Consider the following 91,565-nt stretch of genomic DNA (forward strand, 5'->3'; position numbering starts at 1 on the left):
CCTTCATCGTCGTGGGAGGGTTCGCCCATGCCTTCACGGCCACCGAGCATCTGCATTTCATTGGCGATGATGTCGGTCGCGTATTTCTCTACGCCGTCTTTGTCGGTGTACTTGCGGGTCTTGATGCGGCCTTCCACATAGACGGGACGGCCCTTCTTCAAATACTGGCCCGCGATTTCGGCCAACTTGCCGAAAAACGTGACACGGTGCCACTCGGTCTCTTCGACCATGTTGCCATCCTTGCCCTTGTACTTGCTGCTGGTGGCAATGGTGATATTGGCCACAGCGTCGCCACTGGGCAGGTAACGGACTTCGGGGTCGCGCCCCAAGTTGCCCACGAGAATGACTTTATTAACGGATGCCATGGTTTTCCTTTTTAAAGTGTTGAGGACAGAGCTTGCAGCGATGCTGCGACGGTCGGTCCCGCAAGATCCAGAATTTGATTATCCCGCCTTTGCCACCAGCCCCGGCGCATTGGCAACCGGGGCCCGCATCGGCCAGGCCACCACCAGCCACAACAGCATGCCTGCGGCACAGCCGGCAAACAGGCCCTGCGCGCCCAGGTGCTTGACCAGCCAGCCGCCCAGCACGCCACCGGCAAAAAATCCCAGTGATTGCAGCGTGTTGTAGACCCCCATGGCGGCGCCGCGGGCATGCGCCGGGGCCACACGCGACGCCAGGCTGGGTTGACTGGCTTCCAACACATTGAAGCCACAGAAAAATACAAATAACAAAACAGCCAGAGCGCTCACACTCGGTGCGCCTGAAGCGGCCACAAGCCAAAAGCCGAGCTGTACCACGGCGATCAAGCCCACCGCGGTCAAAAACACAGCCCGCAGGTAACCCCGCTTCTCCAGCGGGAACAGCGTGCTGCCCATGACAAAGAACGAGGCCAAGACCGCAGGCAGGTACACCCACCAATGGTGCTCATGCGGCAAACCCGCTTGCACCAGCAGGGCGGGCACCGCCATCCACATGGCCAGCTGGACCGCGTGCAGCACAAACACGCCAAAATTGAGACGCAGTAAGGCCGGCAGGCGCAGCACCTCCAGCAGACGGCCACGCGGCATGTTTTTATGTTGCAAAGGCTCGGCCGGCACCCACCAGATGACCACGGCCACGCCCGCCAGCGCCAAAGCGCCCGTCATCACAAACAGCCCCGCCAGCCCGATATGCGCCACCAGCAAAGGAGCAGCCACCAGTGACAGCGCAAACATCAGCCCGATGCTGGCCCCCACCAGCGCCATGGACTTGGTGCGCACCACATCCCGGGTCTGGTCTGCCAGCAAGGCGGTCACAGCCGCCGAGACGGCGCCGGCCCCCTGCACCGCACGGCCAATCGCCAGCCAGGTCAGGCTGGGCGCCCAGGCTGCCACAAAACTGCCGGCGGCGAACAGCAGCAAACCAAACACAATGACCCGTTTGCGCCCCAGCCGGTCCGACGCCATGCCATACAGGAATTGCAGCATGGCCTGCGTCAAGCCATAAATACCCATGGTCAGGCCAATCAGGGTCGGATCATCCCCGCCGGGGTACTTGGCCGCTTCGATCGCAAACACCGGCAATATCAGGAACAGCCCCAGCATGCGCAGGGCAAAAATAGTGGCCAGCGAAAAGCTGGCGCGCCGTTCCTCAGGCGTCATCACGCTGGCCATGACAGGGATTTTTCCAGCCGACGGGGTAGCAACTTTAGGCAAAACAGCGTTCTCCAACAAACAAGTCCGTGAACGATCACGGCGGCACAAGCGCTGAATTGTCCCCGATCTGCCGCCGCCCTGGCCCGGCCGCGTGTCAACACGGCCATCTTTCACTATCATTGTGGGTTTTCCCGAGCACATTTCACCTTGAACTCCCCCACCGACGGCACCTCCCTCGCAGCTTCCTTGCAGCTGCAGACCATCAGCATTCGGGGTGCGCGCACCCACAACCTCAAGAACATTGATCTTGATATTCCGCGCAACCAGCTGGTGGTCATCACGGGGTTGAGCGGTTCCGGCAAATCCAGCCTGGCGTTTGACACGCTGTATGCGGAGGGCCAGCGCCGTTACGTGGAGAGTCTGTCAACCTATGCGCGGCAGTTTTTGCAGTTGATGGACAAGCCCGATGTGGATGTGATCGAGGGCCTGAGCCCCGCCATCTCGATCGAGCAAAAGGCCACCTCGCACAACCCGCGCTCCACGGTGGGCACGGTGACCGAGATCCACGACTACCTGCGGCTGCTGTTTGCCCGCGCCGGCACCCCCTTTTGCCCCGACCATGGCCTGCCGCTGCAGGCCCAGACCGTGAGCCAGATGGTGGACGCGGTGCTGGCCATGCCCGCCGAGACCCGGCTGATGATTCTGGCGCCGCTGGCGCGTGAGAAAAAGGGTGAGTTCCTCGACGTCTTTGCCGACATGCAGGCGCAAGGCTATGTGCGCTTTCGCGTCAACGGGCAAGCGTATGAATTTGACCAGTTGCCGCCGCTGAAGAAAACCGAAAAGCACGACATTGACGTCGTGATTGACCGCGTCAAAGTGCGCCCGGACACCGAGCCGCTGGCGCGAGACCAGCTGCGCCAGCGGCTGGCCGAGAGCTTTGAAGCCGCCTTGCGGGTCGCCGGCGGCCGCGCCATTGCCCTAGAAATTGATAGCACGCCACGCAATGGCGACGGGGGCCAGAGCCCCAAAGAGCACTTATTTAACGCCAAATTCTCCTGCCCGGCGTGCAGCTACTCGATCAGCGAGCTGGAGCCGCGCCTGTTTTCCTTCAACTCGCCGGTCGGCGCCTGCCCGGCCTGTGACGGCTTGGGCATGCAAGAGTTTTTCGATCCAGTTCGGGTGGTCGCGTTCCCGTCGCTCAGTCTGGCCAGCGGCGCCATCAAGGGCTGGGACCGGCGCAACGGTTACTACTTTGCCTTGCTGGAGAGCCTGGCCAAGCACTATAAGTTTGACATTGAGCAGGCCTTTGAGTCGCTGCCGGCCGAGATTCAGCACGCCGTACTGCAGGGTTCTGGCGAGGAAGAAATCAAGTTCAGCTACGTGATGGACTCGGGTCCCGCCCGAGGCGACACCAGCATCGCACAAGGCAAAAAGCTCAGCAAGAAGCATCCGTTTGAGGGCATCATTCCCAACATGCAGCGGCGCTACAAGGAGACCGACTCGGCGCTGGTGCGCGAAGACTTGGCACGCTACCGCAGCACCCAGCACTGCACTGAATGCGCAGGCTCCCGGCTGCGGCGGGAAGCGCGGCACGTCAAGATTGGCGAGGGCGCGCAAGCCCGTGCCATCTTCGAGATCAGCCACGCCACCCTGCGCGACGCCTTTACTTACTTCAACACCCTGCAAATGCACGGTGCCAAGGGCGAAATCGCCGCCAAAGTGGTGCGTGAAATCGGCTTGCGGCTGAAGTTTCTCAACGACGTGGGACTGAACTACCTCAGCCTGGACCGCAGCGCCGAAACCCTCAGCGGCGGCGAGTCGCAGCGCATCCGGCTGGCGAGCCAGATCGGCTCCGGCCTGACCGGCGTGATGTACGTACTGGACGAGCCCAGCATCGGCCTGCACCAACGCGACAACGACCGCCTGATCGACACCCTGAAACACCTGCGCAACATCGGCAACAGCGTGCTGGTGGTCGAGCACGACGAAGACATGATGCGCGCCGCCGACCATGTGATTGACATGGGGCCGGGTGCCGGCCTGCATGGTGGGCGCGTGATGGCGCAGGGCACGTTTGACGAGGTCAAAGCCAACCCGGATTCACTGACCGGCCAGTATCTGGCGGGCAAGCTCAAAATTGCGATCCCGAAACACCGCACGCCCTGGCTGCCCACGGTGCACGCGGCGCATTCGGCTGACAAATACCAATCCAAGCACCACGCGCCCAGCCCGGCCGCCGAGCGCCGGGCGGCGCGTGAGGCCAACCACCTGGCGACCCAAGGCGACATGCAGTCACTCCGGGTGATCGGCGCCACCGGTCACAACCTCAAAGACGTGACGGTGGAGTTCCCGGTCGGCCTGTTCACCTGCGTCACCGGCGTCTCAGGTTCCGGTAAATCCACCCTGGTCAACGACACGCTGTACACGGCAGTCGCGCGCACGCTGTACCGCGCCCACGACGAGCCGGCGGCGCACGAATCGATCGAAGGCATCGAGCATTTCGACAAAGTCATCAACGTCGACCAATCCCCGATTGGCCGTACGCCGCGTTCCAACCCAGCCACCTACACCGGCCTGTTCACACCGATTCGCGAGCTGATGGCCGAGATGCCAATGGCGCGCGAACGCGGCTACGGCCCCGGGCGCTTCAGCTTCAACGTGGCCGGCGGCCGCTGCGAAGCCTGCCAGGGCGACGGCATGGTCAAAGTGGAAATGCACTTTTTGCCCGACGTCTACGTGCCCTGTGACGTTTGTGCCGGCAAGCGCTACAACCGCGAAACACTGGAAGTGCTGTACAAGGGCAAGAACATCGCGCAAATTCTGGACCTCACGGTGGAGGCCGCCTACGAGTTCCTGAAAGCACTGCCCAGCATTGCCCGCAAGCTGCACACGCTCCTGGACGTGGGTCTGAGCTACATCCGCTTGGGACAAGCCGCCACCACGCTGTCTGGCGGGGAAGCGCAGCGCGTCAAACTGGCGCTGGAGCTCAGCAAACGCGACACCGGGCGCACGCTCTACATCCTGGACGAACCGACCACCGGCCTGCACTTTGCCGATATCGACTTGCTGCTCAAAGTGTTGCACCAGCTGCGAGATGCGGGCAACACGATTGTGGTCATCGAGCACAACCTGGACGTCATCAAGACTGCCGACTGGCTGATCGACATGGGCCCGGAAGGCGGCGCTGGCGGCGGCCAGGTGGTGGGCGTGGGCACGCCGGAAGACATTGCCGCCAACCCGGCCAGCCACACCGGGCGCTATTTGAAGCGGCTGCTGTCACCGGCGGCCAGCGACTGACGCACAAACGCCTCGAACGGCTCGGCCAGCAGCGGCTCGCTGTACAAGTAACCCTGGACTTCGTCACAGCCCTGTGCGCGCAAAAATGCCAGCTGCCCTTCAGTCTCCACCCCTTCGGCAATGGTCAAAAAGCCCAGGCTGTGCGCCAGTGCGATGATGGCGACGACGATCGCTTTGTCGTCCGGATCATCGGTGATGTCACGAACAAACGACTGGTCGATCTTGAGCTTGTAAACCTGAAAGCGCTTGAGGTAGTTGAGCGACGAGTAGCCGGTGCCGAAGTCGTCAATCGACATCCGCACACCGCGCTCATGCAGCTTGTTCATGACCGCGATGGCGCCCAGGGGGTCGTTCATCGCCACCCCCTCCGTCAGCTCAAGCTCCAGGAACTGCGGCGGCAGGCCAGCCTCGGCCAGCACCTGGGTCACCAGCTCCGGCAGATTGGCATGGCGAAATTGCACGGCCGACAGGTTGACCGCCATCTGCTGGATCGGCAGCCCGGCATCCAGCCAGACCCGCAGTTGCCGGGTGGCGGTACGCAGCACCCATTCGCCGATCGACAGAATCAGCCCGCTGTCTTCTGCCACCGGAATGAATTCAGCCGGTGACACCTGGCCCAGCGTCGGATGGTCCCAGCGCAGCAGGGCTTCCATGCCGACCACCCGGCCATCCTGCAGCGACACCTGCGGCTGGTACACCAGATGAAACTGCTGCAACTCCAGCGCACGGCGCAAACCGTTTTCCAGTTGCAAGGTGCGGGCGGATTCGGTCTGCATCTGCGCCGTGAAAAAGCGAAAGACGTTCCGGCCGCCCTGCTTGGCCCGGTACATGGCGGTGTCGGCACTCATGGACAGCGCCTCGAACGAGTCGCCGTCGGTGGGGAACAGGGCAATGCCGATCGAGAAGGTGATGGCCAGTTCTTGTTGATCGATGGTGTAGCGCTGCGCAGCAACCTCCTGCACCTTGTTCGCCACATGCGCCGCGCCCGCTGCGTCCAGGCCCGGACACAGCAAGACAAACTCATCCCCCCCCAGACGACACACCGTGTCCTCTTCACGCAGCGTCGATTTGAGGCGCTGCGCCACCTGAATCAGCAACTCATCGCCAATGTGATGACCCAGTGAATCGTTCACGTTTTTGAACCGGTCCAGATCCAGGAACATCAAGGCCAACGGTTCCCCGTGACGCTGCGCATGGCTCAAGGCGCTGTCGACCCGGTCCCGCAGCAGGCGCCGATTGGGCAGCCCGGTCAGCGGGTCAAAATCGACCAGGCGCTGGATATGCGCTTCATCTTTTTTATGCTTGCTGATGTCGGTGGCGATGGCGATATAGTTCGCCACCGCGCCGCTGCTGTCGCGCAGCAGGCTGATGGAGAGCAACTCGGGGTAGACGGAACCATCCTTGCGCCGGTTCCAGATTTCGCCCTGCCACTGCCCATGGACGTGGACGGCCGCCCACATGGCCTGGAAAAAATCCGGCTCATGCCGCCCGGAGGAAAGCAGGCTCGGGTTGTGACCGAGGGCTTCCGCCTCGCTGTAGCCGGTGATCTGGCTGAAGGCATGGTTGACCCGCACGATGCAACCCTGACTGTCCGTGATCATGATGGCCTCACTGCCATGCTCAAACACCTTGGCCACCAGTTGCAGTTGCAACTCGGCACGTTTGCGCTCGATGGCGATGGCCGTCAGGTGGGCGGCCATTTCAATGAGTGCAAGCTCATAGGCTTGCGGCATGGCCGGCGCGCGGTGGTAGATGGCGAAGGTGCCCAGCACCTGGTTGCTGCCGGACCGGATGGGTTCGGACCAGCAGGCGGCCAGTCCGGCCCGCGATGCAATCTCCTTGAAGTCAACCCAGTACGGATGCGTGGCGATCTCCCCCACGATGACGCGCTGACCGGTAAAGGCAGCGGTGCCGCAACTGCCGGTCTGTGGCCCAATCTGCACGCCGTCAATGGCCGCGTTGTAGAAATCCGGCAGATGGGGCGCGGCACCCAAACCAAGGTGCTGACGTTCGGCATCCAGCAACAAAATTGAGCACAGCGCGCCCGGCATGGTGTCTTCAATTTTGAGTACAAAATCCTTGAGGATTTGCTCCAGCGCCAACTCGCTGACCAGCCGTTCCATCATGAAGCTGCGCAAGGCATCCATTTGCCGGGTTCGCTCGCGCTGTGCCTCGCGATCAAAGTTGCGCAGGGCGTAGTCAACGTCGGACGCCATTTCAAGCAGCAGATGCTGAACCGTCTTATCAAAGGCATTGACCGTGCCGGCGTAGACATTAAAGACGCCGATGACCTCGCCGTTGCGATGCAGGGGCAAGGCGGCCGACGCCGCCCAACCAAACTGGGCGCCCAGCGCATGCCAGGGCGCCGTGGCGGCGTCTCCCAGGTAGTCCTGGCACCAGTACGGCTGATTGCTGCGAACCGAGATGCCGGTCGGCCCCTGCCCCGCCGCCTCATCGGTCACCACCGTGATGTGGATACCCTTCAAATACTCAATGCCGGCGCCATACGAAACAAAAGGTTTGACCGTCTGGCTGGCAGGCTCCAGCAGACCAATCCACGCCATCTTCGCCCCCCCGTGGTCCACAGCGGCGCGGCAGATTTGCTCAAACAATTCCTGCTCATTCACACAGCGAACGATGGCCTTGTTGCAGTCACTGAGCGCGGCATACAGATTAGCCAAGCGCTTGAGCTGGTGATCAGTCTGCCGGCGCGCCTGCTCAATGTCATTGAGTTGATGCTGCGTCTGGGCCAGCCAGCCCAGCACACTGTCGCTCAGGCCTGGCGCGACGGCAATCGGCTCGGCAATATGGCCCTGCCCGATGCGGGCGATCTGCGCATGAACCTCGTCCACCGAGCCGCCCAGCGTGGCGCGCAGGACGTTGACGGTTCGCCGGAGAGACAGCAGCAGGCCCAGCCCCACGGCGACAAATAACCCAAGCAGCAGCGTGGCTTTTTCCTCGGCCTCCTGCACCGTGCGCAGGGTCCGCCGATCTGCCAGCGCCAGAAACTCATGGATGGGTCGCATGATGTCCGCCTTGAACTGGTGGTAATCATCATCATGCAACATCTGGATGGCCCGCAGGTGGCGGACATCCTGATTGGGAGCCGCCGATTCAACCAGCGCCATGGCCGCAAACTCAATCGCCGTCAGGGTGTCCGAATCTGCCTTGGCTTGCTCCAATTTGCTGAACTCGTCCGGCGCAAAACCGGCCTGCCGCATCACCTCCAGCAAAGCCACCTTGGCACCACTGTCCGATCGGGCTGGCGGGTTGACAAGCGCTAAATCCCAAGAAGTTCTGCCGTCACCTTCCGGCCGCGGTTTTTTGCCGTCCCGGATGGCCAGAATGTCGAGGTAGTGCTGCTTGTAGACGGGATTGCCGGTGAGCACATAGGTGCGGGCCATGCGGGTCAGATCATCAGACGACTGCCGCAACTCATCCGCCAGCAGACGGGACTGGTAGCGCCGCTCATGGGCCTGGTCAATCTGTTTTTCCGAGTACACATAAACAGAAAACACAGCAATCAGGACACAGGTCAAAACCACGGCCACATGCAGGCTGCGTGAGAATGACGAGGTGAGGCGGTGAATCATGAAGGATGAAGGGCGACGTTGCAAAACGATTGTTTTTGCATTATCCACCCACCCCAAGCGCCGACCTCAGGGTTACAGAGCCCTCCGACCCCACTCACTATGCTAGTGTTTGCATAGCAACTTGCGCTTACCAGACAAGGGCTGGCGGTCTATTTAGCTAAATTCCGCAACTCGCGGCGCAGGATCTTGCCCAGGTTGGACTTCGGCAACGGCTCATCGCGAAACTCGATGAGCCTGGGCACCTTGTAATCGGTCAGGTGTTGCCGGCAATGCGCCAGCAATTCTTGTTCTGTCAGCGTAGGCGATTTTTTGACCACGATGATCTTGACGACCTCACCAGAGCGCTCATCCGGCACGCCGATGGCCGCCACTTCGGCCACGGCGGGATGGAGCGCCACAACGTCTTCAATCTGGTTCGGGAACACCTTGAAGCCCGAAACAATGATCATGTCTTTCTTGCGGTCTGTGATCTTGAAGTAGCCACGCTCGTCCATGAACCCCATGTCGCCCGTGCGCAGCCAGCCATCGCGCGTGAACACCTTCGCGGTCTCGTCCGGCCGGTTCCAGTAACCGGACATGACCTGCGGGCCGCGCACACAGATCTCGCCGATCTCGCCGATCGGGAGTTCGTTGCCGTCATCATCCAGAATGCTGGCCAGCGTTGACGGGAAAGGCATGCCAATGGCACCGGTCCAGTCCGGGCTGTTCAGGGGGTTGGCGATCACGCCGGGCGAGGTTTCAGTCAACCCATAGGACTCGATGATGGGCATGCCCGTCGCCTGCTTCCAGCGCTCGGCCACCACACGCTGCACGGCCATGCCGCCGGCAATGGTCACCTTCAGGTGGTGGGTGTCCACCTCCGCAAATTCAGGCTCATCGAGCAGCGCCCGGTACAAGGTGTTGACGCCGATGATGGCCGTGAAGGGGTACTTTTTGAGATCATGAATGAAAGCGTGCAGGTCCCTCGGGTTGGTGATCAGAATGGTGTGGGAGCCGATTTTCATGAACACCATGCTCGCCGTCAGCGCGAAGACGTGGTACAGCGGCAACGGGCAAACAAACACCTCCTTGCCCTCCTGCAGGTCGTGCGTGAGCCACTCGCCCAACTGCTGCAGGTTTGCCACCATGTTGCCGTGCGTCAACACGGCCCCTTTGGCGACGCCCGTGGTGCCGCCGGTGTACTGCAAAAAAGCAATGTCAGCATGGCCCAGCGGCATGAAATGCAAGGCTTGCGAACGGCCCGCGCGCAAGGCGGCGTTGAACTCGATGGCGTCCTCAATCTTCCATTCCGGCACCATCTTTTTAACGTACTTGACCACCACATTGGTCAGCAACTCTTTGACCACCGAAAACATGTCGCCCACCTCGGTGGTGATGACAGAAAGTTTCAGCGTCGGGTTCTTGTCCAGCACCTCCTGCAGGGTGTGGGCAAAGTTCTCCAGCACCACAATGGCCACGGCGCCCGAATCCTTGATCTGGTGCTCCAGCTCGGGCGCGGTGTACTGCGGATTCACGTTCACCACCACCAGGCCGGCACGCAGCACCCCGAACAGGGCCACCGGGTACTGCAGCAAATTGGGCATCATGATCGCCACCCGGTCACCCTTGATCAGTTTCAGGGTGTTTTGCAAATAGGCGGCGAAATCCCGGCTGCTCTGGTCAAGCTCCGCAAAGGAGATCGACGCCCCCATGTTGGTGTAAGCGGGCAAGTCGCCAAAACGCTCGCAACTGTGCCGCAGCACATCCTTGAGGGAGGCAAACTGGTGCACGTCCACCTCGGACGCAATGCCTTGCGGATAATTTTTCAACCAGATCTTTTCCATGTTGCCCTCTTCTTCCACCGGTCGGTTAACCACAGCCTCAAAGCTGATCTAACCCAGTCTAGGAAAGAGCCACGGCATCCACTTGATATTTCTCAATACAAACTGGTTCTCGATGCTTGGCTTTCAACACGATTTTTAGCAGCCTGGTCCAACAAAACCACCATCAGATCCCCCTAGGCCAGCCGGGATCATGAGGGGCCGAAGGTTAGGCGGCCAGCCTGGCCGCCTGCAGCAGATCCCGGGTTTTGAGCGCCTCACGGCGCGCCGCTTGCGCAAAGTCGTCACTGGCGGAGGCGTACAGAATGGCACGCGACGAGTTGACGATGATCGGCGCCACCGTTTCACCGTTCACGCCGCGCCAGCCGGCCTTGACCGTCGCCACCGCATCGCCACCTTGGGCGCCAACACCAGGAATCAGCAACGGCAACGTCGGGGCCACAGCCCGCACTCGCTCAATCTCGGCCGGATAGGTGGCGCCCACCACCAGACCCAGCTGGCCATTCAGGTTCCACGGGCCTTGCGCGAGCCGCGCGATGTGTTCATACAGCAGCGGTTCACCGTCGACGCTGGCGAGCCGCTGGTTCTGCAAATCATCACCGCCCGGATTGGAAGTGCGGCACAGCAAAAAAGCACCCTTGCCGTGGTACTTCAGATACGGCTGCACCGAATCAAAGCCCATGAACGGCGACAGCGTGACGGCATCGGCGCCATAGCGCTCAAAGGCCTCAATGGCGTATTGCTGGGCGGTGCTGCCGATGTCGCCGCGCTTGGCGTCCAGGATGATCGGCACCTGCGGCGCGCTGCGGCGCATGTGGGCCACCAGCCGCTCCAGTTGCTCTTCCGCGCGGTGCGCGGCAAAGTAGGCAATCTGCGGTTTGAAGGCAATCACCAGATCGGCCGTGGCGTCGACGATGGCGGCGCAAAAGTCGTAAATCTTGCTAGCATCACCTTTGATAGCAGCAGGAAATTTGGTGGGTTCGGGGTCCAGCCCCACGCACAGCATGGAGCTGTTTTGGCACTCGGCGGTGCGCAGCATGTCTAGAAATGTCATGGCCCTATTGTAAGAAGCGCCCATGGCAGTCCTAAGACCCCCTTAAGGTGGGGCCGCGAAGATACAGACATCGATTCACTTCCATCAAGAGGTTTTCCATGAATTCATCCCTTCGTAACTTTATCCACCAGTACCTGGGTGTTGTCCTGGCCACGCTGGTGCCGGTGATCCTGATCGCGTTCATGTCCATCCCGGTCACCCTGGGCGGCCATGCCAGCGATCTGTACGCGACCGAAGCACCGGTCGCACAGCACATGACCTGACCCGTTTCCGTCATCGTCTGCGCCTACACTCACCGTTTTTAGACAAGCACCTGCCACCCATGAATTTCACCGAACTTGCGGACGATCCCGACGACACCGAGCACACCCCGGCGGAGCGGATCGCCGCCGCCTCCCGCAGCACCTGGGTCAGCGTTTGGGTCAACCTGGTACTGACCGTCAGCCAGATCGCGGTCGGCATCTTTGCCAAGTCGCAGGGTTTGATTGCCGATGGTATTCATTCGCTGTCCGACCTGGTGGCCGACTTTGTGGTGCTGTTCGCCAGTCACCACAGCAAGAAGGACGCCGACGAGGACCACCCCTACGGTCACCAGCGCTTCGAGACCGCCGCTTCGCTGGTGCTGGGCACGCTGTTGCTGGCGGTCGGCATCGGTATGTTGTGGTCAGCGGCGCGCAAGCTGAATGCGCCGGAGACCATTCAAACGGTGCACATGGTCGCCCTGTGGGTGGCCGGTGGCGCGTTGATTGCCAAGGAGCTGTTGTTCCGCTACATGCTGGCGGTGGCCAAGCGCGTCAAGTCGAGCATGCTGGTGGCCAACGCCTGGCATGCGCGTTCGGACGCGGCGTCCTCGCTGGTGGTCGGCATCGGCATTGTCGGTAACCTGGCGGGTTACCCGATTCTGGACCCGATCGCCGCGCTCATCGTCGGCTTCATGGTGACCAAAATGGGCTGGGGCTTCAGCTGGGATGCGCTGCACGATCTGATGGACCGCGCGGTGGACGAGCAAGAAGTGCAGGCGATTCGCCAGACGCTGTTAGAGACCCCGGGCGTCAGCGACGTGCATGACGTGCGCACCCGCAAGATGGGCGACATGATCGTGGTCGACGCGCACATCGAGGTCGATGCCGCCATCACCGTGGAAGCCGGTCACGACATTGCAGTAGAAGCGCGGGCCCGGGTGCTGCAGCGCCATCGCGTGCTGAACCTGATGACCCATGTGGACCCGTGGCGCCGGCCTGATCTGGACCATGCCAGTCCCGTTAACACGTCACCCCCACCCGTGCATTAAACGCCAGCGCCGCCGGCTTAGACCGCCGGCCCGTACGACTGCAGCACGCGGTAACGTTGCCCCGCCTGCCCGGTCGACTCCATCAAGGCGTAGCCCGCCACGGGCCAGTTAAATACCGGCCACTGCGCCGGCAGCCGGGCTGCCTGGGCATGGCGGGCCAAGGTGAAGTGAGGGCGAAACGGCCGCGGGTCGGTCCGCAGCCCTAGCGGTTGCAAAGCCTGCCCCAGTTGGGTATGCAGCCGCTGCAAAGCCTCCGGCACGACCTCCGGGCACAGCACGGCCAGACCGTGTGGCCAGAGTTCCGGCCGGCCCCAACCCAACGCAAACGGCGTGATCGGCAGCGCCAGTGCGGCGCGCAGTTCCTCCAGACGCGATCGCGCGACCGAACCGATGAAATGCAGGGTGACATGCCAGTCGGCCGGCGCATAGCGGGTCACCTTGGCAGGCCACTGCCACTGATCGCGGTGAACGGCCAGCGCCTCCAGCACCGCCGCGTCGGGCAGTAAGGCCAGGAACAGCCGGGCGCTGTCAGGGCTTGGTTGCGGAGGCTGGTTCATCGGCAACTCCGAACTGGCACCTGGCGTCCGCATGGCGTCGCCTGCTTTCAGCTCAAGCTTGCCCGGGCTGCATCGCCTGCAGCGCCAGGCACAGATCGGCCCAGGCGCGGGCCTTGCCGAGCGGGGTGCGCAACAGGTGGGTCGGGTGGTACGTCACCACCACCGGAATGCCCTGGTAGCGGTAGATTTTTCCGCGCAGCTTGCCCAGCGGGATGCTGGCCACCTCGGGCAAATCGTCGCGCAACAGGGTCTGGGCGGCAAAGCGGCCCATCGCCAGGATGACTTTGGGCTGCACCAGCGCCACTTCGCGGCGCAAATAATTGGCACAGGTGGCGAGTTCCTGCGGGTCGGGGTTGCGCGCCGTCGCGGGCCGGCACTTGACGACGTTGCTGACATACGCCGCGCTAGCGCCACTGCGGCCAGCGTCATGCCGGTTCACGCCAACTGCCTTCAGCATGTTGTCCAGCAATTGGCCGGCCTGGTCGGCAAAGGGTGCGCCAGCGCGCTCCTCGGCGTCATCCGGCGGCTCGCCCACCACCAGCCAGTCGGCTTGGCGGGGCGCCTCGGCACCCACAAACACCGGAGCGCGGCGACCGCTGCTGAGCGGGCACGCCTGGCAGTTGGCGATGGTGTGCGCCAGCGCCGGCCACTCCATGGCGGCAATGCCATCGGCCAGCCCGGCGGGCGCGCTCACACCGGGCGTCGGGGCGGCCACCGGAATTCTTGAGGTTTTTGGGGCTGTAGCCCCCGTCGTTAATGCGTCAAAAGCTATTTTTTCAATAGCATGCGCCAACGGTGGCGGAACACTGGCCGGGGCGACGGACACTGCGCTGGGCGGCGACGGAGCGACGGGGCGGGGCGCGGCCACCGCCACAGGCGCAGCCACCACCACGGGCACCACTGGCTCCGGTTGCGGCAGCCAGACGTGCACGCCCATCTCCTGCAACATGGCGCGCTGGCGTTCGTCAAGATCTAGGCTCATGGGCACATTTTCACAGACTCACAACGGCCGGCTCATCACCACCGCGTCTTCGCGCTGGCCTTGGACGGCGGGGTAGTAGTTTTTGCGCAGACCGACCCGGCCAAAACCCTGGCTTTCGTAGACCTTCATGGCGCGCAGGTTACCGACCCGCACTTCCAGCCAGAGCCAGTCGGCGCGCTGGCCTTTGGCCCAGATCGACAGGGCATCCAGCATGACGCGGGCCCAGCCCTGGCGCTGGTAGTCGGGGTCCACCGTGATGTTGAGCAAATGCACCTCGTCCACCCCTTTCATGGCGACAAAATAACCGAGCAGGGTGTCGCCGCCCAGCAGCAACTGGGCCTCGTAGCCGGAGGCAAGGGTGTCGACGAAATTGTTGCGCGACCAGGGATGGGCGTAGGCCCGCTGCTCCACGCTCAACACCGCCTCCAGGTTGTGCAGCGCCAGCGGTTCAAAGCGGGCTTCGATCGATTTAAGAACGGCACTCACAGCGCCGCCTTCTCTGCAGCCTTCTCCGCCGCCCGCTCCAGCGTGGTTTTGGCGACTTTGTCGCGGATGTAGATCGGCAGGGCCTGGTCCGCCGGCACCGCGCCACCGGCGGCCAGCAGCGCCGGCGCCAGACGCAGCAGGGCGCTGGCGGTCGGCAAGGCGTCCACGCGATGCACCATGGGAACCACCAGGGACGAGGCGAACGGAGCGGGCAAGCGCGCGCCATAGGTGGCAAAAACATTGCCGGCCTGCGAGTAGTCCGGCTCGCACACCAGGGCTTCGGGGTGAATCAGGCTGTAGCCCCCGACCTGCGTCCACTGCCCGCTCTCAAAAACGTAGCTGCCGACGTAAATTTCGTCCATGCGGGCGTCCAGCAGGGCTGTGACCTGGTAGCGCGCCCATTCGGCGACCTGTTGCCAGCGCGCTTCTTCGGCCACGGCGAGCAGGGTGGCGATCGGCAAGACCTTGACTTGGGCGCCAAAAGCCAGCCCCTGCGCCACCGCGCAGGCGGTACGCAAGCCGGTGAACGAACCCGGGCCGCAGCCAAAGGCGATGGCGTCCAGCTGGCCGAATTGCAGCCCGGCCTGCGTCATCAGGCGCTGAATGACCGGAATCAGGTGGGCCGAGGTCAACGCGCCGCCGAGGGCGGTGTGCTGCCAAGTCCGCGGCGCCTGGCCCGTGCCGGCCCCGCTACGCTGCACGGCAACCGACATCATGTCGGTGCTGGTGTCAAAGGCGAGCAGATTCATCGCCCCACCTCGTGACCCAGTGCCGCACCCTGCTTCATCGTCCAACCCGTAATAATATTCATAAAATCAGCCTCTAGCCCCCGCTGCACCTGCGCGAGTAGCTTCTTTTTTAATAGCAAGCGGCGGCGCCACCCGCACGCCAAACAGAATGCCGATGGTCACCAGCGCCAGGCCGGCCGCCAGATTCCAGTACAGCGGCTCGCCCAAAAACAGCACCGCGCCCAAGGCCGACAGCCCCGGCACCAGCGCCGTGATCATGGTGGAGCGCACCGGGCCAAAGTGCTGGATCATCTTGGTGAAGGTGATGCCGGAGATCACCACCGAACCCCAGCCCTGGAACATGGCATGGAACAACACTTCTTTCAGCGGGGCGGTGAACACATGCCCCACCACGACCTGCCCGAGCGTCAGCGCCGCGTAGACCGGCACATAAGTGACAAAAGCAAAGGCCGTGATGGCGATGGTGGCGCGCACCGCATCCAGCGCATGGTGGCGCGCCAGCACGCTGTAGGCGGACCAGCACAGTGCCGCCGTCATGAACAGCACGTCGCCCTTCCAGACCTCGCCGCCATCAAAAGCGTGCAACAGGCTGGCGCCGCCCACCATCAGGTCGCCCAGCACAATAAAGGCCAGCCCCAGCGCACGCAACGGCGTGATGTGGTCGCGCAGCACGACCACCGCCAGCAGGGCGGTCCACAGCGGCAGACTGCCCGGCATCAAGACCGAGGCGTGCGCCGCCGGGGCAAAGACAAAGCCGCTGTACGCCAGCAGCGCATACAGCAGTCCGCCAAACAGGCCGACCGTGGCGGTCACCTTGAGCGAGAGCGGCGACAGCCCCAGCAGCGATGACTGCCCGACGCCACGGTCCCGATCCCGGACCACCAGCCACGCGCCCCACGGCAGCAGCACCAGGCTGGCGCCGACGATGCGGCAAAAGGCAATGTCAAACGGCGTCAGACTGCCGCCGCGCGCCGGGTCAGCCGAGGCGCGGGCGATGATGATGAAGGCGGTCCAGATCAGCACCGTGACGGCGGCGGCGGCCAGGCCAATCGTGCGCGGTGAAAAACCGCTGGAAGCATGGCGGGAGGAGGAGTGCATCCCCCCATTATCCGTGGGCGCCCCAGTCGCCGGCTGATGCGGTCGGATAATCAGCCCATGTCTTTACCCCAATGCCTGCTGGGCGCCGTGGCTTCCCTGTTGTGTGGCCTGGCGCTGGCCCAAAACCTTCCTCCTGAAGTGGATACCGCCCTGGCCCGCGCCCGGATTCCGCGCGACGCCATCACCCTGCTGGTGGTCGATGCCGAGGGCAGACTGCCGCCGCGACTGAGCCACCGCGCCAACGTGCCGGTCAACCCGGCCTCGGTCATGAAGCTGGTGACCACCTACGCCGCGCTGGACCTGCTGGGGCCGGCCTACACCTGGCGCACGCCGGTGTTTGTGGAAGGGGCGGTGCGCGAAGGCACCTTGTTTGGCAACCTGTACATCAAGGGCCAGGGCGACCCCAAACTGGTGGTCGAGCGCCTGTGGCTGCTGCTGCGCCGGGTCCAGGGTCTGGGCATCCGGCACATCGCGGGCGACATCGTGCTGGACCGCAGCGCCTTTGAGGCGATCGACACCGACCCGGCCAGCTTTGACGACGAGCCCTTGCGCCCTTACAACGCCACGCCGGAGGCCCTGCTGCTCAACTTCAAATCGGTCGCCATGACCTTTGTGCCGGACCTCACCGCCAACCTGGCGCAGGTTTATTTTGAGCCGCCCTTGGCCGGGGTGCAGATGCAAACCAGCGTGCCGCTGTCGGAAGGCGAATGCGGCAACTACCGGGCGGCGTTGCAGCCCGACTTCTCGGATACGTCCCGCATCCTGTTTGCCGGCGCGTACCCGGCCAGCTGCAGCGAGAAGATCTGGTCGGTCGCCTACCCTGACCCGAAACGCTACAGCGTGCGCGCCGTGGCAGGCTTGTGGCGCGAGATGGGTGGCCAGTTGGCCGGCAGCGTGCGGGAAGGCCGCGTGCCCGCGCTGCCGGTGATGCAGGCGGCGACCCAGAATTCGCCACTGGTGCTGCCGCTGCAGCCCCAACTGCAGCCGGTGTTTGAAAGCGTCTCGCCGCCGCTGGCCGAGGTGATCCGTGACATCAACAAGTACAGCAACAACGTGATGGCGCAACAAGTGTTCCTGACGCTCAGTCTGCCCACCCGCCCGCAGAACGGCAACCTCTCCAGCGCCCTGAGCACGCTTACGGCCGCCAGCGAGCTACCCCAACCGGCCTCGCGCGAAGCCTCCCGCGAGGTGGTGCGCCGCTGGTGGAAAGAACGCATCGGCGCAGTCGACGCCCCGACGCTGGACAACGGTGCCGGCCTGTCACGCAACGCCCGCATCAGCGCCCAGGCACTGGCGCGCCTGCTGCAAACCGCCTACCTGTCGCCGTTGATGCCGGAGCTGATGTCCTCGCTGCCGATCACCGGCGTGGATGGCACGCTCAAGCGCCGCCGCACCATGCTCCAAGGCAGCGCCCACCTGAAAACCGGCAGCCTGCGCGATGTTGTGGCGGTGGCCGGCTATGTGCATGCGGCCAGCGGCAAACGCTATGTGCTGGTCGCCATTGCCAACCACCCGAACGCCGCCGCCGCCCGCCCCGCCTTTGAAGCGCTGCTGGACTGGACGGCGAAGGACAATTGAGCCCCCGATCAGCCCGCCGCTTGAGCCTCAACCCCAACTGCCCGCGCCATGACCCTCTCTGAACTCATCGGCTATGTTGCCGCCTTTCTCACCACTGCCAGCTTTGTGCCGCAGGCGTGGCACACCTTTCAAACACGCGACGTGCGCGGCATCTCGCTCGGCATGTACAGCGTGTTCACCGCCGGCGTGGCCTGCTGGCTGGTCTATGGTTGGCTGCTGGGCGCCTGGCCGATCGTGATCGCCAACTGCATCACGCTGGCCCTGGCGGCGACGATTTTGGTGATGAAACTGCGCTACCGGTAAGCGATTCAGATCAAGCCACAGGCCATGGAGTGGCTCGTTTTTACAACAACGGGGGTTTACCCCAGTGAGCTCCAGATTGGTAGCGACGTACCATCAGTATAGAAAATAGCACGACCATACTATTCCATGTATTTGCTACTTTCTACCTACTAATTTTGGAGAAAAAGAATGACACGTGTGACCAACATGAAACTGATTCCAGCGCTGTGCATGGGCCTGTTTGCGAGCTACGCATCGGCCTCCGGTTTTCAACTGATTGAACAAAACGCCAGTGGCCTCGGCAATGCCTACGCCGGCTCGGCGGCGGTGGCCGAGAACGCCAGCACCATTTTTTACAATCCGGCCGGCATGACGCAGTTGCAAGACCGTGAAATTTCCGGTGGCTTGGTGGCGGTGGGGACCAGTTTCAAGTTTTCTGACAATGGCTCCCGCACTGGCTCGCTGGCGGGCAATGGCGGTGACGGCGGTGGTTGGGGCTTCGTTCCCAATGCTTATATGTCCTGGGCCATGAACAAGGACTTGTACCTTGGTGTCGGCTTCGGGGCTCCGTTTGGTCTGAAAACCGAATACAGCAACCCTTGGGCCGGCGCCGCCCAGTCCACTCTTTTTGACATCAAAACCTACAACGTCAATCCGTCGATCGCTTACCGCGTGAATCAGGCCTTTTCGATTGGCGGCGGTCTGAATTGGCAACGCATGACGGCAGATTACGGCCGTCAAGTTGGTGTTGCATCAGTCTTTGCTCTTTCACCGCTGAAGCTGAATCTTGAGGGTGACTCCTGGGGCTGGAACGTCGGCGGCTTGTTTACCCTCTCACCGGCTACCAAGGTCGGCGTTTCTTACCGCTCGGCGGTCAGTTATGACCTCACCGGCAACATCAATGTCACCGGCCCAAATGCAGGCCTTAATACGCTGGGCACCAGCGCTGCGAAAGCCAGCGTGAAGCTGCCAGACACTTTGATTCTCAGCGGCACGCATCAACTGAACAACAAGTGGCAGATGTTGGGCGATCTGTCATGGACCGGTTGGAGCAGCATTCCGAAAATTGACGTGATTCGTACTTCTGGAGCTGGTACCGGTACAACGGCACAAACGCTGGACACCGACTTTCAAGATACTTGGCGCGTGGCGATCGGTGCCAATTACCAGTACACCGATGCCGTCAAGCTGAAATTCGGCATTGCTTATGACCAGACCCCGGTCAAGGGCGCGGCGACTCGTCTCGTCTCGCTGCCGGACAATGACCGCACCTGGTTCTCAGCGGGTGCCCAGTGGACGCCGAGCAAAGGCTCCACTCTTGATTTCGGTGTTTCATATCTGTATCTCAAGGATGCCACCATCGATAACAACCAGACTAACGTTGATCCGACAAAAAATCGCGGCCGTGTCACCGGCACCTACAACGACAGCGCCTGGCTCCTGGGCGTTCAATATTCGATGGCCTTCTGATCGGCTCTTTCGCTTGACAAAAAGCCCCGCTCTGCGGGGCTTTTTTACGTCTGCGGCTGGCTTGCTCAGTGGGCCGACGCCCGTTGCAGCCGATCCCGCACCCCATCCCACGCCGGGGTGTCGGGCAGCGTCTCAATCCAGATCAGCTGGACGCCCTGGGCATCCAACTCACGCAGTACCGCAAACAGCTGTTGCGCGGTGGCCGCCGCATCGTCGGGCATGCGCCGGCGCAGCACTTTGGAGGAGCGGGTTTTCAAAATGGCGCGGGAATAAGTGGCAATCGTCGGGCTGGTCGCATTGACATCGCCAGTGGTCGTTTTCGCGTCCTTGGCGGCGGCAGCGTCCAGGCCGTCACCCAACAGGTCAAGCGCCGTCTGCAACGCTTGCGCATCCATCAGCCGCACCTTCGCCTTGGGTGCGTAATGCGACTCCAGGGTCCCAGAGGCCCGGGGCGCAGGCTCAGCCTGCGTCGACAGCTCATCTTTTAACAGCACGTTCAAACCACATACCGCCTGCACCTGCTCGCGCGAAATAGCGCCGGGGCGCAGCAGCACCGGCACCCCGCGCGTGCAGTCGATGATGGTGGACTCGATGCCGACCGTGCACGGGCCGCCGTCCAGAATCAGCAGGTCCGCACCAAATTCGCCTTGCACATGCTGGGCGGTGGTGGGGCTGACGCGGCCAAACTGGTTGGCGCTGGGCGCGGCAACGCCCCAGACTTGTTGGGCCAGGCACGCTTTGAGCAGCGCCTGCGCCACCGGATGCGACGGGCAGCGCAGGCCGATGGAGTTTTGGCCACCAGCCGCCGCTGTCGCCACACCCTCGCGGCGCGGCAAGATCAAAGTCAGCGGACCGGGCCAGAAGGCCTGGATGAGCTGATGGGCAAAGTCCGGCACCTGGGCGGCAAAGTGCGCTACGCCCGCCTCGTTCAGCACATGGACGATCAGCGGGTGATCGGCCGGGCGGCCTTTGGCGCTGAAAATCTTGGCAATCGCCGCGTCGTTTTCGGCGTCGGCGGCCAAGCCGTACACGGTCTCGGTCGGCAAGCCCAGCAGTTCACCGGCCCGGATGCACGCTGCGGCAGCCGCGATGGCTTCCGCCGCGAATCCATCCAGAATCATGACGGAGTCCGCACTCAAAACGCCTCAATTCCCAGAATCGCCGCTGCCGCCAACGCGGTGGCGCGCACCTCGGCCACGCTCGCGCCGGTGAGGGTCAGGTGCCCCATCTTGCGGCCCTTGCTGGCGGTGAGCTTGCCGTACAGGTGCAGGTGCGCGCCGGGCAAGGCCAGCACCTGGTCCCACGCGGGCGAGGCGCCTTCCACCCACAAATCACCCAGCAAATTGAGCATGATGGCCGGACTGTGCTGGCGCGGCTGCACCAGCGGCAAGCCGGCCAGCGTGCGCACCTGCAGGTCAAACTGCGACAGGTCGCAGGCGTCCAGGCTGTAGTGGCCGCTGTTGTGCGGACGCGGCGCCATTTCGTTGACGATCAAGCCGCCCAGCGCCGTGGCTTCGGCGGTGCCCTCTTGCAGCACGAAAAACTCGACGCACAGCACCCCCACGTACTGCAGCTCATCCGCTATCGCTTTAGTAGCAGCTACCGCACGTTCTGCAAGGGCTGCAGGCACATTTCCTTCATAAGCCGAGGTCACCGCCAGAATGCCCTCGCGGTGCAGGTTAAGCTGCACCGGCAGGTTGACCATGCTGCCGTCCCAGCCGCGCGCCACGATTACCGAACACTCGGCTTGCAGCGGCAGCATTTTTTCCAGCACGCAGGTCACGCCCTTGAGTTCGGCCCAGGCCGCCGCCAACTCAGTGCGGTTTGTGACGCGGACCTGGCCCTTGCCGTCGTAGCCCATGCGCGCGGTTTTGACGATACTGGGCAACAAATCATCGCTCACCGCCGCCAGTTGCGCCGCCGACCCGATCACCGCATACGGCGCACACGGCACGCCGCAGCGCACAAAATGCGCTTTCTCTTTAACCCGGTCTTGCGCAATGCCGACCGCTTCGGCACTCGGTGCCACCGGCCGGGCAGCGCCCAGTGTCATCAGGGCGGGCGCCGGTACGTTTTCAAACTCGGTGGTGATGGCCGCGCAACGCTGCATCAGCTGCGTCAGCCCCTGTTCGTCCAGGTAATCGGTCTGGATGTGATAGTGGCTGACCAAGCCGGCCGGACTGATCACATCGGGGTCCAGCACCACGGTGAAGTAGCCCATCGCCTGCGCCGCCTGCACAAACATGCGGCCCAGCTGACCGCCACCCATCACGCCGAGCGTGGTTTGCTGGCCGTTGCTGGAACTGCCGGGAAGGAATGTAGCTCCCACGCTGGTCGCTTTGCGTACTGCGCTGCCCCCCGAGGGGGTCGTGCCTTGCTTGGGGCGGCCCGGCGCGGCGGCGTCTTGCCCGCTCATAGCACGGGCGGCAGCGTCATGCCACGGGCGATTTCGGTCTGCGCGGCGCGAAAGGCCTCCAGCTTGGTGCGCAGGGCCGGGTCGTCATTGGCCAGCATGGCCACCGCAAACAGCGCCGCGTTAGCCGCACCGGCGGCGCCGATGGCAAAGGTGGCGACCGGGATGCCCTTGGGCATTTGCACAATGCTGTGCAGCGAGTCCACGCCTGACAGATGCTTGCTGGCCACCGGCACACCCAGCACCGGCACCGTGGTTTTGGCCGCCAGCATGCCCGGCAAATGCGCCGCACCGCCGGCGCCAGCGATGATGGCTTTCAGGCCCAGGCCGACGGCCGCTTCGGCGTAGGCAAACATATCGTCCGGCATGCGGTGCGCCGAGACCACGCGCGCGTCATGCGCAATGCCAAACTGTTGGAGAATGTGGACTGCGTGTTGCATGGTGTCCCAGTCGGAGCTGGAACCCATGACGACGCCGATTTGAATATGTTTCATAGTGTCGAATTTTACTTACACACCCCGAGCCAGAAAAATGATAAACGTTACTGCTGAAAATTTTGATGACGAGGTGGTTGCCGCCTCCCTGCACACCCCGGTGCTGATTGACTTTTGGGCGCCCTGGTGCGGCCCATGCAAAGTGATCGGCCCGCTGCTGGAAAAGATTGAAACCGACTACGCCGGCCGTTTCAAGTTGATCAAGATTGACTCCGACCAGGAACAGGAACTCGGCCAGGCCTTCGGCATTCGCAGCATTCCGACCTGCGTGTTGATGATGGACGGCAAGCCGGTGGACGGCTTCATGGGCGCGTTGCCGGAGAGCCAGATCAAGGAATTTCTGGACAAGCACCTGCCCGCAGGCGACGTGCTGGAGGCCGAGGTCACCAGCGTCGAAATCAGTGACGCGCCGGCGGCCGATGACCCGGTGGCCATCGAGGAAGCTTTGCACCAGACGGTGCTGAAGAACCCGGACGATGAAGAGGCCCGTTTTGAGTACATCAAGCTGCTGCTGAAGCAAGGTCGCGATGACGATGCCAAGGTCGCCTTTGCCCCGGTCATTGCCAAGACCGCTCTGGTGCGGCGCTTTGATTCGCTGCAACGCTGGATGAACGCTATTGATTTCGCAGCTGACCGCGCAGACCTGACGGGGGCTACAACCAGTTTTGATGAAAAAATTGCCTTGAACAAGCGCGATTTCGACACCCGCTTTGCCAAGGCTCAAACCTTGATGGCGGCGCAGGACTGGACCGGCGCCATGGACGAGTTGCTGGAAATCCTGATGCGCGACAAGACTTGGGCCGATGACCTGGCCCGCAAGACCTTCATTGCCATTCTGGACATCATCGAGCCACCCAAGGTCAAAGTTGCCGATGGCCAGATTCCCCCAGTGGACCCGACCGTGGCCACCTACCGCCGCCGCTTGAGCAGCGTGATCCTGAGCTAGATCAGGGCGCCACGTCGCCGGCGGCTTCTGTCGGCGCAAACACATAACAGTTCCGCCCGGCTTTTTTCGCCAGGTACATGGCGTTATCGGCGGCATTGAGGATGTGTTCGGCGGTATTGCCTTGCGCCGGAAAGAGCGCAATGCCAATACTGACCCCGACCGACGCTTCGTTGCCGTCAATATGAAAAGGCAGGGCAATCGCGGCAAGGATGTTGTCGGCCACGCGGATCGCGTCATTGCCATCATGCAGGTTCGGCAGAATCACGGTGAACTCGTCACCCCCCAGGCGCGCCACCGTATCGCTCTCCCGGACTTGCTCACGCAGGCGCTTGGCGACCGCAATCAACAAGCGGTCCCCCGCCGCGTGACCGAGTTGATCGTTGACCTCCTTGAAGCGGTCCAGGTCCAGGAACAACAAGGCGCCGGACAACTTATCCCGCCGCGCCAGTGCCAGGGCTTGTCCCAGCCGGTCGAAGAAGAGACCGCGGTTGGGCAGATCCGTCAGCAGGTCAAAGTTGGCGATGTGCCGCACACGCTCATCCTCGACCTTGCGCGCACTGATGTCCTCCAGGATGGCGACGTAATGGCTGACTTGGCCGTTCGTATTGAGCAAGGGCGTCACGGTCTGGTTGACCGTATAACGGCTGCCGTTGCGTCGGGCATTGACGATGTCACCATGCCAGGTTCTGCCGCTGCTGATGGTCTGCCAGAAACGCTGGTAGAAGTCGGCCGCCTGCTCCCCCGAACTGAACAATTTCGGGGTCTTGCCCAGAATTTCCTCCGGGGCATAACCTGACAGCTGCGTAAAGGCGCGATTGGCCCAGAGAATGGCGCCGTTTGCATCCGTGATAAAAACCGCATTGTCCACGCCGGCCAGGGCCGTATCGAGCAAAGTCAGCCATTCCTGCTGCAAAGCGGATTCCAGTGCGGTGCCCAGGCGAGCGGCGATGGCCTCAAGGTGCAGTGGAAGCTGCGCCCCGTCGAACTGGCGTGCATCGCGGCCATACAGCGTGAGGACGCCCCAGGTTTCACCCCGCAAGATCAGGGGCAGGAGCAGGACGGGCAAAGCGCCATGGGCTTTGGCATCAGCGACGGCATTGCACGATTGACACTCCCGCTCAGCGGCGGCAACAATCTGCCAATGGCCGCTGCGGATCACGTCGCCTGCGGGCAGGCAGCACCCGGGTTCGCCATCCCAGCGCAGGCTGCGCTGGTGCAAAGGACCGAGGAGGCCCTTGTCAAGTTGCTCGGCGCTGGCGAGCAGGGTCAGCCGTCCATCCTTTTCGGCCCGACCAATCCAGGCCGCAGCCAAATCAAATACTGGCAGGATGCCGTCACAAAATATCTGGCTGATCGATTCCAGGTTCATCTGCCATTTCAGCAGCACCGTGTCCAGGTGCCGGAATAGGTCCTCCAGCGCCGTGGCCCGGTGCTGCTCGCTCACATCCTTGGCATAGACCGCAATGCTGGTAACACCGCCGGATGCGTCCTTGACCGGGTAGATGCTGTTGTCAAAAAAAGTGCGGCCCCGTCGGTCCTGCAGATGCATCGGATCACCCGTGACGGCAACGCGTTGCACCGCAGCCCGCCGAACCTCGGCCAGATCAGGCGGCAGGAGATCGAAAAAATTCTTGCCGGTCATGGGTTCGGGCGTCTGGTCAAAGCGTTGGGCCGCACAGGCGTTGATCGCCAGAATCTGGCCTTCCAGGTCGAGCAACAGGACGGACTCATCACTGGCATCAAGCAGGGCGCGGATCCGGGCCCGGCTTTCGTGCAAGGCCTGTTCCGTCTGCTGGCGCTCAAGCAGTTCTTTTTCCAGCTGCCGATTGGTGTCGCGCAACTCGACGGTACGGTGTGCCACCTCTTCTTCCAGCGACTCCCGGTGACGCGCCAACTCGGCATCCCGCACCGCAAGATGGTCCAGCATATCGTTAAATCCACCCGCCAGTTCGGCGATTTCGCTGCGGCCGTCAACAGGCAGCCGCTGCGTCAATCCGCCATTACCCAGCCCGATAGCACGCATCGTCACCACCGTCCGCCGCAAGGGCTGGGTAATGCTGCGCGCGATGAGCGAGGCGAAGGTCAGCAGCACGATGCCGGCCCCGGCCAGCAGCAGCAGGTTGCGCTTGATCTGCTTCTGCACCGCCGCATCGACATCGTCGATGTAATTGCCCGAGCCGATGATCCAACCCCAGGGTTCGAATTTCTTGACAAAGGACAGCTTGGGGAAAATTTGCTCGGTGACACCGTTCCCGGCCATGGGTTTTGGCCAGCCATAGGTAACGAAGCCCTCCCCGCCCTGCTTGACCACATCGACAAAGGCAGCGAAGAGATTTTTTTGGCCATCGGTGTCGACAAAATTACCTTCCGCGCCCACCTGCTGGCGGGTGGCACGATTGAACTGTTCGGCAGCAAGAACCTGGCCATCCAGCAAAGGCATCGTCGGATGCATGATCATCCTGGGGAACGGGGTGCCAAGGTCATTGAGCCAGAAGTACTCATGATTGGCATAGCGCATGGCCTTGATGGTGCCGATGGCGGCCGCTTGCGCAGCAGCCTGCGTTAGTTCGCCCTTTTTTTGCATATCATGAAAGTGAACCAGCACACTGAAACTGCTTTCCACCAATTGCCGGGTGCTGTTTTCCTTTTCACGCCAGAGCGCCCCACGCAGCAGCAGGACATCAATAACGCTCACCGCCACGATGCTGCCGATCAAAATGAGCACCATCATCCTGATCCGGTTGCGCACGCTCAGATGGTTTAAAACAGACAACATTTTTTCCACAACGACAACTCTTTGGACGGCTTGGGCATGGGTTGTGGCGAAGGAACAGACACATCAGCCGCTTTAGGGCAAGTATCTCACCCAGGAACTGGTTTGCCTAGCACCGTCGGCTTGTGCTGGAGCGCATCACGGCTGGCAAACCGTGACTGCGCCCACCTTTGCGGCGCGCGGTCAGCGGGTCAGGCGGCGCTAATTCAGGCGGTCAGCCGCGCCAGCGCTTCCTGGTACTTGGCGGCGGTTTTGGCAATCACTTCATTCGGTACGCGCGGAGACGGTGGGGTTTTGTCCCACGGTTTGCCGTCGACCTGGGCCTGCTCCAGCCAGTCGCGCACAAACTGCTTGTCGAAACTGGGCGGGTTGATGCCTTCCTGGTAGCTCTCGGCCGGCCAAAAGCGGGAGGAGTCGGGCGTCAAGACCTCGTCCATCAGCGTCAGCGTGCCGTCGGCATCCAGGCCAAACTCGAACTTGGTGTCGGCAATGATGATGCCTTTGGCGGCCGCGATCTCGCTGGCGGCCTTGTAGATCTGGATGCTGATGTCGCGGATACGGGTGGCCAGATCAAGCCCGATCATCGCCACCGTCTGCTCAAACGTGATGTTCTCGTCATGGTCGCCGGCCGCTGCCTTGGCGGCTGGCGTGTAAATCGGCTCGGGCAGTTTGGAGGCGTTCTTCAGCCCTGCGGGCAACTGGACGCCACAGACCGCCTGGTTTTCCTGGTATTCCTTCCAGCCACTGCCGGCCAGATAACCGCGTACCACGGCTTCCACCGGCAAAGGTTTCAGGCGTTTGACCAGCATCGAGCGGCCCACCACCTGCGGCACCTCGGCGGGCGTCACCACGCTCTCGGGCGCGTCGCCGGTGAGGTGGGTCGGGCAGATGTTCAAACCGTTCGGACCCAGCTTGTCAAACCAGAACAAGGCCATTTGCGTCAGCAGCGCGCCTTTGCCGGGAATCGGCTCGCCCATGATCACGTCGAACGCGCTCAGGCGGTCGCTGGCGACCATCAGGATGCGGTCGTCACCGACCGCATAGTTGTCGCGCACCTTGCCACGGGCAAGCAGGGGCAACGAGGTGAGCATGGAGGTGTGCAGTGCAGCAGTCATAGCGGGGCAGTCAGTACGTAGAGGGCAAAGTGGAAAAAACAAAGGGCCCGCTGCGGTGCATTCACCAGCAGCGGGCCCTGATTATCGCAAGGTCCGATCAGCGCACGACTTGCGCTAACTCACCGCGGGCATATTGACCGGCCACCACAAAGAGGCTATGCCCTTTGATCTTGCTGGCCTGGCCTTCGCAACCAAACTCGACGTAGCGCTGTTTGCACAACTGCATGGCCGCTTCACGCGCGGGCTTGAGCCAGTCGCGCATGTCGAACTTTTCAGGGTTTTGCGCCATGAATTTGCGCACCGCGCCCGTCATGGCCAGGCGAATGTCGGTGTCAATGTTGATCTTGCGCACGCCGTATTTGATGGCTTTTTGAATTTCTTCCACCGGCACGCCGTAGGTTTCTTTCATATCGCCACCGAATTCACGGATGATGGCCAGCAACTCCTGCGGCACGCTGCTGGAGCCGTGCATGACCAAATGGGTATTGGGAATGCGCTTGTTGATTGCCATCACGCGGTCAATCGCCAGGATGTCGCCGGTGGGCTTGCGGGTGAATTTGTAGGCGCCGTGGCTGGTGCCAATGGCAATGGCCAGTGCATCCAGCTGGGTGCGCTTGACAAAGTCGGCCGCCTGCTCGGGGTCGGTCAACATTTGCTCACGCGTCATGACGTCATCAGTGCCGTGACCGTCTTCCTTGTCGCCCTGCATGGTTTCCAGCGAGCCCAGGCAGCCCAGTTCGCCCTCTACTGTGACGCCGGTGGCGTGCGCCAAGTCCACCACCTTGCGGGTGACTTCCACGTTGTATTCGTAACTGGCAATGGTTTTGCCGTCGGCCATCAAGGAGCCGTCCATCATCACCGAGCTGAAACCCAGGTTGATGGCGCCTTGACAGACCTCAGGGCTTTGACCGTGATCCTGGTGCATCACCAACGGGATGTGCGGATACGCCTCCGTGGCGGCCGCAATCAGGTGCTTGATGAACGCCTCACCGGCGTACTTGCGGGCGCCGGCGCTGGCCTGCAGAATGACCGGCGCGCCAACCTCGGCGGCGGCCTGCATGACAGCCTGGACCTGCTCCAGATTGTTAACGTTGAAAGCTGGAATGCCGTAGCCGTTTTCGGCTGCGTGATCCAGCAGCTCGCGCATTGAGACAAGTGCCATTGTGATATCCCCCGGGAAGTTGGTAACCGCTTGGTAACTAGTACCGATGGGCCGAATTTTACAGTTGCCAACCACCGACTGCGCTCAAGCCGGGCTGGCTCTTGTAACAAAAATCAAGACACCTTGAGGATTTTCAGCATGTTGGTCCCGCCCGGTGCGCCCATCGGTTCGCCGCAAGTGATGGCATACACATCACCACTTTGCACAATGCCACGGGTCTTCAAATGGTTCTCGGCTTCCGCCAGCGCGGTGTCGCGGTCGGTACTGGTGTCGATGAACAACGGACGCACATTGCGGTACAGCGCCATCCGGCGTTGCGTCGCCACCTTGGAGGTGAGCGCGTAAATCGGCACCTGAATCAGATGCCGGCTCATCCACAGCGCCGTCGAGCCACTGTCGGTCATGGCCACGATCGCCTTGGCACCGAGGTGATGGGCGGTAAACAACGCCCCCATGGCGATGGACTGGTCGATGCGCTTGAAGGTCTTGCCGGTGAAATCAGCTTCCAGCTTGAAGTCTTCGTGGCCTTCGGCGGCCTGGCAAATGTTAGCCATCTCGACAATTGTTTCCAACGGATACCGGCCCGATGCCGTCTCGGCCGACAGCATCACGGCGTCGGTGCCGTCCAGCACGGCGTTGGCCACGTCGCTGACTTCGGCCCGGGTTGGTACCGGGTTGGTAATCATCGACTCCATCATCTGCGTGGCGGTGATCACCACCTTGTCATGCTCGCGGGCGAGCTTGATCATGCGTTTTTGCAGGCCCGGCACGGCGGCATTACCGACCTCCACCGCCAGATCGCCGCGCGCCACCATGATGCCATCGCTGGCGAGCAAAATTTCTTCCAGCCGCGGAATCGCCTCGGCGCGCTCGATCTTGGCAATCATGCCGGGCCTGTGCCCATATTCGGCAGCGGCCACGTTGCACAACTGGCGCGCCAATTCCATGTCGATGGCATTTTTGGGGAAACTCACGGCCACATAGTCGGCCTGGAAGCTCATGGCGGTTTTGATGTCGTCCATGTCCTTGGCGGTTAGCGCCGGTGCCGTCAGCCCGCCGCCCTGCTTGTTGATGCCCTTGTTGTTGGACAACTCGCCTCCGAGCTTGACCGTAGTGTGCACGGCTTCACCGATGACGGCATCGACCGTGATCACGATCAGGCCGTCGTTGAGCAACAACACGTCACCGGCCTTGACCTCGCGTGGCAGCGCCTTGTAGTCCAGCCCCACGGCATCAATGTCACCCAGCTCGGTGCGCGCCGCATCCAGCACAAACTTGGCGCCGGGCACCAGCACCACCTTGCCGTCGGCAAACTTGCCAACCCGAATTTTGGGGCCCTGCAGGTCGGCCATGATGGCCACCTCACGGCCGACGCGTTGCGCCACTTCACGCACCAGATGCGCCCGGTCAATATGGTCTTGCGCCGTGCCGTGGCTGAAGTTCAAGCGCACCACGTTGACCCCCGCGCGAATCATCTGCTCCAGCAATGCCGGATCACTGGAAGCGGGGCCAAGTGTGGCGACGATTTTGGTGGCGCGACGGGTCATGAAACTGTCTCCTTGTTATTAAGTTTCGATTTTTACATGGAAGTGGTTACAGGCCTGCATCAGAAGCGATTGCGGCCAATGGAGCGGCAAGAGCCGACAGCAACGACTTGATAACCGTAGCCAAATTGCGAAAACGCAAGGCCCGAGACGACGTTGATTGGTTAAATAACTTTTATCCAGCATCTGTCTGCAAACACCTCTAAATGATGCCGGACCCTTCCTGGACATTAGCTTGTGGCAAGCCATGTTGCTCGTAATGGCCGGGTTTATCCCTTCAACCCATTGGGCTTGCAACGCAAAATTTAAGCAATTCTGTGCAGCTTTGCTGAGCCGTTTCTCTCCTTACTATAAAGATCGTTATGACTTACACCGCCGAACAATTCATCGCCACCAACCAAGCTAACATGCACGCCCTGAAAGGCCTGAGCATCACGGCTTTTTCCGGCTTTGAAAATCTGGTCGAATTGAATTTAAGCACCTCCAAAGCCGTCATGGGTGAATCCTTCTCGCACCTCAAAGCTGTCCTGGGCGCGAAAGACATTCAAGACTTGCTGGCCCTGCAAACAGGCCTGCTTCAGGCTGCGTCCGAAAAATCGGCGGCCTATGGTCAGCATATTTACAGCCTTGCGACAGGCACCGGGGCCGAATTCAATAAAGCCGTCGAAATCAAGCTGATTGAAGCGCAAACAGCCTTCAACGAGGCAGTCGAAAATTTTTCCAAAAACGCACCGGCCGGTTCCGAGCCAGCGCTGGCCGCCTTCAAGAGCGCCATGACCGCCGGCCAGAGCGTCATCGACTCAGCCAAAAGCTCGGCTAAAAAAGTGGTGGAATTGACGGAGTCCAACCTGAAGGCCGCCAGCCACAAAGCCGCCAGTCCCGCCAAGATGCGCTGATGGTTTCAGCGCCTCGCGCATGATTAAAAACGGCACCTGCAGGTGCCGTTTTTAATTCTCTCATTGCTCTACAGCGCCATGCGGCAAACACGGCGGAGGCGGAAAGCGCCGTACCCCAGTAGCCTAGGTCGTGAGGCTGACCGCCAAGTTTTGCCAAGTTTTTTACAACAGGCGTCAAGCCCCTCAGGCCGATGCCACGCGCAATATCAAGCAGCAGAAGCCGCTTCTGCGGCGCGGCGGCTCAGGATCTCGAACGCCGGCAAGGTCTTGCCTTCCAGCACTTCCAGGAAAGCACCGCCGCCGGTGGAGATGTAGCCCACCTGTTTTTCAATACCGTACTTGGCGATGGCCCCCAGTGTGTCGCCGCCGCCGGCGATGGAAAAAGCGTTGGACTCGGCAATGGCATGGGCAATCACCTTGGTGCCGTTCTCGAAGGCCGCAAACTCGAACACGCCGACCGGGCCGTTCCAGACAATGGTACCGGCCGATTTCAGTTGCGCCGCCAGCGCGGCCGCCGTTTGCGGCCCGATGTCCAGAATCAGGTCGTCGTCGGCCACTTCGGTGGCGGCCTTGACCGTTGCCACCGCATCCGGCGAGAAGGTTTTGGCGGTGACCACATCGGTCGGGATCGGCACAGCGGCGCCGCGGGCTTGCATGGCGTCCATCACGGCTTTGGCATCGGCCACCAAACCCGGCTCGGCCAGGCTCTTGCCGATCTTCAGACCGGCCGCCAGCATGAAGGTGTTGGCGATGCCGCCGCCGACGATCAGCTGGTCCACCTTGTCGGCCAGACTCTTCAGAATGGTCAGCTTGGTGGAGACTTTGGAGCCCGCCACAATCGCCACCAGCGGCCGTTTCGGGTTGGCCAGCGCCAGCGTGATGGCGTCCATCTCGGCCGCCAGCAGCGGACCGGCACACGCCACCTTGGCAAACTGCGCAATGCCGTAGGTGGAGGCTTCCGCCCGGTGCGCCGTGCCAAAGGCGTCGTGCACAAAGATGTCGCACAGGGCGGCCATTTTTTTCGCCAGGGCTTCGTTGTTTTTCTTCTCGCCTGGGTTAACGCGGCAGTTTTCCAGCATCACCAGTTGCCCTGGCTGCACGGTCACCCCGTCCACCCAGTTGGCGATCAGCGGGATCTCGCGGCCCATCAGTTCGGCCATGCGCTGGGCCACGGGTGCCAGCGAGTCGGCCGGCTTGAACTCGCCTTCCGTCGGGCGGCCCAGATGCGAGGTCACCATCACCGCGGCACCGGCGTCCAAGGCCATTTGAATGCAGGGAATGGAGGCGCGAACCCGGGTGTCTTCGGTAATGACGCCCGCCTCGTCTTGCGGCACGTTGAGGTCGGCGCGGATAAACACACGTTTACCAGTGACCTGGCCCTGGGCGCACAGGTCGGAGAAGCGGATGACATTCATAAAAACCCTGACAGTAGAAAAAAGACTACCCGGATTGTAGAAGCGTGCTACCCGCCCAAATTAGTCCGGCCTGGCTACCAGCCCAAGCCCAGATGCAGCGGCAGATACACCGCCATGCCCGCCACGATGGTGCCCAGCACCGCCTGGCCCGCGCCCTTGCGCCAGAAGAACCAGGCCGCGCCCGCCGCCACCGCAAACAGCCGGGCGTCTTGCCAGGTGCTGATGAACTGGCCCTGCGTCATCACCATTTCCGGCACGATGACGGCGGCCAAGGCGGCAATCGGCGCATATTGCAGCCCGCGCTGGGCCCAGTGCGGCAGCTTCCAGGGCTTGCTGGAGATGAAAAAGAAGGAGCGGGTGAGCACCGTGACCGCCGCCAGCCCGACGATGATGAGCAGCGTCCAGAGATCGGTGCTGCCGCTCATGCCTGCTCCTGCCGATGGCGGCGTGTTTCTTCCAGAATGAGACTCAGCGCCACCGCCGCCGCGATCGCCACCAGAATATTCAGTTTGAACGGCAAGGCGAAGGCGGCCACCGCCGCCGCACCGGCCACCCCGGCCGACACCAGACGCAGCCGGCTTGAGGCCAGCGAACACAAGATCCCCAGCAACGCCAGAATGCCGGCAAAGCCCAAGCCCCAGTGGGTCGGGATGAAGTTGGCCAACACCACGCCCAGCACGCTGCACCCCATCCAGGAGACCCAGTTCACGCCGCAGTTGCCGGCCAGATAGGCCTGCTGAGCGCGCCGGTGCGCCGCATCGCTGCCCACATGGGGGAAGCGCTTGGTGAACTGCACGTAGCTCAAGTCGGCCGTGAGGTAGCCGGTGACGAGCCGTTGCCACCGCGGCAAGTGCATGACGTAGGGTCGCATGTGGGCGCTGAACACCACAAAGCGCAGGTTGACGCAACAAGCGGTGGCCAAAATCACCCACATCGGTGCGCCCGCGGTCAACAACGGCACCGCCGCCAGTTGCGAGCTGCCGGCATAAACGGTCAGGGTCATCAGCAAGGCTTCAAACGTGCTCATGCCGGAATTCATCATGGCCACGCCCGTCATCAAACCCCAGGCGGCGAGGCCGGGGGCAACGCCGAGGGCATCGAGGGCGCCCTGGCGAAATTCGGGATGCCGGTAGTGACTGCGGAGAAAGAACATTCGAGACGGCGGGTCAGGTCCGCAACGCCAGCGGGGCGCTGTCGCGCGCCTCAAACACCATGCCCGGCTGCAGGGCGAAACCATGCAAAAAGTCCGCCACGCGCAGCCGTTTGCCGCCCGGGCGCTGCAACTCGGCGAGTATCACTACTGAATTCATAGCAGCTACCGCAATACCCTCGGGGGCTACGGTCAGAATTGATCCAAATTCTGTGCCGACGGGCGGTATGCCTGTGCCCACGTTCGCCGCCCAGATTTTGAGGGTTTCACCATGCAAGGTCGCGCTGGCGGCGGGAAACGGGTTGAAGGCGCGCACGCGTCGCACAATCGGTTCGGCCGCTTGCGCCCAGTCAATCGCGGCTTCGTGTTTTTCAATTTTGTGCGCGTAGGTGATGCCCTCGGTCGGCTGCGGCACCGGCTGCAAACCGCCGCGGGCCGACAATTCCAGCGCTTGCACCATCAGCTGCCCGCCCAGCGCGGCCAGTTTGTCGTGCAAGGTGGCGGTGCTGTCCTGATCGTCAATCGGCAGCTTTTGCACCAGCAGCATGTCGCCGGTGTCCAGACCGGCGTCCATTTGCATGATGGTGACACCGGTCTCCAGGTCACCCGCCTCGATCGCGCGGTGAATCGGCGCGGCGCCGCGCCAGCGCGGCAACAAGGAGGCGTGGATATTGAAACAGCCCAAGCGCGGCGCATCGAGCACCCACTGCGGCAGGATCAGGCCGTAGGCCGCCACCACCATGGCGTCGGCCTGCGCGGCCTCAATGACGGCACGCGCCGCGGTCGCCTCGTCAGGGTATTTGCCGTCCAGCCGCAGACTGCGCGGCTGCGCCACCGGGATACCCTGGTCCAGCGCGAACTGCTTGACGGCGGACGCATGCAGTTTCATGCCGCGCCCGGCCGGCCGGTCGGGCTGGCTCAGCACCAGCACAATCTCATGCCCGGCGGCGTGCAGGCGCGCCAGGGCGACGCGAGCAAACTCAGGCGTGCCGGCGAAGATCAGCCTCACCGCTGTTCCTCACGCAACGCCTTGAGCATTTTTTTCTTGATGCGATCGCGTTTCAGCGGCGAGAGGTATTCCACGAACACTTTGCCCATCAGATGGTCCATCTCGTGCTGAATACACACCGACAGCAGGTCTTCCGCTTCAATCACCAGGGATTTGCCCTCACGATTCAGCGCACTGACCGTGACCGCGTCAAAACGCTCGACGCCGTCGTAAATGCCGGGCACCGACAGACAGCCCTCCTCGTTGAGGTGGGTCTCGTCGCTGGTCCAGACCATCTGCGGGTTGATCAGCACCAGCGGATCGTCGCGCTCTTCGGACACGTCAATCACAATCAGGCGCTCGTGCACGTCCACCTGGGTGGCGGCCAGGCCGATGCCTTTGGCGTCGTACATGGTCTGCAGCATGTCGGCAATGAGCGCGCGGATGCGGTCATCCACAGTCAGCACGGGTTTGGCCACAGTGTGCAGCTTGGGATCGGGAAAACAAAGAATCGGTAATAAAGCCATGAAGTCTCTTCAAATATGTCGTTATTTTCGCTACTTTTGGCCGCGCCAGTACAGGCCATGTGCAGGAACCGTTGCCCAATCAAGGGCTTGGGCGCAAAATCGCGCGTAATTTATCAAGCTTTCCCCGGGTGGGCAACGCGCAAGCAGTGCCCACCCAAAGCCCAACCGGCCTTTGCAGCACCGCAAAATATGACACAAAACATGATCGTGAAATCCAAAGTCGCCTCCCAAGCCACCCTCGCCGCGCTGACCGTGCTGGCCAGCACCTGGATGCCCTCGCTGGCCTGGGCACAGAGCCTGCCCGTCACCGCGGGCCAAAAAGCCACGGCGGCCCAAGTCGCACAGGCCGGGGTGCCCTTGAGCGAACTGAGCGCCAACGCGCCCGACAACTACACCGTCAAACGGGGCGACACGCTGTGGGCCATCTCCGGCCTTTTCCTCAAAAGCGCCTGGCGCTGGCCCGAACTGTGGGGCATGAACCTCAATGAAATCAAGAATCCGCACCTGATCTACCCGGGGCAAATGCTGTACCTGGAGAAAAAAGACGGGCGCGCCACCCTGCGCACCCGGCAGTCGGCCAACGGCGATGCGCCGCTGGAGACGGTTCGCCTGTCCCCGCGCACCCGTTACGAAGCCCTGGCCAGCGACGCGCTGCCAACCCTCAAAAGTCACCTGATTGAACCGTTTTTGGCGGAACCGATGATCGTGGACGAAAACGGACTCACCTCGGCGGCGCGCATCGTGGCAACGCAAGAAGGCCGTGTGCTGCTGACCCGCGGCGACCGTGCCTATGCGCGCGGTCAGGGCGCCGCCGCGCTCGTCGATGAGGTCGGCCAAAAGCAGAAGGCGTACCGGGTATTTCGCAACGCCACGCCCCTGAAAGACCCGGTAACAGCGGAAGTGCTGGGCTATGAAGCGCAATACGTCGGCAAGGCCCTGCTGGCCCGCGGTGAATCCACCCAGGAATCAACCGACAAAGATGGGAAACCCCGCACCGACATCGTGCCGGCCACGATTGACATTGTGGTGGCCAAGGAAGAAATGCGCGTCGGCGACCGGATGCTGCCCGAGCCCGAGCGGCAGTTTTTGAGTTATGTGCCCCATGCGCCGCTGGAAAAAGTGGATGCCCGCATCGTCTCGGTCTATGGCAGCGCGGTCGTTAATGCGGCCCAAAACCAGGTGGTGGCGATCAATCGCGGCACCCGCGACGGTGTCGAAAACGGCCACGTGCTGGCCATTTTGAAAGACGGCGCCCGCCTGATCGACAAGACGGACGATGCGCGCACCGCGCTGAAATTGCCGGATGAGCGCAATGGTTTGCTGATGGTGTTCCGCACGTTTGAACGCCTCTCTTATGCCCTGGTACTGGAGATCAAGGACGGCGCCAAAGTGGGTGACCGGCTGGTCAACCCGCGCTAACCGCGGTTCGCAGTCATCCCGCCCATGGAGCGCGAAGAACTTGCCGCCTGGCTGCGCCTGACGCTCACGCCGGGCGTCGGCAACGAAACCGCCCGCAAATTACTGGCGGCGTTTGGCCTGCCCGACGCGGTGTTCCGCCAGTCCAGTGCGGCGCTGCGGCAAGTGGTGAGCGCCACCGTGGCCAGCCACCTGCGCGCCGAGCCGCCCGAACTGCCGGCCTTGCTGGACCTGACCTGGACCTGGTTGCAAAACAGCGGCGAAGGCGGAGCCCAGCGTCATATCGTGGTGCTGGGGGATGCCGACTACCCGGTCTCGCTGCTGCGCATGGAAGATCCACCGCTGATGCTGTACCTACTGGGCGCCGGAGAATTTATATCAAATAGACCTCTAGCCTCCGGATTACCTGCGCAAGTAGCTACGAATTTAATAGCAAATAGCCTGGCCGCCAATCTGGCACGGAGCATTGCGGTGGTCGGCAGTCGCAACCCCACACCGCAAGGGGCGGTCAACGCCCGGCTTTTTTCCAAAGCGCTGGGGCAAGCCGGTCTGACCATCGTATCGGGCTTGGCCTTGGGCGTCGATGGTGCCGCGCACGAGGGCGCCTTGGACAGCCTGGCGCCGGGTTCCAACCGGCTGGCCACCGTGGCCGTGGTCGGCACCGGGCTGGACCGGGTTTATCCCAAAGCACACCTTGAGCTGGCGCACCGCATCGCGCAACATGGGCTGCTCATCAGCGAATACCCGCTGGGCACGCCGCCCTTGCCCGCCAACTTTCCCAAACGCAACCGCCTCATCGCGGGACTGACGCAGGGCACGCTGGTGATTGAAGCGGCCTTGAAGTCGGGCTCGCTCATCACGGCTCGTCTGACGGCGGAACAGGGCAAGGACGTTTTTGCCATTCCCGGCTCGATTCACTCCGCCCAGGCACGCGGCTGCCACGCGCTGATCAAGCAGGGCGCCAAACTGGTGGAATCGGCGCAGGATGTGCTGGAAGAGCTGAAACTCGACGCCGGGCCGGCGTTGGCTGTGAATCCCATCGCGGTCAAGGTCGATACGGAGAGGGCGGGCGATCTTTTCTCGACTGAAAATGCGCTGTTGGAGGCCTTGGGCTTCGATCCCGTCGGGCTGGATGCGCTGCAAGCCCGTTGCGGCCTGGATGCTGCCAATCTGCAGGCGCAATTGATGACGCTGGAGCTTGATGGCCGGGTGGCGCGCTTGTCTGGTGGCCTGTTCCAGCGCATGACCCAGGCCTAAAGCCGGAATTGAACCGGAATCAACCGCCAAGTCCACTTTGTTGCGCGGGTCATGCTTTACAGGTCGGCATTCGCGCTATATTGGGGCCATGTTTGAAGTGCTTGTCTTCGTTTACGAGAATTATTGGCGCGGCGATGCCTGCCCCGAATTGGCCCATCTGGAGCGCAAATTGAACGCGGTGGGCTTTGAGGCCGAGGAAATTCAGGACGCGCTGACTTGGCTCAACGACCTGAATCTGGCCGCCCGCGGCCTGCAGTTGCCCGCACTGGACAACGAGGCCAGCAGCAGTGCGCCCCAGCCGGACATCCAGACTTGGGCCCCGTCGCGCAACAGCATGCGCATCTACTCGATGGCCGAGCAGGCGCACTTGGGTGCGGACTGTCTCGGTTTTGTCACGTTTCTGGAAAACTCGGGCGTGTTGCCGGCGCATATGCGCGAGATCGTGATCGACCGGGCCATGGCGGCTCCCGCCGACCCGCTCCCGCTGGACGATCTCAAGATCATCGTGCTGATGGTGTTCTGGAGTCTGGGTCAGGAACCCGACCCGCTGATACTCGACGAGTTGTGCGACGACACTTCCAACCGGCTGGCCCACTGAGGCCGTGCTAATTTCACACTAACCCAACAGCCGTTCCGGATTGGCTTCCAGCTTGCCCAGCGCATCGCGTGTGGCGCGCACAGTCAGCGCTTCCTCTTCTTGCGGCAAAAGCAGGCCCGCCTGTAAATAAGCCGCCAGGCGTCCGGCCTGAACCAGATAACTGTGGCCGTCGGTGGACGCAAACAAATTCAAATGCTTGCGGTCGCTGCGCCACACGAATTGCACCTGGGCCACCCGGCCGTTATGGTCCAGCGTAAACCAGGAGCCCAATTCCAGTTCCTGCGCCCAGGCCTGCATCGCCGCAATCGGCTTGGAGCCGCCATCGGCCACCACATCAATCTTGTCGGCTTCAATGCCCAGCATCAGCTCGATGCTCTGGGCATCGAGGGGCAGGTCCCCCATCATGCCTTCATCGCTGACAAAGTCTTCCAGGTTGGCCAGGCGTTCGGCCATGGCCTGAATCTGCTCGTTGGGAATGGCCTGGGTCTTGGACAGAAACGCATCCGCCAGGATGTCGCTGACCGTCTTGATATGCGCCTCCTGCTCGGACGGCGCCACGCCCAGCAAGGACATGCCGGCGCGCAATTTGTGCAGGAGCTGCGGTAGATCCTGAATCACGCGGGCCCGATCACTGCGATTGGGTTTGGCGCTGGCCGCCCAGACCAAGTCGCTGGCCGATTTTTTCAGCCCCAGGGTTTCCGCATGCTGCGGGCCTTTGCGCACGGCCGCCACGGCCAGCACCTCGGCCCAGACCTTGAAGAGAAAATTGCGAATCTCCTCGCGCACCGGCATGTCTTTGAGCATGTTGCGCATCTCAATCGTGTACTGGATCGTGAGCGTTTCCTTTTCCTCGACCTGCTGCGCCAGAGTGACCAGCTTTTGGGTCGAAGCCTTGCCGGTTAAAAACTGCGCCAGAAACTTCTGAAACTCGTCATACACCAGCTGGTAGACACGCTTGCCGGTCTCGGGATACTGCTCAATCACCTGCACCACCCGCTTGATCTCCTGCTCCAGCGCACTGCCTTTGATGCCGCTGGCGTCAAACCCCATCACACACGACCCCATGCGGTCGATCAACTGCCGGGCCGGGTGACTCAGCGTGCCAAAGAAGTCCGGCTCGGCCAGCGCCACGCGCAGCACCGGCATTTGCAGGCGCGCAAACCACACCCGAATCTCCGGCGGAATGCGATCTTCCTGCAAGATGGCCTGAAACATCAGCGCCACAATCTCGATCGTCGCCTTTTCGCTTTGGGTTTCGGCCTTGTTTTTGAGTTCGGTCGAGCGTTGCCGTAACTCGACCGCCACCCGGGCTACGCCCGCCGGGCTGTAATCTTCCAGGACAGTGCCGCTGCCCGAGTACTGGCCGGCTGGTTGTGAACGCACCGCCATGGCCGCCGCCAGCGCGGGTGACGGTGGCTGGTAGTGCGTGGCTTCAAAATCTGTCCCACCCGAGCCTATCAACAAACGCTTGAGTTGCCCCAAGACACCCTGCGCCCGACTCCGCGCCCGCGCGAGCGGCGTGGTCGAGGTCATCAGGCGGGTTTCGTCCGAGGCGCTGCCATAGCCGGAGCTTTGCCGTCCCGGTGATCCGGCGGCCTGCCCCCAGCCCAGTCGCCCGCCAAAGGCGGACCCTGATGGCGGCCTGGCCTGGCCCGCCGACCCTGCGACGTTGGCATCAAAGCCAGCCTGTCCCGAGTCGGCGCCGGCGGGTTTTTCCCCTGGCGCTTGGCGGGAGACGGCGGCCGGGCTCCCCCGGGAGGGTGCCGCGGGAATGCGTTTGACACGGTCCTTCAACTCGATCGTGGGCAGCACACCCTGCTTGATCAAAAACGCATTGGCATTGGCGTAGGCCTGCGTCAGGCGCTCGCTCAGGAGCTTGAGCGCCAGGTCGTTCACCATCGACCAGGCCTCGCGGGGCATACCCGCGTCAGCCCACTGCTCGACGATCACCAGAAGCAGCACTTCGGGCTGCAGAATATCGTGGGCTTCGAGCTCTTCCAATCTTTCCAGCAGTTTGATCCGGACGCGCAGATCATTCAGCTCGGCACTGACGTTTTCCAGCACGCCCAGCACCAGCCGGGACGCCGTGATTTTGTTCTCCATCACGTCGGTGCTGACCAGTTCAAACCCTTCATCCGGCGTCTTCTTGGCAGCGGACGTCACCGGGCGCGTCAAAGCGGCCTGCCAGGCGTTCAGGGTGCCGTCCACCCACTCGGTCCGCCGGCTCTGGTAAAAAGTCCAGGCGTCGCGCCGGTTTTGCATTTCACGCGACGGGGCCGATTCGCTCATCAGGCTGGTGAGTCGCTCCTGCACCGCGGTCGCCAACTCCGCCATGGCGTGGCTGGCCTCTGCGACAAAGCGCCTACGCGTCTCTTGAGCGAGCAGGACGCGTTGCGCAAAAGAGGCTTGAGTGGCCATAGCTCAGTGTCGGGTCAGACCGTGGCACCCGCGTTGGGGTCGTTCGGGTCTTCGTCTTTCTTGGCGCCGCCCTTGATCAGGTCTTCGCGCTGAATTCCCAGCCACATGGCAATGGCCGCCGCCACAAAAACCGAAGAATAAATACCAAACAGAATGCCAATGGTCAAGGCCAAGGCAAAGTAATGCAGCGTGGCGCCCCCAAAAACCAGCATGGACAGCACCATCAACTGGGTTGACCCGTGCGTGATGATGGTCCGGCTGATGGTCGAGGTGATGGCGCTATCAATGATTTGCATCGTGTCCATCTTGCGATACCGCCTGAAATTCTCCCGGATTCGGTCAAAGATCACGACCGACTCATTCACCGAATACCCCAGCACCGCCAGCACCGCCGCCAGCACGGGAAGGGAGAACTCCCACTGGAAGAAAGCAAAAAAGCCCAGGATGATGATGACGTCATGCAAATTGGCAATGATGGCCGCCACGGCGAACTTCCATTCAAACCGGATCGCCAGATAAATCATGATGCCGACCACCACGGAGGCCAGCGCCTTGAGGCCATCAGTGGCCAACTCGTCCCCGACCTGCGGCCCGACAAACTCGCTACGGCGCATGGTGGCGGTTGGGTCCACCACCTTGAGCGCGGCCATGACGCGGTCGCTTTGCTGGGCGGAACTGACGCCCTTTTGCACCGGCATGCGAATCAACACGTCGCGCGCGGTGCCAAAGTTTTGCACCTGCACATCGCTCAGGCCCAGCGTTGCCACCGTGCTGCGAACGACATTCAAGTCAGCGGGTTGCGAGTAGCTGACCTCCATCAAGGTGCCGCCGGTGAACTCCACCGACAGGTGTAAACCCCGGGTAAACAGGAAGAACACCGCCGCCAAAAAGGTGATGAGCGAGACGAGATTGAAGATGAGCGCATGCCGCATGAACGGAATGTCGCGTTTGATTTTGAAAAATTCCATGACTACTTTCCCTTAGTTCGACTTGACCTGAGTCCCGGACTCCGGGCGCCAAACCGTACCAATTGACACGCTTTTGAGCTTGTTTTGACGACCGTACCACAAGTTGACCAAGCCTCTGGAGAAGAATACGCCGGAAAACATGCTGGTCAAAATGCCGAGCACGTGCACCACGGCAAAGCCGCGCACCGGTCCGGAACCAAAGGTCAGCAGGGCCAGCCCGGCAATCAGGGTGGTGACGTTGGAGTCCAGAATGGTGGCCCAGGCCCGGTCATACCCGGCGTGGATGGCGGCTTGCGCCGACGCCCCATTGCGCAACTCTTCCCGCACCCGCTCATTGATCAGCACGTTGGCGTCAATCGCCATCCCCAGCACCAGCGCCATGGCCGCCATGCCGGGCAGGGTCAGGGTGGCCTGCAGCATGGACAACACCGCCACCAGCAGCAGCAAATTCACGGCCAGGGCCACGCTGGAGAACACGCCAAACAGCATGTAATACAGGCACATGAAGACCGCCACCGCCGCAAAGCCCCAGGTGACGCTGTGAAAGCCCTTGGCAATGTTTTCGGCTCCCAGACTCGGGCCGATCGTGGTTTCTTCGATGATTTCCATCGGCGCCGCCAAGGAGCCGGCGCGCAGCAGCAGGGCGGTATCGGTGGCTTCCATCGCCGTCATACGGCCGGAAATCTGCACTCGTCCGCCACTGATCTCGGAGCGGATCACCGGGGCGGTGACCACTTCGCCCTTGCCCTTTTCAAACAACACGATGGCCATGCGCTTGCCGATGCTCTCGCGCGTGACATCCCGGAAAATACGGGCGCCCTTGGCGTCCAGCGTCAAGTTGACCACCGCTTCTTGCGTCTGGCTGTCAAAACCGGGCTGGGCATCCGTCAGGTTTTCACCGGTCAAGATGACCTGCTTTTTCACGATGACGGGCTGACCACTGCGTTCCAGGAAGCGCTCGGCACCAAACGGCACCGCACCCGTGCCGCTCTCGGCCGCGCGGGCTTCACCGCTTTCATCCACCATGCGCACTTCCAGCGTGGCGGTGCGACCCAGAATGTCTTTGGCCTTGGCCGTATCCTGCACGCCCGGCAGCTGCACCACAATGCGGTCCAGCCCCTGCTGCTGAATCACCGGCTCGGCCACACCCAGCTCATTGATGCGGTTGTGCAGGGTCGTGATATTTTGTTTGAGCGACTGATCCTGCACCCGGCGTGCCGCCTCGGGCTTGATGGAGGCCGTCAGCTTGAATTCGGTGCCGTCCGCTGCATCCACGGTTTGCAGATCGGCAAACTGGTCCTGAATGAGCGCTTTGGCAGTCGCCAGCGTGGCGGTATCGCGAAAGCGCACTTCGATCGTCTGACCGTTGCGGTTGATGCCGCTATGGCGCACATTCTTCTCGCGCAGACTGGTACGGATGTCACCGGCCAACGATTCGGCCCGCTTGGTCAGCGCCGCCTGCATGTCGACTTGCAGCATGAAGTGCACGCCACCCCGCAAATCCAGTCCCAGATACATGGGGAAAGCATGCAACGCCGTGAGCCAGGTCGGCGAACGGGACAGCAAATTGAGCGCCACCACATAACCGGCATTACCCGCGTCGGGAATCAGCGCCTTTTGAATGGCGTCCTTGGCTTTGAGCTGCGTCTCGGTGTCACCAAAACGCGCTTTGATCGAGGCGCCATCCAGCGTCACCAGATCCGCCGTCAGGCCGGCCGTTTTAAGCGCTTCTTCAACCAGCGCCTGCGTGTTGCTGTCCACCTTGACCGCCACTTTGGCCGCCGACACCTGCACCGCAGGCGCTTCACCAAAAAAATTAGGCAGGGTATACAAGATCCCCACCACCAGCGCGATCACGATGATCGCGTACTTCCATATCGGGTAACGATTCATGATCGAGCTTTATCTGTGAACGCTGGGCTTACTTGATGCTGCCCTTGGGCAAAACCTGTACCACGGCACTGCGCTGGATTTGAATCTCAACGCCGGTGGCGACTTCCAGTGTCACATAGCTGTCACCCAGTTTGGTCACTGTGCCCAGCAGGCCGCCGCCGGTGGCGACTTCGTCACCCTTGGCCAGCGCGTCGATCATGGCGCGGTGTTCTTTTTGTTTTTTCATCTGCGGACGAATCATTACAAAGTAAAGCACCACAAACATCAGCACCAGAGGCAGCATGCTCATGAGCGTAGATTGCATATCGCTGCCGGCAGCGGCAGCAGGAACGGTTTGAGCAAAAGCGGAAGAAATGAACACGGACAACTCCAGAAATTAAATTTATCAGGGATAACAACACGCACGGCCTTTTTCTGCACATGGCTGTGCAAAAGACAGGCAACCCGTCATTGTATGCGGGGCCTGCCCGGCCCTGTCGAGACGCCTCAAGCCGATTTTTGGGCGGCCTGGGGACTGCGGAACTGGGCCAGCTGGCCGTCCCAATTTTGGCGTGCAGCCTGGAGATGGCGCGCCTTCACGTGGCCGAAACCCCTAATTTGCTCAGGGATACGGGCCACTTCCAGCGCCACTTGGTAGCGCTCCCGCTGAAGCTCCTGCGGCTGCGCCAAATGCTGGGCGCTGGTCAGCACGCTCAATATTTCGTCCAGACTGGCCCGGTAGTCGGTGATCAAGGCCCGCTCCTGCTGGCGCTCGTCCGTCCGGCCAAAAATATCCAGCGCGGTCCCGCGCAGGCCCTTGAGCCGGGCCAGCACTTTGAAGGCCGTCAACATGACCGGACCAAATTGCTGCTTCTGCAACTCGCCCTTTTCATTTTTCTTGGCCAGCAGGGGCGGTGCCAGGTGGTAGTTGAGCTTGAAGTCGCCTTCAAACATGGCGTTGATTTTGGCGTGGAAGGCGCCGTCGGTGTGCAGGCGCGCCACCTCGTACTCATCCTTGTACGCCATGAGCTTGAACAGGTAGCGGGCGACGGCCTCGGTCAGCGCCAGCTTCTTCTCGCCATTGGACTCCTCCACTGCCCGCACCTTCTGCACGAAAGTTTGGTAGCTTTCAGCGTAGGCGGCATTCTGGTACGCGGTCAAGAACGCAACCCGTTTGGCAATCAGATCCTCCAGTGAGCTGCGTTTGACAAAGGCCACCACCTGCCCCGGGTTGAGCAACTTCTCAAACGCCGCGCCATCGTGCGCCGCGCGGCGACCCCACTCAAAGGCGGTCTTGTTGTTTTCCACCGCGACCGCATTGAGTTCTATGGCCCGGATCAGCGAGGTTTTTTCCAACGGAATCCAGCCTTTTTGCCAGGCGTAGCCGAGCATCATCGGGTTGGTGTAAATGCTGTCGCCCATCAGTTGGGTGGCGGCCGCATCGGCATTAAAAGCGCCGACGGCCTCCAAGCCCACCGCCCGGACGACCTCACTGACGCAAGCTTCGGCCGGGTTGACCCAGTTGGCATTGGTGACAAAAGCCGCCGTTGGCGCGGCGTGCGAGTTGAGCGCCACCTGGGTGCGCCCCGCGCGCATGCGCAGCACCGTGTCCTTGGCGGCCGCCACGATCGGGTCGCAGCCAATGATGAGATCGGCAGCGGCCATGCTGACGCGGGTGGTGCGAAGGGCGTCCTGACGCGCCCCGATCAGCACATGGCTCCAGGTGGCACCGCCCTTTTGCGCCAAACCGCCAGCATCCTGGGTCACGATGCCCTTGCCTTCCAGGTGCGCCGCCACACCCAGTAACTGGCCAATGGTGATGACGCCGGTACCCCCAACGCCCGCCACCACAATGCCCCAAACCTTGCCGTCCACGCCCTCGACGGACGGCAGCACCGGCTCCGGCAACCCGCCCAACTCAAACGGCGAGGGCCCCTGACCTTTGGCCTTTTTCTTGAGCTGGCCGCCTTCCACCGTGACGAAACTCGGGCAGAAGCCCTTGACGCATGAATAGTCCTTGTTGCAGGTGCTCTGGTTGATCTGGCGCTTGCGCCCGAACTCGGTCTCCAGCGGCTCAACGCTCAGGCAATTGGACTGCACACTGCAGTCGCCACAGCCTTCGCACACCAGCTCATTGATCACCACGCGCTTGGCCGGGTCGACCAGGCTGCCCCGCTTGCGCCGGCGGCGTTTCTCGGTGGCACAGGTCTGGTCGTAAATGATGACCGTGGTGCCTTTGATCTCGCGGAACTCGCGCTGGATGCGGTCCAACTCGTCGCGATGGTGCACCGCCACACCATCTACCAGTTTCACGCCCTCGTACTTTTCGGGCTCATCCGTCACGACCACAATTTTGATGGCGCCTTCGGCCTGCAGGCTCTGGGCAATCTGCACCACCGAATGGCCTTCCGGTCGCTCGCCCACCTGCTGGCCACCGGTCATGGCGACCGCGTCGTTGTACAGAATCTTGTAGGTGATGTTGACCCCCGAGGCAATGGTCTGGCGGATCGCCAGCAAGCCACTGTGGAAGTAGGTGCCATCACCCAAGTTGGCAAACATGTGCTGGTCGTGGCTGAACGGCTGCTGGCCGACCCACGGCACGCCCTCGCCGCCCATCTGGGTAAAGCCGACAGTGGCGCGGTCCATCCAGATTGTCATGAAGTGGCAGCCAATGCCGGCCATGGCGCGCGAACCGTCCGGCACCTTGGTGCTGGTGTTGTGCGGGCAGCCCGAACAAAACCACGGTTGCCGTTCGGCCTGGACTTCAATCACCTGCATCGCGCTTTCTTTGGCCGCCAAGATCGCCAGTTGGGCATCAAGGCGGGCGCCGATGTCCGCGCTCACGCCCAGCTTCTTCAAGCGCTGGGCAATGGCGCGGGCAATGATGGCCGGCGACAGGTCGGCATTGGCGCGCAGCAGCGCGTTGGCGGTCGGATTCGGGTTCGACCACTCACCGCCACTGAACTCGCCTTCGCCCTCGTTGAACTTGCCCAGCACATTGGGCCGCACGTCGGCACGCCAGTTGTAGAGTTCTTCTTTCAGCTGGTATTCGATAACCTGGCGCTTTTCTTCAATGACCAGAATTTCCTGCAGCCCGGTGGCGAACTCGCGGGTGAGCTGGGCTTCCAGCGGCCACACCACGCCAACCTTGTGCAGGCGAATGCCCACTTGCTGGCAGGTGGCATCGTCCAGCCCCAAGTCGATCAAGGCCTGGCGCGTGTCGTTGTAGGCCTTGCCCGAGGCAATCAAACCCAGGCGATCATGCGGGCCTTCAATCACGTTGTAGTTCAGGCGGTTGGCCCGGATATAGGCCAGCGCGGCGTACCACTTGTAATGGAACAGACGGGCCTCTTGCTCCAATGCCTGATCGGGCCAGCGAATGTGCAGGCCGCCGGGCGGCATCTCGAAATCGGTCGGAATTTTGATCTGCACCCGGTCCGGGTCGATCATGGCGGTGGCGCTGGATTCGACGATCTCCTGAATTGTCTTCATGCCGGCCCAGACGCCCGAGAAACGGCTCAGGGCAAAGGCGTGAATGCCCAAGTCCAGAATCTCCTGCACCGTGGCCGGAAAGAACACCGGCGTGCCACAGGCCTTGAAAATATGGTCGCTCTGGTGCGCCGCTGTCGAGCTCTTGGAGATGTGGTCGTCCCCGGCCACCGCGATCACGCCGCCCCAGGCGGTGGTGCCCGCCATGTTGGCGTGCTTGAAGACATCGCTGCAACGGTCCACCCCCGGTCCTTTGCCGTACCAGATGCCGAACACGCCATCAAACTTGTTGGAGCCGGGCGGGGCAAAGCCCAATTGCTGCGTGCCCCACAAGGCGGTGGCGGCCAGCTCTTCGTTAACACCCGGCTGAAAAATGATGTTTTGCGCCTTCAGGTATTTTTCCGCCTTGACCAGCGCCTGGTCATAGCCGCCCAGCGGCGAGCCGCGGTAGCCGCTGATGAACCCGGCCGTGTTTTTGCCCAACTGCTGATCGCGCAGGCGTTGCAGCATCGGCAGCTTGACCAGCGCCTGCACGCCACTCATGAAAGCGCGCCCGTAGTTGAGGGAATATTTGTCATCCAGCGTCACGGTTTCAAGCGCTTGGCGGATGTGGTCGGGCAGTGGTGCGTTCATTATGGGTATGTCTCCAGGATGCTGATGTTTGTCACCTTGTGGGCAACCGGATCAAGAACTGCGCGCGGATAGCCGGCAGTCTCTTTTTTAGAAAGAAAGTGTATGCTCGCCACCCAGATATGTCTTTGCTTTCTTTGCCTCGTTTCCGCCAATACAGAAAAGAATCTTGCTGAAAAAATCACTTTAATGGAAACTTTGGACAAATTTGATCTCGCGATCCTGAATGAACTGCAGGCCAACGGGCGCCTGAGCAACGCCGAGTTAGCCTCGCGGGTGGGCCTGAGCGCGGCACCCTGCTGGCGCCGCGTGCGCGCCCTGGAGGAATCGGGCTTCATCAAGGGTTACCGGGCCGAGATCGACCGCCACAAAATCGGCCTCGGCGTATTGGCCTTCGTCCGACTGGACGCTGACCGCAACGCGGGCGACGTGCTGCGCGGCCTGGAAGAGGCAATCCGCGCCATTCCGGAAGTGGTGAGCTGTCACTACATCAGCGGCACCGGCACCTTCGAGTTGCAGGTGGTCAGCCGCGACCTCAACTCGTTCAGCCAGTTCGCCCGCGATGTGCTGATCAACCTGCCAAATGTGAAAGACCTGCACACCAGTTTTTCACTGGGCGAAGTCAAGGCCAGCAGCGCGCTGCCGCTGGGCCATCTCGCAGCGGGGATCGGCGCGGCAGCCGCAACCCAGTCCGCCAGCCCGGCGCCACGCCAGACCAAGACCAAGACCAAGTGAAAAGCGAGCAATGACTAGGAACCGGCACGTCCGCCTCCTACTTACAAGCCTTTCAGGCCTCTAGCCCCCGTTCAACCTGCGCAAGTAGCTATTAATTAGATAGCAGCCGCTTGCCTTCTCCGATCACCGTGACAAAGACGCCCCCCGATCCTTGGTAACTGGACCGACCAACGAAGTGAGGCGGGGGTGGGGCGGAGGACGGGCGCGATTTCGGGGCCGCAGGACCATGAGCGCCCGGCCTCCGCCCCGCCCCCGCCGGCCCAGAACCACAGAAGCCCCAGCCGAAAACGACAAGCCGCAGGTCAGCGCGTCAGTACCTTGCGAATTGTGTCGGCCAACTCTTCGGCCACAAACTTGGCCACATACGCATCCGCGCCCACGCTCTTCACATGGCCTTCATTGGTCGTGCCAGTGAGCGAGGAGTGGATGATGACCGGGATCGTATTGAAGCGGGCATCCTGCTTGATATTGCGCGTCAAGGTGAAGCCATCCATTTCCGGCATTTCCAGGTCGGTCAAGACCAGGGCCACTTTGTCCTGCACCGTTTTACCTTCGGCCACAGCATCGGCCGAGATGGCCTGCAGGCGCTCCCAGGCCTCCTTGCCGGTTTTGGTCATGATGTAAGGCACGTCCATGGCTTTGAGCCCTTGTTCGATCATCAGCCGGGCCACCGCCGAATCGTCCGCCGCCAGGATGACCGTGCCTGGTGGCAGGTGCAGCTTGGGGATGACGGCCGCGTCCATGGCCGCCTGATGCTCCTGCGGAAACACATCGCGCAGGATCTGCTCCACGTCCAGCACCTGGGCCAGACGGGTGTCTTCTGCATTGCCATCCAGCCGGGCAATGCTGGTCACCAGACCACCACCGGTGCCTTCGGCCGACAGCACCTGCTTCCATTCCAGCCGCACGATTTCATTCACTTCTTCCACCGCAAACGCCTGGGTGGTGCGGGCAAACTCGGTGACCAGCAAAATGCCCAGGCCCTTGGTGGGATTGCAGCCCACAATCTTGGGCAGGTTGATCACCGTGATCATTTGCCCCCGGATATTGGCCACCCCCATGACGGCCGGCGGTGCATTGACCATGACGGTGATCTCGGGCATCACCAGAATCTCGCGCACCTTGAACACATTGATGCCAAACAGCTCACGCCGATCCGTGCCCGGTGCCTCACCCAAACGAAACAACAGCAACTCAAACATGCTGTTGCCGGCCAGATTGGTCCGCTCGTCGATATCGCGCATTGCTGTTTTCATGAATTCATTCGTTTTAAGAGGGAGGAGGCAGAAGCGTCTCGATGGTGCATGGTACCGCGCGCCGACTTACTTCGGCCAAAGGACCCAAAGGCGCAGCGGCTGCTTGAGCCGGCCGGCCAGTTCACCGGCGGCAGCGCCCCAACCGGCGAAATAATCGGCGCGCACGCCGCCCACAATCGCACTGCCGGTATCCTGGGCCAGCACCAGTTTTTGCAGCCGGGCGGTCGGGCCATTGGAGGCCAGCCACACCGGGGTGCCGTAGGGAATGCTGCCCGGGTCGACCGCGATGGAGCGGCCCGGCGTCAGCGCCACGCCTTGGGCGCCACGTGGCCCAAAGGCGGCGTCCAGCTCGGACAAAGCTTCTTCCCGGAAAAATACCGTGCGCGGATTGCTCCACAGCATCTCGTTGACGCGGCTCGGGTTCTGCGCCACCCAGGCCTTGATGGCGGGCCATGAGGCATCGCGCACCGCCCCTTGATCAATCAGCCAGCGGCCGACACTTTTATACGGCTGCTCGTTCGAGCCGGCAAACGCCAGCCGCACCGTGGCTTGCGTTCCGTCCGGCTGGGTGAGCCGGATGCGCCCGGAGCCCTGGATTTGCAACACCAGCGCATCAACCGGGTCCGCCAGAAAAGCAATTTCGCGGCCCTTGAGCGCGGCTTGCACCGACGCCAAGGTGTCAATCTCCTGGCGCGTGTACCAGGGTTTGCGCTTGGCCAGCCCCAGGGGCGGCTGGTACAAAGGCACCGAAAAATCAGCACTGGCGACCCGCGAGCCTTCCAGCACCGGCTCAAAATAAGCGGTGAGCAGTCCCTCTGGGCTGCCCGACAAGGCGTCGACGCGGTAGGGTTGCAGCCGCGTCATCAACCAGGCGCGCTGGTCTTGCTCCCCGCCGATGCTCAAACCGCGCACCTCGCGGCACAGCGGCGCAAACACCGGACCCGGCCGCTCGCAACTCTTGACCCAGGCATTCCAGGCTTCATGCAAGGCATCGTCCTCGAACCCGGGCAACTCGGCCCAGCGCACCGCCGTCCAGCGGCTCTTGGCCTTCAAAATGGGGCTGGGCAAGGCGCCGGTGTCGTCCGGCAAACCGCCCTTGGGCACCGCCACCGCGCCGACGGTCGGGCTGCTCTCCGGCGCATAAGGCGGCAAGGGCGCGCTGCCACAGGCCGCCAGCATCCCTACAATCAGGGCCATCAATACGGTACACAGGAGTCGGTTCATGAGTTTGCTCTTACTTGAGGCCGGGGGGGCCTTGCTGCTGCTGCTGCTGATTGTCTGGTGGACCATGTTTTCAGGGCGCAAGCAGGGCGAATTGCCACCCCGCCCTGCCAGCAGCGCCGAGGTCGCAGCAGAGGCAACCACTTCCGTTGAAAAAACCTGACCCAAGCCGACCCCTGGCCAGCCAGCCCCGCGGGGAGACATGGCGCTAAGGGACATGGCGTAGCAAATTTACCAGCTCAACCGCCGATTTCACTTCCATTTTGTCAAACACGCGCGCCCGGTGCACCTCGACCGTTCTGACACTGATGTCCAAGCGGTCGGCAATCAGTTTATTGGGCAAACCCTCGACCACCAGGGCCATGACCTTGCGTTCCCGCTCGGTCAACTCCGCCTGACGCTCCTGCAGCAGCCCGGTTTGCCGCTGCACCTGCAAAAACGCCTGCGATTGCGCCAGTGCCTGCTCGACACGGTCCACCAGGGCATTGTCGGAACAGGGTTTTTCACAAAAATCAAACGCACCATGCTTGACGGCATCCACAGCCGTCGGGACATCGGCGTGCCCGGTCAGGAAAATCACCGGGATCGCCTGCTGCAGTTCCCGCTCAATCATCCAGTCAAACAGCGCCAGGCCACTCAGACCCGGCATCCGCACGTCCAGCAGCAGGCAACTCGGCTGCGTCAGCGCCACGCCGGCCGCCATCTTGTGTTGAAACGCCTCGGCGCTCTCGAACACCTCGCTGGGCAAGCGCCGCGAGCGCAACAGCCACGCCAGTGCTTCACGCACACTGGCGTCATCGTCCACTACAAAAACCATCGCATCAATCAAAGGTCGCATGGGTCGATGTTATGCCACGGCGCGGATCGGCAGGGTGAAGACAAAAACTGTCCCCTGCGGCACATTAGGCTTGAACACCAGCGCGCCGCCGTGCTGCTCCACCACGGTGCGGCACAGACTCAGCCCCAGCCCCATGCCTTCGGCTTTGGTCGTGAAAAAGGGGTTGAACAACTGCAGCTGCACATCCGGCGTGATGCCGCCGCCCATGTCGGCCACCGAGAACTCCAGCCATTGCTTGCGGCCTTCGCCATGCACCCGCCGCACGCTGATGCGCAACACCCGCTCCAGAAAATGTGGCTGATCCATCGACTGCATGGCATTGCGGGCCAGGTTGAGCAAGACCTGCTCCACCATGGTCCGGTCGCAGACGACACACGGCACATCGGGCGCGACCTCGGTCTGCACCACCACCGCTAACTGGCGGGCCTGCAGGTTGATCAGGGGCAAAATCGCCTCCAGCAACTCCTGCGGCGCCACGGCTTCTCGCAGCGTATCCCGGCGGCGCACAAAGTCATGCACGCTCTTGATGACTTTGCCGGCTCGTTCCGCCTGCTCGGCGATGCGCTGCATCGCCAGCGTCAGATCGACGCCGAATTCTTTGGCCGCATCGGGTCCGTCGGCCAGCAAATTGAGCGATCCCGTGGCGTAACTTGAAATGGCGGCCAAAGGCTGGTTCAGCTCGTGGCTTAGCAATGACGCCATCTCGCCCACGGTCGCCAGCCGGGCCGTGGCCTGCAGTCGCTCCTGGCTGGTGCGCGACAACGCCTCCACGCGACGCTGTTCACTGATGTCAAGGAAAGCACTCATCCAGCCGGTCTGCACCCCCTGGGCATTGATCAACGGCGCTTCAATAATCAGCACCGGAAAGCGGGAGCCGTCCTTGCGCATGAACACCGACTCGTAGCCCTCACGCGGCGGCGAGTTGCCGGCCAGACGGATCATCTGGCGCTGCTGGTACTCGTCAACAAACTCGGGCGGCCAATAGGGCGCCGGTATGCTGTGCCCGAGCAGCTCTTCTTCCGGGAACCCCACCATCTGGCAAAAGGCCGGGTTGACATAGGTGATACGGCCTTGCAGATCACGCGCACGCAGGCCCGTCACCAAAGAATCTTCCATCGCTTTGCGGAACGCCAGCGCATCCGCCAGATCGTGCTCGGCTTTGAAGCGCCGGCGCATGTCCTTGGCCAGCAGGACCAGCACCGAGACCAGGGCGATCGACATCGCCGTGACCAGCGCGGTCAGCACATTGGGAAACAGGTCGGGAGAACCGCGCCAGCTGTCCATGCGCAGCACCAGGGAGGTGCCGGGCAAGTCCACCAGTTGCTGGGTGGTAAAGACATGGCTGCCACTGCGCTTGGAGCGGCGCATGGCAAGACGGGTGCCATCGCCCTCGGTGAACGCTATTTCGTTATTGCGCACCGTCGGGTGCTCGGGCAGCGCGTCAAGGACTTCCTGCAGGGCGTAGGTGGCCACCAGATAGCCCGCGGGTTGGCCCGCGCTCTGCAGCGGCAGGCACAATTCCAGCACCTGCACCCCCAAGCCATCAGCGAAGGGCACGAAATAGCTGCTGCTGTACGCCGGACCACTGAAACGGCGTGCCGTGGTACAGGCCAGAAAGACTTCAGACTGCGCATTGGCCCGCCCGATGTGGTCAAACACCGGCATCCGAAACGGCGAATCCACCTGGGTCTTCACCTGCAGGACGTTGTCCCGCCACTCCACGCGCACCAGTTCGCGGTGCTCACGCAACATGGCGGCGGCGTCAATATTCCAGGAATTGGGGGTCGGATCGCTGTATTGCAGCGCCTGCAGGCTCTGCACATTGCGGGTGAAGGCGGCCTGAACGTCCCCTACGGTTTGTTCCGCATCGCGCTCCAGCCGGCCCTGCACCTGGGCGGTCTCGTACACTCCGGCCAACCAGACCAGCATCGCCAGCATCGCCGCCAGCAGCAGCAGCAGCACACTCCACAGGGTTCGCCGATGCAGGGTGGAAGGTGGGCGTTCCTGCTCAAGCCCCGGCTCGGTACTCACGATCCGCGCTGCACTTTGGTGACTTTGGGATCAGCCCAACTGCCATCAATATGGAACTCCTGCGTGGCCGCTTCAATCAGGGGCTTGCGAAAAAACAACTGCGCCAGAAAGGTCCCCACGCCGACCGCCGGGTTGATGACCGAGGCAATCAGCGACGCGGTACCGGCATTGAGTTCGGGCACCACCACCACCTTGAGGTCCTGTGTTTCTTTCGCAAAATTGGCCTGCCCCTCCATCAGCACCGCCGCATTGACGCCCTTCATCTGCAGGTTGTTGGTCTTGGCAATCCCCTGCGCAATCGTGACATCACCGCGCAAAAAGTCAAACGAGAAACCGTCGCTGAAGACGTCCCGGAAATCCAGCGTCAAGCGGCGCGGCAAAGCCTGCAGGCTCAACACCCCCAGCAATTTCGCCAGGCCGGGATCGGCTTTCAAAAACTGACCGTTCTCCACATTGACCGTGAAAGCGCCGGTCATGGACGGGTAGTCCAGGCTGATCGGGGAGCCCATCCAAGCCACTTGCCCTTCCATCTTGCCCTGCCCGCGTCGCACCACGTCCTTCATGCCCAGACGCGACAACAGTTCGCCGCCATCGGTGATGTCGAGCTTGAAGTTCATCACGGTACGCCGACGCACCGGCGCACCGCGGGCTGACGTCACCCCGACCGCAGCCCAGTTGCCGGTGGCCGTCAGCACCGCTTCCGGCGTGATCATGTTGAGCTTGCTGAGCCGCCATTCGCGTGCACCGCCCTCCCGGCCTGCGCCCACGACACTCCGGTTGATGGCCACCACCTCGACTCGGCCAAGGCGCTTGCCGCGCAACTCAAAATCGTCCACCACGATATCAAGCGCCGGAATGCTGGCCGGTTGCTCATCCAGCAGGGACTCGACTTCGCTGGCGGTGCCGGGCCCGATGGTCAGGCGGGCGAGTCGGGCGTAGACGCGACCGGCGCCGGCGTCGGAGGACTGCCGGTATTCCAGGTAGCCATTGAGTTCACGGGCGTCCAGATTGGCCCGCCACAGCAGCCCCTCGCGCGTGCCTCCCACCACCACATTATTGAGTTTGCGGCCGCCAAAGCTCAACTCGCGCGCCCGCACCGCCATGCTGGTGGGCAGATAACCCAGGGGCTCGCTACTCGCCTGGGCGCTGGCGGTTCGCGAACCCGGCGCCACGGCAGGCGCGGCCACCGTCAAGGTCGTCCCCGTGGCCTGCGACAACACGGAACTCCAGGCGTCCAGATCAAAGACGTTCAAGTTGATGTTGGCCAGCACCCCCTCCTCGGGCATGGGGGCCGACTCGGGCGGCGTCAGGCCGACCGCAATACTGCCGCGCAGGACGCGCGGCTCAGGTCCGCTCAGGTCCCGCACATAAGCGATCGAGGCAATCCGCCCCAGCTCCAGCGACAGCTGGTCGCGCACGCGCACCGTCCCGCCCGCTGGGGCGGGCAGCAGGGATTCGCGGGTCAGCGCCGTCTCCAGCCGAAAGGGCAGCGGCGCGTCGGCGCTCTTGTTCAAGGGTGCCGGCAGACTCAGCCCCAGCCCCTGTAGATTGCTGGACACCAGCAACTCCGGTTGGCCGCGGCGAAAGCCCAACACCGCCGTGTAAGCCGCACTGCCACTGGCATGCTGCGCCATGCCCGCCACAAAGCCCAACTCCTTGGCTTGCCGCAAACCTTCAGCCGATGCCGTGCCGCTGGCGCGGATCACCACCGGGCCCAAGGTGTGGCTGCCGGCGGGCGCTGGCTGCGAACCGCCCTCCAGCCGGAGGTCCCCCCCCAGCATGCGCGCCTGACCGGCGGCAATCGAAAACCCGGTTTCCGAGAAGCTCACCACGGCGCGCGCGCGCGTCAACTTGGGTGTGTCTGGCGAGATCTGGAGGTCGTTGTTGCTGAGTGTGACGCTGCCCTGCACCGTTGACTTATCGATGCTGGCAATGGGCAGGAGCAGTTTCAGCTTGTAATCGGCGCTGCCGCTGGCCACCGCCTTGGCCAGCGCCTGCCCGGTCATCCCACCCAGCGGCGAGCCATTGACAATACCCAGCCCCTCATCCAGCGCACCGCGCGCTTCCGCGTTAACGCTCACGACGGCATGCAGCAAATCAGGAATCACTGCTTCCACCTTGCTGACCTGCACGCCAGCCTTGGCCCCCATCCGGGCGCGCGCCCCTTTGACCTGCAGCTGCATGCGGTCAATCACCAGTTCGCCGCTCAGTTGCGTCAGCGCCGGCCAGGGCGGCGCCTCCGGCGGCTGAATGCTGCGGGGCACGAAGGCATAGGTCGCATTCTTCACATCGGCCGAGATCCTGAAGTCACCCAGTTTCGGGTCAACAAAAGGCATGTTGTGCAGATCGCCCTTGACCTTGAACTTGACCCCGCTGGCCGACCCGGCCTGGACGGCGTCGCGCACATAGTCGCGCACCGGCCGCTCAATCAGGGCCGGCAAATAGCGGTGAACGCGTGTGCCGTCGGCCCGGCTCAGGGTGGCCTGCAAATCCAGCACGCCCGGAAACCGCGAGCGGCCGCTGGACTTAAGTGGGTCTGCGGTTTCCCATTTAATCTGCGCCTCGCCGTCGGCATCGGCGTTGCTGAACTTCATGTTGGGCAGCTGCACCGCCAGCCGCTCACCGCTGATTTGCCACTTGGCATCGCTGGAGAATTGCGCCACCGGAATCACCGCCTCATCAAACAAGCCCGGCAGTTCCACGGCACCGTTGGCCAGACTGATGTTGGCCTTGCCGGCGGCTTGGTTGAAGTCGAACTCGATGCTGGCGCCCCGGATGCCGGGCGAACCGGCCAACACGCCCGCGGTCACGGTCGTGGTGGTGGGTGCCGCATACGCGGCCACTTCCAACTGGCTTACATGGCCCTTGACCGCATAGTGACTGAAGGCCCCCATGGGCCCCTGCCAGCTGGCCTGGATCTGCTCCACCAGCCCTTTGGGCGCATAGGCCAGCAGCGCGGTGCGGGCGGCGGGGTCCAGCGGCAGGCTGTTGGCGATTTGGGCCAGGGCGGCCAAATCGAGCTTGTCGGCTTTGAACTCGCCGCGCGCCGCGATCTTGCCTTCGGCGCCGAGGTACATCACGCTGACATTGCCGCCGGGCCAGTGCAAACCATCCCGGGTGTCAAACTGCAGCCCCTGGGTCGAAAACTCAAAGCCGGAGGCCAGCAGTCGCCCCCCCAAGCGGCCCCGCACCGACTGCAACGCCAGCGCTTGCAAGTCCGGGCCGAGCGTGACATTCACCGCCGCCAGCGCCACGTCCGCCACGGCGCCCACCACCTCGCCTTGGCTGACGTCGACCCAGGCGGTGACCGCGCCATTGCCCTGGCGCAGATCAACGCCGACATCGGCATAGCGCCGCAGTTCGGACAGATCCACCCGCGCCAAAGCCGCATACAGCTGGCCGTTCCAATCCTGCCACTGACCCTTGTGGCGCGTCAGCAGCGGCTGCTGAAACCGGCCCACCAGACTGAATCGTTCACCCCACAGCGCGGGCGGCGTGGCGTCCACCCGCATATCGTGGTGGCGGCCCCGGTTGCGCACCACCAGTTCGACCTGATTGAGCGCCAAGGTCGGGGCCGCCCGCAGTTCATCGGTCCACTGAACCGTGCCGTTATGGATGGCAAACTCGATCTGCGAAAAAAACCAGTCGATGGCGCCGCTTTCGGAGTCGGTATTCTTGGAAAAATCGAGCCCTGCCACCACAATTTTTCCGTCCCGTCCGCGCCGGATGCTGAGCTCGGGGCTGTCGATATAAAGTTGCTCGAACCCGAAATGCCAGAGCGAGCGCGGCGACAGTGCGGCCAGCACACGCGGCAGCCGCAGCGCTTCCCGGCCCTGGGCATCAAACAGCTGCACATTGGTGATTTCAAACGACGGAATCAGGCCGTTCGAATTGGCGGCGATGGCGCCAATGCGCACCGGAACCCCCAGTATTTGCGTGGCCCGGGCTTCCAGCTGCGGGCGAAACTCGCTGATTCGCGGCACAATCAGCCAGTGCAAGGCTCCCCAGGCTGCCGCAAAGACAAGCCACGCGGCTAACAAAAAGCCCAGCGCCCAGCGGGCGACGGTTGTCAAGGTTTTCAGCAGGGATGAAGGGGCAGGCGTCACGTCAATCATTGGAACTTGGATATATGACAGGAATTATGACCCGCCCCACATTGTCATCTCACTCGCGCTTTGGACAGCGCGTGCGACGTCGCTACGAGAACCAACTGCACTTATTACCCGCCGGGGTCCCGGATCAGGCGGCCATGGCGCTGACCTTTGAGGCCTTGCAAGCTTTGGGCAACGACACCGGCAGCGCTTTGCGCACCACCCGCCAGCTGGTGCTGGAACGCCTGCTGTGTCTGGACTGCGACGAACAAGCCCCCTTGCGCCAAGTCACCCAGGCCATGACCGACCTGGCGGAGTTCGCCCTGAAGCGGGCCTGCGCGCAAGTCCAGCTGACGCTGGACGAGGCCCACGGCGCGCCTTGCACCCCGGACGGCACCCGCGCCCAACTCTGGATTGTCGGCATGGGCAAACTCGGCGCCCGCGAGTTGAATGTCTCCAGCGACATCGACCTGATCTACGTTTACGACCAGGACGGCGACACCACCGGCGACGCGCAAGGCCGCAGCCGCATTTCCAACCAGGAGTACTTTGCCAAGGCGGTGCGCGCGCTCTACGCCCTGATCGGCGACGTCACCGAGCACGGCTTTGTCTTTCGGGTCGACCTGGCGCTGCGGCCCAACGGCAATTCCGGGCCACCGGCGGTCTCGCTCGGGGCGCTGGAAGAGTACCTGCATGTGCAGGGTCGCGAGTGGGAACGCTTTGCCTGGCTGAAAAGTCGGGTGGTGGCGCGCCTCGGCGCTGGCGACGAAGGCGCGCCTCTGGCGCTGCGCAGTGTGGTGGTGCCGTTCGTGTTCCGCCGCTATCTGGACTACAACGTGTTTGACTCGCTGCGTGTGCTGCACCGGCAAATTCGCGACCATGCCAGCAAACGCAGCACCGGGCGCCCGGAACGCGCCAACGACGTCAAGCTGTCGCGCGGCGGCATCCGCGAAATCGAATTCATCGTGCAACTGCTGCAGGTGGTGCGCGGCGGCCAGTACCCCGAACTCCGGACCCGCCCGACGCTGAGCGCACTGACCCGGCTGACCAAAGCCGGCCTCATGCCGCAAAAAACGGCCGAAGCACTGGCCGAGGCCTACGACTTTTTGCGCCGGGTCGAGCACCGCATTCAGTACCTGGACGATCAGCAAACCCATGTGCTGCCGACGCAGGACCATGACCTGGACTGGATCGCCAGCACCCTGGGCTATGCCAACTCCTGCGAGCTGCTGCACCAGCTCGATGCCCACCGCGAGTTGGTGGCGCAGGAATTTGATGCCCTGCTCGGCGGCGGCGTGGACAAGGAATGCAAAGGCTGCAACGGCGGCAAGCCCGCGGCCGTGCCCGATTTTGACGAATTGCTGGAACAGCTACCGGTCGACTTTCGGGCCCGCGTCGCCACTTGGCGCGAGCACCCCCGGGTGCTGGCCTTGCGCGAAGACTCGCGCGCCCGCCTGATGCGCCTGATTGCCCGCACCGCCCAGTGGGTTGACGAAGGCCGCGCCACGCCGGAAGCGGCTGTGCGCCTGGCCGACTGGATTGAACCCCTGCTGCGGCGGGAAAGCTACCTGGCCCTGCTGCTGGAGCGCCCCAATGTGCATGAACGCCTGCTGCGTTTGCTGGGCGCCGCGCGCTGGCCGGCGCGCTACCTGCTGCTGCACCCGGGCGTGATTGACGAACTGGCCGGTGCCGACATGCTGAATGAACGCTTTGCGGCCAGCGATTTCGAGCGGGAACTCGATCATCGGCGCGCCTCGCTGGCCGGCAGCGGCGAAGACGACGACGAAGCCCTGCTCAACCTGCTGCGCCGCGCCCACCACGCCGAAGTGTTTCGCACGCTGGCGCGCGACGTCGAAGGCAAACTGAGCGTCGAAGAAGTGGCCGACGACCTCAGCTCGCTGGCCGAGGCGGTGTTGCGCGTCACCACCCGCTGGTGCTGGAGCCGCCTGAAAAACAAACACCGCGAAACACCGCAGCTGGCCATCATTGCCTACGGCAAACTGGGCGGCAAGGAACTCGGCTACGGCAGCGATCTGGACATTGTGTTTGTCTACGCCGACGACGACGACCGTGCGCCCGAGATCTATGCCAACCTGGTGCGCAAGCTGATCAACTGGCTGACCGTCAAGACCGGCGAGGGCGACCTGTACGAGATTGACACCGCGCTGCGCCCGAACGGCAACTCCGGCCTGCTGATCACCTCGTTTGACGCTTACGCCAACTACCAGCAACAGCGCGGCTCCAACACCGCCTGGACCTGGGAACACCAGGCCATGACGCGTGCCCGTTTTGTGCTGGGCGACGACACGCTCAAGCAACGCTTTGACGCCATCCGCAAAGCCGTCATCGCGGCGCCGCGCAACGCCGCGGCCCTGAAGACTGAAATCGTCAGCATGCGCAACAAGGTGAGCGCCGCCCACCCGGTCAAGGGCGAACAATTCGACGTCAAGCAAAGCCCGGGCGGCATGATCGATGTGGAATTTGTCATGCAGTACCTGGTGCTGTCCAACGCGGCGCAACACCCCGAGCTGATCGACAACGCCGGCAATATTGCGCTGCTGGAACGCGCCGAGGTGCTCGGGCTGCTGCCGGCCGGCGTCGGCCATGCGGCGGCCAGCGCCTACCGCGAAATGCGGCGAGTGCAGCACCGGGCCCGCCTGAACGAAGAACCGACCCATGTCGCCATGCCCGAATTGCAGGGCCAGCGCGAGGCCGTGCTGGTGCTGTGGCAAACCGTCTTTGGCGATATTCAGAGCACCCCATGAACCGTTTCAAACTCAAACCACTTGCTATTGTTCTAATAGCTGCTTGCGTAATAGCGGCGGGGGCTATCGCCCTATTTACCTCAAGGTCTGGCAGCACAGGCAAGCCGGCGGCCGCGCAGGCGCAAGCCAAACCGGCGCTCACCGTGACCACCACGCAGGCGCAACGCAGCGCGCTGCCGATCCGGCTAACGGCCAACGGCAACATTGCCGCCTGGCAGGAAGCCAGCGTCGGCGCCGAGAGCAGCGGCCTGCGCCTGGCCGAGGTGCTGGTCAATGTCGGTGACGTGGTGCAGCGCGGCCAGCTGCTGGCCCGCTTTGCCATGGAAAGCATCCAGGCCGACGTGGCGCAAGCCCGCGCCGGGGTCAATGAAGCCAGCGCCAGCGCGCTGGAAGCCACCGCCAACGCCGACCGCGTGCGCACCTTGCAAGGCACCGGCACCTTCAGCGGCCAGCAGATCAACCAGTACCTGACCGCCGAGCAGACGGCACGGGCGCGGGTCGAATCGGCCAAGGCCGCCTTGGCGGCGCAAGCGTTGCGGCTCAAATACACCGAGGTGCGGGCGCCCGACAGCGGCGTCATCTCGGCCCGCAGCGCCACGGTAGGCGCTGTGGTCGCCAACGGCACCGAATTGTTTCGGCTGATTCGCCAGGGCCGGCTGGAATGGCGGGCAGAAGTCACCTCCACCGAGTTGAGCCACATGCTGCCGGGGACCCAGGCGACCGTGACTTCCGCCAGCGGCGCGCAGCGCACCGGCCGCGTCCGGATGGTGGCACCGACGGTGGACCCGCAAACCCGCTCCGGCCTGGTTTATGTGGACCTGCCGAACGACCCCAAGGGGGACAACCCGGCCGGCTTCAAGGCCGGCATGTTTGCCCGTGGCGAGTTTGCACTGGGCAACTCGCAAGCGCTGACGGTGCCGCAGCAGGCGGTCGTGGTGCGCGATGGCTTCAACTACGCGTTTCGTCTGAATACCGACCAGCGCGTCAGCCAGATCAAGCTGCAGATCGGGCGCCGGGTCGGTGACCGGGTCGAGGTGCTGGACGGCCTCAGCGCCGACGCCGTGCTGGTGGCCAGCGGCGCCGGTTTTCTGAACGATGGCGATCTGGTCAAAGTGGTGTCCGCGCCGGCGGCCGCCCCGACTTCAGCATCAAATCAGCCGCTAGCCCCCGTAAAACCTGCACAAGCAGCTACGAAATAAGGAGCAGTCATGAACTTCTCCTCACTGTCGATCAAGAACCCGGTGCCGGCCATCATGCTGTTTGTGCTGCTGTCGCTGGCCGGCATTCTGTCGTTTCGCGCCAGCGTGGTGCAGGACTTTCCCGACATCGAACTGCCGATCGTCACGGTCAGCGCCACCCTGTCCGGCGCCGCCCCGGCGCAGCTGGAAACCGAAGTGGCGCGCAAGCTGGAAGACTCGGTCGCCACGCTGCAGGGCGTGAAGAACATCTACACCAAGGTGCTGGACGGCAGCGTGCAGGTCACCGTTGAATTCATCCTGGAAAAACCGATTGCCGAGGCGGTGAACGACGTGCGCGACGCCGTCGCCCGCGTGCGCGCCGACTTGCCGGCCGACGTGCGCGATCCGTCGGTGACCAAAGCCTCCACCGCCGGGCGGGTGGTGCTGACCTTCACCGCCGCCGCGGCCGCCGGGGCCGGCGCAGGGGCCAACCACGCCAGCCAGCTCGACGCCCAGGCGCTGAGCTGGTTTGTCGACAACACCGTCGCCAAGCGCTTGCTCAGCGTGCCGGGCGTCGGTGCCGTCAAACGCATGGGCGGGGTCGACCGCGAAATCCGCGTCGAGCTGGATGCGGCCAAAATGGCGGCGCTGAATGTGGCCGCCGTTGATGTCTCGCGCCGGCTCAAGCTGGTGCAACAGGAGGCGCCCGGTGGCCGTGGCGATGTCAGTGGCGCCGAACAATCGGTGCGCACCATTGCCACCGTCAAGACGGCGGCGGAACTGGCGCAGCTGGACATTCCGCTGGCCGACGGCCGCCATATTCGACTGGACCAGGTCGCCATGGTGCTGGACACCGTGGCCGAGCCGCGTGCGGTGGCGACGCAGAATGGCCGCACCGTGGTCGGCTTCGAGGTCTTCCGCACCAAAGGCGCCAGCGAAGTCGAAGTGGCCAAAGGCGTGCGCGCCGCCGTGGCGGAGTTGCAGACCAACAACCCGACCATCGCCCTGCAGCTGGTCATCGACAACGCCGCCCCGGTGGCGGAAAACTTCCAGGGCTCGATGGAGCTGCTGTTTGAGGGGGCGCTGCTGGCCATTCTGGTGGTGTGGTGGTTCTTGCGCGACTGGCGCGCCACGCTGGTGTCGGCCGCCGCCCTGCCGCTGTCGGTGATTCCGACGTTTTTGGGTCTGCAATACTTTGGCTACACGCTCAACACCGTGACCTTGCTGTCGCTGGCGCTGGTGGTCGGCGTGCTGGTGGACGATGCGATTGTCGAGATCGAAAACATCGAGCGCCACCTGCGCATGGGCAAGTCGCCCTACCAGGCCGCCATGGAAGCGGCGGACGAAATCGGCATGGCGGTGATTGCCACCACCTTTGCGCTGGTGGCGGTGTTCTTGCCGACCGCCTTCATGGGCGGCGTGCCCGGCCTGTTTTTCAAGCAGTTTGGCTGGACCGCGGTGCTGGCGATTCTGGCCTCGCTGCTGGTGGCGCGGCTGCTCACGCCGATGATGGCGGCCTACATTTTGAAGCCGCACAAAAACGCGGCGCACACCGACCCCAGCGCCGCCTACCACGAGGCGCCGGACGGCTGGCTGATGAGCCGCTATATGCGCACCATGCGCTGGTGCCTGAGCCACCGCGGCCTCACCCTGCTCGGCGCCGCGCTCTTCTTCATCGGCTCCATCGCGCTGGTGCCCTTGCTGCCCACCGGCTTTGTGCCGGCGGCGGACCGGGGCCAGACGCAGATCAACATCGAGTTGCCGCCCGGCAGCACGCTGACCGAGACCCGCGCCGTGGCCGAGCAGGTCCGCGTCGCCGCCATGACGGTGCCGCACATCCAAGGCATCTTCAGCTCGATTGGCGGCGGCTCCAGCGGCGATGCCTTTGCCCCCGGCGCCGCGGCCGAAGCACGCCGTGCCGTGTTGACGCTGACCACCAGCCACCGCAACGACCGGGCCATTTCGATGGCCGGTATCGAGTCGCAACTGCGGCACACCATGGCTGACATTGCCGGTGCCCGCTTCACCGTGGGGCCGCCTGATTCGGGCGTCAAGATGCAGCTGGTGTTGAAAAGCGATGACCCGGTCGCCCTGCTGGCCAGCGCGCAAAGCGTCGTGCGCGAACTGCGCACGCTGCGGGGCGTCGGCAACGTCAGCTCCAGTGCCTCGCTGGTGCGGCCCGAGATCATCGTGCGGCCGGACTCGGCGCGCGCCGCCGACTTGGGCGTGACGGCGGCCAGCATTGGCGAGACCGTGCGCGTCGCCACCGCCGGCGACTACGACACCAGCCTGCCCAAGCTCAACCTGTCGGAACGCCAGGTGCCGATTCGCGTCAAGCTGCCGGATGCCGTGCGCGCCGATCTGGCCGCACTGGAACGCCTGACCGTGCCGGGCAAAAACGGCCCGGTGCTGCTCGGCAATGTCGCCAGCCTCACCATGGAGAGCGGCCCGGCCCAGATTGACCGGCTCAACCGCAGTCGCAACGTGACGCTCGATGTCGAACTCGGCAGCCGCCAGCTCGGCGACCTGAACGCCGAAGCGCGCGCCCTGCCCAGCATGCAGAGCCTGCCGCCCGGCGTCAAGATTGCCGAGCTCGGTGACGCGCAGGAAATGCAGGCGCTGTTCGCCAGCTTTGGCATTGCCATGCTGATCGGCGTGCTGTGCATTTACGGCGTGCTGGTGCTGCTGTTCAAGGACTTCATGCAGCCGGTCACGATTCTGGCGGCGCTGCCCTTGAGCATGGGCGGCGCCTTTGTCGCCCTGCTGCTGACCGGGCGGGCGCTGTCGATGCCGTCGATGATCGGCCTCATCATGCTGATGGGCATCGTCACCAAGAACTCGATTCTGCTGGTGGACTACGCGATTCTGGCGCGGCAGGGCCACAAGGCCAGCGACGGCCAGCCGGCCGTGCCTGGCATGAACCGCTTCGACGCGCTGGTCGACGCCTGCCACAAACGCAGTCGCCCGATCCTGATGACCACCATCGCCATGGGCGCCGGCATGCTGCCGCTCGCCTTGGGCTGGGGCGCCGACCCGAGCTTTCGCTCACCGATGGCGATTGCCGTGATTGGCGGCCTCATCACCTCCACGCTGCTGAGTCTGCTGGTGGTGCCGGCGGTGTTCACCTACATTGATGATCTGGAACATTTACTCAAGCGCGGCATGGCGCGGTTGCGGCGTCCGGCACCGGTTGTACCAGCTGGTAATGCGGGCTCAGAGCAACCGTTTCTCCGATGATCAGCAAGCCCGGTCGCGGTCCATAAGCGGGCGCGCACTGCACCAGTGATTGCAGTTCCATGGCCAGCACCGATTGACTGGCGTGGGTGCCGTCTTGCACCACGGCCGCCGGCGTTGAAGCGGGCAGGCCGTGCGCAATCAAACGCTGGGCAATCTGGGCCAGCCGCTCCACCCCCATGTAGAAAATGCGCGTTTGCCGGGGCTGGGCCAGGGCGCGCCAATCCGGCTCCCGGCTTTCATCCGCCAGATGGCCGGACAAGAACACACAGCTGCTGGCCATATTCCGGTGGGTCAGGGGAATGCCGGCGGCAGCAGAACAGCCGGTGGCGGCCGTCACGCCGGGAATCACTTCACAGGGGATGTGCGCCGCCGCCAGCGCCTGCACCTCTTCACCGCCACGACCAAAGACGAAGGGGTCGCCGCCTTTGAGCCGGACCACGCGCTTGCCCAGACGCGCCTGCTGAATCAGCAGGTCCTCGATATTTTTTTGTGCGACCGCGTGATTGCGCGCGGCCTTGCCGACATAGATACGTTGCACACCCGCAGGGATCAAGGCCATGATGTCGTCGCCAATTAACCGGTCATGGACCACCACCTCGGCACGCTGAATACGGTTCAGGGCGCGCAACGTCAGCAGGTCCACCGCACCGGGACCGGCGCCGACCAGCGACACCATGCCGGGGTGAACGATCGGGTTAATCATGCTGAGCGCTTTCAGGACCACGATGAAACACCAGGTCATCGACGCTCTGTCCGCCGACCAGATGTTCCTGAATGATGCGGTCCATGTTGAGTGACGTGACGTTGTAGTACCAGATGCCATCCGGTTGCACGCACATGACCGGTCCGCCCTTGCAGGCGGCAAAGCAACTCACGCGGCTGCGTTTGACGCGCATCTCCCCGTCATGCAGTCCGGCCGCCTTGAACTTGTCACCCAGACTGTCAAACAGCGCTTGCGCAGCGCCGTCTTGCGTGCAGCGGGGGCCGGTACAAATGAGCAGGTGGCGTTTGTAATTACCGATCTTCGGTTTTTCGATTTCGATCATTCTTCGGACTCGTCCGCCGTGACGGCATCATCTTCTACCGGCGCGCTCAACACCATTTCGATGTAGTCCACGGGCAAGTTGTGGCGAATTGCAAGCTCGGCACTGCTCTGGCCTTCTGCATTGTCAGCACGCAGGTTTTCGGTCCAGCCGAGCAGGCCGGTAGACAGCGAACGCCCGCGTTTTTCGCCTTCACGCGTGCTGCCGTCGCCGTGCAGTTCGTACTTGTTGGCATAGCCGCGTGGCGTAATCATCAAGCCATCACGCACAAAGGTGTGGCTGTTGCCAATCAGCACCGTGCTCAGCATGCCGATGTCGCACTCGCTCATTTTGTCCAGCGTGGTGAACTCAATGTTCTGGCGGCGCCGGTAAGCCGACTTGACCACCACCACCGGGGTGTCCGGGCGGCGATGGCGCAAAAACAACTGCTGCGCTTGCACGATCTGCTGGGTGCGCCGACCACTCTTGGGGTTGTACAGCGCGACCACAAAATCAGCGGCAGCCACGGCGTCAAGACGACGCGCAATCACCGGCCAGGGTGTCAGCAGGTCGGACAAAGAGATGGAGCAAAAATCGTGCGTCAGCGGTGCCCCTACCAGCGAGGCGCAGGCGTTGATGGCCGAAGCACCGGGAATCACCTCCACTTCGACGTCAGTCTCTGGCGTCCAACCCGCCTGGAACAGCACCTCGTAGGTCGGCCCGGCCATGCCATACACGCCAGCGTCGCCGCTTGAGATCAGCGCCACCTTCTTGCCCTCACGGGCCCGTTCCAGCGCATGGACGGCGCGATCGAGCTCCTCGGTCATGCCCTTGCGAATGACTTCCTTGCCTTCGAGCAAGTCCGCCACCAGCTTGATGTAGGTGACGTAACCCACCACCACGTCGGCTTCCGCAATCGCCTCGCAGGCACGGTGGGTCATGTGGGAATAGTGGCCGGGGCCGATGCCCACCAGCATGATTTTTCCGCTGCTCATGATGCAGTTCCTTCCAGGCGTGTGGCAGGTGCCACAGGATTCAACAAAGGGCTTAGCCAGCGGGCCACGGCCAACGCAGACAAAGTACCCAACAACAGCCATTGCAGGGCGCTGGCGACAGCGGTTGCAACAACAAAACGCGCAACCAGCTGCTGCATTTGCAACGCAACGTCAGCCTCCATTCCCGCAAAAGAACTGCCCGCATGTTGCGGCGCTCCGATGGCAAAAGGCAGCACCAGCAGGCCCAGACCCAGCACCCGCCATTTGGCTTGTACCAGACACAGCATGGCCAGCCCTCCCGCACCGCAGGCGACGGTCAGGGTCCACCACACCTGGCGCGCCTGCAAAGCAGCAGCCTGCATGCCCGGCAGCTCGGGGGGCTGCCCCAGCGCAGGTAACGCAAACAGACAAACCCAGCCCGCCGCCCCCCACAGCAAACCATAGCGCACGGATGCGCCGTAGCCTTTGTGCAGCGCCAGGGGTTGGCCCGCTCGCTGGCGGTTCCAGAAGGCCAGCAAAGGCATCAGCAGCAATGCCGAGCCAATGGCATTGAGCACATTGGCCAGCACGGTGTAGGCGGTGCGTTCCAGTCCGTCTTGCGGCGCCCAGGCTTGCGGCCCGTGGCTGTGTGCGGCGCCATCGGCGTGCGCATGCTCAGCACCCTGCGGGACAGCCGATTCTTCAAACACCTCGGCCGCCAGAATCAACGGCACCACCTGCCAGCGCTGGACGGCGCTGTCAAAAATTCCCGTCAGCAAGCCTACAAACAAGGCGCACAAAAATAACCGTCGAAACAACATGGGTGTGGTCTGTCTCAATGGCAAGGGCGGCCAGTGGCATGGCGCACGTCGTGGGCGGCGTTGTGGGCCACCGAGGCTTCGCTAAAGCCGACGGCGTACAGCATGACCAAGCCAAGCAGCAGCGCAGCGCCAAGTTGGGCCAACATCGAAATAGCGGCTGTGGTGGTTGGGGTGATGGTGATAGAGGGTGTAGAAATGTTCATAGAGACTCCTTGGGTTAAAAAATCAAGAAAACGAAAGCGGGAAAGAAGCAATGGAGACGGTGGCGTTACGGCCATCGACACCCTTGTGCTTGAATTTTTCGACCAGCAACTGTGCCGCAGTAGCCTGAGCGGCCAGCAAGGCGGCCGCCTCGGACACCGAGGGTGTGCCCATGTAGCGCAGCACCGTGGCTGAGGGGTTCAGCACAGGCACGGCGGCCAGTTCGCCAGCGCTGAAAAACTGCAGTGGCCAGCCGCCAAGCGCGGCCAACTCCAGAAAGGCGACTTCGTCGCGCTTGGCCTCAATGCTGGCCAGCACGCGCACCTGCTCGCGCACCAGCCCGGCCTGTGCCAGCGCGGCGTCGAGCGTATGCACCACGGTCGCCAGCGGTGTGCCGCGGTCGCAACCCAGGCCAACGGCCACTTGCATCAAGGCACTGCTCATGCACCTACCTCTTGCGGCGGGCGGTACACCACCAAACGCTCGTTCAATTGCTGCCAGCGTTCGGCAGGCACCTCGGCGTGGGTGATCCACAACACGGCCTTGAAGTGGTTCAGGTCCACGTCTTCGAAGCGTTCGAATTTGTGAATGCTGCCGGGCAGTGGCGTGGGCCGGGTCCACCAATGCGGACTGCCCGCCTCCTGCACCACGGCAATCGGCTCGCCGTTGACCACATGGGCTGACACGCGCGTGATGTTGATCTTGGGCGCCTCGACCTTCCAGCCCAGTTCGCGGCCCAGAATGTCCACCGGAATGGTCTTGCCGACGTCGGACGCCGTGGTTAGTACAGCGGTGGCACCCAGCAGCGCGGCAATCTGTTCAGCCATGGCATTGGCGCCGCCCACATGGCCCGACAGCACGGGGATGACAAACTGCCCGGCGTCATCGACCACCAGCACACCGGGGTCTTCGTCTTTGGTTTTCAGGTGCGGGGCGATCAGACGCACCACGGCACCGAGCGAGACGAAGAAAACGACCTGATCAAAATCAGCGAGGAGCTGAGCAATCTCGTCCCGAAAAGCGCCACCGTAGGCGCGCACCGGGTTGGCTAAGCCCCCCATTAGCGGCGCGAACTTGTCGGCTACGCACACGCTGGCTTGTGGCAACAGGCGCGCCAAACCGGCGGTTTGTTGCGCGCCGTGTTTGGTGATGGCAACCAGTACCACGCGCACCGCTTGTTTGGTCGCCAGAGCGGTGTCTGGCAGGGTGGTGGTGGTCATTCCTGGGTTTCCTCTTCGATTTCAGTGCTTGTTTTCTTGCGGCAGCCGCGAATCATCTCGCCGCGCTCGCGGTTCGGGTTTTTCACCAGCAAGAGCGACAAATAATTAACCTTGGTGCCTTTGAGTTCGGCCACGTTCTGCACGATGCGCTCCACCGGCGAGCCGGCTTTCTCGATAAAGCGGCTGTGTGCCAGCAGGCCACGACGCGCCAGCAGGTCAATCAAGTCATCGAGCAGCGGCTTGACCTTCATCAGCACCAGGGTGTCGAAGTCGTCCAGCATTTTCTCCACCGCCGCAATGCCGTAGGCGGCGGGCACGATGGCGATGGTGTCGTCCTGCTCGGACAGCGGCATCTGCAGCCGGGCGCAGGCCGCGTTGAACGACGTGACGCCGGGCACGATGTCGATCTGCGCATCGGCATCGAGCTCGCGCAGCACGCGGGCCAGGTAACAAAAGCTGGCGTAGGTGGAGGCGTCGCCTTCGACCAGAAACAACACGTCCTGCCCGGTCGCCAGCAGGTCCCGCACCGTTTCGGCCGCCTTGAGCCAATGGCGGGCGAGTTTCTCCACATCGTGTGTCATGGGGAACAGCAGCGCCTGGTGTTGCGGGGGCAGCGCCAGCCCGGCGCGCAGGGCGATGTCGAGCGCGTAGCTCTCTTTGCGCAAGCTGCGCACGGGGTAGGTCCAGACCGCATCGCGGCGTTCCAGCAGCGCCCACGCGCGGCGGGTGATCAGGCCGGGGTCGCCGGGGCCCAGCGACACACCATGAAGCGTGCCGGGCTTATGCATGTTCGGCTCCTGCTGGCGTTGCGCCTGCCGCTTGGGCACAAACTATCCAGACCGGGTTTTCAGCGGCCATGCGGTTCATGTGCAGAATGGGTTTGCTGCGCGCAGCCTGCAGTTGCAGCACGTCCCACGCGGCGCCCAGGGTTTTGAGTGTCTCCACGGCGGTTCCCAGGTTTTCCAGTGTCACAAAGTTCATCACCAGCCAGCCGCCGGGCTTGAGCCGCTGCAAGATCAGGGCGATCAAGCCGGCCAGTTCCCCGCCCGAGCCCCCAATGAAGACGGCGTCCGGGTCAGCCCACGCGGCCAGGCCTTCCGGGGCCTTGCCATGCACCAGCGTGTGGTTGCTGATGCCCATCGCCAAGCGGTTGCGTTGCACGATGGCACTGTCGTCGACGTTTTTCTCGATGGCATAGACATGGCCCTGCCGGCACAGCCGTGCTGCCTCCAGCCCGACCGAACCGGAGCCCGCGCCGATGTCCCACACCACGCTGTCCGCGCGCAGCTGCATGCGCGCCAGCGAGACGGCGCGCACCTCGTTCTTGGTGATCAGCCCCTTCTCGGGATGACGCTGCTCAAAGCTGGCATCGGGCAGGCCAAACAGCACCTGCGGCGCCCGCAAGGTGGTGCGCCACAGCAGCACCACATTGGGGTCGGCAAACGGAATGCTGGCCGCCGCCGCGATGGAGAGGCCGCTGACGACGCGCTCCTCGGGCTGGCACAGGCGCTCGGCCACGGCCATCTCGAAATCATCGGCCAGGCCTTCAGTGACCAGCATGCGGGCGATGCGATCGGGCGTGTTCAAGGGGCTGGTCAGCACCGCCAGACGGTCATGCTGGCGGATGTCGCGCAACAGCGCGTACAGGCCGTGGCCGGGGTCAGAGCCCGCCACCCAGTCGCCCGCATCCTTGCTGTGGACAGAGGAGAATTTCATGTCCTGCCAGGGCAGCCCCAAGCGGGCGCAAGCCAGTTGCAGGGTGGAGACGTTGGGCAGCACCTCAATCGCCTCGATGCACAGGCGCGAGGCCAGGTAAGCGGCGATGCCGTGGCACAGCGGGTCGCCGGTCGCCAGCACCACCACGCGCTGGCCCGCAGCCTGCGCGGCCCGAATCCACTCGGGCACTTGCGACAGCGCCCCGGTCAAATCGCGCTGCTGCGCATCGGGACTAATTTGCGCGGCGAACAGCTGCAGCGTGCGGGCGCCGCCAATCACCAGCTGGGCTTGTTGCAGATGCGCCAGTGCGCTCTGGCCCAGGCTGTTCACGCCATCGTCCAGCACGCCGACGATGCGGCATTTTTCAATCGATTCAGAATTCATGAGGACTCCGCTATCTTGCGACCATCAAAGTCGCAGACCAGCACTTTCAGTTCAAATTGATCGGGGTAACGTTCACGCAAAGTTTTCACCACGCGCTGCGCCAGCGCGGTGTGGAATGCGGAGCCCAAGCCCAGTGCATCCATGCGCTCGCCGGCATAGCGGGCGGTTTTGGCATGGCGGATGTCCTCACACACCTCCGGTGCGACGCCAAGTTCTGCCGCCAGATCGGCCAGCAAACCGGTGTTCACATCGGCGCGGCCGGCGTGGGTGATGGTTTCGCCTTGGGCGATCTTGGTGAGTTTGCCAACCATGCCGCCAATCACCACCTTTTTCAAGCCGGCCTTGACCGCCGCACCCATGGCGTAGCGCAAGAAGTCGCCCATCTGCACAAATACAGCCTCGGGCAGATGTGGCATTTCCTCCATGACGAACTTTTCAGTTCGCCCGCCGGTGGTAAGAACCACCACACCATGGGGCAAGGTGCCCGCCACATGCACGCCCTGCACCACGCTGGCACGGTAGGCGGCAGTCGAGTAAGGCTTGACGATGCCGGTGGTGCCCAGAATGGAGATGCCACCCAGAATGCCCAAGCGGGCGTTCGTTGTTTTCTTGGCCATTTGCTCGCCTTGTGGCACGGAAATCGTCACCTCAAAACCGGCCTCATCGAGCAGCGCGCTACCTGCGGCGCGCACATTGGCCTCGATGTTGCGACGCGGCACCGGGTTGATGGCCGGGCCGCCCACGGTCAGCCCCAAGCCTTGCATGGTGACCGTGCCCACGCCCAAGCCACCGGCCAACAGCACCTGGCCCGGTTGCTCAGGCAACAGGCAAACATCGGCGGTCAGGTGGGCTTTGTCGGTGCAATCCGGGTCGTCGCCCGCGTCCTTGATGACCATGGCGTGCGCCGTGGCACCCTCGACGCGACCGTCCTGCACGGGAAAGGTCACCAGATCGCCATTGGGCAGCAGGCATTCCACCGCGTCGGGCACCTGGCCGGTCACCAGACCGATGACCGCCGCCCGCGCCGCCGCCGCCGAACACGCGCCGGTGGTGAAACCGGTGCGGGTGCCGCGGGGGGCGCCCTTGTCCATCATGCGGCCAGTTCCTTTGCCTCGGCCAAGCCCAACAGGGCATGGATCGCCGCCACCACCAGCGTGGAGCCACCCTTGCGGCCACGGATCACGATCCAGGGCACCGCAGTTTCCAGCGCCATCAAATCCTTGGACTCAGCGGCCGAGACAAAGCCCACCGGCATGCCGACCACCAGCGCCGGACGGGCGCCCTCCTCGCGCATCAGCCGCACCACTTCAATGAGGGCGGTAGGCGCATTGCCGATGCCGACGATGGCGCCATCGATCAGACCCAGACGGTGGGCCTTGCGCATGGCCTGCACGGCGCGGGTCGTGCCCTCCAGCTTGGCGGCCTCAATGACATCGGGGTCGCTGATGAACTGGTGCGTTGGCATGCCAAAGTGCGCCAGCCGTGGCGCTGACAGGCCGACACAAATCATCTCCACATCGGCCACAACCCGGGTGGCGCGCGACAAAATGGCGGCCACCCCGTCAGCCACAGCGGTGGAGTGAAAGTCGGTCAAACCGTTGAAATCAAAATCCGCGTTGGCGTGGATCATGCGCCGCACGATCGGCCACTGTTCGGGGGTATAGGCATAAGGCCCGACTTCGCGGTCGATCACGGCAAACGAGTCGTGCTCAATGGCGCGCCCGGCGGCGGTCAGTTGCTCGGTGACGACATTGGCAGCAGATGTTGTCATGCCGGAACTCCGGAGTGAGGATGCGCGTGATCGTGTGGGTGCGGGTGAGCATGGGGGTGCTCATGATCGTGACTGTGCAGAACCGCATCATCATGATGATGCCCACCCAGGCCGTGTTCGACCGCAAACTCCCTGAACTTGCAGCCATCGCAGGGCATCAGGGCTTCGGGTGCACCACGCTTTAATTCATTGACACGCTGTTCCAGCAATTCAAAAATCTCGTGCTCAAAACCGAAGTAGTCGGTTGACGTAAAACGAATGGACGGGTACTGGGTTTTCAGGTTTTCGACCTGGCGCTTGATGCGCTCCACCAGCGTGCCATTGAACAGGTAATACGGCAACACCACCACCTGCGTCATGCCCAGCAGGCTCTGGCGTTGCACCGCTTTTTCCAGCCGCGGATAGGTGATGCCGGTAAAGGCCAGGTCCACCAGTTCGTGGTCAGTCTCTTCCATCACCCAGCGCGCCATCTTGGCCATCTCGCCGTTGGCCTGGCGGTCCGACGAGCCGCGCCCCAGAAGCACCACCCCGGTGGTGGTCGGGTCAGGCATATCGAGCACCTGCATGGCGGACTTGAGTCGGCGTTTGACAATGCTGAGAAGGTGATCGCAGGCGCTCAGGTGCGGCGCGTACAGAAACTGCACTTGCGGGAACTTCAGCCGCGCAGCATCTATGGCCTGCGGGATGTCCATCTTCACGTGGCCAGCCGCGTTCAGAATCAGCGGCACCACGATCACGCGCTGCGAACCGGTGGCGGCCCGGCGCAGGCCTTCGCTCATCGTGATCTCGGAAAATTCGATGAAGCAGACTTCAATCGTCCAGCCAGGCTGGCGTTGGCGCCACTGCTCGGCAAAGGCAAATATTTCGTCGTTGCCCGATTTTTCGCGCGAGCCGTGGCCCACCAGCAAGATAGTTTCTGTGGTCATGGCGACTCCAAAGTGAGGTTCGATGCAGGGACGCTGGCACGCCGAAACCGGTGCGTGAAGCTCGCGTCGTAAAGTTTGGATTTGGCCAGGGTCGTCCATTGCCGCGCGCCCAGGGTGGGGCTGGCAATGATCATGGACTGGCTGACGATCTTGGCCTCGCGGCACAGACCCTGAATGGTGGCGACCGTGCCGCGCACAATTTTTTCTTCGCCCGGCCAACTGGCTTTGTGCACCACCACGATCGGTGCGTCCGCAGACCAACCGGCCGCCGTCAACGCCGCCGTGACTCGGCCCAGCAAGGTAATGCTCAGGAAGATGCACAGCGTGCTGTGGTGCGCAGCCAAGGCTTCCAGCGACTCGCCCTCGGGCATGGGCGTGCGCCCCTCCACCCGGGTAAAAATCACCGTTTGTGTGACCTCGGGCAGGGTCAGACTCTCGACCGCCGCCGCCGCTGAGGCCATGGCGGAAGAAACACCTGGTACCACTTGCACCGCCACACCGGCGGCATCCAGCGGTTGCACCAGTTCAATCAACGCGCCATACAAGCCGGGGTCGCCGGTTTGCAGGCGCACCACGGTGTCACACCGTCCGGCCTGCTCAATCAACCAGGCCGACATCTGCTCCAGCGTCATGTCCTTGCTGTCGGCTACTGCGCAGCCTGCTGGGGCCCAGCGGGTCGCGGCTTCGCTGACCAGGGAACCCGCGAACAGGATGGCACCCGCGCGCTCAATCAGCCGCCGGCCTTTGACGGTGATCAGGTCCGGGTCACCGGGGCCGGCACCCACGAACCAAACCGTTCCGTGCTTTTTTTCGGTCATGAATCAGGCGGCGCTGTACAGGCGCTTGTCCACAACCATGCTGCCCTTGAGGCGGTGCAACAGCTTGGCGACCGCCAACACGCCCAGGTCGATCAGTGGTTCAATCAGAACGACCGCCATGTAGGCCGCGCCAAAGCTGGCGATGCTCGACAGATTGTCAACACCAACCCCCTGACCGTAGAGCGCCCAAAAACCCACCCACGCGACAATGCCGCCTTGGTAGACCACCGAGAGCTTGAATGCCTGGGCATAGCCGATATCGACGTAAGCCGTGGGCTCTGGGATGATGCGGCGCGCGAACGCAGCACTGGCGAAGAGTGGCACCAGCAGCGTGGTGACGTTCATGCCGTATTGCGGCAGATCGAAGGGCGCGAAGAACAGACTCTGAATCAGCAGGCCACCGGCCAGACCAATGGCCGCCGGGGCCACGCCAAAGAGCAGCAGCAAGGTCGTGCCGAGAATCAGGTGAACCTCGGAAACACCCACGGGCTGGTGTGGCAAGACTTCAAAAAAGCAGAACACCAACGCAGTGGCAATGGCAGCACGCAGCAGCAAGGCGGCCAATCCATCACGTTTGATGGCGTCAAGTGACAGTTTGGCGGTATAGCCGACTACGCCTGCCGCAGTCGCATAACTCAGGAAAATCTTGGTACCTTCAACAAGGCCGGGTTCAATATGCATACAAGCTCCATTAAATACAAGTTAAAAACGAGGTAGATTTTCACCATACCAAGGCGTGGTTCTATTTATCAGGACGGCCTCCCGCATGGCTGGAATTACGCTATCCAGCATGGTGTGAAACCGCAACAAAAAATGGGGAGTTAGGGGGCGTCGAAAACAGAATGACGATGTTCTATCAATGGCAAAAATGCCGGACAAAACGCCGTATCCGATGGCCCGCTGACCCTTGCCCGTCGCAAGATCACGCTTAAGAAATCAGGCCGGTCTCCGGGCTGACGAGTGAAGAAGCAATTGCTCCTTTGCGAGACCACCTTCCCATGCAGTTGCACAGTGGTGATTGGTCTGGCTTTGACTCGTTTACCGTTGCGAGGGCAGCGTCGGGATAGTCCAAATTATTTAAAAATAACTGGAGTGCACCGACTTCCCGTTTAAGCCTATTAACACAAAGTCTTTAGGACACCTAGTTCTGGTTTTCAGTTTAGCACCAAACAAATCAAGCTCATTTGTTTTTGCTGCTCCTACATTTTTAGCACTGACGGATTCAAGTCTGAAGTGCAACAGAGCGGCTCCATCGCTATAAATAAAGTAGCTACCTGCGCTTATAGGACGGAGGCTAGAAACCTATTTGGCACTTAACCCTGGCGAATCTTGCGCACCAGTGCCGTGGTGGAGTAACCGTCGGCAAAAGGCAGCGCCAGCGCCCGCCCGCCATAGGACTCGACCACGCGCGTCTCGGCCAGCTTGCGCATGTCGTAGTCGCCGCCTTTGACAAGAATGTCGGGTTTGATCTCCGCAATCAGTTCCAGCGGCGTGTCTTCCTCGAACCAGGTCACCAGACTGGTGGAAGCCAGCGCGGCCATGACGAACGCGCGGTCGGCTTCGTTATTCAGCGGCCGGTCCGGGCCTTTGCCCAGGCGCCGGGCCGAGGCATCGGTGTTCAGCGCCACCAGCAAACTGGCCCCCAGCGCCCGCGCCTGCGCCAGGTACATCACATGACCACGATGCAGCACATCAAACACGCCATTGGTAAACACCAGCGGCCGTGGCAATTGGGCGACCCGGGCCAACACGTTGGCACGACCGCAAATTTTGTCAGTCAGGGCGGGGAGGGAAGGTAAATCGGTCATGGCTTTGATGCTAGCAGGCCGGGCAGCCGCTGCCAAAACGGCACTGCGGGTTATCACGCTAACCCGAGGGCAGCGCGGATGGGCATAATTCCGACACTCCATGAATCTCATCATCGTCACCGCCGAATCCATTCGCATCGGCCAGCCACTGCCCTTTTCGCTCCGAGACAAGGATGGTGTCCTGCTGGCACCCAAGGGGTATGTGATCGCCAGCCGGGCTGATCTGGACCTGATCGTGGAGCAGCGCGGCAAGTTGTACATTGATTTTGCCGAGTCCGAGGGCCACCACCGCGCCTACATGGGCAAGCTCCACAGCATGGTGCGGCAAGACCGCTTGCTGGGGCAAATTGCCAGCACCGAACTCATGACTGCCGACCTGGAACGCACCCGGGACACGACAAGCACGGGCGAACCCAACTGGCTGGATCTGCAGGGGCAGACCCATGCCATGCTGCGCGACATCAACCCGGCGACTTTTTGTGCCCGGCTGGACAAGCTGCAGGCGCAGCTCAACCGCTATTCGCGCCTCAACCCGGATGGCACCTTGTTTGCGCTGATACACATCTCCAGCAGTGAGTTGCGTCAGTACAGCGCCACCCATGCCATGCTGGTGAGTGTGATGTGCGGCCTGGCCGCCCGGGAAGTCTTGAAGTGGCCCGCCGAGCAGGAGGCCTTGCTGTGCAAGGCGGCGCTGACCATGAACATCGGCATGACCGAGTTGCAAGATCAACTGGCACTGCAAAAACACGTCCCCAGCCTGGAGCAGCGCAGCCATATCAACCAGCATGCCGCCCGTTCCGTCGCGCTGCTGCAGCACCTGGGCGTCACCGACCCGCGGTGGCTGGAGGCGGTATTGGGCCACCATGCCAAAACACCGGGCCCGCTGGCGGGCCGCACCGAAAGTCAGCGCATCGCGCGCTTGATCCAGCGCGCGGACATGTTTGCGGCCCGTCTGGCGCCGCGCGTCTCACGCGTGGCCGACTCACCCGCCAGCGCCATGCAGGGCAGCTATTTTGATGAAAACCGCCAGATTGACGAAGCCGGTGCCGCCCTGATCAAGGCCATGGGCATTTACTCGCCCGGCTCGTTCGTGCGCCTGGCCAGCGAAGAGATTGCCGTGGTGGTGAAACGCGGCGCCAACACCACCACCCCGCGCGTCGCCATTCTGATCAATCGCGCCGGCATGCCGACCGGCGAACACATCGTGCGCGAGACCAATAAACCTGAATTTCGCATTGTGGCCGGGGTGCCCTACCGCGATGTCAAAGTCAAAATCAACCTGGAACGCCTGCTGGTGTTGACCAAGTCCCCCGCTACCGACCGTCCCTGGTAGGAACCGGGCCTCTGCTCAAACCGGCCGCGTTTCGGCAAAGCTGGGACGCAGCATCAGCTTGTCGTGCAGTCGGACCAGATTCGGGTGATCGGTCCGCCAGTCAATCTGGGGAAAGCGGAAGTCGAGATAGCTCAGGGCGACGCCCACGGCAATATCGGCCAGGCTGAGGTAAATGCCGGCACAAAAGGCCTTGTCGCCCAGCCCCTGGCTCATGGATTTGACGCTGGCGTGTATCTTGCCCAGCTGGCGATCAATCCAGGCCTGACTGCGTTGTTCGTCGGTGCGCCCGTCCCAGGTGGCTTCCAGTCGCGCCAGAATGGCGGCATCGAGCAGGCCATCGGCCAGCGCTTCCCAGGTCTTGATCTCGGCCCGATCGCGGCCCCCTGGCGGCAGCAGTTTGCCGACCGGCGACAAGGTGTCCAGGTATTCGACGATCACACGCGAGTCAAACAGGGCCTCGCCACCTTCCATGACCAGGCAGGGCACTTTGCCCAGTGGGTTGGATTCAGCAATCGTGCTTTGCGCCGACCACACGTCTTCCGGCACGAAAACATAGTCAAGTTTTTTCTCGGCCATGACGACGCGCACTTTACGTACATAAGGGCTGGAGATGGATCCGAGTAATTTCATGGGCTGTTCGTCGTTGCAGGAATATTCATTCTATACATCAGTCTGACTAAAACTTACGGTGGGGTCGGCCTCTGGCTAGGGCGTGGCGCACAACCTACAATCCGCGCATGAATTTCTCCGCCATCTCCGCTCTTTCCCCGCTTGACGGCCGCTACGCCACCAAGCTTGCCAAACTCCGTCCTGTGATGAGCGAACAGGGCTATATGCAACGCCGCGTGCAGGTTGAAGTGGCCTGGTTCATCGCTTTGAGCGATTGCGGCTTCACTGAATTCAAGCCGCTGTCACCGGGCGCCCGCACTTATCTGCTGGGTCTGGTGAAACATTTCTCGGAAGCCGATGGCGAAGCCATCAAGGCGATTGAGAAGGTCACCAACCATGATGTGAAGGCGGTCGAGTACTGGATCAAGTCCAAATTCGAAGCCCGGCCCGAGCTGCTGGCGGCCGAAGAGTTCGTGCACTTTGCCTGCACCAGCGAGGACATCAACAACACCAGCCATGCGCTGCAACTCAAAGCCGGGCGCGACCAGGTGCTGCTGCCCGCGCTGGACGCCGTGATTGCCAAGCTGCGCGAGATGGCGCATGCGTTTGCCGAGGTGTCGATGCTCAGCCGCACCCACGGCCAGACCGCCAGCCCGACCACCGTCGGCAAGGAAATCGCCAATGTCGTGGTGCGCCTGGCGGCGGCACGGGACAAGATTGCCAACATCAAGCTCATGGGCAAGATGAATGGCGCCGTGGGCAACTTCAACGCCCACCTGTCGGCCTGGCCCGAATTTGACTGGGAAGGCTTCAGCCGCAAAGTGATCGAAACCCCCGAGCCGCTCGGCCTGGGTCTCACCTTCCAGCCCTACAGCATCCAGATTGAGCCACACGATTACATGGCCGAACTGTTTGACGCCGTGGCCCGCACCAACACCATCTTGATTGACTGGTCGCGCGATGTCTGGGGCTATGTGTCACTGGGCTACTTCAAGCAACGGCTGCGCGAGGGCGAAGTGGGTAGTAGCACCATGCCGCACAAGGTCAATCCGATTGATTTCGAGAACGCCGAAGGCAATCTGGGCCTGGCCAACGCCTTGCTCAAGCACCTGAGCGAAAAACTGCCGATTTCCCGCTGGCAGCGGGATCTAACTGACAGCACCGTGCTGCGCAACATGGGCGTGGCGCTGGGTTATGCCTTGCTGGCCTACCAGTCGCTGAACACCGGCCTGGGCAAGCTGGAGATCAACGAAGCTGCCATTGCCGCCGACCTGGATGCCTCATGGGAAGTGCTGGCCGAGCCGATCCAGACCGTGATGCGCCGCTTTGGCCTGCCACAGCCCTACGAACAATTGAAGAAATTCACCCGCGGTGAACCGATGACGCGCGAATTGATGCAGGGCTTTATCGCCAAGCTGGACTTGCCGGAAGCGGAAAAAACCCGCCTGCTGGCCATGACACCCGGCAGCTACATCGGCAAAGCCGCTGAACTCGCAAAACGCGTCTGATGGCGATTAAATCCACCATCTTCAAAGCCAGTCTGCAAATCGCCGACATTGACCACGCCTATTACGCCGACCACGCGCTCACCTTAGCGCGGCATCCAAGCGAAACCGACGAACGCATGATGGTGCGCCTGTGCGCGCTGGCGCTGCAGGCGCACAAGCTGCAGACCGTGTGTGGCGGCGACGGCACACTGGCGTTTGGCGCTGGCTTGAGCGACCCGGATGAGCCGGATGTCTGGCTGCGCGACTACACCGGCCTGACCCGGCTGTGGATTGAAGTCGGCCAGCCGGAAGACAAGCCGCTGCTGAAAGCCTGCGGCAAGGCGGACGAAGTGGTGCTGTACTGCTTCAACCACGCCGCCGAAGTGTGGTGGCGCACCATGGAAGCCAAGCTGGCGCGGCCGAAAAACCTGAGCGTGTTCCGGGTGCCGACCGTTGCCGCGCAAGCGCTGATTCCGATGGCGCAGCGCAGCATGCAACTGCAGGCCACGATCCAGGAAGGCGTCTTGATGTTGGGCGACGGCACGCACAACGTGGACATTGAGCCGGTCCGCTGGAAATAAAAGCCAAATCAGCTTCTAGCCCCCGTCCAACATGCGCGGGAAGCTATTACTTATATAGCTAACTAGCGGGCTTTTCAACCGCCCGCTCGGCGTATTTGTTGAAGCGCCAAGAGCTGCCCAGCATCGTGATGCGGCGCCAGACCTGGCGTTTTTCAACCGGGCGCATTTCAACCCAACACTGCACCTCGGCAAAACTGCGGCCGCAACCTTTGCATTCCTCATCGCCCTGGCTGGTGGAGCAGATGGCGATGCAGGGCGTGTCGGGCGTGCTGTCGTACCAGGCCAGCCAGGCGTCCAGCGCCGGGGTCGGCAGGGTGTATTCGTCAACCTGGGTCTTGTGCTGGAACACCATCAGGGCATAGACCTCGGCCAGCGCCCGGGTTTCGGGCGCCAGCGAAAAGCCATCCGGCGAAGGCTTTTTATCGCGCCAGAAGTTGATAGCCGACTCGATGTCGGTGATGTGAATGGCGGCCATGGGGCACGGATCATAGCCCGGTCCATTAACCTCATGCGTTCAGGGGATAGGGCTTTAGTGGTCAAATCCGCCGCTGAAGGGGAGTAGCTCCCTGTTGGTGAGTCGTCAATACGGAAAGCCGAGCGCGTTCCCGGTTCACCAGATGATGCGGCGTCCAGTTTGGCCTCCCGCAGCATCGAGCAAGACCTTCGCCCTGCACTGGTTGTGCAGCGCGCGAAGGTGGACTCATGCCACCCCATCCGCACTGCAAAATAGGTGTTTACGAACACAACATACTGAGGTTTTCCAATGGAGTTATTTTCTGCCGCCTGGTGGTCCGCCCTCATGGCCATCGTTTTGATCGACCTGGTGCTGGCCGGCGACAACGCCATCGTCATCGCACTGGCGGCGCGGCAACTGCCGCCGCATCTCAAGAAAAAAGCCATTTTGTGGGGCACCGTGGGCGCCATCGTCGTACGCTCCGTCATGACGGTGGGCGTGGTCTGGTTGCTCAAGATTCCGGGCTTGATGCTGGTCGGTGGCCTGGGGCTGGTGTGGATTGCGTACCAGTTGCTGGCCGACCAGGGCAGTGACGAGCACGACGGCCCGGTGGTCAGCACCTTCTGGGGCGCCATGAAAACCATCATCGTGGCCGATGCCCTGATGGGCGTGGACAACGTGCTGGGCGTGGCTGGCGCAGCGCATGGCGCGTTCGACCTGGTCATCATCGGCCTGCTGATCAGCGTGCCGATTGTGGTGTTTGGCAGCACCGTGGTGTTGAAACTGGTGGAGCGTTTTCCGGCCATCATCCAGATTGGCTCGGCCGTGCTGGCCTTTACCGCCGCCAAGATGGTGGTGAGTGAGCCGCTGCTGGCCGGCGTGTTTGGCGATCCCAAGCAGCCCGCCGAGGCACTGCAAACGGCGGCGCGCTGGGGCACTTACGCCGTGGCGGTTGTCGGCGTGCTGGCCGGTGGCTGGTGGAGCAACCGCCAGGCGGCCCGGAGTGCAGAAGCTAAAAGCTAAAATCCAGCTCGCTAGAGCGTGCGTTTGCGCGCTCCCTTTTGACCGAACTGCCCGCCTGTGACCGACCTCGCCCCCGACCAAGACCCTGACGCCAAAATCGAACAACCCCGCCTGTGGCGCGACGTCGGCTGGACCGCCCGCGTGATGAAAAACGAAGACGACGATGGCTGGGCCGTCGCCATGATCAAGGACGGTGAACCCGAACCGGCGCTGATCGGGCCGTGGACCATGGGGCGCGACAAGAAAAACCCGAAACCGCTGGACGGCAACGCCTTCAACACGCTGGTCAAGACCGCCAAGGAGTTTGTCCGCCGTCATGAACAGCAGTTGCATGCCTCGCTGCACCAAAGCATCGCCGTGACCTCGGGCAACGCCCGCGTGACCGTGTCGCTGGACATCGTGCCCGATGAGGACAACCCCTACGCTACGTTGACCGCCCGCGACGAGACCGATGAGCAACTGGCGCAGCTGCGGGTGTCACCGGCCTTCAAGCTGAACCGGGCCAGCGCCACCGCCTGGGCCGACAACAATTACCAGCGACCCGGCTGAGCAAAGCAGGGCGCGGGTTGAGGATGATCAGCCGCGCCGCAATTCAGGGTGCTATTCTTGCGCCATGAAACTCATTGTCAAATGGCTGCTTAGCGCAGCCGCCCTGCTGGCCGTTGCCTACCTTTACCAGGGGGTGGTGGTGAGCAGCTTCACCGCCGCGCTGATTGCGGCTTTTGTCATCGGCCTGTTCAACATGGTTTTGCGCCCGGTGCTGGTGCTGCTGACGCTGCCGGTCACCGTCATCACCTTGGGGCTGTTCCTGTTTGTCATCAACGCCCTGATGTTCTGGGCCGCCGCCAGCGTGCTGGACGGCTTCTATGTGCGCGGCTTTGGCGCCGCCCTGCTGGGGTCGCTGATTTACTCGGTGTTTGGCATCGTGATCGACTCAGCGATCGAGCGTCTGTTCTTTAAGAAGTAGCGCCACCTGGCGGCGCCGGGTGTCGATGATGGACGCCTCGATGTGGTCCACCTTGCCACCGCCTTGGCGCACGAGGTCCTGCGCCGCCTTCAGGCGGTCCATAGCGGCCACGTAGTCCAGCTGGGCCACCTGGGTTTCGGCATTGGCGCGGATGGCACGCAGGGTCTGGCCTTGGGCCCCATACGCGCTGGACAGCAGCTGCCAGGCCTGCGCATCGCGCGGATGCGCCGCCACCCAGCTTTGCAGACGCTGCGCCGCGTCGCTCACGGCGGCCACCTGGCCGGACTGCAGCGCAATCTGCGCCCCCAAAAACAACTCGGGACGACGGGTGGCAGAGGCCTCGCCGCCAGCCGCACTTCGCACTTGTGGCGTCGTCGCCAACACGGCCGTGGCATGCGCGGCATCGCCTGCCGTCAAGGCAATTTCGGCCTCCAGCAGCCGCGCCAGCCGCACGGCCGGTGCATCGGCGCGCACCAGCACCGTCAAGCGCTCCAGATACCCCTTGGCATTGCCAAAATCACGCAAGCGGCTGGCCGCCAAGGCGGCGCCATACAACACCGAGGCCTGCCGGGACGGCGCCAGGGTCGCCAATTTGGTGCCATTCGCCTCCACCAGCAACGCCCGCAAGGCGTCGACGCCCGGGTTGGAGAGCACGCGGGCGCGGGCGGCGATCATGGCATGCTCCAGCGTGGTGGCAGCGTTGACCGGGCCCCGCGCCGCCAGCGCCTGACGCGCCTGCATGTCCGCAATCCGCTCGGTGGTGAGCGGATGGCTGCGCAGGTAAGGGTAGGCGCCGTTGTCGTTGAGCCGGGAGGCTTGCTGCAGCTTGTCGAACATCGAGACAAAACCCTGCGCCTCAAAGCCGGCCTGGGTCATGACACCAAAGCCGACGCGGTCGGCCTCGCGCTCCATGTCGCGCGAGAAATTAAGCTGGTTCTGCGCCGCCACGGCCTGGCCGCCAACGATCAAGGCATTGCCGGCATCGGCACTCTTGCTGGCGGCCAGCGCCCCCAGAATCATGGCGCCAATCATCCACGGCGTTTGCTGGCCCTGTTTGGCAATCAGTCTGGAGATGTGCCGCTGCGTCACGTGACTCAGCTCGTGCCCCAGCACCGACGCCAGTTCGTCGCGGCTGCTGACGATGGCGATCAGCCCCAGATGGACGCCAAAGTAGCCGCCCGGCAAGGCAAACGCATTCACCGTGCGATCCCGCCCGAGCATGATCTCCCAGGCAAACCGCTCGTCCAGTTCGGGCGACATCTCGCCCCGCGCCCGCGCCGCCGCCAGCAACGGCTGCCAGATGCCCTGCACATAGTCGGCCAGCACCGGGTCGTCGATATAGTCCGGGTCGCGGTAGATCTCGCGCGCAATGCGATCGCCCAGGCGCCGCTCGTCGCTGCTGCTCATGTCACTGCCATCGCCCAGCGTGGGCAATTGGGATGAGCTGGAGATCGGCAAAGAAGAGGACTGAGCCTGGAGCGACACTGGACTGATCACACCAAATGCTACCAAAACAATAGCTGTTACCGCTTTACTGATGGGGGCTAGCGTCCGATTTGATTTAAAAATATTGATCAAAATGAATCCCGTCGACGTTAATTCAGTTGGCCAGTTAGGCAGCGCGCTCCGGCGACATGATCGTATGATGCGCGGTTGACATGAACGTTCTGTAAATTTGGCAAGTGCCAGCGACTTTTCAACTGTAACGACAACTGTACCGAATTACCCCATGAGCTCTCTTACCCATTTTGACGAACAAGGCCAAGCCCACATGGTGGATGTGGCCGCCAAAGCCAGCACGCACCGCATTGGTGTCGCCGGCGGCCGCATTGAAATGCTGCCCAGCACCCTGGCCATCATCGAGTCGGGCACTGCCAAAAAAGGCGACGTGCTGGGCATTGCCCGCATCGCCGGCATCATGGCCGCCAAGAAAACCAGCGACCTGATTCCCCTGTGCCACCCGCTGGCATTGACCCGCGTTGCGATTGAATTTGCAGCCAGTACGGTAGAAGCGACGGGCGCTGGCAGCATCTATTGCACCGCAACCGTCGAAACCGTCGGCCCCACCGGCGTCGAGATGGAAGCCCTGACCGCCGTCCAGGTGGCACTGCTCACCATTTATGACATGTGCAAAGCGGTCGACCGCGGCATGACCATCACCGACTGCAAGCTGCTGGAAAAGCACGGCGGCAAGTCGGGGAGTTTTATCAACGGCGGGTAAGCTGTTGATTTGCAGAGGTTTTTAGTAACACGAAGGGTCAGCCGGCCTGCCCTTGCAGAATCGCGCTTAACGCCAGGTTGACGTAATAGTTACCGCGCCCCATCTTCTGCTTTTGCACGAAACCACCGGCCACCAATGCGTCCAGGTACTTGGTGGCAGTCAGGCGCGACACCTGCAAGTCACGCTGCACAAACTCAATCTTGGTGTACGGGTGCATAAAGAGGGTGTTGATCAAGTCCTGGCTGTAAAACTTGTAGCCCGCACGAATGCGCTGCTTGTAATCAAACAATGCCGTCTTGATGGCGTGGATCGTGACAATGGTTTGCCCGGCGGTCTGCTCCACAGCCGCCAGCAAGTAGAGAACCCACTCTTCCCAAGTGTCGTCCTCGCGCACGGTTTGCAGCAAGCGGTAGTAATCCGCCTTGTTGCGCACGATATGGTTGCTGAGGTACAGCACCGGGATGTCGAGCAAGCCCTCCTTCACCAGATACAGCACATTCACAATGCGCCCGGTGCGACCATTGCCGTCATAAAACGGATGGATGCTCTCGAACTGGTGGTGGATCAAGGCCATCTTGATCAATGGGTCGGCGTCGAACAGGTCAGCGTCGTTCATGAACCGCTCCAGATCGCGCATCAGCGCCACGATCTCCGCCGGGTCTTGCGGCGGCGTGTAGATGGTTTGCCCGCTGCCGTCTTTAAGCGCCGTGCCCGGTAGTTTGCGAAAGCCGGCGTTATTGCGTTCCAACTCACTCTGAATTTCAAGGATGTGGTTGCCCGTGAGCAAACCGCTGGCACGTACCTGCTCAAACCCCACCCGCAAAGCCTGACGGTAGCGCAGCACTTCTTTGGCCGCCGGATTGGCAAAGGCTTCGGGTAGCACATCGTCCTTGAACAACTCGTCATGCGTAGTGACGATGTTTTCAATCTCGGAACTGTCCTTGGCCTCTTGCAAACCCAAGGTGTTGATAAGAATGCCCTGATTGGGAATGGACGCCGCAATGCCCTTGAGTTCCGCCAGTTTACGGCTGCTGCTGGCCAGCTTTTTGAGAATGGCAGGGGTCTCGAAACGCGCGGGATTCAACTGTTCAAGCGAGGTGATAGGGGGCATGGGCAAGTCTCTTGGTCAGTGACGTGTATAAAAAATGCGTTCTTTTGTACATGTTAGCCATCATGTGTATAGAAAATATATTTTTCTATACACGTTAGCCTTCATATTTATAAAAATTGCATTTTCTATACCTGTCGCCACGTTGATCAGCTTGGGGTTTGCCTCAAATTACATCGGAAGTTTCTCGGCCCATTGCGCATGGATCTCCGGAAATGCCGCCTGATAGCGCGCCAGGTAATACAGCGCCTCGTCGTCATGCCCCAACAGCACGGCGCTCTCAATCAGCTTTTGCACCACGCGCGGTTCCGGTGAAAAGTGCAGCATCGCCATCGCCAACGCATGGATATGGGCCGCATTGTCGGCCGTCAACGGCGTGGTGGTCAACTCGGCAAAACGCACCGGATTCTGGAACAGCCACGAGTCCGCCACCTTCGCCAGCGTGTTGTCGCGATAAGCCTCGGACCGCATCTTGGGGATCAGATAAAGCTGGCTCACGCGGTAGTAATCCCACGCGGCATAGGTCGCCGTCGCTATTAAAAACATAGCTATCAGCGCAGACAGGACGGGGGCTAGCAGCTTAAAACGTCCGTATTTCTCAGAAGCCCGGCCGGGCGAGCGCCACAGCAGCCAAAGACTCAGGCCAAACGCCATCTGGAACGGCCCGTACCACAGCGGGTATTCCAGCAGACTGTGCAACAAAATCACGGCCAACACCGCCCAAGCCATCTGTCGCGTGGCGTCCGACTCAAGCCAGGGCTTGGCCCGCCACGCGAGCCAAGCACCGCCGCCGCAAATCAACAGGGCCAGCGGCACACCCAGCTCCACCGCCAGATGCAGCGGCAGGTTATGCGCATTGTCCAGAATGTCACAAAACCGCGGGCTGGGATACAGCGTGATGAAATGGGCGTAATCGAGCTCGCCCCAGCCCCAACCGAACCAGGGCTTTTGCGCGATCAGGTGCAGCACGTTGCCCCACAGCGTCAGGCGGCTGCCACACACTGAGTCACCGGCATGCAAGCGCGCCAGAATGCCGACGGCATTCGGGTCCAGCCCCACCAAAATTGGCAACGTGAACGCGGCCACGGCATAAGCCAGCAGCGCCGCCAGCAACACGCGCCGAACATCAGCCTGCTGCCGATCACTACCACCCCGGCGCCAAACCCAGGCCATGGCCAGCAACATCACCAGCTGCAGCAGCCCCGTGCGCGAAGACGATGCCGCATTGCCCATCGCCAACAGAACGGCTGCCGCCACCATGGCCGCAGGTCGCCCGTTGAACGGCTCGGGATGCAGTACATCTGCCGAAACAGCAGGCATGGCTTGCCGCTGCGATGCCCACCACAGCAAGGCCGCCAAACCGATATTGGTCAGCGTCGCAAACTGGTTGCGCTGCCGCAGATTGGCAAAAGCCTCGCCCAGGCCGGTGCTGTTGACCCACGGCCCAAACACGGCGGTCGCTCCAAAATACTGCAGCAAACCCAGCAGACTACTTAACAGCGCCGCCACCAGCCAGGCCGAGGCCGCCACTTCTGCCAGTCGTACCCGGGCTGCCCACAGCAACATCAACGCCAAACACACCAGCGTGACCAGCCAGGGGATGACGGCCGACGAGGGGCCGGCGGAAAATGGATTGAGCCAGGGCAGGGTTATGAAAAGGAAAACGGCAAGGGATGGCATAAGGTGAGGGTGCAGGCACAACAGGTGCGACTGCAATGGTGTTCGGAAATCAGGAGCAAAGTCAAACTGCTATTTTTGCGCTGACGTGCATCAGGTTTGCTGCTTTGGCCTTAGTTCTAGAAAAAATGGAGTCCGAAGTCCGACTTCGATTCCTCTGAAATCTTTTCAATTTGGCCAAAGAACTGCTGCGATGTCGGGATTGCTAAGCGATTGATTCATCCATTCCGCCTTGACGGCGCCACATTGGGATTCAGACACAAACTTGCACAGTCTTTTCAGCCACAACTGTGCTTCATCCCCTCGCTGGTTCATGGCCAGGGCCTCCGCAAGTTTAAGGACCCCCCCCGAACTAGGATAGGAACTGGCGACCTTTTGCATCCAATCCAGATCATCAACACTCATGCCGCTAGCAGGTTCATACCGGGCCAAACGAATAAACTCGCGCAACTGGTTTAGCAGTAGTACTTCTGGTGGACCGCCACGAATATCAGTTTTGATATTGGCTCGCTCAAAGCGCAGAGCCTGATAGCTTGTCTCTACCCGCGAGTAGTCGCGAATGATCAGCGCCAGCAACGTGACCGATGCCAACCACACCGCAAAGACGCTCCAACGCCCAACAACAAGAATGGGGCGAGCATCCAGTCGCACATTCAGTGCACCCAAGACCAAGCCAACAGGAAGTAAAAAATAGGCATAGTGCAAAGGAAGCTCAAGCATGGCGTGGTTGCCAACCACTAGCAAAAACAACAACAATACAGCATCCTCGGCGTAGCGTAGCGCACGAAAACGTAGCCATAACCACCGCACTAGGTAAATCGACACCAGCAGCCCGACAGGGATGCCGCACCATAACAGGAGGTCAAGAAAAAGATTGTGTGAATGCATGAATACTTCGTGCAGTGAAGGATGACCCACCGCCGCAGCGAACTGCGCCAAGCCCACCTGATTCCATCCATAACCAAACCATGGCCGCTGCAGGACTGCATCCATAAACATTGACCAGGCCACTGGTCGCAACTCACCGGAAATTCTGGAGATATCGCCCACATCCGTAGATAAGGTGAGCCGTAAAACCTGACTCAACCATCCAATTGACACAACACACGCAGCGAAGTAGAGGCCCAACCCGGTGACAAGCCAAGGCAATCGTTGGTCGGACCATAAACGGCGCCAGACCCAACTGACACCAACCAATATGACTACCGCCACCCACGCCGTCCGAGAATGCGTCAGGGCAAGACCAAACAACAGGTAAACCGCCATGAACAGTGCAGTCCACACGCCAATCCGCTGCCGAACAAGGCCCCAGGCCCCAGCCAGAAGACCCCACAGCAAAAACGTACCCAAATGGTTGGGTTGGCCAAAGTTGGCGAACGGACGGCTATAGCCGCCCCCCATGGCCCAGATATCCAGTAAATCCAAAGCCAGCCACTGATGCAACTGCAAACCAACCGACAACAGGGCGGCCACGCCGATCGCCAGGAACAAACCGTCTGCAAGCTGACCGGGGCTTGCCAACTCCCACCGGGCGCCGGTCAACAAAGCCAGCAAAAATCCGATCAAATAGGCGGCGCTGATCCAGGCGGTACCGGACAACATCACTAGCCCAAAACCGAACTGCAACCCGGGAATGACGACCAGAACAGCCGCAAGCAGTGTGATGCCATGCCAAACCACAGGACCGGTCGAGCGCACAATCACTGCGGCAGAAGCTAGCGACAGCACGACGGCCATCCATGCGTCCATGTGAAAACTTGACCAGGGTCGATAGTGGTTTGGCAGCAGCCATGCCACGGCCAGAGCCAATGCCCAGCCAACCAACCAAAACGGCGTCATCGGTTGCTTAGTAGTCACAGACTACCTCATCGTTTCAAAATGGAGGAACATGCGCGGCCGAACTCGCCACACGCGTCGACAAGCTGGAATGCCTATAAAAAAGGCCCCCATTTGGGGGCCTTTTTAGGAAATCATGAACAAGCAATACGTTAATTATTTGCAGCTCGCAGGCAAGTACTTGTCATTGATGGCGGTACCAGTAGCGCCTTTAGAGCAAACCCATGTCACCTGACCATTCGAGGCAAAAGTCCCGGTCATGTCAACTGTCACGCCGTTGATCTTCGAATCAGCTCCTGTTGTTGTGACTTGGACAACACCATTCGTGCCAACGGCCGACCCGCCAGCGGAAGTATATATAACACTCGCTACATACTTAGAAGCTTGACTATCAACAACCAAACTCGCTGTTGTGGGCATGGCTCCGTAAACCTGAGCAGCCTCGGCTACGGCAGTTTTTGCCGACGAGCCTGCCAAAATAACTTCAGACACCTTGGCCCGGATCGTGTAATCCTGATAAGCCGGCAAAGCCACCGCAGCCAAAATACCAATAATCGCCACCACGATCATCAATTCGATCAGGGTAAAACCCTTTTGCATATTACGTTTCATGAAGAACTCCAAAAGTTAAGAAAAGAAACAACAGGACACTTTCTATCAGCAGCTTCCGTGCCAAGCCTGTTAACTGCCGAATTTGCCTGTTTTACGAACCCATCCAGCGCCAGCGCAGCAAAAACATGTTGATTTTTGTCAACCATCCTCCCTGCCGTGACATTTATGTCGCGCCACTTTCGTCACATTTTTAATACACCCCGGCTGGATCGGCTTGCTATCTCTCCGCGCTGCACAGATGCGCTGAGTACGTCAAGCATCCCGCCTTTTCGAAGCGAGCAAATAGACTTCATCATGGTCACGGCGCCCAACGGCGCTGACAACGATCACCAATCGCTGTTCCATGACTTCATAGACCAGCCGATAACCGGCATCTCTGAGTTTGATTTTGTAAGTATTTTGAAGGTCACCGCGCAGTCTTGCCGATGGGACGTGTGGCTCAAGCAACCGTTTGGCTAACTGCTTCTTGAACTGCGCTTGTATCGATCCCTCCGTGACTTGCGCCACTCTTTGAGTGCATCAACATCGAATTCGAGATCATAGATCTTCAAGCGTGACCCCTGATGGCCACTTCAAATTCCCCCACCTTTGGCCAGTCAAATTCCCCCAGGCAGGACGGCTAAATTATCAACTGTTTGGCCTGGCTGGTTCTGACTTCCTTTCTTGGTAATTTCTCCCC

At 62.2% G+C, this 91,565-nt stretch carries 77 protein-coding genes, 1 pseudogene and 1 riboswitch (1 of these 79 running past the window's edge); of the genes and pseudogenes, 23 read left to right on the plus strand and 55 right to left on the minus strand.

What is annotated here, in order from left to right; translation table 11 throughout:
• Together ssb and HHJ17_RS10510 are read right to left on the minus strand one after the other, a co-directional pair.
• Positions 1 to 365, minus strand: the 5' portion of a protein-coding gene (gene ssb / locus HHJ17_RS10505) for a single-stranded DNA-binding protein (protein WP_296499403.1). 133 nt of this gene lie to the left of the window's left edge; only the first 365 of its 498 coding nucleotides appear in the window; its start codon is at positions 363 to 365; the stop codon falls past the left edge of the window.
• A 78-nt stretch (positions 366 to 443) separates the two neighbouring features.
• A complete protein-coding gene (locus tag HHJ17_RS10510) occupies positions 444 to 1,643 on the minus strand; it encodes an MFS transporter (protein WP_296505767.1) in 1,200 nt (399 codons plus the stop codon).
• 201 nt (positions 1,644 to 1,844) lie between these two features.
• Between HHJ17_RS10510 and uvrA the strand changes: the two genes are divergently transcribed.
• Positions 1,845 to 4,934: an excinuclease ABC subunit UvrA gene (gene uvrA, locus HHJ17_RS10515; protein ID WP_296505716.1), complete on the plus strand. Its 3,090-nt coding sequence runs from the start codon at positions 1,845 to 1,847 to the stop codon at positions 4,932 to 4,934.
• On the opposite strand, the gene HHJ17_RS10520 is transcribed toward uvrA, so the two are convergent.
• The 3 genes from HHJ17_RS10520 to pyrF form a co-directional block, all read right to left on the minus strand.
• Positions 4,895 to 8,527: an EAL domain-containing protein gene (locus HHJ17_RS10520; RefSeq protein ID WP_296505717.1), complete on the minus strand. Its 3,633-nt coding sequence runs from the start codon at positions 8,525 to 8,527 to the stop codon at positions 4,895 to 4,897. The genes uvrA and HHJ17_RS10520 overlap by 40 nt on opposite strands.
• Positions 8,528 to 8,676: 149 nt before the next feature.
• Positions 8,677 to 10,350, minus strand: a complete 1,674-nt coding sequence (locus tag HHJ17_RS10525; protein ID WP_296505718.1) for an AMP-binding protein — start codon at positions 10,348 to 10,350, stop codon at positions 8,677 to 8,679.
• A 205-nt stretch (positions 10,351 to 10,555) separates the two neighbouring features.
• Positions 10,556 to 11,401 (minus strand): orotidine-5'-phosphate decarboxylase, encoded by an 846-nt coding sequence (gene pyrF, locus HHJ17_RS10530; RefSeq protein WP_296499400.1) that lies wholly within the window; start codon positions 11,399 to 11,401, stop codon positions 10,556 to 10,558.
• Positions 11,402 to 11,499: 98 nt separating this feature from the next.
• Here pyrF and HHJ17_RS10535 point away from each other — a divergent pair, with 98 nt between their 5' ends.
• On the plus strand, positions 11,500 to 11,664 hold the full coding sequence (locus HHJ17_RS10535; protein WP_296499399.1) for a hypothetical protein: 165 nt from the start codon (positions 11,500 to 11,502) through the stop codon (positions 11,662 to 11,664).
• A 59-nt stretch (positions 11,665 to 11,723) separates the two neighbouring features.
• On the plus strand, positions 11,724 to 12,692 hold the full coding sequence (locus HHJ17_RS10540) for a cation diffusion facilitator family transporter (protein WP_296499398.1): 969 nt from the start codon (positions 11,724 to 11,726) through the stop codon (positions 12,690 to 12,692).
• A 17-nt stretch (positions 12,693 to 12,709) separates the two neighbouring features.
• Here HHJ17_RS10540 and thpR read toward each other — a convergent pair whose 3' ends face one another.
• From thpR to HHJ17_RS10565, 5 genes are all read right to left on the minus strand, one after another.
• Positions 12,710 to 13,249 carry an RNA 2',3'-cyclic phosphodiesterase gene (thpR, locus tag HHJ17_RS10545; RefSeq protein ID WP_296505719.1) on the minus strand — a complete coding sequence of 180 codons (540 nt, stop codon included), beginning with the start codon at positions 13,247 to 13,249 and terminating at the stop codon, positions 12,710 to 12,712.
• A 52-nt stretch (positions 13,250 to 13,301) separates the two neighbouring features.
• Complete coding sequence (locus HHJ17_RS10550) at positions 13,302 to 14,231, minus strand: uracil-DNA glycosylase (RefSeq protein WP_296499394.1); 930 nt, start codon at positions 14,229 to 14,231, stop codon at positions 13,302 to 13,304.
• 18 nt (positions 14,232 to 14,249) lie between these two features.
• The gene (rimI, locus tag HHJ17_RS10555; RefSeq protein WP_296499392.1) at positions 14,250 to 14,717 is read right to left on the minus strand and encodes a ribosomal protein S18-alanine N-acetyltransferase; all 468 of its coding nucleotides are present in this window, start codon (positions 14,715 to 14,717) and stop codon (positions 14,250 to 14,252) included.
• Positions 14,714 to 15,466, minus strand: coding sequence for a tRNA (adenosine(37)-N6)-threonylcarbamoyltransferase complex dimerization subunit type 1 TsaB (tsaB, locus tag HHJ17_RS10560; RefSeq protein ID WP_296499391.1), 753 nt, complete (start codon positions 15,464 to 15,466; stop codon positions 14,714 to 14,716). Before tsaB ends, rimI begins: the two co-directional genes overlap by 4 nt.
• A gap of 66 nt (positions 15,467 to 15,532) precedes the next feature.
• Positions 15,533 to 16,564: a DMT family transporter gene (locus HHJ17_RS10565; RefSeq protein WP_296499390.1), complete on the minus strand. Its 1,032-nt coding sequence runs from the start codon at positions 16,562 to 16,564 to the stop codon at positions 15,533 to 15,535.
• A 57-nt stretch (positions 16,565 to 16,621) separates the two neighbouring features.
• On the opposite strand from HHJ17_RS10565, the gene dacB reads away from it, so the two are divergent.
• The 3 genes from dacB to HHJ17_RS10580 all read left to right on the plus strand — a co-directional run bounded on the left by dacB (position 16,622) and on the right by HHJ17_RS10580 (position 19,894).
• Positions 16,622 to 18,142 carry a D-alanyl-D-alanine carboxypeptidase/D-alanyl-D-alanine-endopeptidase gene (gene dacB / locus HHJ17_RS10570; protein WP_296499387.1) on the plus strand — a complete coding sequence of 507 codons (1,521 nt, stop codon included), beginning with the start codon at positions 16,622 to 16,624 and terminating at the stop codon, positions 18,140 to 18,142.
• 48 nt (positions 18,143 to 18,190) lie between these two features.
• Positions 18,191 to 18,445, plus strand: coding sequence for a SemiSWEET transporter (locus HHJ17_RS10575; protein WP_296499386.1), 255 nt, complete (start codon positions 18,191 to 18,193; stop codon positions 18,443 to 18,445).
• Between the two features lie 168 nt (positions 18,446 to 18,613).
• The gene (locus HHJ17_RS10580) at positions 18,614 to 19,894 is read left to right on the plus strand and encodes an outer membrane protein transport protein (protein ID WP_296499385.1); all 1,281 of its coding nucleotides are present in this window, start codon (positions 18,614 to 18,616) and stop codon (positions 19,892 to 19,894) included.
• A gap of 65 nt (positions 19,895 to 19,959) precedes the next feature.
• Here the strand turns inward: HHJ17_RS10580 and HHJ17_RS10585 are convergent, their stop codons facing one another.
• Genes HHJ17_RS10585 through purE form a run of 3 tightly spaced genes read right to left on the minus strand, consistent with a single transcriptional unit; the run spans position 19,960 to position 22,801 of the window.
• Positions 19,960 to 21,015 (minus strand): L-threonylcarbamoyladenylate synthase, encoded by a 1,056-nt coding sequence (locus tag HHJ17_RS10585; protein WP_296499384.1) that lies wholly within the window; start codon positions 21,013 to 21,015, stop codon positions 19,960 to 19,962.
• Between the two features lie 14 nt (positions 21,016 to 21,029).
• On the minus strand, positions 21,030 to 22,310 hold the full coding sequence (locus HHJ17_RS10590) for a 5-(carboxyamino)imidazole ribonucleotide synthase (RefSeq protein ID WP_296505720.1): 1,281 nt from the start codon (positions 22,308 to 22,310) through the stop codon (positions 21,030 to 21,032).
• Positions 22,307 to 22,801, minus strand: coding sequence for a 5-(carboxyamino)imidazole ribonucleotide mutase (gene purE / locus HHJ17_RS10595; RefSeq protein WP_296499382.1), 495 nt, complete (start codon positions 22,799 to 22,801; stop codon positions 22,307 to 22,309). Before purE ends, HHJ17_RS10590 begins: the two co-directional genes overlap by 4 nt.
• A 37-nt stretch (positions 22,802 to 22,838) precedes the next feature.
• On the opposite strand from purE, the gene trxA reads away from it, so the two are divergent.
• A complete protein-coding gene (gene trxA, locus HHJ17_RS10600) occupies positions 22,839 to 23,747 on the plus strand; it encodes a thioredoxin (RefSeq protein WP_296499380.1) in 909 nt (302 codons plus the stop codon).
• A gap of 1 nt (position 23,748) precedes the next feature.
• Here the strand turns inward: trxA and HHJ17_RS10605 are convergent, their stop codons facing one another.
• The 4 genes from HHJ17_RS10605 to pyk all read right to left on the minus strand — a co-directional run bounded on the left by HHJ17_RS10605 (position 23,749) and on the right by pyk (position 30,344).
• Positions 23,749 to 26,523: a diguanylate cyclase gene (locus HHJ17_RS10605; protein WP_296499379.1), complete on the minus strand. Its 2,775-nt coding sequence runs from the start codon at positions 26,521 to 26,523 to the stop codon at positions 23,749 to 23,751.
• A 203-nt stretch (positions 26,524 to 26,726) separates the two neighbouring features.
• Positions 26,727 to 27,635 (minus strand): phosphoribosylaminoimidazolesuccinocarboxamide synthase, encoded by a 909-nt coding sequence (locus tag HHJ17_RS10610; RefSeq protein WP_296499377.1) that lies wholly within the window; start codon positions 27,633 to 27,635, stop codon positions 26,727 to 26,729.
• Between the two features lie 97 nt (positions 27,636 to 27,732).
• The gene (gene fba, locus HHJ17_RS10615; RefSeq protein WP_296499375.1) at positions 27,733 to 28,797 is read right to left on the minus strand and encodes a class II fructose-bisphosphate aldolase; all 1,065 of its coding nucleotides are present in this window, start codon (positions 28,795 to 28,797) and stop codon (positions 27,733 to 27,735) included.
• Between the two features lie 113 nt (positions 28,798 to 28,910).
• Entirely contained in the window at positions 28,911 to 30,344 is a 1,434-nt protein-coding gene (gene pyk / locus HHJ17_RS10620; protein ID WP_296499373.1) for a pyruvate kinase, read from the minus strand.
• Positions 30,345 to 30,703: 359 nt separating this feature from the next.
• Here pyk and HHJ17_RS10625 point away from each other — a divergent pair, with 359 nt between their 5' ends.
• The gene (locus tag HHJ17_RS10625) at positions 30,704 to 31,237 is read left to right on the plus strand and encodes a phasin family protein (RefSeq protein ID WP_296499371.1); all 534 of its coding nucleotides are present in this window, start codon (positions 30,704 to 30,706) and stop codon (positions 31,235 to 31,237) included.
• A gap of 206 nt (positions 31,238 to 31,443) precedes the next feature.
• Here HHJ17_RS10625 and HHJ17_RS10630 read toward each other — a convergent pair whose 3' ends face one another.
• From HHJ17_RS10630 to def, 5 genes are all read right to left on the minus strand, one after another.
• A complete protein-coding gene (locus tag HHJ17_RS10630; protein WP_296505721.1) occupies positions 31,444 to 32,652 on the minus strand; it encodes a phosphoglycerate kinase in 1,209 nt (402 codons plus the stop codon).
• A gap of 74 nt (positions 32,653 to 32,726) precedes the next feature.
• Positions 32,727 to 33,077 (minus strand): AzlD domain-containing protein, encoded by a 351-nt coding sequence (locus HHJ17_RS10635; protein WP_296499368.1) that lies wholly within the window; start codon positions 33,075 to 33,077, stop codon positions 32,727 to 32,729.
• Positions 33,074 to 33,805 (minus strand): AzlC family ABC transporter permease, encoded by a 732-nt coding sequence (locus HHJ17_RS10640; protein ID WP_296505722.1) that lies wholly within the window; start codon positions 33,803 to 33,805, stop codon positions 33,074 to 33,076. Before HHJ17_RS10640 ends, HHJ17_RS10635 begins: the two co-directional genes overlap by 4 nt.
• A 13-nt stretch (positions 33,806 to 33,818) precedes the next feature.
• Complete coding sequence (gene fmt, locus HHJ17_RS10645; RefSeq protein ID WP_296505723.1) at positions 33,819 to 34,811, minus strand: methionyl-tRNA formyltransferase; 993 nt, start codon at positions 34,809 to 34,811, stop codon at positions 33,819 to 33,821.
• Positions 34,808 to 35,317 (minus strand): peptide deformylase, encoded by a 510-nt coding sequence (def, locus tag HHJ17_RS10650; protein ID WP_296505724.1) that lies wholly within the window; start codon positions 35,315 to 35,317, stop codon positions 34,808 to 34,810. Before def ends, fmt begins: the two co-directional genes overlap by 4 nt.
• A gap of 189 nt (positions 35,318 to 35,506) precedes the next feature.
• On the opposite strand from def, the gene HHJ17_RS10655 reads away from it, so the two are divergent.
• The 3 genes from HHJ17_RS10655 to HHJ17_RS10665 all read left to right on the plus strand — a co-directional run bounded on the left by HHJ17_RS10655 (position 35,507) and on the right by HHJ17_RS10665 (position 38,588).
• A complete protein-coding gene (locus HHJ17_RS10655) occupies positions 35,507 to 36,736 on the plus strand; it encodes a LysM peptidoglycan-binding domain-containing protein (protein ID WP_296505725.1) in 1,230 nt (409 codons plus the stop codon).
• Positions 36,737 to 36,760: 24 nt separating this feature from the next.
• Complete coding sequence (gene dprA / locus HHJ17_RS10660) at positions 36,761 to 37,990, plus strand: DNA-processing protein DprA (RefSeq protein ID WP_296505726.1); 1,230 nt, start codon at positions 36,761 to 36,763, stop codon at positions 37,988 to 37,990.
• A gap of 88 nt (positions 37,991 to 38,078) precedes the next feature.
• Positions 38,079 to 38,588, plus strand: a complete 510-nt coding sequence (locus HHJ17_RS10665; protein ID WP_296505727.1) for a DUF494 domain-containing protein — start codon at positions 38,079 to 38,081, stop codon at positions 38,586 to 38,588.
• An 18-nt stretch (positions 38,589 to 38,606) separates the two neighbouring features.
• On the opposite strand, the gene HHJ17_RS10670 is transcribed toward HHJ17_RS10665, so the two are convergent.
• From HHJ17_RS10670 to HHJ17_RS10690, 5 genes are all read right to left on the minus strand, one after another.
• Entirely contained in the window at positions 38,607 to 41,006 is a 2,400-nt protein-coding gene (locus HHJ17_RS10670) for a DUF1631 family protein (RefSeq protein WP_296505728.1), read from the minus strand.
• 14 nt (positions 41,007 to 41,020) lie between these two features.
• Positions 41,021 to 41,974, minus strand: a complete 954-nt coding sequence (gene secF, locus HHJ17_RS10675) for a protein translocase subunit SecF (protein WP_296505729.1) — start codon at positions 41,972 to 41,974, stop codon at positions 41,021 to 41,023.
• A gap of 12 nt (positions 41,975 to 41,986) precedes the next feature.
• A complete protein-coding gene (gene secD, locus HHJ17_RS10680; RefSeq protein WP_296505730.1) occupies positions 41,987 to 43,867 on the minus strand; it encodes a protein translocase subunit SecD in 1,881 nt (626 codons plus the stop codon).
• Between the two features lie 28 nt (positions 43,868 to 43,895).
• Complete coding sequence (gene yajC, locus HHJ17_RS10685) at positions 43,896 to 44,228, minus strand: preprotein translocase subunit YajC (RefSeq protein ID WP_296499349.1); 333 nt, start codon at positions 44,226 to 44,228, stop codon at positions 43,896 to 43,898.
• Positions 44,229 to 44,353: 125 nt separating this feature from the next.
• Positions 44,354 to 47,968, minus strand: a complete 3,615-nt coding sequence (locus tag HHJ17_RS10690) for an indolepyruvate ferredoxin oxidoreductase family protein (protein ID WP_296505731.1) — start codon at positions 47,966 to 47,968, stop codon at positions 44,354 to 44,356.
• A gap of 186 nt (positions 47,969 to 48,154) precedes the next feature.
• On the opposite strand from HHJ17_RS10690, the gene HHJ17_RS10695 reads away from it, so the two are divergent.
• The gene (locus HHJ17_RS10695; protein ID WP_296499345.1) at positions 48,155 to 48,700 is read left to right on the plus strand and encodes an Lrp/AsnC family transcriptional regulator; all 546 of its coding nucleotides are present in this window, start codon (positions 48,155 to 48,157) and stop codon (positions 48,698 to 48,700) included.
• A gap of 302 nt (positions 48,701 to 49,002) precedes the next feature.
• Here HHJ17_RS10695 and HHJ17_RS10700 read toward each other — a convergent pair whose 3' ends face one another.
• Positions 49,003 to 49,956 (minus strand): chemotaxis protein, encoded by a 954-nt coding sequence (locus HHJ17_RS10700; RefSeq protein ID WP_296499343.1) that lies wholly within the window; start codon positions 49,954 to 49,956, stop codon positions 49,003 to 49,005.
• 66 nt (positions 49,957 to 50,022) lie between these two features.
• Positions 50,023 to 51,246: an MltA domain-containing protein gene (locus tag HHJ17_RS10705; protein WP_296499341.1), complete on the minus strand. Its 1,224-nt coding sequence runs from the start codon at positions 51,244 to 51,246 to the stop codon at positions 50,023 to 50,025.
• On the opposite strand from HHJ17_RS10705, the gene HHJ17_RS10710 reads away from it, so the two are divergent.
• Positions 51,179 to 51,340: a hypothetical protein gene (locus HHJ17_RS10710; RefSeq protein WP_296499339.1), complete on the plus strand. Its 162-nt coding sequence runs from the start codon at positions 51,179 to 51,181 to the stop codon at positions 51,338 to 51,340. The two genes, HHJ17_RS10705 and HHJ17_RS10710, sit on opposite strands and share 68 nt — an antisense overlap.
• A 45-nt stretch (positions 51,341 to 51,385) precedes the next feature.
• Here HHJ17_RS10710 and HHJ17_RS10715 read toward each other — a convergent pair whose 3' ends face one another.
• The 3 genes from HHJ17_RS10715 to HHJ17_RS10725 are packed head-to-tail and all read right to left on the minus strand — an operon-like array spanning position 51,386 to position 58,161.
• Complete coding sequence (locus HHJ17_RS10715) at positions 51,386 to 52,015, minus strand: response regulator (RefSeq protein ID WP_296499337.1); 630 nt, start codon at positions 52,013 to 52,015, stop codon at positions 51,386 to 51,388.
• Between the two features lie 9 nt (positions 52,016 to 52,024).
• The gene (locus tag HHJ17_RS10720) at positions 52,025 to 54,046 is read right to left on the minus strand and encodes a nitrogen regulation protein NR(II) (protein WP_296499335.1); all 2,022 of its coding nucleotides are present in this window, start codon (positions 54,044 to 54,046) and stop codon (positions 52,025 to 52,027) included.
• Entirely contained in the window at positions 54,043 to 58,161 is a 4,119-nt protein-coding gene (locus HHJ17_RS10725; protein WP_296505732.1) for a YhdP family protein, read from the minus strand. The genes HHJ17_RS10720 and HHJ17_RS10725 overlap by 4 nt, the downstream gene beginning before the upstream one ends.
• A 26-nt stretch (positions 58,162 to 58,187) precedes the next feature.
• On the opposite strand from HHJ17_RS10725, the gene glnE reads away from it, so the two are divergent.
• From glnE to HHJ17_RS10740, 3 genes are read left to right on the plus strand one after another with little or no spacing between them, the layout of a single operon-like run.
• A complete protein-coding gene (gene glnE, locus HHJ17_RS10730) occupies positions 58,188 to 60,902 on the plus strand; it encodes a bifunctional [glutamate--ammonia ligase]-adenylyl-L-tyrosine phosphorylase/[glutamate--ammonia-ligase] adenylyltransferase (protein WP_296499333.1) in 2,715 nt (904 codons plus the stop codon).
• Positions 60,899 to 62,101 (plus strand): efflux RND transporter periplasmic adaptor subunit, encoded by a 1,203-nt coding sequence (locus HHJ17_RS10735; RefSeq protein ID WP_296499332.1) that lies wholly within the window; start codon positions 60,899 to 60,901, stop codon positions 62,099 to 62,101. The genes glnE and HHJ17_RS10735 overlap by 4 nt, the downstream gene beginning before the upstream one ends.
• 9 nt (positions 62,102 to 62,110) lie before the next feature.
• The gene (locus HHJ17_RS10740; protein WP_296505733.1) at positions 62,111 to 65,317 is read left to right on the plus strand and encodes an efflux RND transporter permease subunit; all 3,207 of its coding nucleotides are present in this window, start codon (positions 62,111 to 62,113) and stop codon (positions 65,315 to 65,317) included.
• Here HHJ17_RS10740 and cobA read toward each other — a convergent pair.
• The 15 genes from cobA to rfaE2 form a co-directional block, all read right to left on the minus strand.
• Positions 65,232 to 66,059: a uroporphyrinogen-III C-methyltransferase gene (gene cobA / locus HHJ17_RS10745; RefSeq protein ID WP_296499330.1), complete on the minus strand. Its 828-nt coding sequence runs from the start codon at positions 66,057 to 66,059 to the stop codon at positions 65,232 to 65,234. The genes HHJ17_RS10740 and cobA overlap by 86 nt on opposite strands.
• The gene (locus HHJ17_RS10750; RefSeq protein ID WP_296499326.1) at positions 66,013 to 66,363 is read right to left on the minus strand and encodes an NAD(P)H-dependent oxidoreductase subunit E; all 351 of its coding nucleotides are present in this window, start codon (positions 66,361 to 66,363) and stop codon (positions 66,013 to 66,015) included. The genes cobA and HHJ17_RS10750 overlap by 47 nt, the downstream gene beginning before the upstream one ends.
• Complete coding sequence (gene cobJ / locus HHJ17_RS10755) at positions 66,360 to 67,334, minus strand: precorrin-3B C(17)-methyltransferase (protein WP_296499323.1); 975 nt, start codon at positions 67,332 to 67,334, stop codon at positions 66,360 to 66,362. The genes HHJ17_RS10750 and cobJ overlap by 4 nt, the downstream gene beginning before the upstream one ends.
• The gene (locus HHJ17_RS10760; RefSeq protein ID WP_296499321.1) at positions 67,331 to 68,134 is read right to left on the minus strand and encodes a CbtA family protein; all 804 of its coding nucleotides are present in this window, start codon (positions 68,132 to 68,134) and stop codon (positions 67,331 to 67,333) included. The genes cobJ and HHJ17_RS10760 overlap by 4 nt, the downstream gene beginning before the upstream one ends.
• A gap of 14 nt (positions 68,135 to 68,148) precedes the next feature.
• Positions 68,149 to 68,337, minus strand: a complete 189-nt coding sequence (locus tag HHJ17_RS10765; RefSeq protein WP_296499291.1) for a CbtB domain-containing protein — start codon at positions 68,335 to 68,337, stop codon at positions 68,149 to 68,151.
• 22 nt (positions 68,338 to 68,359) lie between these two features.
• A complete protein-coding gene (locus HHJ17_RS10770) occupies positions 68,360 to 68,779 on the minus strand; it encodes a cobalamin biosynthesis protein (protein WP_296499289.1) in 420 nt (139 codons plus the stop codon).
• A complete protein-coding gene (locus HHJ17_RS10775) occupies positions 68,776 to 69,555 on the minus strand; it encodes a cobalamin biosynthesis central domain-containing protein (protein WP_296499287.1) in 780 nt (259 codons plus the stop codon). Before HHJ17_RS10775 ends, HHJ17_RS10770 begins: the two co-directional genes overlap by 4 nt.
• Positions 69,552 to 70,343: a precorrin-2 C(20)-methyltransferase gene (gene cobI / locus HHJ17_RS10780; protein WP_296499285.1), complete on the minus strand. Its 792-nt coding sequence runs from the start codon at positions 70,341 to 70,343 to the stop codon at positions 69,552 to 69,554. Before cobI ends, HHJ17_RS10775 begins: the two co-directional genes overlap by 4 nt.
• A complete protein-coding gene (gene cbiE, locus HHJ17_RS10785) occupies positions 70,336 to 71,655 on the minus strand; it encodes a precorrin-6y C5,15-methyltransferase (decarboxylating) subunit CbiE (protein WP_296499282.1) in 1,320 nt (439 codons plus the stop codon). The genes cobI and cbiE overlap by 8 nt, the downstream gene beginning before the upstream one ends.
• Complete coding sequence (locus HHJ17_RS10790; protein WP_296499278.1) at positions 71,652 to 72,749, minus strand: cobalt-precorrin-5B (C(1))-methyltransferase; 1,098 nt, start codon at positions 72,747 to 72,749, stop codon at positions 71,652 to 71,654. The genes cbiE and HHJ17_RS10790 overlap by 4 nt, the downstream gene beginning before the upstream one ends.
• The gene (locus tag HHJ17_RS10795; RefSeq protein ID WP_296499277.1) at positions 72,746 to 73,426 is read right to left on the minus strand and encodes a precorrin-8X methylmutase; all 681 of its coding nucleotides are present in this window, start codon (positions 73,424 to 73,426) and stop codon (positions 72,746 to 72,748) included. The genes HHJ17_RS10790 and HHJ17_RS10795 overlap by 4 nt, the downstream gene beginning before the upstream one ends.
• Positions 73,423 to 74,352 carry a sirohydrochlorin chelatase gene (locus tag HHJ17_RS10800; RefSeq protein ID WP_296499275.1) on the minus strand — a complete coding sequence of 310 codons (930 nt, stop codon included), beginning with the start codon at positions 74,350 to 74,352 and terminating at the stop codon, positions 73,423 to 73,425. The genes HHJ17_RS10795 and HHJ17_RS10800 overlap by 4 nt, the downstream gene beginning before the upstream one ends.
• Positions 74,349 to 75,170, minus strand: a complete 822-nt coding sequence (cobM, locus tag HHJ17_RS10805; RefSeq protein WP_296505734.1) for a precorrin-4 C(11)-methyltransferase — start codon at positions 75,168 to 75,170, stop codon at positions 74,349 to 74,351. Before cobM ends, HHJ17_RS10800 begins: the two co-directional genes overlap by 4 nt.
• Positions 75,171 to 75,173: 3 nt before the next feature.
• Entirely contained in the window at positions 75,174 to 75,851 is a 678-nt protein-coding gene (locus tag HHJ17_RS10810) for an energy-coupling factor ABC transporter permease (protein WP_296505735.1), read from the minus strand.
• A gap of 240 nt (positions 75,852 to 76,091) precedes the next feature.
• Positions 76,092 to 76,330: riboswitch (cobalamin riboswitch) on the minus strand.
• Positions 76,331 to 76,483: 153 nt separating this feature from the next.
• The gene (gene rfaE2 / locus HHJ17_RS10815) at positions 76,484 to 76,978 is read right to left on the minus strand and encodes a D-glycero-beta-D-manno-heptose 1-phosphate adenylyltransferase (protein ID WP_296499269.1); all 495 of its coding nucleotides are present in this window, start codon (positions 76,976 to 76,978) and stop codon (positions 76,484 to 76,486) included.
• Positions 76,979 to 77,078: 100 nt separating this feature from the next.
• On the opposite strand from rfaE2, the gene HHJ17_RS10820 reads away from it, so the two are divergent.
• A complete protein-coding gene (locus HHJ17_RS10820) occupies positions 77,079 to 78,311 on the plus strand; it encodes a phosphohydrolase (protein ID WP_296505736.1) in 1,233 nt (410 codons plus the stop codon).
• 15 nt (positions 78,312 to 78,326) lie between these two features.
• On the opposite strand, the gene HHJ17_RS10825 is transcribed toward HHJ17_RS10820, so the two are convergent.
• Entirely contained in the window at positions 78,327 to 78,941 is a 615-nt protein-coding gene (locus HHJ17_RS10825) for a glutathione S-transferase N-terminal domain-containing protein (protein ID WP_296505737.1), read from the minus strand.
• A 107-nt stretch (positions 78,942 to 79,048) separates the two neighbouring features.
• On the opposite strand from HHJ17_RS10825, the gene purB reads away from it, so the two are divergent.
• Both purB and HHJ17_RS10835 read left to right on the plus strand, forming a co-directional pair.
• Positions 79,049 to 80,428, plus strand: coding sequence for an adenylosuccinate lyase (purB, locus tag HHJ17_RS10830; RefSeq protein ID WP_296505738.1), 1,380 nt, complete (start codon positions 79,049 to 79,051; stop codon positions 80,426 to 80,428).
• Positions 80,428 to 80,988, plus strand: a complete 561-nt coding sequence (locus HHJ17_RS10835) for a YaeQ family protein (protein ID WP_296499261.1) — start codon at positions 80,428 to 80,430, stop codon at positions 80,986 to 80,988. The genes purB and HHJ17_RS10835 overlap by 1 nt, the downstream gene beginning before the upstream one ends.
• Before the next feature lie 58 nt (positions 80,989 to 81,046).
• Here the strand turns inward: HHJ17_RS10835 and HHJ17_RS10840 are convergent, their stop codons facing one another.
• Positions 81,047 to 81,463, minus strand: a complete 417-nt coding sequence (locus HHJ17_RS10840) for a DUF3717 domain-containing protein (protein ID WP_296499258.1) — start codon at positions 81,461 to 81,463, stop codon at positions 81,047 to 81,049.
• 288 nt (positions 81,464 to 81,751) lie between these two features.
• Here HHJ17_RS10840 and HHJ17_RS10845 point away from each other — a divergent pair, with 288 nt between their 5' ends.
• From HHJ17_RS10845 to HHJ17_RS10855, 3 genes are all read left to right on the plus strand, one after another.
• Positions 81,752 to 82,465 (plus strand): TerC family protein, encoded by a 714-nt coding sequence (locus tag HHJ17_RS10845; protein WP_296499256.1) that lies wholly within the window; start codon positions 81,752 to 81,754, stop codon positions 82,463 to 82,465.
• A 57-nt stretch (positions 82,466 to 82,522) separates the two neighbouring features.
• Positions 82,523 to 83,014 (plus strand): hypothetical protein, encoded by a 492-nt coding sequence (locus HHJ17_RS10850; RefSeq protein WP_296505739.1) that lies wholly within the window; start codon positions 82,523 to 82,525, stop codon positions 83,012 to 83,014.
• Between the two features lie 64 nt (positions 83,015 to 83,078).
• Positions 83,079 to 83,432, plus strand: a complete 354-nt coding sequence (locus HHJ17_RS10855) for a phage holin family protein (protein WP_296505740.1) — start codon at positions 83,079 to 83,081, stop codon at positions 83,430 to 83,432.
• On the opposite strand, the gene HHJ17_RS10860 is transcribed toward HHJ17_RS10855, so the two are convergent.
• Entirely contained in the window at positions 83,400 to 84,839 is a 1,440-nt protein-coding gene (locus HHJ17_RS10860) for a M48 family metalloprotease (protein WP_296505768.1), read from the minus strand. The two genes, HHJ17_RS10855 and HHJ17_RS10860, sit on opposite strands and share 33 nt — an antisense overlap.
• 322 nt (positions 84,840 to 85,161) lie before the next feature.
• On the opposite strand from HHJ17_RS10860, the gene moaC reads away from it, so the two are divergent.
• On the plus strand, positions 85,162 to 85,653 hold the full coding sequence (gene moaC, locus HHJ17_RS10865; RefSeq protein ID WP_296505741.1) for a cyclic pyranopterin monophosphate synthase MoaC: 492 nt from the start codon (positions 85,162 to 85,164) through the stop codon (positions 85,651 to 85,653).
• Positions 85,654 to 85,690: 37 nt separating this feature from the next.
• Here the strand turns inward: moaC and HHJ17_RS10870 are convergent, their stop codons facing one another.
• The 5 genes and pseudogenes from HHJ17_RS10870 to HHJ17_RS10890 form a co-directional block, all read right to left on the minus strand.
• Positions 85,691 to 86,764 (minus strand): Fic family protein, encoded by a 1,074-nt coding sequence (locus HHJ17_RS10870; protein ID WP_296505742.1) that lies wholly within the window; start codon positions 86,762 to 86,764, stop codon positions 85,691 to 85,693.
• Positions 86,765 to 86,932: 168 nt separating this feature from the next.
• Positions 86,933 to 88,441 carry a Wzy polymerase domain-containing protein gene (locus HHJ17_RS10875; RefSeq protein WP_296505743.1) on the minus strand — a complete coding sequence of 503 codons (1,509 nt, stop codon included), beginning with the start codon at positions 88,439 to 88,441 and terminating at the stop codon, positions 86,933 to 86,935.
• A 165-nt stretch (positions 88,442 to 88,606) separates the two neighbouring features.
• Entirely contained in the window at positions 88,607 to 90,295 is a 1,689-nt protein-coding gene (locus tag HHJ17_RS10880) for an O-antigen ligase family protein (RefSeq protein ID WP_296505744.1), read from the minus strand.
• A 135-nt stretch (positions 90,296 to 90,430) separates the two neighbouring features.
• A complete protein-coding gene (locus HHJ17_RS10885; protein WP_296505745.1) occupies positions 90,431 to 90,886 on the minus strand; it encodes a pilin in 456 nt (151 codons plus the stop codon).
• 252 nt (positions 90,887 to 91,138) lie between these two features.
• Positions 91,139 to 91,431: pseudogene (locus HHJ17_RS10890) on the minus strand (type II toxin-antitoxin system RelE/ParE family toxin).
• Between the last annotated feature and the right edge of the window lie 134 nt (positions 91,432 to 91,565).

The sequence above is a fragment of the Rhodoferax sp. genome (genome assembly GCF_012927445.1).
Taxonomy (GTDB): domain Bacteria; phylum Pseudomonadota; class Gammaproteobacteria; order Burkholderiales; family Burkholderiaceae_C; genus Rhodoferax.

What these genes read in the sequence shown, in the direction of transcription:
- HHJ17_RS10510 (WP_296505767.1), bottom strand. Translation starts at nt 1,643, where the DNA reads ATGACGCCTGAGGAACGGCGCGCCAGCTTTTCGCTGGCCACTATTTTT.
- HHJ17_RS10520 (WP_296505717.1), bottom strand. Translation starts at nt 8,527, where the DNA reads ATGATTCACCGCCTCACCTCGTCATTCTCACGCAGCCTGCATGTGGCC.
- HHJ17_RS10525 (WP_296505718.1), bottom strand. Translation starts at nt 10,350, where the DNA reads ATGGAAAAGATCTGGTTGAAAAATTATCCGCAAGGCATTGCGTCCGAG.
- pyrF (WP_296499400.1), bottom strand. Translation starts at nt 11,401, where the DNA reads ATGACATTTCTAGACATGCTGCGCACCGCCGAGTGCCAAAACAGCTCC.
- HHJ17_RS10535 (WP_296499399.1), top strand. Translation starts at nt 11,500, where the DNA reads ATGAATTCATCCCTTCGTAACTTTATCCACCAGTACCTGGGTGTTGTC.
- HHJ17_RS10540 (WP_296499398.1), top strand. Translation starts at nt 11,724, where the DNA reads ATGAATTTCACCGAACTTGCGGACGATCCCGACGACACCGAGCACACC.
- thpR (WP_296505719.1), bottom strand. Translation starts at nt 13,249, where the DNA reads ATGAACCAGCCTCCGCAACCAAGCCCTGACAGCGCCCGGCTGTTCCTG.
- HHJ17_RS10550 (WP_296499394.1), bottom strand. Translation starts at nt 14,231, where the DNA reads ATGAGCCTAGATCTTGACGAACGCCAGCGCGCCATGTTGCAGGAGATG.
- tsaB (WP_296499391.1), bottom strand. Translation starts at nt 15,466, where the DNA reads ATGAATCTGCTCGCCTTTGACACCAGCACCGACATGATGTCGGTTGCC.
- HHJ17_RS10565 (WP_296499390.1), bottom strand. Translation starts at nt 16,564, where the DNA reads ATGCACTCCTCCTCCCGCCATGCTTCCAGCGGTTTTTCACCGCGCACG.
- dacB (WP_296499387.1), top strand. Translation starts at nt 16,622, where the DNA reads ATGTCTTTACCCCAATGCCTGCTGGGCGCCGTGGCTTCCCTGTTGTGT.
- HHJ17_RS10575 (WP_296499386.1), top strand. Translation starts at nt 18,191, where the DNA reads ATGACCCTCTCTGAACTCATCGGCTATGTTGCCGCCTTTCTCACCACT.
- HHJ17_RS10580 (WP_296499385.1), top strand. Translation starts at nt 18,614, where the DNA reads ATGACACGTGTGACCAACATGAAACTGATTCCAGCGCTGTGCATGGGC.
- HHJ17_RS10585 (WP_296499384.1), bottom strand. Translation starts at nt 21,015, where the DNA reads ATGATTCTGGATGGATTCGCGGCGGAAGCCATCGCGGCTGCCGCAGCG.
- HHJ17_RS10590 (WP_296505720.1), bottom strand. Translation starts at nt 22,310, where the DNA reads ATGAGCGGGCAAGACGCCGCCGCGCCGGGCCGCCCCAAGCAAGGCACG.
- purE (WP_296499382.1), bottom strand. Translation starts at nt 22,801, where the DNA reads ATGAAACATATTCAAATCGGCGTCGTCATGGGTTCCAGCTCCGACTGG.
- trxA (WP_296499380.1), top strand. Translation starts at nt 22,839, where the DNA reads ATGATAAACGTTACTGCTGAAAATTTTGATGACGAGGTGGTTGCCGCC.
- HHJ17_RS10605 (WP_296499379.1), bottom strand. Translation starts at nt 26,523, where the DNA reads ATGTTGTCTGTTTTAAACCATCTGAGCGTGCGCAACCGGATCAGGATG.
- HHJ17_RS10610 (WP_296499377.1), bottom strand. Translation starts at nt 27,635, where the DNA reads ATGACTGCTGCACTGCACACCTCCATGCTCACCTCGTTGCCCCTGCTT.
- fba (WP_296499375.1), bottom strand. Translation starts at nt 28,797, where the DNA reads ATGGCACTTGTCTCAATGCGCGAGCTGCTGGATCACGCAGCCGAAAAC.
- pyk (WP_296499373.1), bottom strand. Translation starts at nt 30,344, where the DNA reads ATGACCCGTCGCGCCACCAAAATCGTCGCCACACTTGGCCCCGCTTCC.
- HHJ17_RS10625 (WP_296499371.1), top strand. Translation starts at nt 30,704, where the DNA reads ATGACTTACACCGCCGAACAATTCATCGCCACCAACCAAGCTAACATG.
- HHJ17_RS10630 (WP_296505721.1), bottom strand. Translation starts at nt 32,652, where the DNA reads ATGAATGTCATCCGCTTCTCCGACCTGTGCGCCCAGGGCCAGGTCACT.
- HHJ17_RS10635 (WP_296499368.1), bottom strand. Translation starts at nt 33,077, where the DNA reads ATGAGCGGCAGCACCGATCTCTGGACGCTGCTCATCATCGTCGGGCTG.
- HHJ17_RS10640 (WP_296505722.1), bottom strand. Translation starts at nt 33,805, where the DNA reads ATGTTCTTTCTCCGCAGTCACTACCGGCATCCCGAATTTCGCCAGGGC.
- def (WP_296505724.1), bottom strand. Translation starts at nt 35,317, where the DNA reads ATGGCTTTATTACCGATTCTTTGTTTTCCCGATCCCAAGCTGCACACT.
- HHJ17_RS10655 (WP_296505725.1), top strand. Translation starts at nt 35,507, where the DNA reads ATGACACAAAACATGATCGTGAAATCCAAAGTCGCCTCCCAAGCCACC.
- dprA (WP_296505726.1), top strand. Translation starts at nt 36,761, where the DNA reads ATGGAGCGCGAAGAACTTGCCGCCTGGCTGCGCCTGACGCTCACGCCG.
- HHJ17_RS10665 (WP_296505727.1), top strand. Translation starts at nt 38,079, where the DNA reads ATGTTTGAAGTGCTTGTCTTCGTTTACGAGAATTATTGGCGCGGCGAT.
- HHJ17_RS10670 (WP_296505728.1), bottom strand. Translation starts at nt 41,006, where the DNA reads ATGGCCACTCAAGCCTCTTTTGCGCAACGCGTCCTGCTCGCTCAAGAG.
- secF (WP_296505729.1), bottom strand. Translation starts at nt 41,974, where the DNA reads ATGGAATTTTTCAAAATCAAACGCGACATTCCGTTCATGCGGCATGCG.
- secD (WP_296505730.1), bottom strand. Translation starts at nt 43,867, where the DNA reads ATGAATCGTTACCCGATATGGAAGTACGCGATCATCGTGATCGCGCTG.
- HHJ17_RS10690 (WP_296505731.1), bottom strand. Translation starts at nt 47,968, where the DNA reads ATGAACGCACCACTGCCCGACCACATCCGCCAAGCGCTTGAAACCGTG.
- HHJ17_RS10695 (WP_296499345.1), top strand. Translation starts at nt 48,155, where the DNA reads ATGGAAACTTTGGACAAATTTGATCTCGCGATCCTGAATGAACTGCAG.
- HHJ17_RS10700 (WP_296499343.1), bottom strand. Translation starts at nt 49,956, where the DNA reads ATGAAAACAGCAATGCGCGATATCGACGAGCGGACCAATCTGGCCGGC.
- HHJ17_RS10710 (WP_296499339.1), top strand. Translation starts at nt 51,179, where the DNA reads ATGAGTTTGCTCTTACTTGAGGCCGGGGGGGCCTTGCTGCTGCTGCTG.
- HHJ17_RS10705 (WP_296499341.1), bottom strand. Translation starts at nt 51,246, where the DNA reads ATGGTCCACCAGACAATCAGCAGCAGCAGCAGCAAGGCCCCCCCGGCC.
- HHJ17_RS10715 (WP_296499337.1), bottom strand. Translation starts at nt 52,015, where the DNA reads ATGCGACCTTTGATTGATGCGATGGTTTTTGTAGTGGACGATGACGCC.
- HHJ17_RS10725 (WP_296505732.1), bottom strand. Translation starts at nt 58,161, where the DNA reads ATGATTGACGTGACGCCTGCCCCTTCATCCCTGCTGAAAACCTTGACA.
- glnE (WP_296499333.1), top strand. Translation starts at nt 58,188, where the DNA reads ATGACCCGCCCCACATTGTCATCTCACTCGCGCTTTGGACAGCGCGTG.
- HHJ17_RS10735 (WP_296499332.1), top strand. Translation starts at nt 60,899, where the DNA reads ATGAACCGTTTCAAACTCAAACCACTTGCTATTGTTCTAATAGCTGCT.
- HHJ17_RS10740 (WP_296505733.1), top strand. Translation starts at nt 62,111, where the DNA reads ATGAACTTCTCCTCACTGTCGATCAAGAACCCGGTGCCGGCCATCATG.
- cobA (WP_296499330.1), bottom strand. Translation starts at nt 66,059, where the DNA reads ATGACCTGGTGTTTCATCGTGGTCCTGAAAGCGCTCAGCATGATTAAC.
- HHJ17_RS10750 (WP_296499326.1), bottom strand. Translation starts at nt 66,363, where the DNA reads ATGATCGAAATCGAAAAACCGAAGATCGGTAATTACAAACGCCACCTG.
- cobJ (WP_296499323.1), bottom strand. Translation starts at nt 67,334, where the DNA reads ATGAGCAGCGGAAAAATCATGCTGGTGGGCATCGGCCCCGGCCACTAT.
- HHJ17_RS10760 (WP_296499321.1), bottom strand. Translation starts at nt 68,134, where the DNA reads ATGTTGTTTCGACGGTTATTTTTGTGCGCCTTGTTTGTAGGCTTGCTG.
- HHJ17_RS10765 (WP_296499291.1), bottom strand. Translation starts at nt 68,337, where the DNA reads ATGAACATTTCTACACCCTCTATCACCATCACCCCAACCACCACAGCC.
- HHJ17_RS10770 (WP_296499289.1), bottom strand. Translation starts at nt 68,779, where the DNA reads ATGAGCAGTGCCTTGATGCAAGTGGCCGTTGGCCTGGGTTGCGACCGC.
- HHJ17_RS10775 (WP_296499287.1), bottom strand. Translation starts at nt 69,555, where the DNA reads ATGACCACCACCACCCTGCCAGACACCGCTCTGGCGACCAAACAAGCG.
- cobI (WP_296499285.1), bottom strand. Translation starts at nt 70,343, where the DNA reads ATGCATAAGCCCGGCACGCTTCATGGTGTGTCGCTGGGCCCCGGCGAC.
- cbiE (WP_296499282.1), bottom strand. Translation starts at nt 71,655, where the DNA reads ATGAATTCTGAATCGATTGAAAAATGCCGCATCGTCGGCGTGCTGGAC.
- HHJ17_RS10790 (WP_296499278.1), bottom strand. Translation starts at nt 72,749, where the DNA reads ATGATGGACAAGGGCGCCCCCCGCGGCACCCGCACCGGTTTCACCACC.
- HHJ17_RS10795 (WP_296499277.1), bottom strand. Translation starts at nt 73,426, where the DNA reads ATGACAACATCTGCTGCCAATGTCGTCACCGAGCAACTGACCGCCGCC.
- HHJ17_RS10800 (WP_296499275.1), bottom strand. Translation starts at nt 74,352, where the DNA reads ATGACCACAGAAACTATCTTGCTGGTGGGCCACGGCTCGCGCGAAAAA.
- cobM (WP_296505734.1), bottom strand. Translation starts at nt 75,170, where the DNA reads ATGACCGAAAAAAAGCACGGAACGGTTTGGTTCGTGGGTGCCGGCCCC.
- HHJ17_RS10810 (WP_296505735.1), bottom strand. Translation starts at nt 75,851, where the DNA reads ATGCATATTGAACCCGGCCTTGTTGAAGGTACCAAGATTTTCCTGAGT.
- rfaE2 (WP_296499269.1), bottom strand. Translation starts at nt 76,978, where the DNA reads ATGACCGATTTACCTTCCCTCCCCGCCCTGACTGACAAAATTTGCGGT.
- HHJ17_RS10820 (WP_296505736.1), top strand. Translation starts at nt 77,079, where the DNA reads ATGAATCTCATCATCGTCACCGCCGAATCCATTCGCATCGGCCAGCCA.
- HHJ17_RS10825 (WP_296505737.1), bottom strand. Translation starts at nt 78,941, where the DNA reads ATGAAATTACTCGGATCCATCTCCAGCCCTTATGTACGTAAAGTGCGC.
- purB (WP_296505738.1), top strand. Translation starts at nt 79,049, where the DNA reads ATGAATTTCTCCGCCATCTCCGCTCTTTCCCCGCTTGACGGCCGCTAC.
- HHJ17_RS10835 (WP_296499261.1), top strand. Translation starts at nt 80,428, where the DNA reads ATGGCGATTAAATCCACCATCTTCAAAGCCAGTCTGCAAATCGCCGAC.
- HHJ17_RS10840 (WP_296499258.1), bottom strand. Translation starts at nt 81,463, where the DNA reads ATGGCCGCCATTCACATCACCGACATCGAGTCGGCTATCAACTTCTGG.
- HHJ17_RS10845 (WP_296499256.1), top strand. Translation starts at nt 81,752, where the DNA reads ATGGAGTTATTTTCTGCCGCCTGGTGGTCCGCCCTCATGGCCATCGTT.
- HHJ17_RS10855 (WP_296505740.1), top strand. Translation starts at nt 83,079, where the DNA reads ATGAAACTCATTGTCAAATGGCTGCTTAGCGCAGCCGCCCTGCTGGCC.
- HHJ17_RS10860 (WP_296505768.1), bottom strand. Translation starts at nt 84,839, where the DNA reads ATGAGCAGCAGCGACGAGCGGCGCCTGGGCGATCGCATTGCGCGCGAG.
- moaC (WP_296505741.1), top strand. Translation starts at nt 85,162, where the DNA reads ATGAGCTCTCTTACCCATTTTGACGAACAAGGCCAAGCCCACATGGTG.
- HHJ17_RS10870 (WP_296505742.1), bottom strand. Translation starts at nt 86,764, where the DNA reads ATGCCCCCTATCACCTCGCTTGAACAGTTGAATCCCGCGCGTTTCGAG.
- HHJ17_RS10875 (WP_296505743.1), bottom strand. Translation starts at nt 88,441, where the DNA reads ATGCCATCCCTTGCCGTTTTCCTTTTCATAACCCTGCCCTGGCTCAAT.
- HHJ17_RS10885 (WP_296505745.1), bottom strand. Translation starts at nt 90,886, where the DNA reads ATGAAACGTAATATGCAAAAGGGTTTTACCCTGATCGAATTGATGATC.